General features: G+C 35.5%; 115 protein-coding genes (2 of these 115 only partly in view). 51 read left to right on the top strand and 64 right to left on the bottom strand.

The features are described from left to right. A protein-coding gene (locus tag I600_RS12895) for a DUF3857 domain-containing protein (RefSeq protein WP_167342566.1) crosses the window boundary here: on the top strand, window positions 1-139 show its end. The gene continues 2,387 nt to the left of window position 1, outside the view; 139 of the gene's 2,526 nt are visible here — the last part of the coding sequence; its start codon lies off the left edge, out of view; its stop codon occupies window positions 137-139. Between the two features lie 3 nt (window positions 140-142). Here the strand turns inward: I600_RS12895 and I600_RS12890 are convergent, their stop codons facing one another. The 3 genes from I600_RS12890 to tyrS all read right to left on the bottom strand — a co-directional run bounded on the left by I600_RS12890 (window position 143) and on the right by tyrS (window position 2,591). Next, entirely contained in the window at window positions 143-589 is a 447-nt protein-coding gene (locus I600_RS12890) for a hypothetical protein (protein WP_058104938.1), read from the bottom strand. A 72-nt stretch (window positions 590-661) separates the two neighbouring features. Beyond that, window positions 662-1,195 carry a hypothetical protein gene (locus I600_RS12885; protein ID WP_058104937.1) on the bottom strand — a complete coding sequence of 178 codons (534 nt, stop codon included), beginning with the start codon at window positions 1,193-1,195 and terminating at the stop codon, window positions 662-664. A 100-nt stretch (window positions 1,196-1,295) separates the two neighbouring features. Next, window positions 1,296-2,591: a tyrosine--tRNA ligase gene (gene tyrS, locus I600_RS12880; RefSeq protein ID WP_058104936.1), complete on the bottom strand. Its 1,296-nt coding sequence runs from the start codon at window positions 2,589-2,591 to the stop codon at window positions 1,296-1,298. A 104-nt stretch (window positions 2,592-2,695) separates the two neighbouring features. On the opposite strand from tyrS, the gene I600_RS12875 reads away from it, so the two are divergent. Continuing rightward, entirely contained in the window at window positions 2,696-3,703 is a 1,008-nt protein-coding gene (locus I600_RS12875) for an NAD-dependent epimerase/dehydratase family protein (RefSeq protein ID WP_058104935.1), read from the top strand. Here I600_RS12875 and I600_RS12870 read toward each other — a convergent pair. From I600_RS12870 to I600_RS12860, 3 genes are read right to left on the bottom strand one after another with little or no spacing between them, the layout of a single operon-like run. Next, entirely contained in the window at window positions 3,684-4,118 is a 435-nt protein-coding gene (locus tag I600_RS12870; protein WP_058104934.1) for a DUF4296 domain-containing protein, read from the bottom strand. The genes I600_RS12875 and I600_RS12870 overlap by 20 nt on opposite strands. Beyond that, window positions 4,115-5,452: a dihydroorotase gene (locus I600_RS12865; RefSeq protein WP_058104933.1), complete on the bottom strand. Its 1,338-nt coding sequence runs from the start codon at window positions 5,450-5,452 to the stop codon at window positions 4,115-4,117. Before I600_RS12865 ends, I600_RS12870 begins: the two co-directional genes overlap by 4 nt. Before the next feature lie 2 nt (window positions 5,453-5,454). After that, a complete protein-coding gene (locus I600_RS12860) occupies window positions 5,455-6,183 on the bottom strand; it encodes a polyprenol monophosphomannose synthase (protein ID WP_058104932.1) in 729 nt (242 codons plus the stop codon). Window positions 6,184-6,318: 135 nt separating this feature from the next. On the opposite strand from I600_RS12860, the gene I600_RS12855 reads away from it, so the two are divergent. From I600_RS12855 to I600_RS12845, 3 genes are read left to right on the top strand one after another with little or no spacing between them, the layout of a single operon-like run. Then, on the top strand, window positions 6,319-7,992 hold the full coding sequence (locus tag I600_RS12855) for an ArnT family glycosyltransferase (RefSeq protein WP_058105134.1): 1,674 nt from the start codon (window positions 6,319-6,321) through the stop codon (window positions 7,990-7,992). Continuing rightward, a complete protein-coding gene (locus tag I600_RS12850) occupies window positions 7,992-8,645 on the top strand; it encodes a DUF4271 domain-containing protein (protein WP_058104931.1) in 654 nt (217 codons plus the stop codon). Before I600_RS12855 ends, I600_RS12850 begins: the two co-directional genes overlap by 1 nt. A gap of 8 nt (window positions 8,646-8,653) precedes the next feature. Continuing rightward, a complete protein-coding gene (locus tag I600_RS12845) occupies window positions 8,654-9,397 on the top strand; it encodes a uroporphyrinogen-III synthase (protein WP_058104930.1) in 744 nt (247 codons plus the stop codon). A gap of 50 nt (window positions 9,398-9,447) precedes the next feature. Here the strand turns inward: I600_RS12845 and pckA are convergent, their stop codons facing one another. The 4 genes from pckA to I600_RS12825 all read right to left on the bottom strand — a co-directional run bounded on the left by pckA (window position 9,448) and on the right by I600_RS12825 (window position 14,360). Further along, complete coding sequence (gene pckA / locus I600_RS12840) at window positions 9,448-11,064, bottom strand: phosphoenolpyruvate carboxykinase (ATP) (protein WP_058104929.1); 1,617 nt, start codon at window positions 11,062-11,064, stop codon at window positions 9,448-9,450. Between the two features lie 252 nt (window positions 11,065-11,316). Continuing rightward, window positions 11,317-12,438: a glycerate kinase gene (locus I600_RS12835; protein WP_058104928.1), complete on the bottom strand. Its 1,122-nt coding sequence runs from the start codon at window positions 12,436-12,438 to the stop codon at window positions 11,317-11,319. Beyond that, window positions 12,439-13,905: an SLC13 family permease gene (locus tag I600_RS12830; protein WP_058104927.1), complete on the bottom strand. Its 1,467-nt coding sequence runs from the start codon at window positions 13,903-13,905 to the stop codon at window positions 12,439-12,441. Between the two features lie 62 nt (window positions 13,906-13,967). Continuing rightward, the gene (locus tag I600_RS12825; protein WP_058105133.1) at window positions 13,968-14,360 is read right to left on the bottom strand and encodes a DUF423 domain-containing protein; all 393 of its coding nucleotides are present in this window, start codon (window positions 14,358-14,360) and stop codon (window positions 13,968-13,970) included. A gap of 81 nt (window positions 14,361-14,441) precedes the next feature. On the opposite strand from I600_RS12825, the gene I600_RS12820 reads away from it, so the two are divergent. From I600_RS12820 to I600_RS12805, 4 genes are all read left to right on the top strand, one after another. Next, window positions 14,442-15,815, top strand: coding sequence for a saccharopine dehydrogenase family protein (locus I600_RS12820; RefSeq protein WP_058104926.1), 1,374 nt, complete (start codon window positions 14,442-14,444; stop codon window positions 15,813-15,815). Between the two features lie 153 nt (window positions 15,816-15,968). Then, on the top strand, window positions 15,969-16,439 hold the full coding sequence (locus tag I600_RS12815; RefSeq protein WP_058104925.1) for an Lrp/AsnC ligand binding domain-containing protein: 471 nt from the start codon (window positions 15,969-15,971) through the stop codon (window positions 16,437-16,439). A 38-nt stretch (window positions 16,440-16,477) separates the two neighbouring features. After that, window positions 16,478-16,792 (top strand): hypothetical protein, encoded by a 315-nt coding sequence (locus I600_RS12810; protein WP_058104924.1) that lies wholly within the window; start codon window positions 16,478-16,480, stop codon window positions 16,790-16,792. A 110-nt stretch (window positions 16,793-16,902) separates the two neighbouring features. Next, window positions 16,903-17,409: a ferritin gene (locus I600_RS12805; protein WP_058104923.1), complete on the top strand. Its 507-nt coding sequence runs from the start codon at window positions 16,903-16,905 to the stop codon at window positions 17,407-17,409. A gap of 71 nt (window positions 17,410-17,480) precedes the next feature. On the opposite strand, the gene I600_RS12800 is transcribed toward I600_RS12805, so the two are convergent. From I600_RS12800 to leuS, 3 genes are all read right to left on the bottom strand, one after another. Further along, on the bottom strand, window positions 17,481-18,176 hold the full coding sequence (locus I600_RS12800; RefSeq protein ID WP_058104922.1) for a zinc metallopeptidase: 696 nt from the start codon (window positions 18,174-18,176) through the stop codon (window positions 17,481-17,483). Between the two features lie 135 nt (window positions 18,177-18,311). Continuing rightward, complete coding sequence (gene ald, locus I600_RS12795) at window positions 18,312-19,412, bottom strand: alanine dehydrogenase (RefSeq protein WP_058104921.1); 1,101 nt, start codon at window positions 19,410-19,412, stop codon at window positions 18,312-18,314. A 258-nt stretch (window positions 19,413-19,670) separates the two neighbouring features. Continuing rightward, window positions 19,671-22,505, bottom strand: coding sequence for a leucine--tRNA ligase (leuS, locus tag I600_RS12790; protein WP_058104920.1), 2,835 nt, complete (start codon window positions 22,503-22,505; stop codon window positions 19,671-19,673). A gap of 201 nt (window positions 22,506-22,706) precedes the next feature. On the opposite strand from leuS, the gene I600_RS12785 reads away from it, so the two are divergent. The 6 genes from I600_RS12785 (at window position 22,707) to I600_RS12760 (ending at window position 28,062) form a co-directional block, all read left to right on the top strand. Further along, window positions 22,707-24,521 (top strand): T9SS type B sorting domain-containing protein, encoded by a 1,815-nt coding sequence (locus tag I600_RS12785; protein WP_058104919.1) that lies wholly within the window; start codon window positions 22,707-22,709, stop codon window positions 24,519-24,521. A 62-nt stretch (window positions 24,522-24,583) separates the two neighbouring features. Continuing rightward, window positions 24,584-25,462, top strand: coding sequence for a cell division protein FtsX (locus I600_RS12780; protein WP_058104918.1), 879 nt, complete (start codon window positions 24,584-24,586; stop codon window positions 25,460-25,462). 9 nt (window positions 25,463-25,471) lie between these two features. Continuing rightward, window positions 25,472-25,735 (top strand): DUF3098 domain-containing protein, encoded by a 264-nt coding sequence (locus I600_RS12775; protein ID WP_058104917.1) that lies wholly within the window; start codon window positions 25,472-25,474, stop codon window positions 25,733-25,735. Then, window positions 25,736-26,533, top strand: a complete 798-nt coding sequence (locus I600_RS12770) for an undecaprenyl-diphosphate phosphatase (RefSeq protein WP_058104916.1) — start codon at window positions 25,736-25,738, stop codon at window positions 26,531-26,533. Window positions 26,534-26,555: 22 nt separating this feature from the next. Next, a complete protein-coding gene (truB, locus tag I600_RS12765; RefSeq protein WP_058104915.1) occupies window positions 26,556-27,269 on the top strand; it encodes a tRNA pseudouridine(55) synthase TruB in 714 nt (237 codons plus the stop codon). Window positions 27,270-27,333: 64 nt separating this feature from the next. Next, window positions 27,334-28,062 (top strand): hypothetical protein, encoded by a 729-nt coding sequence (locus I600_RS12760; protein ID WP_058104914.1) that lies wholly within the window; start codon window positions 27,334-27,336, stop codon window positions 28,060-28,062. On the opposite strand, the gene I600_RS12755 is transcribed toward I600_RS12760, so the two are convergent. Genes I600_RS12755 through I600_RS12735 form a run of 5 tightly spaced genes read right to left on the bottom strand, consistent with a single transcriptional unit; the run spans window position 28,045 to window position 33,826 of the window. Further along, window positions 28,045-28,656 carry a thioredoxin family protein gene (locus tag I600_RS12755; RefSeq protein WP_058104913.1) on the bottom strand — a complete coding sequence of 204 codons (612 nt, stop codon included), beginning with the start codon at window positions 28,654-28,656 and terminating at the stop codon, window positions 28,045-28,047. The two genes, I600_RS12760 and I600_RS12755, sit on opposite strands and share 18 nt — an antisense overlap. A gap of 57 nt (window positions 28,657-28,713) precedes the next feature. Continuing rightward, a complete protein-coding gene (locus tag I600_RS12750) occupies window positions 28,714-30,120 on the bottom strand; it encodes a TolC family protein (RefSeq protein ID WP_245188885.1) in 1,407 nt (468 codons plus the stop codon). Continuing rightward, complete coding sequence (locus I600_RS12745; RefSeq protein ID WP_058104911.1) at window positions 30,120-31,472, bottom strand: HlyD family secretion protein; 1,353 nt, start codon at window positions 31,470-31,472, stop codon at window positions 30,120-30,122. The genes I600_RS12750 and I600_RS12745 overlap by 1 nt, the downstream gene beginning before the upstream one ends. After that, window positions 31,465-33,147: a peptidase domain-containing ABC transporter gene (locus I600_RS12740; RefSeq protein WP_058104910.1), complete on the bottom strand. Its 1,683-nt coding sequence runs from the start codon at window positions 33,145-33,147 to the stop codon at window positions 31,465-31,467. Before I600_RS12740 ends, I600_RS12745 begins: the two co-directional genes overlap by 8 nt. Then, window positions 33,140-33,826, bottom strand: a complete 687-nt coding sequence (locus I600_RS12735) for a TetR/AcrR family transcriptional regulator (RefSeq protein WP_058104909.1) — start codon at window positions 33,824-33,826, stop codon at window positions 33,140-33,142. The genes I600_RS12740 and I600_RS12735 overlap by 8 nt, the downstream gene beginning before the upstream one ends. Before the next feature lie 189 nt (window positions 33,827-34,015). On the opposite strand from I600_RS12735, the gene I600_RS12730 reads away from it, so the two are divergent. Genes I600_RS12730 through I600_RS12720 form a run of 3 tightly spaced genes read left to right on the top strand, consistent with a single transcriptional unit; the run spans window position 34,016 to window position 35,862 of the window. Further along, window positions 34,016-34,579, top strand: coding sequence for a DNA-3-methyladenine glycosylase I (locus tag I600_RS12730; protein ID WP_058104908.1), 564 nt, complete (start codon window positions 34,016-34,018; stop codon window positions 34,577-34,579). A gap of 19 nt (window positions 34,580-34,598) precedes the next feature. Next, window positions 34,599-35,186: a hypothetical protein gene (locus I600_RS12725; protein ID WP_245188884.1), complete on the top strand. Its 588-nt coding sequence runs from the start codon at window positions 34,599-34,601 to the stop codon at window positions 35,184-35,186. Beyond that, window positions 35,167-35,862, top strand: coding sequence for a DUF2490 domain-containing protein (locus I600_RS12720; protein WP_058104907.1), 696 nt, complete (start codon window positions 35,167-35,169; stop codon window positions 35,860-35,862). The genes I600_RS12725 and I600_RS12720 overlap by 20 nt, the downstream gene beginning before the upstream one ends. Here I600_RS12720 and aat read toward each other — a convergent pair. Then, entirely contained in the window at window positions 35,854-36,486 is a 633-nt protein-coding gene (aat, locus tag I600_RS12715; RefSeq protein ID WP_058104906.1) for a leucyl/phenylalanyl-tRNA--protein transferase, read from the bottom strand. The two genes, I600_RS12720 and aat, sit on opposite strands and share 9 nt — an antisense overlap. A gap of 134 nt (window positions 36,487-36,620) precedes the next feature. Further along, window positions 36,621-36,998 (bottom strand): DUF3127 domain-containing protein, encoded by a 378-nt coding sequence (locus tag I600_RS12710; protein WP_058104905.1) that lies wholly within the window; start codon window positions 36,996-36,998, stop codon window positions 36,621-36,623. Between the two features lie 126 nt (window positions 36,999-37,124). Here I600_RS12710 and I600_RS12705 point away from each other — a divergent pair, with 126 nt between their 5' ends. Both I600_RS12705 and I600_RS12700 read left to right on the top strand, forming a co-directional pair. After that, a complete protein-coding gene (locus I600_RS12705) occupies window positions 37,125-38,273 on the top strand; it encodes a sensor histidine kinase (RefSeq protein WP_058104904.1) in 1,149 nt (382 codons plus the stop codon). Between the two features lie 8 nt (window positions 38,274-38,281). After that, on the top strand, window positions 38,282-38,626 hold the full coding sequence (locus I600_RS12700) for a hypothetical protein (RefSeq protein WP_317038734.1): 345 nt from the start codon (window positions 38,282-38,284) through the stop codon (window positions 38,624-38,626). On the opposite strand, the gene I600_RS12695 is transcribed toward I600_RS12700, so the two are convergent. Continuing rightward, window positions 38,623-39,012 (bottom strand): HIT family protein, encoded by a 390-nt coding sequence (locus I600_RS12695; protein WP_058104902.1) that lies wholly within the window; start codon window positions 39,010-39,012, stop codon window positions 38,623-38,625. The two genes, I600_RS12700 and I600_RS12695, sit on opposite strands and share 4 nt — an antisense overlap. 78 nt (window positions 39,013-39,090) lie before the next feature. Further along, on the bottom strand, window positions 39,091-39,567 hold the full coding sequence (gene greA, locus I600_RS12690; RefSeq protein WP_058104901.1) for a transcription elongation factor GreA: 477 nt from the start codon (window positions 39,565-39,567) through the stop codon (window positions 39,091-39,093). A gap of 132 nt (window positions 39,568-39,699) precedes the next feature. Between greA and I600_RS12685 the strand changes: the two genes are divergently transcribed. Beyond that, complete coding sequence (locus I600_RS12685) at window positions 39,700-40,137, top strand: Rieske (2Fe-2S) protein (protein ID WP_058104900.1); 438 nt, start codon at window positions 39,700-39,702, stop codon at window positions 40,135-40,137. A gap of 3 nt (window positions 40,138-40,140) precedes the next feature. Here the strand turns inward: I600_RS12685 and I600_RS12680 are convergent, their stop codons facing one another. Beyond that, entirely contained in the window at window positions 40,141-40,806 is a 666-nt protein-coding gene (locus tag I600_RS12680) for a hypothetical protein (protein ID WP_058104899.1), read from the bottom strand. 96 nt (window positions 40,807-40,902) lie between these two features. Next, window positions 40,903-43,065 (bottom strand): TonB-dependent receptor, encoded by a 2,163-nt coding sequence (locus I600_RS12675; protein ID WP_058104898.1) that lies wholly within the window; start codon window positions 43,063-43,065, stop codon window positions 40,903-40,905. Window positions 43,066-43,459: 394 nt separating this feature from the next. On the opposite strand from I600_RS12675, the gene I600_RS12670 reads away from it, so the two are divergent. Next, complete coding sequence (locus I600_RS12670) at window positions 43,460-45,919, top strand: hybrid sensor histidine kinase/response regulator (protein WP_058104897.1); 2,460 nt, start codon at window positions 43,460-43,462, stop codon at window positions 45,917-45,919. Here the strand turns inward: I600_RS12670 and I600_RS12665 are convergent. The 9 genes from I600_RS12665 to I600_RS12625 all read right to left on the bottom strand — a co-directional run bounded on the left by I600_RS12665 (window position 45,894) and on the right by I600_RS12625 (window position 52,919). Beyond that, complete coding sequence (locus I600_RS12665) at window positions 45,894-47,252, bottom strand: sigma-54-dependent transcriptional regulator (RefSeq protein ID WP_058104896.1); 1,359 nt, start codon at window positions 47,250-47,252, stop codon at window positions 45,894-45,896. The two genes, I600_RS12670 and I600_RS12665, sit on opposite strands and share 26 nt — an antisense overlap. A gap of 174 nt (window positions 47,253-47,426) precedes the next feature. After that, entirely contained in the window at window positions 47,427-47,744 is a 318-nt protein-coding gene (locus tag I600_RS12660) for a hypothetical protein (RefSeq protein ID WP_058104895.1), read from the bottom strand. Between the two features lie 618 nt (window positions 47,745-48,362). After that, entirely contained in the window at window positions 48,363-48,665 is a 303-nt protein-coding gene (locus tag I600_RS12655) for a hypothetical protein (protein WP_058104894.1), read from the bottom strand. A 152-nt stretch (window positions 48,666-48,817) separates the two neighbouring features. Further along, window positions 48,818-49,120, bottom strand: a complete 303-nt coding sequence (locus tag I600_RS12650) for a hypothetical protein (RefSeq protein WP_058104893.1) — start codon at window positions 49,118-49,120, stop codon at window positions 48,818-48,820. 207 nt (window positions 49,121-49,327) lie between these two features. After that, on the bottom strand, window positions 49,328-50,866 hold the full coding sequence (locus I600_RS12645; protein WP_058104892.1) for a DUF4301 family protein: 1,539 nt from the start codon (window positions 50,864-50,866) through the stop codon (window positions 49,328-49,330). Beyond that, entirely contained in the window at window positions 50,863-51,426 is a 564-nt protein-coding gene (locus I600_RS12640) for an AAA family ATPase (protein ID WP_058104891.1), read from the bottom strand. Before I600_RS12640 ends, I600_RS12645 begins: the two co-directional genes overlap by 4 nt. Continuing rightward, complete coding sequence (gene pnuC / locus I600_RS12635) at window positions 51,387-52,019, bottom strand: nicotinamide riboside transporter PnuC (RefSeq protein WP_058104890.1); 633 nt, start codon at window positions 52,017-52,019, stop codon at window positions 51,387-51,389. Before pnuC ends, I600_RS12640 begins: the two co-directional genes overlap by 40 nt. Beyond that, the gene (locus tag I600_RS12630; RefSeq protein WP_058104889.1) at window positions 52,003-52,263 is read right to left on the bottom strand and encodes a thiamine-binding protein; all 261 of its coding nucleotides are present in this window, start codon (window positions 52,261-52,263) and stop codon (window positions 52,003-52,005) included. The genes pnuC and I600_RS12630 overlap by 17 nt, the downstream gene beginning before the upstream one ends. Window positions 52,264-52,280: 17 nt before the next feature. Next, window positions 52,281-52,919 (bottom strand): 4'-phosphopantetheinyl transferase family protein, encoded by a 639-nt coding sequence (locus tag I600_RS12625; RefSeq protein WP_058104888.1) that lies wholly within the window; start codon window positions 52,917-52,919, stop codon window positions 52,281-52,283. 82 nt (window positions 52,920-53,001) lie between these two features. On the opposite strand from I600_RS12625, the gene ahcY reads away from it, so the two are divergent. Then, window positions 53,002-54,318: an adenosylhomocysteinase gene (gene ahcY / locus I600_RS12620; protein WP_058104887.1), complete on the top strand. Its 1,317-nt coding sequence runs from the start codon at window positions 53,002-53,004 to the stop codon at window positions 54,316-54,318. A 67-nt stretch (window positions 54,319-54,385) separates the two neighbouring features. On the opposite strand, the gene I600_RS12615 is transcribed toward ahcY, so the two are convergent. Together I600_RS12615 and I600_RS12610 are read right to left on the bottom strand one after the other, a co-directional pair. After that, window positions 54,386-54,970, bottom strand: coding sequence for a DUF3332 domain-containing protein (locus tag I600_RS12615; protein WP_058104886.1), 585 nt, complete (start codon window positions 54,968-54,970; stop codon window positions 54,386-54,388). A 137-nt stretch (window positions 54,971-55,107) separates the two neighbouring features. Then, window positions 55,108-55,482, bottom strand: coding sequence for a CCC motif membrane protein (locus I600_RS12610; protein WP_209439194.1), 375 nt, complete (start codon window positions 55,480-55,482; stop codon window positions 55,108-55,110). A 115-nt stretch (window positions 55,483-55,597) separates the two neighbouring features. On the opposite strand from I600_RS12610, the gene I600_RS12605 reads away from it, so the two are divergent. Both I600_RS12605 and I600_RS12600 read left to right on the top strand, forming a co-directional pair. Beyond that, window positions 55,598-56,119, top strand: a complete 522-nt coding sequence (locus I600_RS12605) for a 5' nucleotidase, NT5C type (RefSeq protein WP_058104885.1) — start codon at window positions 55,598-55,600, stop codon at window positions 56,117-56,119. Between the two features lie 57 nt (window positions 56,120-56,176). Beyond that, entirely contained in the window at window positions 56,177-57,517 is a 1,341-nt protein-coding gene (locus I600_RS12600; protein WP_058104884.1) for a hypothetical protein, read from the top strand. Window positions 57,518-57,581: 64 nt separating this feature from the next. Here I600_RS12600 and rpmA read toward each other — a convergent pair whose 3' ends face one another. The 3 genes from rpmA to I600_RS12585 all read right to left on the bottom strand — a co-directional run bounded on the left by rpmA (window position 57,582) and on the right by I600_RS12585 (window position 59,112). Further along, window positions 57,582-57,842: a 50S ribosomal protein L27 gene (gene rpmA / locus I600_RS12595; protein WP_013992723.1), complete on the bottom strand. Its 261-nt coding sequence runs from the start codon at window positions 57,840-57,842 to the stop codon at window positions 57,582-57,584. 41 nt (window positions 57,843-57,883) lie between these two features. Next, window positions 57,884-58,561, bottom strand: coding sequence for a 50S ribosomal protein L21 (gene rplU / locus I600_RS12590; protein ID WP_058104883.1), 678 nt, complete (start codon window positions 58,559-58,561; stop codon window positions 57,884-57,886). Window positions 58,562-58,656: 95 nt separating this feature from the next. Beyond that, window positions 58,657-59,112, bottom strand: a complete 456-nt coding sequence (locus tag I600_RS12585; RefSeq protein ID WP_058104882.1) for a DUF4199 domain-containing protein — start codon at window positions 59,110-59,112, stop codon at window positions 58,657-58,659. A 187-nt stretch (window positions 59,113-59,299) separates the two neighbouring features. Here I600_RS12585 and I600_RS12580 point away from each other — a divergent pair, with 187 nt between their 5' ends. Continuing rightward, window positions 59,300-60,616: a M16 family metallopeptidase gene (locus I600_RS12580; RefSeq protein ID WP_394364957.1), complete on the top strand. Its 1,317-nt coding sequence runs from the start codon at window positions 59,300-59,302 to the stop codon at window positions 60,614-60,616. An 8-nt stretch (window positions 60,617-60,624) separates the two neighbouring features. Next, the gene (locus I600_RS12575; protein ID WP_058104880.1) at window positions 60,625-62,697 is read left to right on the top strand and encodes a M16 family metallopeptidase; all 2,073 of its coding nucleotides are present in this window, start codon (window positions 60,625-60,627) and stop codon (window positions 62,695-62,697) included. A 67-nt stretch (window positions 62,698-62,764) separates the two neighbouring features. Here I600_RS12575 and I600_RS12570 read toward each other — a convergent pair whose 3' ends face one another. After that, window positions 62,765-63,508 (bottom strand): head GIN domain-containing protein, encoded by a 744-nt coding sequence (locus I600_RS12570; protein ID WP_058104879.1) that lies wholly within the window; start codon window positions 63,506-63,508, stop codon window positions 62,765-62,767. Window positions 63,509-63,568: 60 nt separating this feature from the next. Further along, window positions 63,569-64,465, bottom strand: a complete 897-nt coding sequence (locus I600_RS12565) for a DMT family transporter (protein WP_058104878.1) — start codon at window positions 64,463-64,465, stop codon at window positions 63,569-63,571. A 157-nt stretch (window positions 64,466-64,622) separates the two neighbouring features. On the opposite strand from I600_RS12565, the gene I600_RS12560 reads away from it, so the two are divergent. Together I600_RS12560 and I600_RS12555 are read left to right on the top strand one after the other, a co-directional pair. After that, window positions 64,623-64,976: a heavy-metal-associated domain-containing protein gene (locus I600_RS12560; RefSeq protein WP_058104877.1), complete on the top strand. Its 354-nt coding sequence runs from the start codon at window positions 64,623-64,625 to the stop codon at window positions 64,974-64,976. 1 nt (window position 64,977) lies between these two features. Further along, window positions 64,978-65,403 (top strand): hypothetical protein, encoded by a 426-nt coding sequence (locus tag I600_RS12555; protein WP_058104876.1) that lies wholly within the window; start codon window positions 64,978-64,980, stop codon window positions 65,401-65,403. A gap of 9 nt (window positions 65,404-65,412) precedes the next feature. On the opposite strand, the gene I600_RS12550 is transcribed toward I600_RS12555, so the two are convergent. From I600_RS12550 to mutY, 5 genes are read right to left on the bottom strand one after another with little or no spacing between them, the layout of a single operon-like run. Beyond that, complete coding sequence (locus I600_RS12550) at window positions 65,413-66,360, bottom strand: pyridoxal-phosphate dependent enzyme (protein ID WP_058104875.1); 948 nt, start codon at window positions 66,358-66,360, stop codon at window positions 65,413-65,415. 5 nt (window positions 66,361-66,365) lie between these two features. Then, window positions 66,366-66,929, bottom strand: coding sequence for a gliding motility lipoprotein GldD (gene gldD / locus I600_RS12545; RefSeq protein WP_058104874.1), 564 nt, complete (start codon window positions 66,927-66,929; stop codon window positions 66,366-66,368). Continuing rightward, the gene (locus tag I600_RS12540; protein ID WP_058104873.1) at window positions 66,919-68,247 is read right to left on the bottom strand and encodes a gliding motility-associated protein GldE; all 1,329 of its coding nucleotides are present in this window, start codon (window positions 68,245-68,247) and stop codon (window positions 66,919-66,921) included. Before I600_RS12540 ends, gldD begins: the two co-directional genes overlap by 11 nt. 19 nt (window positions 68,248-68,266) lie before the next feature. Next, entirely contained in the window at window positions 68,267-68,731 is a 465-nt protein-coding gene (locus I600_RS12535; protein ID WP_058104872.1) for a single-stranded DNA-binding protein, read from the bottom strand. A 27-nt stretch (window positions 68,732-68,758) separates the two neighbouring features. Next, the gene (gene mutY, locus I600_RS12530; protein WP_058104871.1) at window positions 68,759-69,808 is read right to left on the bottom strand and encodes an A/G-specific adenine glycosylase; all 1,050 of its coding nucleotides are present in this window, start codon (window positions 69,806-69,808) and stop codon (window positions 68,759-68,761) included. A gap of 127 nt (window positions 69,809-69,935) precedes the next feature. On the opposite strand from mutY, the gene I600_RS12525 reads away from it, so the two are divergent. The 4 genes from I600_RS12525 to I600_RS12510 all read left to right on the top strand — a co-directional run bounded on the left by I600_RS12525 (window position 69,936) and on the right by I600_RS12510 (window position 73,432). Then, window positions 69,936-70,226: an HU family DNA-binding protein gene (locus I600_RS12525; RefSeq protein WP_027065813.1), complete on the top strand. Its 291-nt coding sequence runs from the start codon at window positions 69,936-69,938 to the stop codon at window positions 70,224-70,226. 262 nt (window positions 70,227-70,488) lie between these two features. Beyond that, a complete protein-coding gene (locus tag I600_RS12520; RefSeq protein WP_058104870.1) occupies window positions 70,489-72,036 on the top strand; it encodes an Rne/Rng family ribonuclease in 1,548 nt (515 codons plus the stop codon). Window positions 72,037-72,142: 106 nt separating this feature from the next. Beyond that, window positions 72,143-72,949 carry a DUF3667 domain-containing protein gene (locus I600_RS12515; RefSeq protein WP_058104869.1) on the top strand — a complete coding sequence of 269 codons (807 nt, stop codon included), beginning with the start codon at window positions 72,143-72,145 and terminating at the stop codon, window positions 72,947-72,949. 6 nt (window positions 72,950-72,955) lie between these two features. Further along, on the top strand, window positions 72,956-73,432 hold the full coding sequence (locus tag I600_RS12510; RefSeq protein ID WP_058104868.1) for a regulatory protein RecX: 477 nt from the start codon (window positions 72,956-72,958) through the stop codon (window positions 73,430-73,432). A 6-nt stretch (window positions 73,433-73,438) separates the two neighbouring features. Here I600_RS12510 and I600_RS12505 read toward each other — a convergent pair whose 3' ends face one another. The 4 genes from I600_RS12505 to bioA form a co-directional block, all read right to left on the bottom strand. After that, window positions 73,439-74,311 carry a cupin-like domain-containing protein gene (locus tag I600_RS12505; protein WP_058104867.1) on the bottom strand — a complete coding sequence of 291 codons (873 nt, stop codon included), beginning with the start codon at window positions 74,309-74,311 and terminating at the stop codon, window positions 73,439-73,441. Window positions 74,312-74,389: 78 nt separating this feature from the next. Beyond that, on the bottom strand, window positions 74,390-75,484 hold the full coding sequence (bioB, locus tag I600_RS12500) for a biotin synthase BioB (protein ID WP_058104866.1): 1,095 nt from the start codon (window positions 75,482-75,484) through the stop codon (window positions 74,390-74,392). Between the two features lie 89 nt (window positions 75,485-75,573). Beyond that, window positions 75,574-76,785, bottom strand: coding sequence for a beta-ketoacyl synthase N-terminal-like domain-containing protein (locus I600_RS12495; RefSeq protein ID WP_058104865.1), 1,212 nt, complete (start codon window positions 76,783-76,785; stop codon window positions 75,574-75,576). 8 nt (window positions 76,786-76,793) lie between these two features. Then, entirely contained in the window at window positions 76,794-78,068 is a 1,275-nt protein-coding gene (gene bioA, locus I600_RS12490) for an adenosylmethionine--8-amino-7-oxononanoate transaminase (protein ID WP_058104864.1), read from the bottom strand. A 63-nt stretch (window positions 78,069-78,131) separates the two neighbouring features. On the opposite strand from bioA, the gene I600_RS12485 reads away from it, so the two are divergent. Continuing rightward, on the top strand, window positions 78,132-79,613 hold the full coding sequence (locus tag I600_RS12485; protein WP_058104863.1) for an ArnT family glycosyltransferase: 1,482 nt from the start codon (window positions 78,132-78,134) through the stop codon (window positions 79,611-79,613). Here I600_RS12485 and bioD read toward each other — a convergent pair. From bioD to I600_RS12470, 3 genes are read right to left on the bottom strand one after another with little or no spacing between them, the layout of a single operon-like run. After that, a complete protein-coding gene (gene bioD, locus I600_RS12480) occupies window positions 79,608-80,225 on the bottom strand; it encodes a dethiobiotin synthase (RefSeq protein ID WP_058104862.1) in 618 nt (205 codons plus the stop codon). The two genes, I600_RS12485 and bioD, sit on opposite strands and share 6 nt — an antisense overlap. A 6-nt stretch (window positions 80,226-80,231) precedes the next feature. Beyond that, complete coding sequence (locus I600_RS12475) at window positions 80,232-80,615, bottom strand: putative signal transducing protein (protein ID WP_058104861.1); 384 nt, start codon at window positions 80,613-80,615, stop codon at window positions 80,232-80,234. A 6-nt stretch (window positions 80,616-80,621) separates the two neighbouring features. Further along, window positions 80,622-81,779 (bottom strand): aminotransferase class I/II-fold pyridoxal phosphate-dependent enzyme, encoded by a 1,158-nt coding sequence (locus I600_RS12470; RefSeq protein ID WP_058104860.1) that lies wholly within the window; start codon window positions 81,777-81,779, stop codon window positions 80,622-80,624. Between the two features lie 307 nt (window positions 81,780-82,086). Between I600_RS12470 and I600_RS12465 the strand changes: the two genes are divergently transcribed. The 7 genes from I600_RS12465 (at window position 82,087) to I600_RS12435 (ending at window position 88,892) form a co-directional block, all read left to right on the top strand. Beyond that, complete coding sequence (locus I600_RS12465) at window positions 82,087-84,741, top strand: PAS domain S-box protein (RefSeq protein WP_058104859.1); 2,655 nt, start codon at window positions 82,087-82,089, stop codon at window positions 84,739-84,741. Further along, entirely contained in the window at window positions 84,738-85,148 is a 411-nt protein-coding gene (locus I600_RS12460; protein WP_058104858.1) for a response regulator, read from the top strand. The genes I600_RS12465 and I600_RS12460 overlap by 4 nt, the downstream gene beginning before the upstream one ends. 94 nt (window positions 85,149-85,242) lie before the next feature. After that, window positions 85,243-87,042: a M61 family metallopeptidase gene (locus I600_RS12455; RefSeq protein WP_058104857.1), complete on the top strand. Its 1,800-nt coding sequence runs from the start codon at window positions 85,243-85,245 to the stop codon at window positions 87,040-87,042. Next, window positions 87,043-87,576 carry a GNAT family N-acetyltransferase gene (locus tag I600_RS12450; RefSeq protein ID WP_058104856.1) on the top strand — a complete coding sequence of 178 codons (534 nt, stop codon included), beginning with the start codon at window positions 87,043-87,045 and terminating at the stop codon, window positions 87,574-87,576. Window positions 87,577-87,652: 76 nt separating this feature from the next. After that, a complete protein-coding gene (locus I600_RS12445) occupies window positions 87,653-88,180 on the top strand; it encodes a DUF2975 domain-containing protein (RefSeq protein WP_058104855.1) in 528 nt (175 codons plus the stop codon). Between the two features lie 2 nt (window positions 88,181-88,182). Then, window positions 88,183-88,683: a DUF2975 domain-containing protein gene (locus I600_RS12440; protein WP_058104854.1), complete on the top strand. Its 501-nt coding sequence runs from the start codon at window positions 88,183-88,185 to the stop codon at window positions 88,681-88,683. 2 nt (window positions 88,684-88,685) lie between these two features. After that, on the top strand, window positions 88,686-88,892 hold the full coding sequence (locus I600_RS12435) for a helix-turn-helix domain-containing protein (protein WP_058104853.1): 207 nt from the start codon (window positions 88,686-88,688) through the stop codon (window positions 88,890-88,892). A 54-nt stretch (window positions 88,893-88,946) separates the two neighbouring features. Here the strand turns inward: I600_RS12435 and I600_RS12430 are convergent, their stop codons facing one another. The 7 genes from I600_RS12430 to I600_RS12400 all read right to left on the bottom strand — a co-directional run bounded on the left by I600_RS12430 (window position 88,947) and on the right by I600_RS12400 (window position 100,403). After that, window positions 88,947-89,225 carry a F0F1 ATP synthase subunit epsilon gene (locus I600_RS12430; RefSeq protein ID WP_058104852.1) on the bottom strand — a complete coding sequence of 93 codons (279 nt, stop codon included), beginning with the start codon at window positions 89,223-89,225 and terminating at the stop codon, window positions 88,947-88,949. A 64-nt stretch (window positions 89,226-89,289) separates the two neighbouring features. Further along, a complete protein-coding gene (gene atpD / locus I600_RS12425; RefSeq protein WP_058104851.1) occupies window positions 89,290-90,798 on the bottom strand; it encodes a F0F1 ATP synthase subunit beta in 1,509 nt (502 codons plus the stop codon). 169 nt (window positions 90,799-90,967) lie between these two features. Beyond that, on the bottom strand, window positions 90,968-92,602 hold the full coding sequence (locus tag I600_RS12420) for an SGNH/GDSL hydrolase family protein (protein WP_058104850.1): 1,635 nt from the start codon (window positions 92,600-92,602) through the stop codon (window positions 90,968-90,970). An 18-nt stretch (window positions 92,603-92,620) separates the two neighbouring features. After that, the gene (locus tag I600_RS12415; RefSeq protein WP_058104849.1) at window positions 92,621-95,410 is read right to left on the bottom strand and encodes a TonB-dependent receptor; all 2,790 of its coding nucleotides are present in this window, start codon (window positions 95,408-95,410) and stop codon (window positions 92,621-92,623) included. Between the two features lie 256 nt (window positions 95,411-95,666). Then, window positions 95,667-97,511 (bottom strand): glutamine--fructose-6-phosphate transaminase (isomerizing), encoded by a 1,845-nt coding sequence (gene glmS, locus I600_RS12410; RefSeq protein ID WP_058104848.1) that lies wholly within the window; start codon window positions 97,509-97,511, stop codon window positions 95,667-95,669. Window positions 97,512-97,668: 157 nt separating this feature from the next. Beyond that, window positions 97,669-99,588 carry a DUF4270 domain-containing protein gene (locus tag I600_RS12405; protein ID WP_058104847.1) on the bottom strand — a complete coding sequence of 640 codons (1,920 nt, stop codon included), beginning with the start codon at window positions 99,586-99,588 and terminating at the stop codon, window positions 97,669-97,671. A gap of 5 nt (window positions 99,589-99,593) precedes the next feature. Then, window positions 99,594-100,403 carry a glycogen/starch synthase gene (locus tag I600_RS12400; RefSeq protein WP_058104846.1) on the bottom strand — a complete coding sequence of 270 codons (810 nt, stop codon included), beginning with the start codon at window positions 100,401-100,403 and terminating at the stop codon, window positions 99,594-99,596. Between the two features lie 102 nt (window positions 100,404-100,505). On the opposite strand from I600_RS12400, the gene panC reads away from it, so the two are divergent. The 6 genes from panC (at window position 100,506) to radA (ending at window position 105,501) form a co-directional block, all read left to right on the top strand. Then, window positions 100,506-101,351: a pantoate--beta-alanine ligase gene (gene panC, locus I600_RS12395; RefSeq protein WP_058104845.1), complete on the top strand. Its 846-nt coding sequence runs from the start codon at window positions 100,506-100,508 to the stop codon at window positions 101,349-101,351. 8 nt (window positions 101,352-101,359) lie between these two features. Further along, complete coding sequence (gene panD / locus I600_RS12390) at window positions 101,360-101,710, top strand: aspartate 1-decarboxylase (protein WP_058104844.1); 351 nt, start codon at window positions 101,360-101,362, stop codon at window positions 101,708-101,710. Between the two features lie 3 nt (window positions 101,711-101,713). Further along, on the top strand, window positions 101,714-102,679 hold the full coding sequence (locus I600_RS12385; protein ID WP_058104843.1) for a lysylphosphatidylglycerol synthase transmembrane domain-containing protein: 966 nt from the start codon (window positions 101,714-101,716) through the stop codon (window positions 102,677-102,679). Between the two features lie 26 nt (window positions 102,680-102,705). Next, window positions 102,706-103,848, top strand: coding sequence for an alpha/beta hydrolase (locus I600_RS12380; protein ID WP_058104842.1), 1,143 nt, complete (start codon window positions 102,706-102,708; stop codon window positions 103,846-103,848). Window positions 103,849-103,896: 48 nt separating this feature from the next. Further along, entirely contained in the window at window positions 103,897-104,067 is a 171-nt protein-coding gene (locus I600_RS19215) for a hypothetical protein (protein WP_157490896.1), read from the top strand. Window positions 104,068-104,139: 72 nt separating this feature from the next. Further along, the gene (gene radA / locus I600_RS12375) at window positions 104,140-105,501 is read left to right on the top strand and encodes a DNA repair protein RadA (protein WP_058104841.1); all 1,362 of its coding nucleotides are present in this window, start codon (window positions 104,140-104,142) and stop codon (window positions 105,499-105,501) included. Window positions 105,502-105,606: 105 nt separating this feature from the next. Here radA and I600_RS12370 read toward each other — a convergent pair whose 3' ends face one another. Together I600_RS12370 and I600_RS12365 are read right to left on the bottom strand one after the other, a co-directional pair. Then, on the bottom strand, window positions 105,607-106,647 hold the full coding sequence (locus I600_RS12370; protein WP_058104840.1) for an aldo/keto reductase: 1,041 nt from the start codon (window positions 106,645-106,647) through the stop codon (window positions 105,607-105,609). A 70-nt stretch (window positions 106,648-106,717) separates the two neighbouring features. Next, the gene (locus tag I600_RS12365) at window positions 106,718-107,482 is read right to left on the bottom strand and encodes an exodeoxyribonuclease III (protein WP_058104839.1); all 765 of its coding nucleotides are present in this window, start codon (window positions 107,480-107,482) and stop codon (window positions 106,718-106,720) included. A gap of 127 nt (window positions 107,483-107,609) precedes the next feature. Between I600_RS12365 and I600_RS12360 the strand changes: the two genes are divergently transcribed. Next, window positions 107,610-108,131, top strand: coding sequence for a DUF3575 domain-containing protein (locus I600_RS12360; RefSeq protein ID WP_058104838.1), 522 nt, complete (start codon window positions 107,610-107,612; stop codon window positions 108,129-108,131). Between the two features lie 27 nt (window positions 108,132-108,158). After that, window positions 108,159-110,249 (top strand): TonB-dependent receptor family protein, encoded by a 2,091-nt coding sequence (locus I600_RS12355; protein ID WP_058104837.1) that lies wholly within the window; start codon window positions 108,159-108,161, stop codon window positions 110,247-110,249. Between the two features lies 1 nt (window position 110,250). Here the strand turns inward: I600_RS12355 and I600_RS12350 are convergent, their stop codons facing one another. Continuing rightward, entirely contained in the window at window positions 110,251-111,795 is a 1,545-nt protein-coding gene (locus I600_RS12350; protein WP_058104836.1) for a glycine--tRNA ligase, read from the bottom strand. Between the two features lie 36 nt (window positions 111,796-111,831). After that, the gene (locus tag I600_RS12345) at window positions 111,832-112,731 is read right to left on the bottom strand and encodes a coiled-coil domain-containing protein (RefSeq protein ID WP_058104835.1); all 900 of its coding nucleotides are present in this window, start codon (window positions 112,729-112,731) and stop codon (window positions 111,832-111,834) included. Between the two features lie 40 nt (window positions 112,732-112,771). On the opposite strand from I600_RS12345, the gene I600_RS12340 reads away from it, so the two are divergent. Together I600_RS12340 and I600_RS12335 are read left to right on the top strand one after the other, a co-directional pair. Further along, window positions 112,772-113,473, top strand: a complete 702-nt coding sequence (locus I600_RS12340) for a ComF family protein (protein WP_058105130.1) — start codon at window positions 112,772-112,774, stop codon at window positions 113,471-113,473. A gap of 51 nt (window positions 113,474-113,524) precedes the next feature. Beyond that, a complete protein-coding gene (locus tag I600_RS12335; protein ID WP_058104834.1) occupies window positions 113,525-115,141 on the top strand; it encodes an Ig-like domain-containing protein in 1,617 nt (538 codons plus the stop codon). Here I600_RS12335 and I600_RS12330 read toward each other — a convergent pair. After that, window positions 115,125-115,343, bottom strand: partial view of an amidohydrolase gene (locus tag I600_RS12330; protein WP_058104833.1) — the 3' end only. 567 nt of this gene lie beyond the right edge of the window; the window shows 219 of its 786 coding nt (coding positions 568-786); the start codon falls outside the window, past its right edge — the gene reads right to left on this strand; it ends in the stop codon at window positions 115,125-115,127. The two genes, I600_RS12335 and I600_RS12330, sit on opposite strands and share 17 nt — an antisense overlap.

The following is a 115,343-nucleotide window of genomic DNA, read 5'->3' as shown; positions in this document are numbered from 1 at the left end:
TTTTAGGGCTGCATTATCTGCCGCTATTTGGATACCATATTTTCTATATTCTGATCGGGTCAAACATACTTTTGTTACAACTTACAACAAAAGCAAATCCATAACAGCAGAATCATTCATTAAAAATACTGTGCAATAACAATTATTTGACCAGTTGATAATCTAACCCAGGACCATCACAGACCATCCATAAACTAGAAATTTCAGTTGAACTTCTGTAGATCAGTATTTCTTTATTATCGCCCGTACAGTTACCGGCTAACTCTTTCCCTGTTTCAAAGGTGAGTTCTAAATAATGATTTGGATCGTCATCGTATTCTAAAACCTCAATACTTCCGGTTGCCTCCATTACTTCTTCTTCCACAGTTCTAGATTTTACAAAAGTACCTTCTGGAGAGAAAATATAATATTCTTGCCACTCCATATCCTCGCCCTTAGTTTCAGAATTTTGGAAACTTCCGGACATTTGTGTCAACACCCATTTTTGTTCTGAAAACACAAATTGTGTAGATGCTAAACCATAATCATCATCACTGGCACAAGAAGCCAATGTAACTATTAACAAAATATAAATTGTATAATTTCTCATAGCACCAAGACTTGTAAGTAATTACAAGATACCCTAGTGTCCATAACGTTGCGTTAAGGCAATCTTAAATTATTAAAGACCTAAAATTTTGGCGTCTACAAAGAACGTAGAGTTCACCTCCAATTCATGATCGGTACTCATTAATTCATCGGTTACAGTATTTAACCTTAGACTGAATTGATCTTTCTTGATATACTCTTTTAAATCAGCATCAGAGGTATCTAATGTTATTACATTGCCTGCATCTTCAGGCACTTCTTCTAAGTAAGCTATTCTAATTTCTTCTAGGTCATCTGCCGAAATATAAACCTCTATAGAGTTTAAAAAACTAAAATCTGCAGTATCAGGAGAGATGACCACCAATTCTAACTCGGTGAGCTTAATTTCCTCTATGAGATCTTTTCTAGTATCGTTTACTTCAAAAGTAGATTCTGAGTTCGTTTCCATTTCTGGCGTAAAAACATCAAAAGGTAAATCTATGCCCGCAGAAGATGGTATGGTAGCACGTTGACTATATTCCATGTCAAACTTTGTAAGTTCATCTAATTTGTCACATGAAGAAAAAATGGCAAATAAACAGATAATGGAAATATACTTCTTGATCATAATTCAGGGGTTTATGCTTATTAACGAAGTATCCCCTTAATTATTTTAATAACTAAGGGGATACTTAAAGAATTATTCCATGCCAAAAAACGTTTTCATTTTAGTCATTGAAAACCAGTACAAAATAATTTTTCTTTCCTCTTTGTAAAAGCACAAATTTATTATTGATCAAATCATCTTCAGTAATTAAAAAGTCTTCTTTAACCTTCTCTTTGTTTACCGAAATAGAATTTTGTTTCAATTCTCTTCTTGCTTCACCATTTGACCCCAGGAAGTTTGTTTTAGCAGCCAATGCACCTATCATATCCAATCCGTCTGCCAACTCAGATTTAGAAAGTTCCGCTTGCGGTACACCTTCAAATATATCCAAAAACGTTTTTTCGTTCAGCCCCTTTAAATCCGATGCCGTAGATTTACCGAACAGAATTTGACTGGCCCTTACCGCATTATCAAGATCATCTTGGGAGTGTACCATTACGGTAATTTCATCTGCCAATCTCTTTTGAAGTAATCTTAAATGTGGTGCTTCTTTATGCTGCTCAATTAATTCCTCTATTTCTTGTTGACCTAAGAAAGTAAATATTTTAATGTACTTATCCGCATCCTCATCTGAGGTATTCAACCAATATTGGTAAAATTTATAAGGTGATGTTCTTTCCGCATCTAACCATACATTACCGCCTTCCGTTTTACCGAATTTAGTACCGTCTGCCTTTGTAATCAACGGACAGGTTAAGGCATACCCCTTACCACCGGCAATTCTTCTAATTAATTCCGTACCCGTGGTTATATTGCCCCACTGATCACTACCGCCCATTTGAAGGCTGCAGTTATGCTCTTTATACAAGTGAAGAAAATCATACCCTTGTACCAATTGATAAGTAAATTCCGTAAAGGACATGCCTTCTTTTGATTCTGCTGAAAGACGTTTCTTTACAGAGTCTTTAGACATCATATAATTTACGGTAATATGCTTACCGACATCTCTAATGAATTCCAAGAACGAGAAGTTCTTCATCCAATCATAGTTATTGACCAATACCGCAGCGTTTTCTTCGTCTCCTGAAAAATCCAAGAAACGAGATAATTGCTCTTTTAATGCCTCTTGATTATGACGTAGCGTTTTCTCATCAAGCAAATTACGTTCTGCAGATTTACCAGATGGATCACCGATCATACCCGTAGCGCCGCCGATCAATGCATAAGGTTTGTGCCCTGCCAATTGAAAATGACGTAACATCATTACGCCCACCAAATGACCTATATGTAAAGAATCTGCCGTTGGGTCAATACCCACATAAGCAGACTGCATATCTTCCAATAAATGTTCTTCTGTTCCTGGCATTGCATCATGCAACATACCGCGCCACTGTAATTCTTTGACAAAATTTGTCATTTCTTGCTTAATTTTAATTGAACTGCAAATATAAATGGAATTCTTGCCAGTACACAGAAGTTTAAAGCATGAATTTATCCACCTGTATTTCCTAAATTTGAATTATGGTATTAGTCACAGGAGGCACAGGTTTGGTGGGGTCGCATTTGCTACTGAAATTGACAAGGGAAAATATTGCGGTCAGGGCTTTATATAGATCTGCGGACAAACTTTCTCAAGTAAAAAAAATCTTTAGTTATTACACGGATGATTCCCTTTCCCTTTTCAACCAAATTGAATGGATCCAGGGCGATATTTTAGATATCCCCTCTTTAGAAAATGCAATTGAAAATATCACCCAAGTATATCATTGTGCCGCATTCATTTCTTTTGACCCTTCTGATTTCAAAAAATTGGAACGAGTTAATAGAGAAGGTACCGCCAATATTGTAAACATTTGTATTGCTGCGGGTATCAACAAGCTATGCCACGTAAGTACCATAGGCACTATTGGAAGAACACTCAATGGAGAAACCGCAACCGAAGAAACCGATTGGACCCGACAAAATGCCAACCCTTATGCCATTACAAAACACCTTGCAGAAATGGAAGTATGGCGCGGCGCCCAAGAAAATTTAAATGTGGTCATTGTAAACCCCGGCGTAATTCTTGGTCCGGGATTTTGGGATTCCGGCAGCGGTTCTTTTTTCAAAACAGCATCTAAAGGCTATAACTACTACCCTCCTGGAGGTTCTGGTTTTATTAGCGTTACAGATGTTGTAACAATAATGACGACTTTAATGAATTCTAATATTCATAGTGAGCGTTATATTCTAGTGGCCGAAAACCTTTCTTATAAAGACATACTGCATAAAATTGCTTTGACCATGGGAAAAAGACCTCCCACAAAACCATTTAAGTTTTGGCAATTGAATATTGGAAGAATACTGGATAAATTAAAAACAATATTTACCGGTAGCAACAGAACCATCACTAAAAATACCATTTACGGTTTAAAACACCCTAGTATTTTCAACAACTCAAAAATTAAACAGGTCATAAAAACCGATTTTGAGAGCTTGGACGAGCAGATTACTTTTTCATCAAAGCTATTTATTGCTGAACACTCTTGATCAACGTTGAGTCTTTCTCTTTAAGGTCAATATTTTTTTTAACCTTCTCAGCCTGGTTCATACTGTCACGTACTTTTTTTTCTGCTTCCAATTTTAATCGTTGCTCTTCCAATTCTTTTTCCACTTGTTTGTACATAGTTTCATAAACCAGTGGTTTAGATGCGTAATATCTGTCGCTATTTACAAATTGTGCACTATCGATCTCATACTTTTTAAAGATATAAGACGTTGGATCTACACCGTTTTCCCTTAACTTACTAAGATTTGTAGCTTTACCGGCATTAACAATGGCCATATCTTTAATTATGGTGACCATTTTATCTTCTGATATTAAATTATCCGGTTTTTCAATAAGTTCCTCCGCGCAAGAAGAAAATAACAACACCGCCAGCGTTAGAAATAGAAACTGTTTCATGATCTGTTGAATGTAAGTCTTTTTGCATTTCGTTTTTCAGAAAACACACCATTGCTATATCCTAAATGACCGTTGATAAAAGTATGTACCACTTTAGATGAGAACGTAGTATCCTCAAAAGGAGACCATTTACATTTATAAGCGATATTTTCTTTACTTACCGTCCAAGGGCTATTCAAATTGGCTACTACCAAATCTGCATAATAGCCTTCACGAATGTACCCTCGTTTTTCTATCTGAAACAATATTGCAGGATTATGGCACATTTTCTGTACCATTTTTTCTAAGGTAATGGTACCGTCCTTGACCTTTTCAAGCATTGCGTTCAAGGCATGTTGTACCAATGGTCCGCCAGAAGGTGCCTTAGTATAAACATTTTTTTTCTCTTCTAATAAATGAGGTGCGTGATCTGTTGCAATTACGTCTATTCTATCATCTAACAAGGCATTCCAGAGCATATCACGATCCTTAGCAGTTTTAACCGCCGGATTCCACTTGATCAGTGTTCCTTTATTTGCATAATCAGCATCTGAGAACCAAAGATGATGTATACATACTTCTGCCGTAATTTTCTTTTGCCCTAACGGAATATCGTTACGGAACAGATCAGTTTCCTTTCCGGTAGACAAATGAAACACATGCAACCTTGCCCCTGTTTTTTTAGCTAATGCAATTGCTCTTGATGAAGACAAATAACATGCTTCTTCACTTCGTATAATAGGGTGCATCTCTACCGGAATATCATCACCGTACTCCGCTTTGTACTTCGCAAGATTTTCACGTATGGTCGTTTCATCTTCACAATGTGCAGAAATGACCATCTCTGTATTACTGAATATGTTTTCAATGACTTTTTCATCATCTACCAACATATTGCCCGTTGAAGAGCCTAAGAACAACTTTATCCCCGAACAGGCATTTTTATCAAGTCTTTTTAATTCCTCTAAATTATCATTGGTTCCCCCAAATAGAAAAGAATAATTTGCAAACGCCGAGTTTGATGCAGTTGCGAACTTTTCTTCCAATTTTTCTATGGTAGTTGTTTGCGGCGTAGTATTGGGTTGCTCCATAAACGTAGTTATACCACCAGCAAGTGCCGCTCTACTTTCTGTTGCTATAGTTCCCTTATGGGTAAGGCCCGGTTCTCTAAAATGTACCTGATCATCTATGACCCCCGGTAAAATATGCATACCGGCAACATCTATGACCTCTGCATCCGCATCAGAAATATCATCGGCTATTTTTGAAATTACATCATCAACTATTAGAATATCTTTTTCCTGTACTATTCCCTCATTAACAATTGTACCGTTCTTCAATACTATTTTACCCATATTTAAAACTTATTTTTCAGAAATAAACTTCTCATTTTCATTATAAACACTCCCCAAATCGCTTCACTAATGATTGACGAGCTCATTTTTGATTTTCCCAATACCCGATCTCTAAAAATAATGGAAACTTCTTCTATCTTAAAATGTTTTAAGTACGCCCTAAATTTCATTTCTATTTGAAATGCGTAGCCTACAAAACGAACCGAGTCTAGGTTAATAGCTTCTAACACCTCTCTCCTATAGCAAACAAAACCCGCTGTTGGATCATCTACCCGCATACCGGTTACCAATTTTACATAAATTGATGCACCATAGGATAACAACACCCTATACAAAGGCCAGTTCACCACATTCACCCCTTTTTTATAACGAGACCCCACTGCAAGATCCGCCCCGTTCTCACAAGCCTTTAAAAGCCTTAACAAGTCTGATGGAGTGTGCGAGAAATCCGCATCCATCTCAAAAATATAATCGTAGCCTTTTGCTATTGCCCATTTAAAACCGTGAATATAAGCAGTACCTAAACCAGATTTCTCCAATCTAGTTTCTAAAAAGAGTCTTCCTTTAAACTCTTCTTGCAGTCCACGAACGCAATCTCCTGTTTTATCTGGCGAATTATCATCTACTATAAGTACATGAAACTCTTTCTGCAACACAAATACAGCCCTAATTATAGCCTCTACATTTTCTATTTCATTATAAGTAGGTATGATTACTATACTACTGGACATAAGATAATTCTAGGTGTTTGGACAAAAGTAAGGTTTTAAAAGTCGTCTTAAAATGGCCTACAATATCTTTATGAAATATTTAAACTAGGTAGGTAGTCTTAAATTTGTAATTTTACCACTTAGTACTTTATGCAAATGTTGACTAAAATACCCAAGCAGTTTTATTTTTTTTTGGCTGCAATTTTCATTCTAAACCTTGTTCAATCTAGTTTTACGCAACTCATTTTTGATGAAGCTTACTACTGGTATTACAGCCAAAAAATGGCATGGGGCTATTTTGATCATCCACCCATGGTGGCCCTACTGGTAAAACTCAGCAGTTTCTTTTTTAATGGTGAGCTTGGCGTACGCTTTATGAGCTGCATTCTTTCTGCCGTCAATATTATTCTACTGTGGTTAATGATAGGTAATCCAAAAAAGAACGATTACATTACCCACTATTTTGTTCTGGTTTTTTCCATGACACTGCTAAATGCCTACGGTTTTTTCACCCTACCAGATACGCCTCTCTTATTTTTTACAAGTTGTTTTTTGTTGACATATAAGCATTTCATCAAAAAAAACACTTGGGGCCTGGCCATTTTAATGGGTGTTTTTATGGCCGCGTTAATGTACAGTAAGTATCATGCCGTTTTGGTAATTTTCTTTGTGCTATTATCAAACCTAAAACTTACTACCAACAAATATGCTTGGTTAGCGGTCATAGTTGCATTAGGTTGTTATGCCCCTCATTTTTACTGGCTTTATGAAAATGATTTTGTATCCATTAAATATCATTTATACGAACGCCCCAATGCGGCTTATAGTTTTGAAAAATACACTTTAGGTTTTCTCGTAAACTTGGTTGCTATCTTTGGTCTAACTTTTCCTTTTATCTATAAGGCACTTTTTAAAACCAAAGGCAACGATCTCTTTAATAAAGCCCTAATATATCTTACTTACGGAGTTTTGATTTTCTTCTTTATTTCTAGCTTCAATAGAAGAGTACAAACACAATGGATCATCATTGTCTGTATACCTCTTGTAGTTATTGCTTTTAACTACATGCTACAAAACAAACAAGCCTTAACTTGGATTTTTAGATTAGGACTCATCAATACCGTTTTAATACTTTATTTGAGAATGGGACTTGCCTACCAGCCCTTGCTCTTTAATTTCTATTATGAAAGCCACGGCAATAAAGAATGGGCAAAAGCCATTGAAGATGAGGTTGGTAACATACCGGTAGTGTTTGAAAACTCGTACAGAAACGCCCCCATGTATTCATTTTATACAAATGGCACACCTACGTTTTCCTTAAACAACTTTATGTACCGTAAAAACCAATATTCTATAAACGATACAGAAGAGCAAGTGCGCGGTAAAGATGTTGCCTATGTTTCTAAATATTTAAACAACCCTGCATTTACCTATACAAGGGAGGATGGCGGACTCTACAAAGGTAAATACATTTCTAACTTTCAATCATACCGCAAATTAGATTGTATAATTGAGGATGATGAGGTAAAATTGCATACGGATAAGGCTATGGACCTAAAAGTATATAATCCTTACAAAGAAGACATAGACCTTAAAAAATTGAAATTTGCCGTAACGTTCATGGATAACTATAAACATCCATTAGAAACCTTACGAATATCCCCAGAAACTTTGCTTAATGGCATTACAACTTTGAAAAAGCAAGATACTACGGTATTTAAATTTCAACTACCAAAAACTAAAACAGAAAATATTGGCTACTTTAGGGTTGTGATTTCTGAAAATGACCTTTTATACGGTCTAAACGGAAAACCAATTCCCATAAAATAATGGAACCCATTGCAAGAACATTTGGACAAACCGATTGGATTACCATAACCCTTATGGCTAGTCTCTTGTTCCCTATAATTGCAAAAAGCATCTATTATCCACGTTTTTTAAATTTTATAATACTACCGTTCAACAACAAGTACATTAGCATGTACACCAAGAAAGAAAAACTGTTTAATTGGTTTCATTTTCTAATGAGCGTGTTTCAAGTTATCAATTCTACACTTTTTATTTTTTTTATTTGGCGTTCTTATTTTAATCCTACCGAAGCAAAAAACCCATATATTTTTCCTTTACTACTTGCAGGGGTTTTCTTATTTATTGGTGCAAAAACCATGGCTCAGCTTTTTAACGGATTCATTTTTAATTCATACAATACGTTTAACGAGCTGATATTTAAGAAATTAACTTACTTAAATTATTCCGGAATTATTCTGTTTATAGCCAACGTATTTTTAGCTTATGTTTTTATAGACTCAAAAATTATCATAATCATAGCTTTAATTTTATTTTTAGTTATCAATATAATTGGTTGGATAACAGTTCTGAACAACTATCAAAAATTTATAAGCAGCTATTTTTTCTATTTTATTTTGTACCTTTGCGCACTCGAAATTGCACCCTTAGTTATTATGGGAAGCTTTCTAAAATAGTGCAGCATATGAAAGTAAAAACGATTTTGGTCTCTCAACCTGAGCCAAAAATGGAAAACTCCCCCTATTCCAAGCTTATCGACAAAGAGAAAGTAAAGGTTGATTTTAGACCGTTCATTCATGTAGAAGGAGTTGACGCAAAAACAGTTCGCCAGCAAAAGATAGATCTGAACGATTTTACCGCGATTATCTTAACCAGTAGAAATGCAGTAGATCATTTCTTTAGAATTGCGGATGAAATGCGCTTTAAAGTGCCAGATTCAATGAAATACTTCTGCCAATCTGAAGCGGTTGCCTATTACCTTCAAAAGTACGTGGTCTATAGAAAACGTAAAATATACGTTGGAAAAAGATTATTTGCCGATTTGGTACCATTGATCAAGAAGTACAAAGATGAAAAATTCTTACTTCCTTCTTCTGATGTATTAAAGCCAGATGTGCCCGAAACATTAGAATCTTTAGGCATCAATTGGAAAAGAGCAATTTTTTACAAAACCGTTATAAGCGACTTGTCCGATTTAAGAAATGTTTATTATGACATTTTAGTTTTCTTTAGTCCGTCCGGTATTGAATCTTTACTACAGAACTTTCCAGATTTTGACCAGAAAAATACTAGAATAGCCGTATTTGGAAATTCTACCGTAGATGCTGCAACAGACGCAGGGTTAAGAATAGATATTAAAGCCCCAACGCCAGAAACACCATCTATGACTATGGCGTTACAGAAATATATTATGAGCGTTAACAAATAACGAACTACATACATAAAAAAAGCCTTGCAATGCAAGGCTTTTTTTATGTCCTAAAACGCGTACCGTTGTGGTCCGCCCCTTCTAATTTCTTCACTGGCATAGCTTTCAAACTTTTTAAAGTTTTCCCTAAAAGCATTTGTCAACTTAAACGCAGTGGTGTAATATTTTTCATCATCGTTCCAAGTAGCTCTAGGACTCAAAACCGATGTTGGTACCCCAGGACACTCCCTTGGCTGCGCAACACCGAATACTGAATGTATATGGTATTTATCATAAGAATAAAGACCTAACTCTCCACTTAAGGCAGCTGAGATCATTGCTCTTGTATACTTTAATTTCATTCGAGTTCCCACTCCATAAGGACCACCTGTCCAACCCGTATTTACAAGCCATACATCTACACCAGACTCTTTCATTTTCTTACTTAGCATTTCTGCATACTTAGTTGGGTGCAAAGGCATAAACGGAGCTCCAAAACATGCAGAAAATGATGGTACCGGCTCTACAACACCAGCTTCTGTACCTGCCACCTTTGCTGTATAACCAGAAATAAAGTGGTATGCAGCTTGACTAGGAGTTAATTTAGATATTGGAGGTAGCACACCAAAAGCATCAGCGGTCAAAAAGAAAATATTCTTCACATTCTTACCAATTGATGGCTGCTGAATATTATCAATATGATGAATTGGATAACTCACCCTTGTATTTTGAGTAATTGAAGTATCTGAAAAATCAACATTACCCTTATCATCTAAAACCACATTTTCCAGAATTGCCCCTGGCTTAATGGCACCATAAATTTCTGGCTCTTGCTCTTCAGACAAGTTAATGACCTTGGCATAACAACCGCCTTCAAAATTAAAAACGGTATTTCTACTGGTCCAACCGTGTTCATCATCACCTATTAGTTTTCTATTGGGATCAGTTGACAAGGTTGTTTTACCCGTGCCTGATAGTCCAAAAAAGATAGCTGTATCACCATCCTCACCAACATTTGACGAGCAATGCATTGGCAATGTTTCTTTATATACCGGTAAAATAAAGTTCAATGCAGAGAAAATTCCTTTCTTAATCTCACCCGTATAACCTGTACCACCGATCAAAGCAATTTTATCGGTGAAATTTAAAATAGCAAAGTTATGTTGTCTTGTACCATCAACAGCAGGATCTGCCATAAAACCAGGTGCATTAATTACCGTCCATTCCGGAGTAAAATCTTCCAATTCCGCATCGGTAGGTCGTAAAAACATATTATACGCAAACATATTAGACCAAGGATACTCATTAATGACCCTTATATTCAGTTTATAATCTTCATCTGCACAAGCATAACTATCTCTAACAAAAAGTTCTTTTTCGTTTAAATAGTCTATTACCTTAGTATATAGTGCATCAAATTTTTCTTTTTCAAATGCAATATTGATATTACCCCACCAGACCTTATCTTTTGTGATATCATCTTTAACTATAAATCTATCCAAAGGAGATCTGCCTGTAAATTCACCGGTTTTGACCGCAAGTGTTCCGTTACTGGTTTCAACTCCCATGTCCATTTCCAGAGTTGCTTTTTGAAGCTGTTCAGGGGTTTCTTGATAATGAAAATTGGCGTGTGTAATCCCATAATTTTTTAGGGATATGGTATTCGCATTTGTCATTGAGCTTTTCATGCTTTAGAAAATTTGTTCGTGTAAAACTAAAAAAATAAAAGCTGAACCTCTGATTTTCAGAGTCCAATTAGCACCTTTTCACGAAGAAATACGAATTCAATTAAAGATTGAGTAAAAAGGAAAATTATTCGCAGGCACTTTATATTTTTCAATACACATTATAAAGCAATAACGTATTATAATTGCATTATTGTTATTTACACCTTAAAATTTTAAGAAATAAATAAAAAAACGACTTTTTTTTACTAATTTTTAGATGAAATATTCTGCAGTTTTAGCAGATAAAAGTTGGGCGGCATTCTTCATATTATAATCAAGATCCTTACTGGTATCTTGTATTTCCAATACATCAAAAACACCTTTACCCTTTAAAGCATCTTTTGATATTTGTAGTGATCCACAAATTGTGATTACCGGAATTTTATAATTTTTACCAAGTTTAATTACTCCTTGTAATAATTTACTGTTCAGGTTTTGCTCATCTATTTTACCTTCGCCAGTTATGATATAATCAAATTTTTCTTGATTCAACAGTTGTTTTAATCCAGATAATTCAACACTAAAGTCCATGGCTCCCAAACCTTTGGCACTTAAAAACGTTTTCAACCCAAAAGCTGCTCCACCCGCAGCCCCTGCACCCGGCAAATCATTATAAAATACTTTATATTTTTCTGAAACTACTTTGTTCAGCCTTATTAAACCCTTATTCAATTCCATTATAGAATTTTCGCTTGCCCCTTTATATTTTGCATAAACAAAAGCTGCACCGTCTTTACCAAATAATGGATTAGCAACATCATGAACCATAAAAATGTCTACATCTTTCAATTGTGCTATAACTCTAGATTCATCTATGGATTTAATTAATTGCAAACTTGACCCCAAAGGCATTAGCACTTCTCCCTTATCATCTAAAAAATCATATCCAAGAGCACTGGCTATCCCAATTCCACCATCATTGGTAGCACTTGCGCCAAGACCTATATAAATATGTTTAATACCTTTCTCTATAGCATCTTTTATTTGTAATCCTGTTCCATAAGTACTAGTAAGCATTGGGTTTCGCTCATCATAGGACAACAATTGCAGACCAGAAGTATTTGCCAATTCTATATATGCGGAATTACTCTGCTTATTATATAGGTAGTACGATCGTATTGGCTCACCTTTTGGGTTTTCACTGATTACATCAACAGAAATACATGGCCTATATTTTGCCACGGTATTTAAAAACCCTTCTCCACCATCGGTTGCCTTAATATACTGGGTACTAAAAGGCTTCCCTAATTTTTTCATACCGGAAACAAATGCTTCTGCAAAAGCTTCACTCGTTAGAGAGCCTTCAAATTTATCTGGAATTAGTAATAGTTTCATTTATTTAAATTTCTGGGGGAAACTATTTATTGAGATATCCCATAATTCTGGGAGAATAAAATATACAAAAAAGGTCAATATAAAAATAGAAATTATATTCATAAATAAACCCTTACCTACCATATCCGGAATTCGCAGGTAACCAGAACCAAAGACTACGGCATTGGGTGGTGTGGCAACCGGCAACATAAAAGCACATGATGCCGCAACCGCCGCCCCTACCATTAACACAAAAGGGTGCACATCTATGGTCAAGGCCATTGGCGCCAATACCGGCAGTAACATTGCGGTCGTAGCCAAGTTAGAGGTTATCTCGGTTAAAAAATTGACCGAAGCTATCAATACCAATATGAGTATAAGTATTGGTAGACCCGATAAAGTTGTCATTTGACTACCTATCCACTCGGCAAGTCCACTAGATTCAAAACCTTTGGCCAAAGCCATACCGCCTCCAAAAAGTAGAATAATTCCCCAAGGCATTTTTACTGCCTCTTCCCAGTTGATCACTTGCTCACCTTTTTTCTTTGAAGGAATTAAAAACAACACAATAGCAAAAAATATGGCTATTATGGTATCATCAAGCGCTGGTAGCAGTTTTTGTAATAAAACTGACCGTGTAATCCAACAGAATGCGGTCAAGGCAAATACCAAGGCAACGACCTTTTCTTCATAAGTTATTCTGCCAAGACTTGACAATAAGCGTTGTATTTCTTGTTTCCCGCCCGGAAAAGACTTTTGTTTAAAGCTAAAGGCATATTTGGTCAAGTATTTCCAACAGATAAAAATTAGGATAATGGAAATAGGCAAACCAAAAGCAAACCATTGCATAAACGTTATTTCATAACCATAGGTATCCAATATCACCCCTGCCAACACTAAATTGGGCGGAGTACCTATTAAGGTTGCAACACCACCAATAGATGCACTGTAGGCTATTGCCAGCATCAATGCCTTACCAAAGGTCTGGTTTTCATCTTCTACGGTATCTGGGTTATCCTGTAATTGTTTAATTATAGCCAAGCCAATGGGCAACATCATCACTGCCGTAGCCGTATTGGAGATCCACATGGACAAAAATGCAGTTGCCATCATAAAACCTAAAATTATCTTTCTAATATCAGAACCTATTAATTTGATAATATTCAGCGCTATTCTTCTATGTAGATTCCATTTTTCTATTGCAATGGCGATTATAAAGCCCCCCATATATAAAAAGACATACTTATGACCAAACGCGCCAGATGTTGACGATAGATCCAAGCCACCTGATAACGGAAACAACACCAAGGGCAGCAATGCAGTTACCGCAATAGGAATTGCTTCGGTTATCCACCAAATAGCTATCCAAATGGTAGATGCCAATACGGCATTTGCCTGTACGGACAAACCTTCGGGACGAAAAAAGAACAGAATAAGTATAAAGGAAACAGGACCCAAAACCAGACCCAATAATTTAGTTTTACTCATAAAAGCACCATTAACGGGTTGAAAATACGTTATTTAAGAACTAACTAGGGCTATTTAGCCGGCTATTTCACAATTTTAGACCTTACTATATTATAACCCAAGATCAACCATGCCGCTATCAAGAAAAGTCCTCCGATCGGTGTTAGTGGTCCAATTACCTTGAGGTCAATACTAAATAGCGAATTCAAAGACAACAGGTATATGGAGAATGAAAACAATAGCACTCCTATAACCGTGCATATATAAATTGTTTTTTCTGACTTTAGAAATTCTTTTGGCAACAGACCAAGCGCAAATAAGAAAAAAGCATGATACATTTGATACCGCACCCCGGTTTCAAACGTCGTTACTGCTTGGGTATCTACCAATTTCTTCAACCCATGTGCACCAAAAGCTCCAAACACCACCGCCAGCATTCCAAATACGCATGCAGTTGTTAAAATTGTTTTTTTCATAACTTTAACTATAACTTTTTTTATAAATGTAACAATTTGATACCTTAGTAAATCCTTACCAATCAAAAATACTGAAATCGTATGATGCGAAAAATTCTTGTTATAGGCGCAGGTAAATCTACCTCCTATTTATTAGATTACCTATTAGGCAAAGCAACCACAGAAAATCTACATATTACTATTGGCGATATAAATCCCGCTGCCATACCAACATCTATTGCCAATCATAGCCATTGTACCGTTATTGGTTTAGATATTTTTAATGACACGGAGCGAAAGGATTCTATTGCAGCTTCTGACTTGGTTATTTCTATGCTACCTGCCCATTTTCACATTAAGGTTGCAGAAGATTGTGTTCAACTGAAGAAGCATTTGGTCACAGCATCTTACGTTAGCCCTCTATTATTGGCCTTAAATGATAAGGTAAAGGAAAACGGATTGGTTTTTATGAACGAAATAGGTTTAGATCCAGGGGTTGACCATATGAGTGCCATGCAAGTTATAGACCATATTCGTGAAAAAGGAGGCAAAATTATACTGTTTGAATCTTTTTGTGGCGGTCTTGTTGCCCCTGAACATGATAACAACCTATGGAACTATAAATTTACTTGGAACCCAAGAAATGTAGTGCTCGCAGGACAAGGTGGCACCGCTAAGTTTTTACAGGAAGGCACCTATAAATACATACCCTACCACAGACTTTTTAGAAGAACAGAATTTTTTGAAATTGAAGGTTACGGAAGATTTGAAGGTTACGCCAACCGTGATTCACTGAACTATAGAGAAGCTTACCAATTACAAGACGCCCTAACCATATATAGAGGTACCATGCGCCGTGTAGGGTTTTCCAAAGCATGGAACATGTTTATACAATTAGGGGTTACAGATGACACTTACTCCATTGAGAACTCAGAAAACATGAGTTACAGGGAATTCATTAACCTATTTCTTCCCTATTCTCCTACAGATTCCGTAGAACTTAAACTAAGACATTACTTAAAACTTGACCAAGATGATATTAGATGGGATAAATTACTTGAACTCAACATATTTGATCAAACTAAAGTACTAGGTATACCAAACGCCACCCCAGCTCAAGCACTTCAAAAAATTCTTGAAGATAGCTGGACACTTAAAGCCGAAGAAAAAGATATGATAGTTATGTACCATAAATTTGGTTATGAATTAGATGGAGAAAAAAAACAAATTGATTCTAAATTGGTGGTAACAGGTGAGAACCAAACCTTTACCGCAATGGCAAAAACAGTTGGTTTACCCGTAGCCATGGCAGCATTAAAAATACTTAATGGCGAAATAACAACACCGGGAGTTCAAATACCCATTTCTAAAGAGGTTTATGAACCCATATTGAAGGAACTGGAAACTTATGGTGTAAATTTCAAGGAGTATGAGGTACCTTATTTAGGGTACAACCCCAATTCTGTAATTACATAAGGTATTTTAACTATCATTCTGAAACCAAATAAGTACATTTATGTTTTGATTCCTTATTGAAGATGCAATTTCTTTAAGGCTTTCCTTGAAATAATAAACATATTCATAAGCTCACCTCCAATCTATGGATTGGGGTTATTGATTTAACGTTACATGAAAACATCTACTTCTTTGGCTAAAATTGACGGAATTGACAAAAAAATCTTACGATTTCTAATGGAAGACGCTCGTAAACCAGTACTAGAAATTGCTAGAAGTATTGGTATATCTGGGGCGGCTATACATCAGCGACTAAGAAAACTAGAAGCATCTGGGCTTTTATCAGGTTCTAAATTTATTGTCAATCCCAAATCATTGGGTTATACTACCATGGCATATATTGGCATTTATTTAGATAAAGCTATGAGCAACCCAATGGCAGTAAAACAACTTGAAAAAATACCCGAAGTGCTAGAGTGCCATTATACTACTGGAAACTGGTCTATTCTTATCAAAGTACTTTGTCGTGACAACGAACATTTAATGCAAGTGTTAAACAAAGAAATTCAAGCAATAGAGGGAGTTTCAAGAACAGAAACCTTTATTTCATTGGCACAACAGATCGACAGACAAATCACTATTTAATATTTTGATTTAATCTAAATAAGCTTTAGATTTGCCCTATGAAAGTGGTTTTTCAATCTAAATTTTATACGCTTTATCAATCCGATAAAGAGAAATGTCATTACCTTGACATGAACCAAAAGACCATTAAATTATCTTTTTGCCAGTTGCTTGCCCTACGCACCAAAGTGCAAAATATTTCAATAGAAAATCATTTTGATTCTGACCTTAACAAACATGGTTTTGAAGTATTAATGCTTTGCAACAAAGAGCACTTATTCATATTAAATACCATTGAGCTTTTAGACTTAAAAACGTTGGTAGACTATAGTTTTATATCGCTTGATATAGACCACATAGTAACCACATCTTAAAGTTTACCCAGTTTTCTTATTTATAATTGGTCTTAAATCAAATTCAAATTAAGACCCAAATACTATAATTCATATTATAGTCGTTACTTTTATACTAAATTTTAAGAGAAATGAAAGATATAGCGAGATTAAACATGAGTATTAAGGTAACATCTTTAGATGCCCTTAATGACCAAATACAGATGGAAGGCAAGGCTTCTTCATCTTATTTAGCAATGGCATCATGGTGTGATCAGCATTCATATACCGGTAGTGCAGAATTTTTCTACCGACAAGCAAATGAAGAACGTGAACACATGATGAAAATTTTCAAATTCATCAACGATTGTGGTGGCAATGCAATTTCACCGGAAATATCGAATATAAATCATGATTTTTCTTCTTTAGAGGAAATTTTTGAAACTGCATTAGAGCAAGAAATTGCCGTAACCAATTCGATCAACAAAATCATTTCTTTGGCGAAAAAGACCGAAGATTTTGCTGTTGAGAATTTCTTACAGTGGTTTGTAAAAGAACAATTAGAAGAAGAGAAATCTATGAGAGATATTCTAGACCTATTTGAAGTAATCGGTAGAGAAGGAATTGCCCTCAAATTAATTGATGAGCGTATTAAATAAATAACTTATCTAACTTAAAAAAAGGGAGCTTACAAAAGTAAGCTCCCTTTTTTTATACTTATACTTTACGTTTAGTCTCTTCCTCCAAATACTTGAAGTCCCCAGTAGACCAAAGTTGCCAATGACCCGATAGCAGCAACTAAATATGTACGTGCCGCCCATTTTAGAGCATCCTCTGAGCCTGCATACTCCTGTGGGGTAACAACGTTCTTATTCTTAAGCCATGCCAATGCCCTATTACTTGCATCATATTCAACAGGCAAGGTTACAAAACTGAACAGTGTTGCCATACCCATCATTATTAGACCGGCAACAGCCACCCAATAACCAAAACCAACACCGGCTGCGGCACCCAATGCCAAACCACCAAATACAACCCACATAGACATCCCAGAAGTTACACTAACAATAGGTACCAATTTAGATCGCATACCCAACCACTCATAGGCTTGTGCATGCTGTACGGCATGCCCTACTTCGTGAGCGGCTACCGCAGCTGCAGCAGCATTTCTTTGATTATACACACCTTCGCTTAAGTTGACCGTTTTATTTTTTGGGTTGTAGTGATCGGTAAGCATACCAGCAGTAGATACCACTTTTACATCGCGTATGCCATGATCCGCCAACATCTTTTCAGCAATCTCGGCACCACTCATTCCATTTTGCAAATGCACCTTAGAATAATGCTTGAACTTACTCTTTAATTTATTACTAACTAACCAGCTGACCAAAGCTATAGCCCCAATCAATATATAATATCCCATCATAACTTTTCTAATTTTAAATCGATTAAATATACTAAAGATTCATACTTAAATATGAATCTACATGTATAAAAGCAAAAACCCCGCCAAATTCCTTTCGGATATGACGAGGCATATTTTACTGACAATTTGTACAGATTAGGCTACAATCTCTTCCCAACCAAAAGCTTCCATTATCTCTTGATATACCACTTTGCCTTCTACAATATTTAATCCTTTATGTAAAGATGCATCTTTTTCACAGGCTGCTTCCCAACCTAAATTAGCCAACTTTAACGCGTAAGGCAAAGTTACATTGGTCAATGCCATGGTAGACGTATAAGGTACCGCACCTGGCATATTAGCTACAGAATAATGTACCACATCGTCAATAATATAAATAGGATCTTCATGCGTGGTAGGTCTGGTAGTTTCAACGCATCCGCCTTGATCTACGGCAACATCCACGATTACGGTTCCGGGTCTCATTTCTTTCAACATGTCTCTAGTAATCAAATTAGGAGCTTTAGCACCTTTCAATAAAACACCCCCTATAATTAAGTCGTGCGTTTTAATTAATTTTCTAATATTAAACTCGTTTGAGAATTCTGTTACCACATGTGGCGGCATTACATCATTTACATAACGTAAACGCTTCATGTTAATATCCAAAATAGTAACATGCGCACCTAGGCCTGCTGCCATTTTTGCAGCTTGTATACCCACTACACCTGCACCCAACACCAAAACCTTACCTGGAGCAACACCTGGAACACCTCCCAAAAGTACTCCACGTCCTTTTACAGGTTTCTCCAAATATTTTGCACCTTGTTGTATGGCCATTCTACCTGCAACCTCTGACATGGGCGTCAAAAGTGGCAAAGTCCCTTCTTCATCTTCAACGGTTTCATACGCTATACAAATGGCTTTTTGTTTGATCATTGCCTTTGTCAATGCCTCACTAGATGCAAAATGAAAATATGTAAATAGTATTTGCCCTGCTTGAATTAGATTGTACTCTTCTTCTATAGGCTCTTTTACCTTTACGATCATTTCGCTCATGGCATATACCTGCCCGATCGTATCTAGAATTATTGCACCAGCTTGTTGATAATCTTGATTGAAAAAACCACTGCCTTCACCAGCCTCTGACTGTACATATACTTTGTGGTTGTTCTTTACCAATTCGAAAACACCGGCCGGCGTCATACCTACCCTGCTTTCATTGTTCTTAATTTCTTTTGGAATACCAACAATCATGCTTTATCATTTTATATTACACTGCAAAATTGATACTAATTAGTCATATATCAAACAATAATTCGATAAAACACAGGGGTCTCATATCATAATTATCATTTTATAACCACTATACCCCTATTTTTTAGGGGGTGCATTTCATTTAATGACAAATAATTCAATTAAATTTCAAAAATTAGCTATTACCTTGATGAATATTTAACGCAAAAAAAAAGAGGCAATTCCCATTGCCTCTTTTCTAGTTATCCTACCTAAGAATCAACCAACGATATTTACAATTTTACCAGGTACTACAATCACCTTTTTAGGAGTACGCCCTGCCAATTGTTGTTGGGTTTTTTCATGTGCCATAACCGCAGCCTCTATTTCATCTTTACCTAAATCTAAAGACAACTGCATGGTAAATTTCATTTTACCGTTAAAGGATATCGGATATTCTTTATCACTTTCTTTGATATACTTTTCTTCAAATTTTGGGAATGGTGCCGTAGCAATAGAATCTGAATGACCCAATTTGCTCCACAATTCTTCCGCAATATGTGGCGCATATGGCGATACCAATATTGCCAATGGCTCCAACACTTTTCTGCTGACACATTTTTGAGCTGAAAGTTCATTTACACAGATCATGAAAGTAGATACCGATGTATTAAAACTGAAGTTTTCAATATCCTCTTCTACCTTTTTAATGGTCTTGTGCAATGTTTTCCAAGATTCTTTAGAAGGCTCTTTTTCACTTCGGCTACGCTCAGTGATCGCGGTTTCATCTAAAAATGGCGTGTACAATTTCCACAGTTTCTTTAAGAAACCATGTGCTCCGGTGATACCTGCCGTGTTCCAAGGTTTAGATTGTTCTAACGGACCTAAGAACATTTCATACAAGCGCAGACTGTCCGCCCCATATTCTTCACAAATAGCATCTGGATTTACTACGTTGTATTTGGATTTGGACATTTTTTCGACTTCGCGACCTACTTTAAATGTTCCATCCTCTTCAGTGATAAATTCCGCATCAGCAAATTCATCCCTCCAACTTTTAAATCCTTGAATATCCAACTCGTCCGATGCATTTACTAATGATACATCTGCGTGAATTGGAGTTACATTTCTTCCTTCTATTAAGCCTTTAGAAATCAATGTTTTTCCATCCTCATCTCTATACACAAAAGCACTAGTCCCCGTAATCATTCCTTGATTGATCAGCTTTTTAGCAAACTCATCTTTAGGCACCAAACCTTTATCGAACATGAATTTTTGCCAGAAACGGCTATATAACAAATGCCCTGTTGCGTGCTCGCTTCCACCTATATATAAATCTACATCTTGCCAGTAATTAATGGCTTTCTCTGAGAATATTTCTTCGCTATTATGCGGATCCATATACCTATTAAAATACTGCGAACTACCCGCCCAACCCGGCATAGTATTCAACTCTAGCGGAAATACTGTGGTATTATTTATCTCGCTATTATTGACAACCTTATTTGCAACGGTATCCCAAGCCCATACCTCAGCGTTACCTAATGGGGGTTCGCCGGTTTCGGTTGGTAAATACTTTTCCACTTCGGGTAACTCAATTGGCAAATGTTCTTTTGCGATCATCTGTGGCATACCATCTACATAATATACAGGGAAAGGTTCTCCCCAATATCTTTGGCGACTGAAAACAGCATCGCGCAAACGATAATTTATTTTTCCTTCACCATGTACTATTTTCTCTAACTCATAGATTGCCAATTTCATGGCTTTCTTATACGGTAATCCGTTCAAGAAATCAGAATTTGCAATAACCGTTTTTTCCTTATCGGCAAAAGCTTCCTCAGAAATATCTACACCTTCGAATACATTAGGAATATCAATATTAAAATGCTTTGCAAAATCATAATCGCGCTGATCACCACATGGCACGGACATTACCGCGCCTGTTCCATAACCCGCTAATACATAATCACCGATCCAAATAGGAATAGGCTCTTTTGTAAATGGGTGCTCTGCATAGGCACCTGTAAATGCACCGGAAATGGTTTTTACATCTGCCATACGATCACGCTCGCTACGTTTTGCCGTTGCCTCAATATATGCCTCTACCTCAGCTTTTTGCTCTGCCGTAGTTATTTTACCAACCAATTCGTGCTCTGGCGCCAAAGTCATAAAAGAGACACCGAAAATAGTATCGGGGCGAGTAGTAAACACTTCTATTTTTTCATCATGGTCTTTCACATTAAAAATAGCCGATGCACCTTGTGAACGACCTATCCAATTCGTTTGCGAATCTTTCAAGGGCTGGGGCCAATCTATCTTATCCAGTCCGTCTAACAAACGTTGTGCATAGGCAGATATACGCATGCTCCACTGGGTCATCTTTTTACGAACCACAGGGTGACCACCACGTTCTGACACTCCGTTCACTATTTCGTCATTTGCCAAAACCGTACCCAATGCCGGGCACCAGTTTACCTCGGTATCCGCTAAGTACGTTAATCTATATTTTAAAAGAATTTCTTGCTTTTCAACATCAGAAAAATTGGTCCAGTCCTCCGCAGAAAAAATAGCAATATCATCATCGCAAATCGCATTTACATTGGCATTGCCTTCTGCCTCAAATCCTGAAATTAAAGTATCTATATCTTCCGCCTTATCCGTATCGGTATTATACCAAGAATTGAATATTTGAATGAATATCCACTGTGTCCATTTATAATACTCAGGACTAGAAGTTCTTACTTCCCTGCTCCAGTCAAAAGAGAAACCTAATTGATCTAACTGCCTTCTATATGTTTTAATATTGGCTGCAGTGGTTATTGCAGGATGCTGACCTGTTTGTATGGCATATTGCTCTGCAGGCAACCCAAAAGAATCATACCCTTGCGGATGCAATACATTAAAACCTTTATGTCTTTTGTAACGTGCATAAATATCACTGGCAATATACCCTAACGGATGACCAACATGGAGTCCCGCACCAGAAGGATAAGGGAACATATCCAGCACATAAAATTTTTCCTTTTCAGAATTATTCTCCGCTTTAAATGTTTGGTTTTCTGCCCAGTATTTTTGCCATTTGGCCTCAATTTCGTTGAAATTGTATTGCATGATAGTTACTTCTTTTCTGTAAGTCGCAAAAATAGGTTGAATCGTTGAGAGTTAAAAAGATATTGCTAATTAACAGCTTTACTTCTACAAACTATAGAACTATTGCCTATTGACTAAATTTGGTATCTTACAATCGTGAAATTAATGTGTCCCAAAAAATTAGTCTTTTTACTTTTCATATTCTGTTTGGTTTCCATAGAAATGAAAGCCCAATTAGGATTTTGCGGTGGCAATTCTGGCGACCCTATTTTTACAGAAGATTTTGGTGCCGGGACAAATAACGGCCCAGCTTTGCCCGCTGGCACAACCACATATAACTTTACCGCCTTTACCCCTAATGATGGGGATTATACTATTTCTAGCACCACAAATTACTTTGATTGGCTATCATTACAGGATCATACCCCTGGAGACACCAATGGAAAAGCATTTATCGTCAATGCCAGTTTTACTGCCGGGGAGTTCTATCAACGTGAGGTTACGGGATTATGTGAAAACACTACCTATGAATTTTCTTCTTGGCTCATTAACCTTCAACCTGCAAATAGCTGCGAAGGCAACAGTATACCCGTTAACGTTCGTTTTCAAATTTGGGACGAAACTGACACTAATCTTCTAGCCCAAGGTGATACAGGAAATATTTTCAATACCGGCACCACCGAGTGGAACCAATATGCCTTGGTATTTAAAACCGAGCCAGGCCAAACATCTGTCATTTTAAAGATGAGAAACAATAGTAATGGCGGTTGTGGCAATGATTTAGCCATAGATGACATTTTATTTCGATCATGCGGAGACAACGTTACGGTCTCAACACCATCTAACGAAGTAAGTTTAGTGGTATGTGAAACCCAAGGCGGAGTCTCAAGAACACTTACGGCTACACCAGATTCTTCTGTTTTTAGCACACACGCTTACCAATGGCAGCATAGTACGGACCAACAAAACTGGACAGATATTCCTGGTGAGAATAGTGCCATTTTAGATACTCCATTAGTAACCACAACTACCTATTTCAGGACAAAAATTGCCGAAGATGTAGTCAATGTCAATAACGATCTTTGCAATGTGGTGTCCGATGTTTTTAATATTACCGTTTTACCTATACCAGCAGCTCCAACAAGTAACGGGGACATTATGGTCTGTGAAGGAGAATTGGGAATTTTAACAGTAGCCACTCAAAATAACTACACCGTTAATTGGTATGACGCCCCTACCGGTGGAAATTTAATTTTATCCAATAGCCAAAATTTAGAAATTGGTGTCGCCGGCACCTATTATGCCGAAGCAAACTCAACTGAAATAGTATGTGCATCTACCACAAGAACAGCAATAACGCTCACCGTAAACCCCTTACCAATAGTACCAGATGACATGAGCACATTTTTATGTGAAGATTCTTTTACCACTTTAAATGCCGAGGTTGAAAATGTCGCCTATCAATGGAACACGGGTGAAACCACACAACAAATTGATGTTACCACACCGGGCGATTACAATGTGGTCATCACCAATGCAAATGGTTGCTCTACCATTCGAAATTTTAATGTGGAACAAATAGATCTACCCAGAATAGACAACATTATATCCGATGGAGCATCTATACGCATAACTACTATTAACGATGGAAATTTTGAATATTCCCTAGACGGAATTTCATTTCAACCAAACCCCACTTTTGATGCTGTTGAAGGTGGATTTTATACTATTTACGTGCGGGACAATACAGATTGCGGCGTAGTAACCCAAGATTTTTATCATCTGGTGATTCAAAAATTCTTTACCCCAAATGGAGATACGTTCAACGATTTTTTTGAACCTGACGGATTTGAGGTTTTTAGCAACATCACCATTTCTATTTATGATCGTTATGGCAAGCTTATAAAATTTGGGAACACAAACGCCACCTCTTGGGATGGCACCTTTAATGGAGAAGATATGCCAGAAGATGACTATTGGTATCTAATTGAAGCAGACACGGCTCAATTTAAGGGGCACTTTAGTTTAAAACGTTAAGGCTTATTTTTTTAAGTACCATTTCACTTTACTTTGCTATTTTTACTGCACTTTTAAGCACTATGGCTAATTCTTTCGAAAATTATCAAAGACGCAAACTTATCTCCTCGTACTTTTCTGTGGTGTTAAGTATTGCATTGGTCTTATTCCTATTGGGAATTTTAGGACTACTGGTTTTAAACACCAAAAAAATGGCAGATCGCTCTAAAGAGCAGATTACCATTTCTGTATTTCTAAAAGAAAATACCAAGGAAATTGAAGTGGAACAACTTCAAAAAACCTTGGCAATGTCAGAATACACCAAGTCTTCTACCTATGTTTCTAAAGAAGAAGCTGCAAAACAACACAGTGAAGAAATTGGGGAAGATTTTGTAGACTACTTAGGCTACAACCCTCTTAAAAACTCGATAGATGTAAAGCTAAACGCTGATTTTGTTACCGCAGAAAAAGTTGAAGAGATTGCCGCAACACTTTCTGAAAAAAGTTTTGTTGACGAGGTCAGTTATGATAGGGTGCTGGTTAGCATGGTAGCAAAAAGTGTAGAACAGATAGGTTTCTGGATTTTAGTAGCTAGCGCCATTTTCACCTTTATTGCCGTATTGTTGATCAACAGCTCCATACGCCTTTCTATTTACTCAAAAAGATTCATCATAAAGACCATGCAAATGGTAGGTGCTACCAAAACGTTTATCCGTAGACCATTTATATGGCAAAATATTAAATTAGGTATGATCGGTGCTACTATTGCATTGTTGGCCATTGGTGGTGTCGTATACTATGTAAATACTAATTTTGAAGACTTAGGGTTACTAGAAGAACCTTATATTTTAGTTACCTTATTTATAGGCGTTTTTCTACTGGGTATACTTATTTCGTTCATTAGCACCTATTTCGCCACCCAGCGCTTCTTAAATCTTAGAACGGACGAATTATATTATTAAATTTGCGGCATGAGTAAAAAGAACAAAATTGAACAGCAACCTAAACAGGAATTTATTTTTCAAAAGAAGAATTACATGTTCATGTTCATTGGACTTGCCTGTATTGCAGTAGGATTTATTTTAATGAGCGGTGGCGGCAGCGATGACCCCAACGTTTTTAACCCTGAAATATATAATTTTAGAAGAATAAGACTTGCCCCTACTTTAGTGCTTATTGGCTTAGGTATAGAAATTTATGCCATTTTGTTGAACCCACACAAAAAGAAAAATTAATTGGATACTTTAGATGCTATTATACTCGGTATCATACAAGGATTGACCGAGTTTTTACCTGTTTCATCAAGTGGTCATTTAGAATTGGGTAAAGCTATTTTAGGTGATAATTCTGTACAGGAAGAAAGTTTATTGTTCACCGTTGTACTTCATTTTGCTACCGCACTAAGTACCATTGTAGTCTTTAGAAAAGATATTTGGGAAATTATAAGTGGTTTGTTTCAATTTAAATGGAACGAAGAAAGCCAATTCTCTGCTAAAATAATTGTCTCTATGTTACCTGCAGTATTTGTAGGCCTGTTTTTTGAAGAGCAATTAGAAGCTTTTTTTGGCGGCAATATAAGGTTCGTAGGTTTTATGTTGATCATTACCGCTGTACTCTTATATTTTGCCGATAAAGCCAAAGACACCGATAAAAAAGTGAGTTTTGGAAATGCCTTTATAGTTGGCATTTCTCAAGCCATAGCTATGCTGCCCGGTATTTCACGAAGTGGAGCTACTATTTCTACCTCTGTACTTTTAGGCGTAGACAAATCTAAAGCCGCAAGATTCTCTTTCTTAATGGTTGTTCCATTGATCTTTGGTAAGATCGCGAAAGACCTTATGAGCGGAGACTTAACTTTTGACGGGGAAAACAACGTTGCAATGGGTGCCGGATTCATTGCCGCCTTTGTTGCCGGACTTGCCGCTTGTACTTGGATGATCCAATTGGTACGTAAAAGCAAGTTATCCTATTTTGCCATCTATTGTCTTATTGTAGGATTGATCGCCGTTATTTACGGATTTACTAATCCGTAAAACATCAAAAACACCCAAATTCATGAAAGATTTGACCAAAGAAGACTATTTAAACGGTCAAGTATTATTGATCGATAAACCACTGGAATGGTCCTCTTTTCAAGCGGTCAATAAATTGAAATGGGCGATTAGAAAAAAGTTCAGCTTAAAGAAATTTAAAATAGGTCACGCAGGTACGTTAGACCCTTTAGCAACAGGTCTTTTGGTGATTTGCACAGGTAAGTTCACCAAAAAAATTACCGAATTCCAAGGTCAGGAAAAAGAATACACAGGTATAATTACCTTAGGCAGTACAACACCTTCTTATGACTTGGAAACCGAAATTAATGAGACTTTTTTGACCGATCATATAACGCCAGAGCTTATAAAAGCTGCCACCCATGAATTTATTGGTGAAATAGAACAAGCCCCGCCTGTTTTTTCCGCATTAAAAAAAGATGGTAAACGTTTGTACGAACTGGCAAGAGAAGGTAAAACTGTAGATATTCCAAAAAGAAAGGTACATGTAAGTGCATTTGAAATTACCGACATAGACAACTTGAACGTGCATTTTAGAATTTCATGCAGCAAAGGAACATATATAAGGTCTATGGCGCACGATTTTGGAAAAGCATTAAACTCCGGAGCACATTTAACGACCCTTAGAAGAACCAAAATAGGTGATTTTAACGTAGATAAAGCCCAAGACCCTTTGGACTTCGCCGATTTATTATTGGCACCAGAAGAAAATAAATAGCAGATTTTGAAATGCCATTTATCGATCTTCTAAAATATTTTGGTATTATTAAGGTTATATATTCATGAATCTGAACAGAAAACAATTATCATTACTTGCCACTACCTTTAGCTTGTCTATTGTAGTGCTGGTTTTGTTTGGTATTCAGTTCGGTGGTCAAGAGGAATCTCACGAAGACTATGTGGTTGAAATGATCATGGACCCAGAGGTATTGGAAGAAATTCTCAAAGAAGAAGATCCGGTTGATGAAGAAATGAAAGCCGATCAAATAAAAAGTCATTTAGCTTTTAACGAAACCGCAAAACCTAGCTACGGTAACCCAGAACCATTACAGACTTTAGAAGAGCTGATGGAAGAACGTAGTGAAATGAGTGACGGTGACCCTACTGAAAGTATGATTTCCGATTCTGGTTATTCCGAAAGGGTAAAGGCCTTGGCCAAAAAGAGAGAAGAAAAAAAGCAGCTTTTAGGAGAAAAGGAAGCGCAAAAAAAAGAATTTACCAATAACCTTGCCGCCAGACGAACGTCTGTATCCTATTCTTTGGTTGATAGAAATAACTACAAATTACCCCCACCAATATACACTTGTATTGAAGGGGGAAAAGTTGTTATCAATATAGAAGTAAATGCACTAGGCTATGTAACCGAAGCAGATTACAATGCAAAAAGTTCTGGAACATCTAACGGATGTCTTGTTGAAAACGCCATTAATTATGCTTTGAAAGCAAGATTCAACAGTTCTGAAAAAGATTCCCAAAAAGGCACCATTACCTATTTATTTCAAGGGAAGTAATTCCAGCCAATCTTGAACTATACTTTGCCCCTTATCCTTATTGTAAAAAATTTGAAGATCCTGTTTAAATTCAGGCGTTAGTTTACCGTACTCCGACTTATAATCTTCCACTAGCTTAGTTGCCTTTTCAGATCTTGGACCCCATGTAGCCGCAACCGTATTTTCCTTAACATCAACCGCAATTAATTTTGGTATTGACCTACCTCCATTGGTCAAAAATTGATCCATAATATGTAAGTTCTCATCTCTTAAGATTATGGATAATGCTATATTAGGATTGATTTCAGTGAATTTATGCATAACTGGCAGCGCAGGAGAAGCATCGCCACACCAGCTCTCCGATAATACTACCCATAAAACTTTTTGATCCACAGACTTTATCTTGTCAACAACCTCATCGGTAAATTTTAAGGTTTTATCCCACCTACGCATACGGCTGTTATTCAATTGGGTATATTGTGAAAGTGCTTCAGTTTGCTCAGGGCCGGTAGACGCTCCTTTTTCAGCAAGGTCAGAAACCAATGCCCTATACTCGGCATAACTATAACCGTTTTTTAATCCCTTTGCTTTAATATCTTCCAATGATAACTCCATAATGCTTACTTTAAAATATCTTGATCGATCACATTAGTAGCGTTACAAATAGAATACTTACAAATTTTCAGGATTGACCGCCAGACTGTTGAATAATTTGGCCTTCGCCGTAAAATATTTATTTTCTACTTGATTCTGTTTTAAGACCGCATCTATTAACTTTGATTCCCTTGAATTGATCAAAAACAACGAGCTCTCCCCAAAACTGAATTTTCGTTCTTCCGCTGCTAGCAACGCCTCATAACTGGCAACGATATCATCTATTAAAATATTCTGATTTTCAAAAGAAGCCAACTCATTATATATAGCCAATACCTTATTTTGAATTTGCACCTCGGCGTTATCTAACTCAAACTGTGCATCCCTTAATTTCAGTTTAGCCAATTTCAAATCTCCCCGTTCTTTTCTTAAAAATAAAGGCAACTCAAAATTTAAACCACCCTTATAATTTTGGGTTTCCAATGAATTTAAATACTCGGGCGTTTCAGTAATAAACTTATACTCAACGTCAATTTTAGGTAATAGTTTATTTGTTTTTAATCGCTTATCTACGCGTAAACCATCTATTTTATACCCTAAGGATTTTAGCTTAGGATGATTTTCAAGGTCAAAACTATCTAAAGGTTTACCTAAAATTTCCAAAGCTTGATCTATCTCTACATCTAAAGACAGTTCTGGCACCACACCTGGTTGTAATTCCATAGGTATATTTTCTCCCATCCAGAGAAAATTGGAAAGCTCCAATCTTGCGTTACGTAAAACTACATTAGCCTGCTCTCTTTCCAAAGCTCTGTTTTGTACGGCAATTTTAGCCTCAACGGTATCAATAGCAGCAATTTCACCAGCGTTGGCACTTTTATTGACCCCCTCTAACCTTACTTTAGCGTTCTCTAAAAAATCATTGAACAATATACTATTTCTATAAGCCTGCAACCAATTGAAATATGCCAATGAAGCATCGAACAAAATTTGATTGACCAATAGATCCCTATCGGCTTTAGACTGCTCCCTAAAAAACTTTGCTTTCTTTACGGTTGCCATACGCTCATTGATCCATGAACCACGTCCTAGAGAAAGGGCAACCCCGGCACTGTACAATCCATCATCAGGTACATTTCGCTCTGCGTTCAAATATTCTCCAGAGTACTGCTCAAACTCGCCTTTTAATTCAATACCATACCAAGTAGGAATTTTAAACGTAGTATTTAAAAGACCATAATACTCCGTTCCCTTAAATTCTTTAGTTGCATAATCTACCGCTATTTTGGGATCAAACCCACCACGGGCCTTCATTAGATTTGCTTGCCCAACGCTCATTACCATCTCAGCTTGTTTAGTTATAGGATGGTACTTTTTTACATATCCTAAATACTCTTTAAACCCTAGCTGGACAGAATCTACCGTTTGGGCCGAAACAAAAAAACCGGCACATATACAGAAAAAGAAAAAAATGCTTCTCATCATTATTTTTTTACGGGTTTGTCCTGGGCACCTTCAGGTTGGTAATAGTTAGGCGGAAAACCATTTAACTGACGCCAAAGCTCATACCAAATAGGCACATCTTCCAATAAGGCAATAGTATTTGCCCCTGAACCAACACGCAAGGCATCTGGCCATGCTTGATCTTCTTCATCCGGAGATAACAGCACCCTATATTTACCATTAGGGTTTATAAACGTTTCTATAGCTACCACCTTACCCGCATAGGTACCATATGATGCATTTGGCCATCCGCTAAAAACGATAGCCGGCCAACCATCAAATTGTATTCTAACACTTTCTCCTAAATGGATCAAAGGCAAGTCTATTGGTGCCACAAAAGTTTCAACCGCCATATCATAATCTGCCGGCATAATACCTACCAACGGCGTACCTTCTTTAAATGTTTCTCCTATACCTGCTGTTAATACCTTATTGATATACCCATTTTGCGGTGCCTTAATATAACGCAGCTCACTCCTCATCTTATAATTGGTATAATCATTCTCCAACTTACTGACCTGAGCCTCAGAATCAAATTGATTGGACATCGCCGTAAACTTATCGCTCTGTGCCTTTGAGATCTTATCTGTATATGATGCTTGAACACTATTGATCTCTACTTCCGCATTGATTATTTCGTTTTTCGCCGCCAATAATTTGTTCTCTTGCGAGAGCAACTTTGCTTGGGTTTCTTGCAATTTCAACCGTTTTGCCTCAACATCTGTTACCGCTTTTAAACCTTCGCTCTCTAATTGCACAGTTCTTTCAAACTGCCTTTCAGCAATTTGAATATTTGTCTTAGCGGCCTCAAAATCAATACTATCGCTTTGTGCCTTTAATTTGGCCTGAAGCAGCTTGTTCTTCGCTTGCTCAAGTTTTAACCTTCTTTCATTGATAAGTGCCGCAACTTGATTGTCCAATGACTTCACCTTTTCACCATATGAGGTTACAGATGAACTCTTAGATTTTAATTGTTGCCCAGTACGCTCCACTAAATCTGGATCAAAATATTCTGATTTCACTTCAGAAATGAACAATATGGTATCTCCTTTTTCTACATAATCCCCTTCTTGTACATACCATTGTTCTATTCTACCCGGTATTTGTGATTGAATGGTTTGGGGTCTTTGCCCCGGGGTCAACGTAGTTAAATTACCTCTAGCGGTTATGGTCTGCGTCCAAGGCAAAAACAGTACTATGACACCTACCACGGCAAATGCCAAAAGAAACCTATTAAAATGCTTGTAGTGCCTCTTGTGGTTTACCTTCTGTACCGATTTGAATCTATCTATAGAGACTTTCTGGTTAAGTTTGTTATGAGATATATTAAGCATCTTTTCCTTGGATTTCGTTAATAATCTGTCCTTTTTCCATGGTTATGATACGCGAACATTTTTTGATCCACTTATCGTTCTCACTTACTACAAGTAATGCCCAACCATTAGCTGGATCACTTAAAAAACTCAAAATACGGTCTGCTTCATCTACATTGAACTGATCAAGCGGGTCTTTAAGAATGAGCAGTTTTGGCTTACGGACAATACTTCTAGCCAACACTATCTTTTTTGACACGGTATATGGAATCTGTTTACCTTCAGGGTACAATACCGTATTAAGACCTTCTGGTTGTTTTTTTACAAAATCCGTAAGTCCTACTTTATCTAACGCCCAATACACTTGCTCATTTGTGGTCTCTTTGTCACCAAAGGTGATGTTGTTCAAGATCGTACCCTCAAATGGGGATTCTTCCGGTAATGATTGACCTAAGTGCGAACGGTAATAATTAAGGTTCATACCTTTTAACGAAACTCCGTTCACGTACACACCACCACTGTCTGGCTCAATTATACCTGCTATTAAACGTAACAATGTATTTTTTCCGGAACCGCTGTTTCCTCTTAACAGAATGGTACATGTAGGAGAAATGGTTAAACTTAAATCTTTAATTATTTGTCTTTTTGGCTGTGGTACACTGTAAGATATTTCACTTAGCTCAACAGTAAAGGCCTGGTTCTCCATAAATGGTTTTTCTCCTTCTTGAGCCTCTAATTCTTTATCTACCACTTGCCCCATCTTTTCTAGAGATGTCAATAAATCATAAAACGTTTCCAATCCTAAGATTAATTTTTCAACCGAACCGATTACTAAAAGAATAATAATTTCTGCCGCTACGAACTGACCAATGTTCATCTCTTGATTAAGCACCAATAACCCACCAATCAATAAAAGACCTGCGGTGACCAAAACCTTGAACCCGATCATTTGAATAAACTGCAATACCAAAACCCTAAAATGACTTTCCCTTGCATTGAGGTAATTGACTACGAGGGTATCATTTTTATCCAATGCATGAGATGTTTTACCAGATAACTTAAAACTCACTATAGACCTGGCTATCTCTTGAAGCCAGTGTGCAATTTTATATTTACTCTTAGATTCATCTAAACTCGTATCCAGACCTCTTTGAGCAGTAAACTTGAACACTACATAAATCAACAACAGCAACAACATGCCGTAAACAATAAAAAATGGGTGATAAAACGATAGTAGCAATAACCCAAAAACAATCTGCAGTAATGCCGCTGGAAAATCTATCAATACTTTTGATAATGATTTTTGAATAGTCAAGGTATCAAAAAACCTATTTGCCAATTCTGGCGGATAGTAATTGTGCAGTTCGCTCATCTTAATTTTAGGAAAACGATATGCAAACTCAAAAGATGCCCTAGTAAATATCTTTTGCTGTACATTTTCAATTATTCTTATTTGCATAAGCTGTAGCACCCCAACAAAAGCAACACCCAATGTCACCAAAATGACCAATACGATCCAAGATGAACTAATTTGGGCACCTTGCATTAAGTTTATTATTGCCTGTATACCCAATGGTAACGACAAATTGACAACCCCCGCGAATATGGCATAATAGAAAACTTGAAAAATATCCTTTTTATCTAGTTTTAACAGTCCTAAAAAACGCTGCCAGGCAGTTAGTATGTTTCTACTCATTTAAGTGTTGTTTTAATGTATTGAATACAAGGTGGGTCAAATATTGTGTTGGTGTTACCTTCTTATTACAGTCTGTAAGTGACGGAAAGTGCTCTCTTAAATAATGTTGGTGCAAACCATTTTCCAAAATGGTACTTGCTAAACTCGTAGGATATTCATAATCTGCATCAACCTCGGAAATCATAGTAGACAAACGCCCTACCAATCTTTTATATATAGCGTAATAACCTTCTTTATTCTCTTCGTCTACTTCTTTGGTCAAATAGGCTTTAGAATATTCATTGATTACAATTTGATTTAAAAAGACTTCATTGACATGAGAAAATGCGGAATCTTCCTTGATTTCCCTAGTTATGATGATAATGGACTTTAATAATTTTTCTTTTGGATTTTTAATACTGTGTGTTGCAAAGACCAATTGATATTCCATCCACCCCCAGTACCAAGAGGTTAGGTAAACAAGTAATTTATGTTTGTTTTCAAAATACCTATAAATAGAACTCTCGTTAGAACCTATTTGATGACCTAGCTTTTTAAAAGTAAACCTTTCAAAACCAATTTCGTTGATCATTTGAATACTGTACTCAACGATTTTTTTACCTAGTCCAGAAGATTCAGGGTCCTTTAAATAAAGTTTCTCGTTAACTTTTATCTGCACCCCTTGCAACAGCATATCCATAAAACTATTAATTACATAACATGTAAATATAATAGTATTACTATCAACTAATGATAGTTTAACAACTATTAACTTAAATTTAAACTTTCTTTAATGCGTCTCTAAGGAAATGTAGAGCTATACCATCTGATCAAAGAAAAAGGCAAGTTCTGATCTTTTTAAATACTTTTGTCATTAAAGAAACTTTCTATGGAACCAGTAAGATGCGGTTGGTGCAAGGGCGATACGCTTTATGAAACATATCATGACCAAGAATGGGGCGTACCCGTTAAAGACGATGATTTACTGTTCGAGTTTTTAGTGTTGGAAACCTTTCAAGCTGGTTTAAGCTGGATCACTATTTTAAAAAGACGAGAAAATTTTAGGGTTGCATTCGATCATTTCGATTATAAGAAAATTGCTAAATATCCTGAAACCAAAATCCTCTCTTTACTACAAGATGAGGGCATTATCAGAAACAAATTAAAAGTTAGGGCAACGGTGACCAATGCCATTGCCTACATGGAAATTCAGAATGAATTTGGTAGTTTCAGTAGTTATATTTGGGAATTTGTAAACAATGAACCTATTAAGAACAAAGTAGTAGATTACAAAGATGCCCCTGCCAATACACCCATATCAGATGCCATTAGTAAAGACCTAAAAAAGCGCGGTTTTAAGTTTGTGGGCAGTACTATTATTTATGCGTTTATGCAAGCCACTGGTATGGTAAATGATCATCAACTAGATTGTTTTAGATACACCGAAGTGTAAGTAACATAACACCGTTATCATGAAAAATATTCAAACGCTCTTACTAATTACCACTCTGTTTTTTTACAGTCAATTTGGACAGGCTCAGTATAAATACGAAAGGGAACATCGTATTTTAAAATCTCAGTTTCCTGCTGTTGCTATCTCTACCATAGAAGAAAATGTTACAGATTATAGGCGTATTAAGTTCTATAAGGAGACGGATAGCACTAAAGTTAGTTATGAGGCGAAATTGAAAAAAGACAAGCTTTGGTACAGCATTGAATTTGATAAAAAAGGCAATCTTGAAGATATTGAAATACTAATTAAACCAGACGATATACCTAATGATACCTATGCCAAAATAGAAAAGTATTTGAACAATAATTTCACTAAATATCGTATAAAAAGGTTGCAACAGCAATATCCTTCAAATACAGATCCTATTGATGACACTTTTAAAAACGCATTTCAAAACTTGATACTACCCTCTAACAATTACGAACTGGTAGTTGTTGGAAGAAAAGAAAAAGGCTATTTAGATTATGAGATTCTATTTGATGCCGATGGAAATTTTATGGATATAAGAACCTCTCTCCCTCCTAACTATGACCATGTACTGTACTAGATTTCGGTTCATTTTTACCTTATTGCTGTTCTTATGTGTACGTTATGTTAAATCTCAAAATAACACTGTTGCATATTGGGAGCCTGAAGTAGCTTTAAACTACAAAGTAACCCCTTTGCTTAAACAAAATTTTTCTTTATCAAATAGAAATTATACCTATCACAATAACAAATCTCAGTTAACTGTACGCCAAATAGAAATAGCCCATTTTTCCTCTTTAACAATAGATCCCTATAAGAGCATAGGCTTAGGAGTACAATATAGATTTAGAGAAGCATTTGAAAATGACAAGGAAAATGAACTACGGTTAACGCAACAATTCAACATTACCAAAATTACCAATAGCGTCCGCTTTGGTAACCGGTTTAGAATTGAGCAGCGCATACAACCTTCTACACTTATTCATCGTTTTAGATATCGTTTTGCCATTGACATTCCCTTAAAAGGTTTAAGAACAGATATTGGAGAACCATACTTAGTGGCTACCACAGAATCTTTATTAAGCATTGAAAAAAGTACCAAAGCAATGTATGATCAGCGCATAACATCGCAAGTAGGTTGGTCTATTTCAAACCATTTAAAAGCACAATTGGGCGTACAGTTCAGAATGGAGAATTACACTGAAAAAACTGAACACGTTTTTCTCTTTTTAAATAGTTTGGTTATATCACTTTAAGATTGCCATAAAATCTTTTCTTGCAATTTCTTTGGCTCCCATACTGGCCAAATGATCGGTGTGCAATTGGCAGTCTATTACCCTATACTCATTTAGAGACAATTCTTCCGCTAGTTTAATAAAGGCAAACTTAGATGCATTAGATGCTAGACTGAACATGCTTTCTCCACAAAACACATGACCTAGATCAACACCGTACAAGCCCCCTACCAGTTTATCTTCTTCCCAAACCTCATAGGATTGGGCAATACCATTTTTATGTAATTTAATATATGCGGTTTTCATTGCTTCGGTAATCCATGTACCGTCTTGCCCTTCTCTTGGTACGGAAGAACAATATTCTAGAACCTTTTCAAAACAAGTATTTTTAGTAAGCCTAAATTGCTTGTTTCGTATTACTTTTTTCATGCTTTTAGAGACCTTTATCTCATTTGGAAATAGCACCATTCTAGGATCCGGACTCCACCATAATATTATAGAATCGTTATCAAACCATGGAAAAATTCCGTTTTGGTAGGCCAACAACAACCGCTCTGGGGAAAGATCGCCACCAACGGCCAACAAGCCTTCAACATTGGCATTTTCCACGGGCGGAAAGACAAGTTCATCAGTTAAAAAGTACATGCTTCTTTTGAGGCTTTTTCGTTTTTGTTCAAATTAACCAAAGGTGTGAAAACAAAAAAACTTGTTCAACTTTTTAAGCTAAACAAGTTTTTTATTTAAAGGACAGTACCCCTTATTTTATTGTGTTATAATTATTAAAACGGTAGATCATCATGATCCTCTTCGTTTAAATTATCAGCTGGTTCAAATGCCTCCATTGGTGGTACTGGTGGCATACCTGGTGCCGGTGCTTGTTGAGATAAATTTTCTATCCTCCAGCCTTGAATTGAGTTGAAATATTTTACCTGACCTTGAGGATTTGTCCACTCTCTTCCTCTAAGATTAATACTAACTTTTACATCTTGCCCTACGGCATAACTGTTCAACAAATCACATTTATCTTGAACAAATTCTATCATGATATGCTGTGGATATTGCTCGTCTGTAGTAACGACCAACTCTCTTTTCCTAAACCCATTAGACCCAAAAGTTTGGGTTTCACCTATCAATTTAACTTTACCTTCTATTTCCATCTTGAACTCTTTTTACAATAGATTTCAAAAATACATAAAATGAAGCGGTAATAAAACACGGTACATAGATTACAACACAACAATTATTCACAATTAGGGTTATCTTTAGTATTAGATAACTATTGGATGAACTTTATTCCTAAAAACAAAATTTCCAACATTTTTCTATTGGTAGGCTCCTTTGTTGTGGTTAGTCTAATCTTATGGAATACCAATAGTTTTTTTAAACAATTTAAAGAGGAAGAGCGTTTAAAAATGGAGATCTGGGCTACTGCGCAATCAGAGTTTTTGCAATCCTCTGAAACTGTAGATTTAGGCAGTCTTCATTTAAAGGTATTCCAAAACAACACTTCTACCCCAATGATCCTTATAAACAAAGACAAGTCTATAAGGGTGAATAATTTTCCACCAAACAAAGCACAGGACTCCGCCTACATTCAAAGTCAACTAAAAAAATTCAAGAATGAAAATACCCCTATTTCCATTGATCAGCAAGGCGAACATTTAGCCACGTTATATTACGGCAATTCTGACGTTTTAACCAAGCTGAAGTTTTACCCTATTGCCTTACTTCTTATTATTTTTCTTTTTGCCGCCGTAATCTATTTTCTGTTCAAGACCAATAAAGCTGCTGAACAGAATAAATTATGGGCAGGTATGGCCAAAGAGACCGCCCACCAAATTGGCACTCCCTTATCCTCTCTTTTAGGATGGAACGAACTTTTAAAATCTGAAGACATTAACCCAAGTATTACCAAAGAAATTGAAAAGGATATTGACCGGCTACAGACCATTACCGAACGTTTTTCCAAAATTGGATCATTGCCAAAACTTGTTGAAAGTGATATTGTAAAAGAAACACAAGATGCTTTTGATTATTTGAAAAGAAGAAGCTCTAAACTTATTCACTTTTCATTTAGCTCTAAAGTGGACCACTTACCCGTTATGCTCAACAGTTCATTATACAATTGGACTATTGAAAACTTGGTTAAAAATGGAATTGATGCTATGCGAGGCAAGGGCAGCATTGCCATTGAAATAGTACCAGATCATAAATTCGTGAATATTTTAATTGCCGATACCGGGCACGGTATTTCAAAAAGCAACTATAATAGTATCTTTACACCCGGTTTCACCTCAAAAAAGAGAGGTTGGGGCTTAGGACTTTCTTTGGTTAAACGAATTGTGGAAGAGTATCACGATGGAAAAATAAAGGTGTTATCATCTGGCAAAGAAGGAACTATAATGCAAATTTCTTTAAAAGTGGTTCACTAAATATGGCGATGGAAAAATTTGAAGTTATTAAAGAAGCTCAACTGACCAATAACTGTCCGGAGTGTTTTAATCAGGATTTAAGTCTTACTTTTTATCAAAAACACACCTACGGTAGCTTTTTTCATAAGATTACCGGAGACCTCAGCAATAAATTAGTTTGCAATACCTGCCATACTACAATCTACCCAGTAAGTTGGACGGATGATATAGAGCGTATGTTCAACTATTATCAAAAAACGGCTGTTCCAGCTAAAAAATCATCTCAACCAACATTATTATTTTATGGGCTTTTGTTAGCTATGATCGCCTTGCTCGCAGGAGCTGTTTACCTTTTTATTTCTGGTGCCATTTAAATCTTAGCTCCAATTTCCTGGGCCAAGTCTGCCAGCTCTTCATTACTTAATTTTACCTTGTGTTGAAAAGTTGCATCTTTCATTTCGTTCAACGGAATTAAATGAACATGCACATGCGGTACCTCTAACCCAATAACAGACATACCAATTCGCTTACATTCAACAGTTTTTTCCAGAGCCTTGCCCACTTTTCTTGAAAATGACATGAGACCCAAGTACGTTTCTTCATCCAAGTCCAAAATTTTATTTACCTCTTTTTTAGGTATACACAAGGTGTGCCCTTTAGCGTTTGGGTTGATATCTAAGAATGCTAAGAAATTTTCATCTTCAGCTACTTTAAAACATGGTATTTCACCATTTATGATCTTGGTAAAAATCGTTGGCATAATTGTTTACTATTTAATGGAAATAAAAAATCCTACCCTTTTCAAAAGGATAGGATTAAATATAGTTATTTAAAAATTTTAAGCTCTTGTTATTTCAAGAATTTCAAATTTTATTGCTCCGCTAGGAACAGTAATTTCAGCAGTATCTCCCACTTTTTTTCCTAAAAGACCTTTACCAATTGGTGAGCTTACAGATATTTTACCCGTTTTAAGATCCGCCTCACTTTCCGCTACCAATTTATAGGTCATTTCCATGCCATTATTTTGGTTTTTTAGCTTTACGGTAGAAAGTACCAATACCTTAGAGGTATCTAATTGCGACTCATCAATTATACGTGCATTGGCTACGGTATTTTCCATCTTGGAAATTTTCATTTCCAACAAACCCTGTGCTTCTTTTGCAGCATCATATTCTGCGTTTTCTGACAAATCGCCTTTATCTCTTGCTTCTGCAATTGCTTGAGACGCCTTTGGGCGCTCAACATCTCTTAAATGATCTAGTTCTGCCTTTAGTTTTTTTAACCCTTCGACAGTATAGTATGATATATTACTCATAACTTCCTCGTTTTATAAATAGACAAATCCTCTGCAAATGCCTGTTAATTCGGCTTTTTAAGAGAGGATTTAACACAAATATACATAAATTTTACGCACATTTGTTGAAGTTATTGAAAACAAAATTATAGCATGTTCAGAAGATTAAGTATCCTAATTCTATTGATTATCACTGCTTGTAGCAATGATGGAACCAACAGAAATCCGTACTTACAGGAAATAGGCTTTCGTTTTGAAGCTAATTTAAACTTGCCTTCCTACAGCCCACTTACAAATACGGGTAGTGCCGTATATATTCAAAGTGATCTTGCCGGTACACGAGGTGTTTTTGTCATCAATGCCGGTTTTGATCAGTTTAGGGCATTTGAGGCCAGTTGTCCAAACCATGCACCTAACGATTGCTCTACCATGCAGCTAAATGGACAAATTGCAACGTGTTCTTGCGAAGATTATGAATACAGCTTATTTACCGGTCAATTATTGAATAGACCAGATGATGAAAATCGATATTATGACATGCTTGAATATCGTACTACCTTTAGTGATGGTAGTGTAATCATCTCTAATTAAGCATTATTCTTCAGCGCGGTATTTCTCCATTATTTCCTTGAACAGCTCACCTGTGCTTGGTGGTGTATACGATATTGCATTTGCCCCGGCATCTATTGCTGCAACTATAGAATCATCAGATTTTCCACCCGTGGCAATGATGGCAACCTTATCATTTAAATCCCTAATTTTTTTGATGATATCTGCAGTTTTAGCTGCGCCGGACACATTGAATATATCTACACCTGCATCTATTCTACCTTTAATATCATCTTTTTCCGAAACCACCGTAATGGTTACCGGTATATCAATTTTTTCCTTAAGCATCGTAATAAGGCTATTAGGGGTAGGCTTATTTAAAACCACCCCTAAAGCACCTTGAAATTCTGCATGTATTGCCAACTCTAAAGACCTTACCCCGGTTGTTAAACCGCCACCGACTCCGCAAAATATAGGTTTGTCGGCAGCCAATATCAAAGCATTTGATATTACCGGTTGCGGTGTAAACGGATATACCGCTATAATTGCATTGGCATTGGTATTTCTTATAATAGCTACGTCAGTACTAAACAAAAACGACTTTATAGATTGCCCAAAAACACGAATGCCAGAGCATTGAGAAATGACCTCTGGCACCGTTACTATATTGTTTCTTAACCTACTGCCAAAAACTGGAATATTGCGCTCCATAACCCTGATAATTAGTCTCCTAATTTAGATTATTCCACTATGCGCCTTACATTCTCAACAAATATTTAAGACAACTTTATATCTTTCTATTATCAACTAAAAATTCACTGTTGCACCTAACAAAAAGTTAGTTCCTGCTTGTGGATAATAACCCTGTACTTCAAATGAATTACCAGGTGTAGACCAACTATCTACATAAGTATACCCGTTAGAAACATACTTTTCATTGAAGATGTTATTTACCAAACCTGAAAACACGATAGACTTAACAATGCTAGTCATGTTAATCTCATAAGTAATATTGAAATCTGTGGTAAAATAAGAGTCTAGCTTAGATGCCTCTGTATCTGTATTGCTTAGATATTGCTCACCTACAAACTTTGAATACAGCGAAATATTCATAGCATCACATGGCATATAACTAAGAACGTTACCCGCCACCAAGCCCGGAGAGTAAGCAATGTTGGTATCTCCTAAACCTTGTAGCATACCATCTCTATCAATAAAGAAATCTTTGTTCTTATTTTGACTGATGGCAATGTTAGGTCTTAGGCTGAATTTTTCACCCAATATTATATTGGCATCAACTTCTAAACCTAGCCTGTAACTATCTCCAATATTTTCCCTTAATGGTGCACCAACGTCATTTAATTCGCCAGTAACCACTAACTGATCTTTATAGTTCATGTAATATACATTGGTATTTACCTGAACTGAAGGAGAAACATACCTCCATCCCAATTCAAAATCATTTAGTTTCTCAGGTTTTGGATTACCATTTTCATAATCGTTCCTATTGGGTTCCCTATTGGCAAACGCATACGACAAGTAAAAATTATTATTCGCATTAAGATCAAAGGTTACTCCTGCCTTTGGATTGAAAAAATTGAACGTATCATCAACAAGACCGGTATCTTCCCCGTTTGCTTTATACCCAACTGTTCTATACTGAACATCTCCATACAATGACCATTGATCTGTTAATTGATAATTTGCCTTTGTGTATAAATTAAAATCTGTTTTAGATGAACTATCATCATAATAACGATCTCTGTAACTACTATTACTAGCATATCTAGCCCAGATTACCTCACCAAAATGATCGCCTTCGTATTTATTAAGACCACCACCTATTATTAAATCTAACTTTTCTTTCTTGTAATTTGCAGAAAAAACGGTTCCGTAGAAATCATTATCCAACCATCGTCTTCTAATTAAATCGGTAGTATTCACTTCTTCACCATCTACAATCAGTGGCTCAAAACCATAGGTAGAAAAATCATCGGCTTCTCTATACTGCTCAAAATAACCTCTACCTCTTGTATAGTGCAACGCAATATTTGTACTCCAAAAATCAGAAATCTGTTCGTTCCATAATAATTGTGCATGGTCTTGCTTGTAATTATCCACTTCATTATCATAAAACTGGGTATTACCATCTAAATCAGTATAAATACCTGAAGGATTAAAAGTTCTATTATCCCTCAAAGTTTGACCATCTATACCATACCAAGCTTGGTACGTAATTTCATGACCCCCAAACATCAATGCCTTGATCAAAGTATTGTCATCTTTATAAGCCGCTTGTAAAAAATAAGATTCCAAATCCGATCTTGCCCTATCTATATAACCATCTGATTTAATTTTAGATAGTCTACCTGAAATTTCAACATGATCATTTAATAATCCGGTACTGAATTTTAAATTATTTCTTAATGTACCATAGCTACCTATAGAAGTTGATATTTGACCATACGCGTCTTGTGAAAAACCGTCTGTCAACAAGTTTAAACTTGCCCCAAAAGCACCGGCACCATTGGTAGATGTACCTACACCACGTTGTAATTGCAAACTCTCAGTTGAAGAAGCAAAATCGGGCATATTTACCCAAAAAGTACCTTGAGACTCCGCATCGTTATAAGGTATTCCGTTAATGGTCACATTTACACGTGTAGCATCACTACCTCTTACTCTAAGCCCAGTATAACCTACACCGGCACCAGCATCTGTAGTAGTTACCACAGATGGTAAAAAGTTCATTAATACAGGAATGTCCTGCCCAAGGTTTCTTGGTTTAATTTCCTCTTTTGTAAGATTTGAAAATGTAACCGGAGATTGCTTGGTTACCCTTACCGCAGAGACGAACACTTCGTCTAAGACTACTTTTTGACCCTCCAGAGAATCAGTTACCTGTTCTTGGGCACTGACTCCAAGACTAAACGCAAAAAACGCCGCAATTGTAAAAATAGTAAGTTTCATTCGTAAAATAATTACGAATAAAAGGGGCTATTATTCTAAGTAAAAATTGATTTTGCCTATTTAAAGACTTTGTTTTCCAAAATGAAGTCAGCCATTACACTGGCTGGCCCCTCGCTAAAAATGTCCACCGGACATTTTTTTAACGCTCGGTCCCTTGGCAGCATTACCCGCCCAGGTTCTTTGGGTATAATCTCAGCTTTGTCCTAAAAAATTTCAGGATTTTGGCACCCCTTTGAGATGCCGCAAATGTAATGCAGTAATTCTAACTCTCATAAATAAATCTGAAAAAATAACATCTTGTTTAATTAACATCATTTTAGAACTTATTATCCCTGTTTTGTCGTATTTAACTATACATTTCAATCTGTCTTTACTATACAATTAGAAATATTACATGGATTCCAAGAAAAACAAGTTCACCCTTAAAATTACTATTAGCTACTTGCTTTTGGTCATATTGGGCATTATTGCATCATACTATATCTATACGGAGGTTCAAGAATACATTGCTACTGAAAACACAACGGAAAAAGACAACAAATTACTTAAAACAAACTCCTTTTTAGCCCAGTTATATGAAGCTGAAAGTCTCTCTAAACTTGCATTGCAAACCAAAAGTAAAATTAATTTTAGCGCCTATGAGAACAAAATAGACTCCATACGCACCAATATTCAAGAAATAAAAACGCTAACGGACAGTGAATATCAACACAACCTTTTAGACAGCCTTAGCGCACTTTTAGATAAAAAAGTGACAAATATTAATGCCTTAAGAGCCATTAGACTTAAGGACCAAACAGGGACCGCTATAAATTCTGCGCTAGCGGAATTTGATAAGTTAGAGGAATCTTTAGGAATTATTAAACCGGAAGGCTTAGCTCCTAATTTAGAAGAACTTTCACCCAAGGCCCAAAGTACCATAAAAAAGGTTGCGGATTATCTTAATGCCAATGTCCCCACAAACGGTAATTCACAAAGCAATACACAGACTATGGACAGTGTTCTACAAGTCTCTAAAAATCTTTTGAAAGATGTTAAACAGGAAAATGCCATAAACGAAAACACCTTGGCCCTTAGAGAGACCAATATCAATAAAACCGATCTTGAACTTTCGCAGCAGTTACGTACCATCCTCTCTTCATTTGAGCAAGAGATTATTACGAACAGCATCAACAACTCCATTAAAAAGGAAACCTTGTTAAAAAGAAGTATTCGCCTTGCCGTTATTGCAGCAATACTCGGTTTTCTAGTGGTTGGTATTTTTACTTTTATTATAAATAGAGATTTCTGGAAAGCAAATGTATACAGAGAGAAACTTGAAAAAGAGAAGGCCTACTCTGACTCTTTATTAAAAAGTAGGGAACAATTGATTGCAACGGTAAGTCATGATTTACGCACCCCATTAAACACCATAAGCGGTTACACCAATATAATAGAAGAAAACGACCATGGAACCGTTAATAAAAAGCATATTGACCAAATAAAATCCGCTACCACATATGTGAACAATCTGGTAAACGATTTGCTGGATTTTTCTCAATTGGAGGCCGGTAAAATGGTAGTCAAAAAATCTACTTTTAAGGTAAATGACTTGATTTCCGAAACTGCTAATAGTATTGCTGCACAGTATACAGCCAAGGATATTGATTTAATTCTTCATTTAGATGAGTCTTTAGAACATCCTGTTATTTCAGATGCTTTTAGATTACGTCAAATTATTACAAATTTACTGGGCAATGCCTATAAGTTTACCGATAAAGGCTCTATCACCTTTACGGGCAATATCATTGAAAAACAAAAAACAAAACAACTTTTCCTGAAAATTTCCGATACCGGCATAGGGATATCAAAAGAGAAGCAAAAACTAATCTTTAAAGAATTTACACAGGCAGAAAACGATACCGACAAAAAGTACGGCGGCTATGGATTAGGACTCACCATTACCAAAAAACTTACCGAATTGTTAGGCGGTACGCTCTCGCTTGAGAGCAATTTAAACAAAGGCAGCACCTTTACCCTTAAAATACCTATTGCTTATGGTGAAAAATCATCTGTTGAAACAAAAATCGCTTTAAAACCGGATAGGTTAAAAATTATTGTTTTTGATGATGATGCTTCGTTTTTGAAACTAATTGGGGAAATGCTAAAGTCAGCCGGAATAGAAGTTTTACTTTTTACCGATTTCAATACTTTTAAACCCGATTCAGATTTTAAATTCAATATGATTTTGACCGATATTGAAATGCCTACGGTCTCCGGCTATGACATTGTTGACCGACTTAAATCTGGAACATTTAAACATTATGAAAATCAACCCATTTTAGCGATGACCGGAAGACGAGATCTTACGGTAGATCACTTTATCGAAAATGGATTTACTGGATTAATTCGAAAACCATTTTCAAAAACCGATCTTTTACAAAAACTAAACAACATGTTTGAAATGGATTTTGAACATACTCATGAAAAACCTTTCATTTCTAGAAATGACAACGAAAACCTTTACAGTTTAGAAACCATTGAACTCTTTTTAGGAAAAGACAAAACCGCTATTGACGAGGTATTGCTCACATTTAAAAATGATACAGGGAAAAATTTAAATGAATTAAAAATGGCGGTAACCACAAACAATATTGCACAAATAAATAGTACTGCACATAGAATGCTACCTATGTTCAGGCAATTGCATGTGAACAATATTGTACCCACTTTAGAAACTTTTGAAACCCTGAAGAAAAATGATTTAACCCATAAAACGATATCAGAAATATACGCGAAGCTGGAGCAAGAAATAAGCGATGTTATGGAAGTAATTTCACAGGAAATCTCTACAGGTCTAAATCATAATAGTTAATTCTATTATACAGCGTTTTTCTGGTTACTTGTAATAACTTGGCCGCTTTAGACTTGTTGTAATTAGTACGTTTTAAAGCATTAACAATTTGCTCTTTTTCAAAATCTGCTTTAGACACGCTACCTAAGTCGATTCTTTCCGGCTTTGATCTCATTAGCTCTTCTGGCAAAGTATTCACTTGTATCTCATTGGTGGTAGTCAACAACACTGCACGTTGAATAACATTCTGCAATTCCCTAATATTACCTGGCCAGTGGTATGTATTAAAAGCATTCCAGACCTCATCTGAAAAATCAATAATCTGCTTGTTTAATTTTTGGTTGAACTTTTCCAAAAAATGAGATGCTAGCACAGCTAAGTCTCCCTGCCTGTCTTTTAAAGCCGGTATTTGAAGAGAAAACTCATTTAACCTATGATATAAATCTTCTCGAAAATTACCTTTTTCAACTGCTGCTTTTAAATCTTCATTGGTGGCCGATAAAATTCTGACATTAACCTCCACTTCAGTATTGCTACCGATCCTTTTAATTTTACGCTCTTGTAAAGCTCTTAATAGTTGTATTTGATTCTCATAAGAAAGATTACCTACTTCATCTAAAAACAACGTTCCCCCATTTGCCGCTTCAAAACTTCCTATTTTATCGGCTATAGCCCCAGTAAAACTTCCTTTTAAATGACCAAAAAATTCACTAGCGGCAAGTTCTTTAGGTATTGCCCCACAATCTAGCGCTATAAACGGTTTTTCTTTACGATTGCTTTTTTGATGAATTGCTTTAGCCGTAACCTCTTTCCCAGTGCCACTCTCACCTATAATTAAAACAGACATGTCTGTAGGTGCCACTAAGGCAATATGTTCATCTAATTTTTGCGCAGCTTCACTAAGTAACTCCAAGTCATTAGAAATTGACGACTTATCTTCATTTTCTACAATTGATTTTGAGTCATTTTTTGTTGTAATAGCCGTTTCTTTCGAAATAATTGGTTTAGCGTGTAATGCACCATCAATTACGGCTAACATTTGATCTGGCGTAAATGGTTTTGAAATATAATCATACGCACCCATTTTCATGGCTTTAACTGCGGTAGATACTTCCGCATAACCCGTCATTACTATTACCGGAATACTGTCCTTTAGTTGAGAAACGAGTTTAATGCCATCATAATCCGGTAAACGCAGATCTGTAATTACTAATTGAAAATTTTGCTCTTTGAGTTGCTTTTCACCATCTAACCCGGTCTGACTTACCACAATGTCAAAACCATTTCTTTCCAAAAACTTTTTTAGCATTTGGGCAAAAGAAGTATCGTCTTCTAAAATTAAAATTTTGGACATAGTAAGTTTGGTATTCTAAGTATTTACGTAAAAATACCATAAGCCGACTATTTGTATTTTAAAATTATCATAAAGCTTAATTAATCAATTCGATAGAGCAAAAAAAAAGGAAAGAATAGCACTTAGCTATCCTTTCCTGACCAAACCAACTTGAACAAACAAGTTTCTCTATAATTACATATCTATCCAATTCCCATTTTCATCGGCATATACGGTTCCTTGTGTACCATCTTCAAGAGACAGTACCAACTTATACTGTTTCTCACTGTTCGTATATGCTTTATCTAGACTAGCAGTCGGGAAATTCTTAGCTACTGCATCTGATACTGCTTGAGGAACTTCTGCTACCGAAATTTCCTTGAAATCATCGGCCACGACCAACATTTCATTTACTTGATTATGTTGAATTCCGTTTTCTGCTATTAATGCATCTTGTGCGTTCATTGTAAAACCACCTAATGTCATTGCTCCTAATAAAAATAAAGTCTTCATCTTTCTAATATTTAAGTTAATACTACTTTTCAATACTATTAACTAAGAAAAAAGAATGCCATTATCTGTAAAAAACCAAAAACACTGATACATAGAATGTTACATATACTGCACCTATCTTAAAGTTGTGTAAAACTGTACCCAATATTAGTATCTGTATAATTTTTACCCAATAAAACAGTCACATTTTCTTGTGACCCAGAACTTATTTGAAAACAAAAAAAAGGAGCTGCAATGCGCAGCCCCCCTCAAACCACCTATCAAACTCTTGTTTTAAAATTTTTAATCAACACCTTAATCAATTCAACAACAACTAATACTGGCAATGCTAATCCGGGGGATTATTTTAAATACAATTATTTGGTGGCACTTTCATAGTTAACGGTTAGTGTTTACGCGAAAGTGATATTATTGCTATTTACTTCTCTAAACATAGTTTCGATATCATCCCTAAAGAAAAAATTAGAACTGTGCCTAAAACCGAAATAAATACTAATGTGACCATTGTTTCATAATTTGCTTCACTTATTTAGACACAACATTTTCTGGTAGGTCACATTTTTAAATAAAAAAAACCGCTTTTTGCAGTTTTTTTTATTTTGAAAACTTTTTTTCAGGTTATTTTTTATTGATCCAATTACCGTATTGGTCTATATAAACGGTTCTTCGGGTACCACTTTTAAGTACCATAATCAATTTAAATTCTCCTCTATCATTTTTATAAGCTCCACCAAGTTTAGACGTTGGGTATTGTTTTAATATTTCTTCAATAATCGGAGGTGTCAACTCACTCGATTTTATTTTTACGTACTCATCTGTATTGATAACAATTTCTTTTTCTATAAAATTTGAACCAGTCATTGCTGTACCGTTCAATGTTATTCCTAAAGTCAAGAATACTAATAATGCGTAATTCTTCATGCTAATGTTTTAATCGTTAATAACTCTACTTCCATAATTATTTACGGAAGAATCTGACATATGGATTATCCATTGCCATAATTTAAAGGCGCTAAATTGAAAAAAGCTGCCTAGGCAGCTTTTTATAAACAACTAACTCAAACTTATAATTTCTACATTTCTAACCAGTTACCTTCTTCATCTGCATACAATACTACAGAAGAACCATCTTGAGAAGTAATTTCTAATTTATAGTTATTTTCATCATCAACATATGCTTTATTCAGCATTGCACCTTGATAATCTGACGCTAGGGCATTTACAATTGGTGCCGGTAAATCTGAAGTTGCTATCTCGGTATATTCTTGGAAGAATACATCTTCCATAATACCATCATGAAATATAATTGGTGTAGCTGCAGTACCTATTGTTAAACTACCTATTGCTAAAGCTGTGGCAAAAACTATTTTTCTCATCTTTTTACGTTTTTAAATTAAACATTCTTGATAGGTATATTAGAATAATTATGCCAACCTTGAAATCTAAAGTTTTTCATTTATAAACTACTGATTTACAACAACTTTATGTTTTGACTATACTTTCCTTCCCTGTGTAAAATTGTGCAGAAACAAAAAAAGTGTGTAGAATCTACACACTTTTTTACCTTATGTAAGTATTGATAGTTATGCCTGATGCGAGTCTTTTAAAAGATCTACTACACTTTTTACCGGATTGAAAGTCACTAATGGAACCTCTACAAATATGGTGTTCCAAAACGCCATTGCCCCATTCCATAAACCTGGAAGCTCAAGTGCCTTTAATTCTTTACCGTCTTTGGTCTTACCTGTTATAAAACCTTGTTTTTCATCTACGAACTTCAACAGGTCATATTTCTCACCTTTATAGTTACGCACAGCACAAACCAAATCTACTGGATTAAAATGCGTTGCATTCTTTAAAATATCCGCTTGTTGAGAATTATTCATATCAATTTGAGCAGATTCAATAATCTGTAATGAAACTTCTCCCTTGCTATTAGTAACCCAAAACGGTCCACCACCAGGTTCACCTTCATTCTTTACCATACCGCAAATACGAATAGGTCTATTTATCTTATCTTTTAAAATATTTACTTTATCAGAATTTGATTTTGAATCGAACCCTTCCGAAAAACGAACATTTAGATTTGTTTTTAAGAAGTTTTTGATGTCTTCTATAGTTGCATCATCCGCTTCTCCCTTATCCAATAAGGCAGCAAATTCAAATGCTTTTTCCTGCTCTTTCAACAAAACACCTGCCAATACCTTTTTGCTATCCGCAACGGCCTTTGCATCTTTCATTACGGCTACGTTATCTATATTCTTAATAAAAATAATATCGGCATCTTGCTCATTTAAATTTTGGATCAGAGCACCATGACCACCCGGTCTAAACAAAACAGAACCATCTTCATTTCTAAAAGGTTCATTGTTCATATCTACTGCCAAAGTATCTGTTGATGCTTTTTGAAAAGAGTAATCCACATCATAAGTAACTCCTGTATCTGAAGAAACTTTAGGTCCAGATGCTTTAAATTCATCGCCAAACATTTCTTCGTGTTGTTCAGATATCGTAAAATGTAGTTTTGCTTTTCCGTTAGAACCGGCATAAAGGGCACCTTCTTTTAAATGCTCTTCAAAAGGGGTAGCCGTAGAATTGCCATATTTATGAAACGGCAATAGTCCTTTAGGGTAAAAACCATAATTTAGTGTGTTATCTCCTAAAAGATCAGCAACGAACTTGTAGACTTTCTCTCCTTCAGATTCAAAAGAAGTACCTATACTTTCCATTACTTTATCATAAAACGGAAAGCGTTCTAAACCAGCGGAAAATTTCAGTATATCCTTGTCATTTGTTCTTTCTAAATATGCCTGTAATGTTTCATTATTTGGGTCGTAAGCATTTAAAAATGCGAACAAAGCCTTAAACATTCTAGATGCAGCACCAGAAGCGGGTACAAATTTTAAAATATCTAAATCCTTCAATTTTGAGTCGTAAAAAGAAATAAGTTCTTTTTCTTCTTCATCGGAAAATTTAAGAATGCCGTTACCTATAACAGCAGCATTCTCTAAATTGACAAAAGGTATACCTTCTTTAAATGTCTGGATATGACCCAGCATTGTTTCTTTAGAAATTCCTTTACTCTCTAGTTGCTTTTGATCTTTTTCTGTAAGTTCTATCATTGATGTAATAAGGTATCTATATGGTTAATGGCTTTATTTAAACGTTGTTTTTTGTCTCCTTTCAAGGTAATAAAATTTTTACCGTATTTTTCTAAAGTATCTTTAAAATAATTGAACATTTTTTCCCTCTCGTTGGGCTTATCCCTTAGGTCATCTGCTTCCCAAGGGATATCTATATACGTCAACAAATAAAGATCATATGTATTCTGCAATGCATATTTTTCTAAAACAGGATCACAATTACCTATGTAATAGGCTTCTGAATATACTTTGGTTTCCAATAAATCTGTATCGCAAATGAGAATATCTGTAGCTTTTTTGGCCAGCTTGTTCTCTAAACGCATTTGCCCTTCGGCAATTGGCAATAAGTCATGAGGTTCACAAGTTTTACGTTCGTTGTTCCATTTATCTTGTAGATATTCCCTAGCGTATTCCGGTACCCAAACGGTATGGTAATGTCTTGCCAATTGTTCTGACAATGTGGTTTTACCCGTAGATTCCGGACCAAAAAGAACAACTTTTAAGACATCTGAAGGCTCTTGTCTGTATTTTTCTTCCATGCGTTATAGCCGTAAACGGCCAATATTGTAAAAATGAGATATTGAAAACTTGTAAACGTAAATCCCTTGTAAAAATATAATGGTACAGATATAAGATCCCCAATGATCCAATATATCCAATTTTCTACTTTTCTCTTGGCCATCAACCACATACCCACAAAAAATATAGCTGTTGTTATAGTATCAACATAGGCGGTCCAGCTATTCCATTTATCAAAAACCTGATACACGGTAAACACAAAAACAAGCGTACTTATGAATATAATGACCGAAATTCCATTTTCTTTTTTCGTTGTTCTAGTGATTGGTGTATAATGGTCGGCATCAACCTTTCTTGTCCAAATGTACCAACCGTATAAACTCATTATAAAATAGTATGCGTTGATCATCATATCACCCAGCAATCCCCATTTTAAAAGGAGATATACAAAGATTGAAGTACTTATCAATCCTGTAGGATATACTAAAATGTTGTTTTGCTTAGAACATATTACAGATAATAAGCCAAAAATAACGGCTACAATTTCAAGTGTAATATCTAATGTACTATAATCGGCATATTGCCCAAAGAGATAATCAAAAATGGGGCTCATAGTCGCTTCTATCAGATTTAACTATTTTCATGAATAAAAGCCCGCGATCCATAAGTTCAAACGCTGTTTTTATCTCGGTATTCAGCACTTTCATCACTTCATCATAAGAGCCGAACACCTGTGTACTTAAAGGATTTTCAAGTATGGTTAATCCGCTAGCCCTTAGTTTTTTTATAAAATCTATAATGTGTTGCTCAAAATCGTCTTGTAAGGGCGAAAAAGTCAACTCTACCGATATGTCCATATAATGTAGCCTAAATATTAATTTTTATTTCTAATGGCATAAACACAAGTGAAATCCTCAAATTCCAAAAACTTGATTCCATAGTCCGAAGATTGCCCGTTAAAAATTATTTGCGCCGTTGTCCGCCCTGCGTTAAATATAAAATCTTGAACGTTGATGTGATGTAAGAAACTTACACCTCTATGCCCATAAATTTTATATAAAGATTCTTTGGCGCCCCACACTATGGTCAATTTTCTGATTATTGCTGCAGTATTAGCCAAAGTTCTATACTCTTCAAACGGTGTAAATTTGTGTGCAATTCGCAATATTTTATCGCGCTGCATTTCAATATCTATACCTACTTCTTCGGATTCACTTATTATAATCGCCGTGAAATTATGGGAATGCGTAATAGAGATAAAATTTCCGTCCTTTAAATGTGGTTTCCCATTATCATCATACTCCAGATCGGCATCTACATAATTATACAAGGCCAATAAATGTCTAATGCTTAAAAATGCCTTACGGTGAAGATCAGACTTCATACCATTGAACCTATTTTGACAATGATCAGTAAGTTCAACTCCTTTCCAAAGATGTTCTTCTGTCTCTTCTACCTTCCATATAGCTACAGAGGTTTCTTTGTTTACTGTTATAGTTTTGTAAAGCGGCATGGGATTCTTAGTGTTATTCGTACCTTTGCACGAATTAAAAATTGCTGTACATAGATTAACGAAAGTATAAAATTATAAAGATATGAGCACGAAAACTATTCCGTATGTGCCTTATAAGGTAAAGGATATTTCCCTTGCCGATTGGGGAAGAAAAGAAATTGAATTGGCAGAAGCTGAAATGCCAGGTCTAATGGCCCTTCGTGAAGAATACAAAGACGAGCAACCTTTAAAAGGGGCACGTATTGCAGGTTGTCTTCATATGACCATACAAACTGCCGTTTTAATTGAAACTTTAACCGCATTGGGTGCAGATGTTACTTGGAGCTCATGTAATATATTCTCTACCCAAGATCAAGCCGCTGCCGCTATTGCTGCCGCAGGTGTACCTGTTTATGCCTGGAAAGGTATGAACGAAGAGGAGTTTGACTGGTGTATTGAGCAAACCTTATTCTTTGGCGAGGACAGAAAACCATTGAATATGATCTTAGATGATGGTGGTGATCTTACCAACATGGTTTTAGATAAGTATCCAGAATTGGCGTCTGATGTTAAGGGACTTTCAGAAGAAACCACTACAGGAGTACACCGTTTATATGAGCGCGTAAAAAATGGTACTTTACCTATGCCCGCTATTAACGTAAACGATTCTGTAACCAAATCTAAATTTGATAACAAATACGGTTGTAGAGAAAGTGCTGTTGATGCTATACGTAGAGCTACGGATACCATGCTTGCAGGCAAGCGCGTTGTTGTAGCCGGTTATGGTGATGTTGGTAAAGGTACCGCTGCTTCTTTTAAGGGTGCCGGTTCTATTGTTACCGTTACGGAAATTGATCCTATTTGTGCATTACAGGCTTGTATGGACGGATTTGAGGTTAAAAAATTGGAAACGGTTATTGGTAACGCAGATATCGTAATTACCACTACTGGAAACAAGGATATTATTAGAGCCGAACATTTTGAAGCTCTAAAGGATAAAGCCATTGTTTGTAACATTGGTCATTTCGACAATGAAATTGATATGGCTTGGTTGAACAAAAACCACGGAAACACTAAAGATGAAATTAAGCCTCAGGTAGATAAATACACTATTGATGGTAAAGATATTATCATTTTGGCAGAAGGTAGATTGGTAAACCTAGGTTGTGCTACCGGACACCCTAGTTTTGTAATGAGTAATTCATTTACCAACCAAACTTTGGCGCAAATTGAACTTTGGAAGAATAGTGAAAACTACAAGAACGAAGTATATATGTTACCAAAGCATTTAGATGAAAAGGTTGCAAAATTACACTTGTCTCGTTTAGGTGCAGAATTGACCGAATTAAAGAAAGACCAAGCTGATTATATTGGTGTTACGGTTGAAGGTCCTTTTAAACCTGACTACTATAGATACTAAATTATAGTCCTATTAATAAAAAGGTCTCGATGTTATCGAGACCTTTTTTTATTTTAAGCTTTTCCAGTTAGTTGTTTTCTGCCAACATACCTTCCAAATAATAACAATCTGTTTGCTCCTTTAATTGAGCCAAACCTTGTTCTTTAGAACTTAACGGATCAATTTTCACCTCTTTACCGTTTGGCATGTAAACAATATAAAAACCTTCTTCAAAAGATGATAATTTTATAATCTCACCATTAGGTCTTACCGCATTCCATGATTTTTCACTTGGCTTATATACCAAATCAATTTTCTTACCTTTTTTAGGCCCATCGACAACAGTTACCTGCATCCTATTTTTAGTAGCGGTCATTTCAAAGGTATTACCGTCTCTTTCTACCATTTGAGTTTCAGACTCTCCTTCTTCCATAGCAATTGGGTTAGATCCGCTCCAAAATTCGATAACATTGAAAATAATTGCATCACCCAAAAAGAATAGTCCGTAAACAGGAATTATGTTCAACCCCCAAAATACCAGGTTATTTACAAACTTACTATCAGAGACTCCTTGGTTCCAGTCCTTTAAATTATTGAAAGCGCTAAAAGAGCCCAAGCAACTAGAAAATAATAATGTGCCGGCCATAGCAATACAGATAACTGATTTTTTCATGATTTTAATTGTTTAGAATTAGTTGTACAAAATAATCATTAACCCCAAAAATTGTAATCTGATAAAAATCAATTATTAACGGTATCCATTATTATTGAAAAACGGGCATTTTATAACATACTGCTATCGTAACAATATTAATAACCTTGACCACTTTGCATACCCTCATTCCATTTTCTTACGAACTCCTTAGACCATGCATCCCATCCAATTGTGCTCAACGTCCAAATGGTAATACCAATTACTATAATATTTAAAATTATCCCTATAATCGCAATTATTTTACCCCTTTTTATAATACCATAATTGTCATAACCATCAGGATTCATTCTATAAATTCCTTCAGATTTTGAAGCTAAATAATAAGAAATTACTGCGGGTATAATGCCAAACCCGCCAAGACAACAGATAATACAACTAAGAACGGACAACACATAAATGAATGCAGAATTCGGTAATTTTTTACTTTCCATAGAGATATTTAATTGAAATGTTTTCTTAAAGTTATTCATTAAGTTTTAAATCAATCTTATATTTTCCTTAAGATTAAAGTCATAAGCACATACAATTGGGTTATCTCTTTTCTCTTACCTACATTTTCACGTACTTCGTTTAAAATATAGCACTATGATAATATTTGTTGATATGGACGAGGTCATAGCCGATACCTACGGTGCCCATATAGAGATTTACAATACAGAGTTTAAAGGTGAGCTCACTTCAGAAATATGTAAAGGATCAGAGGTATGGCATATGGTGCCAGAAGCACACCAGGACAGTGTTAGAAAGCACGCCACTAGAAGAGGCTTTTTTAGAAATTTAAAGCCGATTGCCGGCAGTCAAGAAATACTTGCACGATTAGCCGATAAGCACGAGGTATATATAGCATCTGCAGCTATGCAATTTCCTAATTCATTAGAAGAGAAAAGTGAATGGCTAGATGAACACTTTCCTTTTATTCCTTGGCAAAATCGCATTTTATGTGGTCATAAGCACATTCTTAAAGGAGATGTTCTCATAGACGACCGTAGTTTTAATTTAGAGAATTTTGAAGGCAGAAGCCTACAATTCACCTCTCCACACAACGTAAATACAGAAGGGTTTGAACGTGTGAATACGTGGTTTGAGATTGGGGAGAAGTTATTGTAACTACTCTAAATTATTTATATTTAAAGTGAATTACCTTGTTCATTACATTCTTACGCTATGGCCCATCTCAAAATTAAGAATACAATAACATTTACAGATCAGTATGGCGAGCATTTAAATTTATCCAAAAGGCAGATTCTTGAAATTGATGAACTAACCTATAAGTGGCTTAAAGATTATACATGGAGTATTGATCCTGATTATGATGAAAAAACAGAACGCTGTCGTTATTATAAGACCATTTACAGAAAATTAAACGTTAAACAAAGAAGTCAATTTAGAGAAATAAAACAAGAGGTAAAAAGTAATTACGAAAAACAAGATTTTGAAAAAAGAAGATTTGAAATCAAACAAAAGGAATACGCTTCTTTAAAATTGAGTGACAATGAATTAGTAGAACTTCAAGAAATACTGCAAAAAATTCAATGGGAAACAAGTGATAAATCTGGTTACAAAGTAGAAGATTATAAAATAAACCATAGACGTAATTTATATTTAAAAATAGCCCATGAAAAATTAAAAACTTTCCTAAACCAAGAACAATTAAAAGAGTTTTACAGGGTAGATCAATTAAATGAAGATTGGATTAAAAAAGGTCAAATAGAATTGATAGTTAATATGAATGAATCTCTTAATTTAACAAACGAGCAAGCCGAGTTAATTTATAATTACAGAGAAAACAAAACCAGTAAAGATTCTAAAGGAGAAATTTTAGGCGAATTTGAAGAATGGGAATTAGAAAAATCTTTTAAAAAATCTATATTAAACGAACAACAATTTAAGAAATATTTAGAATGGCAAGAGCATAATGAAAAGCTTAGAATCTCTTATTTCGATGATGAGAATAAAGGGAAAATTCAAAAAATAAAAGAAATTGAGAGTTATTTAGATTACCTAATCAAACACCACTTGCCTGTTTTATGTAATTGGCGAGAAACTATTGAAAAGGACATTCCTAATAATATTAAGTTAGAACTAGAAATTCTACGGAATACTTATCAAAACGATTTAAAAAAAAGGTTATTGGAGCATTTAAAAGCTCACAAAAGACATACCAGAGATTACGTACCGAAAGGAAAAATTCTTATAAAGCTAGAATTCAAACAACGAGCACTAATACCTTCAGTGTATTGTCTAAATAAAAAACAAAAAACTATTATCAACAATCTTTCAAAAAATTTGATTAAACTAATCGACAATAAACAAATAGAATTAAAGGATTTATATATTAAAAAGCACAATTTTTATATTGACAATTACGAGGAATATGGTGGTACCTACGGAGCTTCTATAAAGGTAATCCGGAACAACGAGCCGAATACTAACATCCAATTGATTAATACCCTACTTCTACATCCACAACTCTCCAAGAATATAGAGTTTGCTGACTCAATTTAAAATTATACCATAAAAAAACCCTCTTCAGTACTGAAGAGGGTTTTTTAAATAAATTGTCTTAAGCTTAAGCTTCAAAAGGCTCAATGGAAACATATGATTTTCCACCTGCTTTCTTTTCAAACTTCACTAGACCATCTACACGTGCGTGTAATGTGTGATCTTTTCCTGCATAAACATTTTCACCAGGATTATGTCTTGTTCCACGCTGTCTAACGATAATGTTACCAGCGATAGCAGCTTGACCACCAAAAATCTTAACTCCTAATCGTTTCGATTCTGATTCTCTACCGTTTTTAGAACTACCTACACCTTTCTTATGTGCCATTGTCTGAGGTTTTAAATATTATTATACTTTGATGACCTAGCTTATTTAGCTACACCACCGTCTAATTCGTCTTGCCATTTCTGTAACTCGTCCCATTTACCGTCAGCAGCTAATTCAGCTTGCTTTGGCCAAGTATCGGTTACGTGATTTCCACGAACGTCAGCAATAATTTCAGAAATTTTAGCTGCGTCTGTTTTTGCTAAATCAGCAAAAGTAGAAATACCTGCATTATTTAAGGTTTCAGCTATTTTTGGACCAATACCTTCAATCTTTTTTAAATCATCACCTTTACCAGAAGCTTTCTTTGCTTTTGGTTTAGATGCTACAGAAACATCAACTGGTGCCGCTTTACCATCTGCCTTCTTAGCTTTTGGTGCTGCTTTCTTAGTTTCTGCTTTCTTAGCTCCTTTAGAAATAATAGACTCGATCACTATCTCGGTAAGAGATTGACGATGTCCATTTTTCTTTTTGTAACCTTTACGTCTTTTCTTATGAAAAACGATTACTTTGTCACCTCTTAGGTGCTTCACGACTTTAGCCTCTACTGCGGCTCCGTCTATAGCCGGGGCGCCGATAGTTACGCTCGAACCATCATCTAAAAGAAGAACGTTGTCAAAAGTAACTTTCTTTCCTTCTTCTACTTGCAAACGGTGAACGTACACTTTCTGGTCTTTTGCAACTTTAAACTGCTGCCCTGCCATCTCTACAATTGCGTACATATTGTTAAATGTATTATTAAACCTGATGGATTTTTTCCATAGGCGGGTGCAAATATAGTTCTAAATCGTGAATTTACAAGCGTTTTTGTAGAATTTTATACGCTCTTTATTTTTGTAGTATTCGAAGTCTTAAACAGTTGCATAAAAGCAAGTGTTAAAACCAGGCTTGTTGTAAAGCCCATAGTGGCTACTACTAAAAAAACAATAGCCTCAAAACTTTTATAGGTATTTGCCCACCTTGTTGATAATTGTTCTAAAAAACCGGGTTGCAGCTCTGTGGAATATATGGCAAAGAAAAGTGTAAATAGCAAGGTTGCTACACCACCGGTGATTAAACCGGCCATGAAACCGCCCGAGTAATTAAACGTATCTCCCTTTTTTAGTTTATAATATTTTATGGCCTCATAAATGGCAAACCCTGTAATAACTGCATTGAACAGGCTATAAAAAACGTTTACATGAAGACCAAACAGAGACAACACCAAAAAATAAGCGATTAAACTACCACTGGCGGCGATACCAAATCTTATAGGAAGGGCGAAATTGTTCATCTGAATTTTATTTTTGTTTACTCTTTTAAGATAATGAATAAACAATAAATAATTTGAAATTATATGTTAAAGAATACTAAATTTGAAGATTGTTCCTACAAAACAAAAATTATTGTAACAAAATGGTATTTAAATATACCAATGGAACAAAGTATTTAAACACTAACCTAATACAGTTTCAATGAAAATGAAATCACTACTGGTTTCGGCAATGTGCCTTTCCATTTTTGCCGGAATCTCACAAGAGGTCGCTTTTGAAGAGTATGACCTAGACAATGACCTACATGTAATCTTACACCAAGACAACACCGCACCGCTAATTTCCATTTCGGTGCTATACCATGTAGGATCTAAAGATGAAGATCCACAACGTACGGGCTTTGCCCATTTTTTTGAACACCTACTCTTTGAGGGAACCGAGAATATTAAAAAAGGGGAATGGGACAAAATTGTTTCTTCTAACGGTGGCTCAGGAAACGCTACCACTGATGAGGACAGAACCTACTACTACGAAGTATTCCCCTCTAACAATTTAGAATTAGGTCTTTGGCTAGAATCTGAGAGAATGCTGCACCCAGTTATCAATCAAAAAGGGGTGGACACTCAAAATGAAGTAGTTAAAGAAGAAAAGAGGCTTCGTGTCGATAATTCTCCCTATGGTAAATTTATAGAAAATATCAAGAAAAACCTTTTTCAAAATCATCCATATAAAGAAACCGTAATTGGCAAAATGGCAGATTTAGATGCCGCTACTTTAGACGAATTTATTGCTTTTAAGAAAAAGTTTTACTCTCCAAACAATGCCGTATTGGTCATTGCCGGGGATTTTGAGAAAGACAATGCCAAAAAATTGATTTCCAATTATTTCAAGGATATTCCAAAAGGTGCAGAAATCACCAGAAATTTCCCTAAAGAAGACCCTATAACTACCGAAATCAATGCAAAAGCTTATGACTCCAACATTCAGATTCCGGCTTCTATGATCGCGTATAGAACCCCGGGGCTCAGAAATAGAGACAGCCAAGTTTTAGAAATGATTTCCACCTACCTCAGCGACGGACCATCATCCAAACTATATAAAAAGATGGTAGACGATGAAAAGCAGGCTTTACAAATTGGTGCCATACCCATTACTTTAGAAGATTATGGTATGTACATCATATTTGCGCTACCCGTAGGTGAAACAGGTTTAAACACTCTTAACAACTCTATTGAAGAGGAAGTAGAGAAATTGAGAACTGATTTAATTTCCGAAAACGATTATCAAAAACTACAGAATAAGTTTGAGAACCAGTTTGTAAACAGTAATTCTAGCGTTGAGGGCATTGCAAATTCACTTGCTGAATACTATATGCTCTACGGCGATACTTCTTTGATCAACAAAGAAATAGAAGTTTATAGATCCATAACTAGAGAAGAGATCCAAGAAGTGGCCCAAAAGTATTTGAAACCCAACCAAAGATTGGTACTAGAATATTTACCTGAACAAAATACCGCAAACTAAACACGACCATGAAAAATACATATATATTACTCTTAGCATTGTTCTCCTTTATTGCCATACAGGCACAAGTAGACCGTACAGTAATGCCAACACCAGGACCTGCTCCTGAAGTAAATTTAGGCACACCACAATCCTTTAAACTGAATAACGGTTTAAAAGTACTAGTGGTAGAAAATCATAAACTTCCAAGGGTATCTATTCAATTATCCATTGATAATCCTCCAATTTTAGAAGGTAACAAGGCCGGTATGTCCAGTTTAACCGGTAGTCTTTTGGGACAAGGCACAAAAACCATAACAAAAGAAGCCTTTAACGAAGAAATCGACTTTTTAGGTGCTAGACTTTATTTTAGCTCACAAGGGGCATATGCTCAGTCGCTTTCAAAATACTTTGCAAGAATGATGGAACTTATGGCGGATGCTGCTATTAATCCAAAATTTACGCAGGAGGAATTTGATAAAGAAAAAGACAAACTTATTACCGGACTTAAATCTGAAGAGAAAGTGGTTTCATCTATATCAAGCAGAGCGCAAAGAGCCTTAGCCTATGGTAAAAATCATCCTTATGGGGAATTCACGACCGAGTCAACCGTAAACAATGTTACCCTAGCCGATGTTGAAGACTTTTATCGAGAATACTTTGTTCCCGCCAATGCTTATTTAATTGTAATAGGTGACGTAAATTTTGATGAAGTAAAAACAATGACCGAAACATACTTTACCTCTTGGACCAAAGCGGTACCACCAAGTTTCTCTTACTCCCAACCAAAGAACGTACCAAATACCCAAATCAATTTTATTGATATGCCCAATGCGGTTCAATCTGAAATTACGGTACAAAATATCGTAAATCTTAAAATGAAGGACGATGACTATATCGCCGCACTTTTAGCCAATGAAATATTGGGCGGAGGATCTGATAGCAGGTTGTATTCTAATTTAAGAGAAGACAAGGGTTACACTTACGGTGCCTATTCTTCTATTGGGAACGACAAATATGGCCCGTCTAGATTTAGGGCATCTGCAGAAGTTAGAAATATGGTAACCGATAGTTCCGTAGTTGAAATGTTAAAAGAGCTTGAGCTTATAACCTCTAAACCTGTTACAGATGAGGAATTAAAAAACACCAAAGCGTTATATGCCGGTAGTTTTATTATGGCTCTTGAAGACCCAGAGACTATTGCCAGATATGCCCTGAACGTTGAAAAGGAAAATCTACCAAAAGATTTCTACAAGACTTTTTTAGAAAAATTGGAAAAGATCAGCAAAGAAGAAGTTGAGGCTGCCGCAAAAAAATACTTCAATGTTGATAACGCCCGTGTAATTGTTGTTGGTAAAGGAAGTGAGATTCTAAGCAACCTTCAGAACGTACAATTTAAAGGTAAAAAATTGCCTGTACTTGCTTATTCAAAAACTGCAGATCGCGTTGAAACACCCAACTATGAAGTTACCGTACCGGAAGGTGTATCTGCACAATCGATCATTGAAAAGTATGTAGCAGCTGTTGGCGGAAAAGACAAGCTAGAAAGCGTAAAAACATTCGCCATGATGGCCGAAGCTGAAATGCAGGGCATGAAGCTTAACCTAAACATCAAAAAAACATCTAATTACCAATTGATGCAAGATGTACAAATGATGGGGAATTCAGTTAGCAAGCAAGTTCTTAATGGTGATAGCGGTTATATGGTTGTACAAGGTCAACGCAAAGATCTTGGCGAAGAAGAAATTATTACTTTCAAAGGAGAATCTACCCCCATATCCGAACTTCGGTACCTAAAGGCTAAATCACTTACTTTAGAAGGAATGGAAATGGTAGGCGATAAAAATGCCTATAAAGTTACGATCAACGAAAAGAAATCTGCTTTCTATGATGTGGAAACTGGATTGAAACTACAAGAGATCACCACAAATGAAATGCAAGGACAACAAATCTCAAGCATCACTAATTTTGAGGATTACAAAGAGGTGTCTGGCATTATGTTCCCTTTCAAAATTATACAGACCGTGGGTCCTCAGTCATTTGAATTCATAGTTTCTGAAATCAAGATCAACGATGGCGTTTCTCCATCCGATTTTGAATAACATAGCATACCATCACTAAAAAAACCCGCTAAAAAGCGGGTTTTTTGTTTTAATCAATTACTTTCTTCTAACCTATCTTTCTAATTCTGGCTTCGCCAAATATTAAGCCCTTGTCCACATCTGGGTTACCGGTATAATTTACATTTGTTTCTCCATAGCAAGTTACCTTCAACCTATCTACTACGTTCACTCTAAAATTGCTTTCTCCGTAAGCAGTAATTTTAGTTTCATCGGCAATCATACTTTCGGTATTTACTTCACTTTCACCATAGGCCCTAAAAACCTGACGAGCTACATTACCTCCACCAATTTCCAAATAACTACTACCATAAATTGCCACGGTCAATTCGTCTATAGAAACCTCATCAAAATAAACTTTTGCCTCACCATACAAAGACATTTTAAAATCATCTGCATTAAAAAGATTTTTACATCTTACAATCTCTTCTCCCCTTACAGAAAGATTTTCCAATTTTCTATATGTGACGGTAATAGTAGCCATGGTACCATTGTACAAAGGTTTACTACCGCGCCAGTTATCATTTGAAATACGTTCAGATTTTGTAACCACTTTAGCCCCTTCCAAATACAGTCTTAAGGTTCTTCCTTCAACTTCAACATTTATCTTTTCTAAAGGAACTTTTGCATTGTCAATAACCACATTTTCCTCTTCACCCTCTACAAGATTCAATTCAATGTGCGGACTTACAATTAGTTTATCAAATGACTTTACGTTGAACGTTTTTTCTTGAGAATGAATATTACCGATCGCAAAAGTGACCGCCAATATGACAAATACTATTTTTTTCATGATCTTCAGTTTTTTGATTAGTTCTATTCAAAGACAACCATATGATGATATTGTTACAGTTCACGTAGTTATTTTTGCCGAACTAACTTTTTTTCTATTCACTAGCCATACCCCAAATAAGATAATAAGACCACCCAACAATTGAAGTATACTAATATTCTCTCCATCCAAAAAACCCCATAAAACAGCCACCAAAGGAATTAAATAGGTTACCGATGCCGCAAATACCGGACTAGATAACTTTATTAATTTATTGAACAGAATATTTGCCAAAGCGGTACCTAAAAATGCCAGCGCCATAACATACCACACCGCTTCATACATAGCACCGTTACCGGCAAACTGTCTAAATACTCCAGAATATATAAGAATGATCAAAGCAGGAAAAAACGCAACACCAAAACTTGCCGTGGTAACCGCCAACGGACTCAAATGAGACAAATATTTCTTAATAATATTAATATTGAATGCGTACCCTAATGCAGAAAATATAATAAAGAAGGCATACCAATAATTTTGATCCGTATTATTTTCCATACCGGCAGCTATTAACACCACAGTACCAAAAAGACCAATGAGAACACCAATCACCTGTCTTCCTTTTAACGCTAAACCAAAAAGAGCAATACCTACCATTGTTGTAAACAAAGGTGCTACCGAGTTTAAAATTGAGGTGATGCCGCTACTGATTTCCGTTTGTGCAAGTGCAAAGAAAAAAGGTGGAAAAAACGAACTACAGAGCCCTGCTATAACAACCCATTTCCAATCTGTTTTAGATAAGGTTTTCAATGATCTATATCCCAGCACAAACAAAAGCAATGATGCAAAAACAATACGCAACCCACCTACCTGTAATGGCGTATAACCTACTAATGATCTTTTAATAAGAATAAAGGATGAACCCCAAATAAATGACAGAATTACTAGGTAAATCCATTTTTGATCTATATTCTTCAATTGTTTAGATTTAGAACAAAAGTGAGGTTTTTTCCAAAAAAATCATCTGGTTAGCTACTTATTTTTACAAATGATTTTTATATGGATTTTACATAATTGGTATCTTTACGCTATAACTGAATTTACTTCACAGTAGCATTCATTAAATCTTAGCATCATGAGAATAAAAATATTGGCACTATTCATAAGTGTTTTCACCTTGACCACAACAGTTTCATTGGCACAAGAAAACCCTACGAGCATTATTAAATTAGAAAACAGAATAACTAAGTCTGTAGAAATTGGTATAGACGGTATGGCTTGCCAAGAAGGTTGTGCAGATAAAATAGCATCTAACCTAAAAGAGAAAGATGGCGTAATTTCCGCTGATATCAGTTTTAACAATAAAAATGGAAATATCGTTTTTGACCCTTCTTTAATATCAATTGAAGAAGTAAAATCAATTATTACCGGTACAAAAGTTAAAAACTATGAATACACTATAACTTCTGTTACCCCACAAGAAAACTAAAATGAAAAATATTCTTTACATAGCTACCATAGCCATCTTTATATCTTTTACCTCCTGCAAGGAATCCAAAAAGACGGAAACAGAAACTTCAAAAATGTCCGAAGTAATGGCCATCCATGACGAGGTGATGCCCAAAATGGGAACTTTAGGAAAACTTGTTGGTCAACTTAAGCCAATGGCAGATTCCTTAGGTGTGGAATCAGTTGAATTCAAGGCAATGAAAGATTTACAAGAAGCCAATAGATCTATGATGGATTGGATGCAAGGTTTTGGAGACCGCTTTGATGCCGATGAAATTTTGAACGGAAAAGATCTAAGCGATGAAAAGAAAAAATGGCTTTTAGAAGAGGAAGAAAAAGTAAAGCAAGTAAAAGAGAATATCAATTCCAGTATTGCAAATGCTGAAAAAATTCTAAGTAAAAAATAAACTTAGTGCTTAAAAGGGTAATTTAGAAAGGTCTACATTTCCTCCAGAAATAATAATACCAATTTTCTTATTCTGAAAAATTTCCGGTTGTTGCATTGATTGTTTCACAACCGCAGCTACCGTAACGGCACTAGAGGGTTCTATGATAATTTTCATACGTTCCCAGACCAATTTCATAGCGGTTACAATTTCATCTTCAGTAATTCTTACAATACCGCTAACGAGCTCTTTTATTATCGGGAAATTCTTATCTCCCAACATCGTTTTTAATCCGTCCGCAATGGTATTGGTAGTTTCGTTACTCTCAATTTTGCCACTTTGTAATGAACGGTAGGCATCATCAGCCTCAAATGGTTCCGCTCCAAAGACTTTACAGTTGTTACCAAAATATTTTACCGCCAAAGCAGAACCCGCAATAAGACCACCGCCACCTACCGGGCAAAATATATAATCTAAATCGGGTTGTTTTTCCAGTAACTCCAATGCAGCGGTACCTTGACCTAAAATAACATTATTATCGTTGGACGGATGCACGAAAGTTGCTCCCATTTTTAATCCTATTTCATCTGCCAAAGACTGTCTTGCTTCTACTGTGGGTTCACATTCATAGATTTTACCACCATACTCCCTAACCCCAACCTTTTTTACTTCTGGAGCCGTATTGGGCATTACAATATGGGCAGTAACACCAACACTCTGGGCTGCAAGAGATAAAGCCTGGGCAAAATTACCTGATGAATGGGTTACCACTCCGCTTTTCTTTTGTTCTTCGGATAATTGTAGAATAGCGTTGGTAGCACCTCGCATTTTATAAGCCCCAGCTCTTTGAAAATTTTCACATTTAAAAAACACTTGGGCATTAACTTCCTTATCAATTAATCTAGATGTTAATACGGATGTTTTGTGAACAAACGGAGTAATTCTTTTATGGCAATCTAAAAGGTCTTGGCGGGTCATATCAGTTACTTATTTTTCCACCTTAAGGTCTCAATGATACTTCTTATATCATTTTGAAGATATGAAGCAGCAGGAAGAATGGAGTCATAATTAGGCCGTGAATAAAAATATACAGAGCCCGTTAAAAAATGTTCAGTACTATCCGTTACAAAAAACTGGGATTGAGAAGCCGCATTGCCCTGCACCTCAAACAAGGCACCATACACTTTCTCATTTGGGTTTACATATGGCTGCTCTACAATATTGTCAGCTTTCGCAGCATGTTCATAACTTAACCTTTTAGAATCGTGAATTAACTGAGATAAATTACCATCAACTTTCTTATAACTTAAAAAAATGGCTCCTTTCATTTCAGGGTACGAAATGGTATATGCCTGATCGCCATTAGGTTCTGCTTCTGCCAACTGATTGTACTTAAAACTGAAGTTCTCGGTTTCTAAATCCGCCAATTTACCTTGTGGATACTCTAATCTCATTTTAGCTTTCGGCTTTGGAATTACCGGCTCATCTTTACAACTGAGCATTAAAAGAAATACTATAAAAAATCCTACTAATGACTTACTCTTCATGTGGTAAGGTTACTTTTATTTGTTTCAATCGTTTTTTATCCATGGCCTCTACTACAAAAGTGTATGACCCAAACAATATCTTTTCTCCACGTCTAGGAAAACTGCCAGCTTTTTCCAAAACAAATCCGGCCAAGGTTTCTGACTCTCCTTTGTTTTCCTCAAAGTTATCCGTATCCTCTAATTTGATAACCCTGTAAAAATCTTTTAAAGGTGTTTTTCCTTCAAAAACATAGTTGAAATCATCCAATTTGGAATAAATAAGGTCTTCATCATCGAATTCATCACTAATATCACCAACTATTTCCTCAATAATATCTTCTAAGGACACTAAACCTGATGTGCCCCCATACTCGTCAACAACAATTGCCAAGTGATTTTTCTTTTCTTGAAATTCGGATAAGAGATCATCTAATTTCTTATTCTCGGGCACAAAGTATGGCTCTCTTATAAGGGTCATCCAATTAAAGGTCTTTCTGTCTAAGTACGGAAGTAAATCTTTTACGTAAAGAACCCCTTTCACAGTATCTATATTCTCACCAAAAACAGGAATTCTAGAATAACCGTGCTTTTTAATTTCTCCCAAAACTTCAGGAAATTTCATTTGCTCATTTAAAGCGAAAATATCGATACGGGGACGCATTACTTGCTTGGTGTCCGTATTACCAAAAGTTACAATACCTTCTAAAATCTTCTTTTCTTCTTTTGTAGTATCTCCTTGTGAAGTTAAATCTAAGGCTTGGGATAAATGATCGATACTTAAATTAGATTTCTGTTTACCTAGCTTATTATATAAGAACAAGGTACCGGAGCGCATTGGCAAACTTAAGGGTGAAAATATAAAGTCCAATATCCTTAAAGGGAAAGCCATTAAGTGTGAAAAACTCATTCTATTTCTATTGGCATACACCTTTGGCAGTATTTCACCGAACATCAATATTAAAAATGTTGCTACCACAACTTCTAATAAAAAACGAACGGACACCACCCCGAACAATATCTGATTAACATTTTCAAATAACGTATCACCAATTACACTGAACAACAAAACAACACCAATATTAATAGCATTGTTAGCTATTAAAATAGTCGCCAATAGTTTTTTAGGGCGCTCCAATAGTTTAATGAGAATAGCACTTTTTGCCGTTTTCTCATCTTGCAATTCTTTAATTTCGGTTGTGGATAAACCAAACATGGCCACCTCTGCTCCTGAAATTAGTGCAGAGCAAAGAAGAAGTACACATAGTACAATTATATTCATTGCAAAAACACCGTTTACAACCAATGTTGTCATTAAAAACGGTATGGGGTCTGGATCCAATAGCTGCTATTTAATATTGTTAGAATGGCAAATCATCATCATCCTCTTGACTTACAGGTGCAGAAGATTTAGATGGCGTTCTATTTTCAGTACTTACGGGTTTTTGCTGACTAGGTGCAGCTCCACCGTTATTTTGCATACCTTCTTTTTTGGTAGTCAAAAACGTAAAATCTTGCACGTGTACTTCTGTTGAATATCTAGTATTACCATCTTCACCTTGCCATTGACGGTTTTTCAACCTTCCTTCAACATATACCTTATCACCTTTACTTAGATATTTTTCACAGATTTCAGCAGCTTTATTTCTCACCACTATATTGTGCCAATCTGTATTGGTAACCCTTTCCCCGGTAGATTTATTGGTATACGTCTCATTCGTAGCAATTGGAAACCTACCAATACTACCGCCTCCTTCAAAATAATGCATTTTAACTTCGTCGCCTAAATGCCCTATTAACATTACCTTATTTAATGTACCGCTCATAACTTAAAGATATAAAAATCAAAAGTACTAAAATTTAAATGCTTTTATAAAATCTGCGATCAAAACCGGCACAGGAAATTCAGTTACTTTTTCAACAGGAATCTTATTGGTTAAATCTGCCTCAATATCAACTATCCAAAATTTGGTATGTAAATGTTGATGGGACAATTTATGCACTATATCCATATCATTATATATATGTATATCTTTTACGACCGCCCCATCAAAAACAGCATTACTACCTGCAATAACATCATTGAGCTCCAAAGATGCTTTTGACTCTATTAAAGGAAACTCCCAAAGATTTTGCCAAATACCTTTACCCTTTCTCTGTTGCAATATGGTAAACTTATTATTTTTTGCATCCTTATATATAGGTATAAGATAATTGAAGTACCTATTACTAACTTTTGTCTTTTTAAGTTTTACTGGCAATTGATCAACTAGCCCTTTTTCTAAAGCAACGCAACTTTCACTCAATGGGCAAAGTAAACATAAAGGTTTTTTGGGCGAGCATTGCATTGCACCAAACTCCATTATAGCTTGGTTGTAGTCCCTTATATTTTTAGGGTCCATGACCTTTTGGGCCAAAGACTTAAAATATTTAATACCCTCCGTACTATTTATAGGGATATCTATACCATAATACCGAGACAATACTCTGTACACATTACCATCTACTACTGCATGTGGTTCACTAAAACAAATAGAGGAAATAGCACTGGCAGTGTAATCACCTACCCCTTTCAGTGTTAAAAGTTTCTTATAATTATCTGGAAACTTACCTTTATATTCGCCCACAACCATTTTTGCGGCAGCATGTAGGTTTCTGGCCCTAGAGTAATACCCAAGACCTTGCCAGAGTTTAAGAACCTGCTCTTCTTTTGCGCTAGCAAGATCACCAACGGTAGGGAAAGTTTCCACAAACCTTAAGTAATACGGGGTTCCCTGGGCTACTCGTGTTTGCTGAAGAATGATTTCAGAAAGCCATATTTTGTACGGATCAGTGGTTTTACGCCATGGTAAAACACGTTTATTTTTATGATACCAATCTAAAATTTTACCCGAAAATGACATGCTCTTCAATACTAAGTTATAAAAGTAGCAGTTTATACACTTAAAATTAACCCATTAGAAAGAAAGATTGAATTTAATTTATATATTTGCAACCCGAAAAAACATACAGAAAATCTAATATTGAAAGATGACGAAAGCGGAAATTGTATCGAAGATCTCAGATAAACTGGGAATTGAAAAAGGAGATGTACAGGCAACTGTTGAATCCTTTATGGAAGAGGTAAAAACATCATTAGAAAGTGGTGACAATGTTTACCTAAGAGGTTTTGGTAGTTTTATCATTAAGACAAGAGCTGAAAAAACCGGTAGAAATATTTCCAAGAACACAACTATTAAAATACCCGCTCACAACATTCCTGCATTTAAGCCTGCAAAGGTTTTCGTTGAAGGAGTAAAGAGCAACGTACACGTAAAATAATTAATCTTAAAAAAAGAACTTTATGCCAAGCGGTAAGAAAAGAAAGAGACATAAGGTAGCTACACACAAGCGCAAGAAGCGTAGAAGAGCTAACCGACACAAGAAAAAGTAGTTTTAAAAACTACTTTTTCTTTTTAAAAAACGTTCATTGACATAGAGATCCAATATTTGGATTTCGGCAAATACACTAGTATTTGTCTATGGTATTGTTTAATCAGTTTGTTCCCTATACAATAGTTGGAACAACTAAAAATATATTCAGGTGAATAGAGAATTAATCGTAAGATCTAGTTCGCAATCTGTTGACTTTGCCTTGTTAAAGGACGGAAAACTCACTGAACTGCACAAAGAGGAAAATAGTAATGATTTCTCTGTTGGAGATATATTTCTTGCCAAAATAAGAAAGCCCGTGACCGGTCTTAACGCAGCGTTCGTAAACGTTGGTTATGAGAAAGATGCATTTTTGCATTACCACGACCTTGGTCCTCAATTATCTTCAATGCTTAAGTTCATTAAACAAGTGAGCACAGGAAAATTAAAAGATTACTCCTTAGGTAATTTTCCGTTCGAGACCGATATTGACAAAAATGGTGTTATCACCGATGTCATAAAAGCAAACCAATCTTTATTGGTTCAAATTGTAAAAGAGCCTATATCCACTAAAGGACCAAGAATTAGTTCCGAGCTTTCAATTGCCGGACGTTATTTGGTAATGGTTCCTTTCTCTGATCGTGTATCCGTATCTCAAAAGATAGGTAGCAAAGAAGAGAAAGATAGGTTAAAAAGACTTGTTAGAAGCATTAAACCCAAGGGGTTTGGTGTTATCATAAGAACGGTCGCAGAAGGACAAAAAGTCGCAGAGCTGGACAAAGATCTAGAAAACTTGCTGAACAAATGGTCAGCAATGTGTAAAAAATTACATCGTGCCCAAACACCATCAAAAGTATTTGTTGAACTTAATAGAGCATCTTCTATTTTAAGAGATGTATTCAATGATAGTTTCACAGGAATACATGTTGATGACGCTACATTATTCAGTGAAATAAAAGAATATGTAGCCGAAATTGCTCCTGAAAAGGAAAGCATTGTTAAGCACTATAACACCAATGTTCCTATTTTTGAAAAATTTGGAATCGAAAGACAGATCAAAACGTCTTTTGGCCGCACTGCCGCTATGAGCAAAGGCGCCTATTTAATAATAGAGCATACCGAAGCACTTCATGTAATAGACGTAAACAGTGGCAACAGATCAAACAAAGCTAAAAATCAAGAAGATACGGCCTTAGAAGTAAATCTCTTGTCTGCATCAGAAATCGCAAGGCAATTACGCCTACGCGATATGGGCGGAATTATTGTAGTGGATTTTATTGATATGGTAAAACCACAACATAGAAAAAAGCTTTTTGAACATCTTAGAGATGAGATGAAAGATGATCGTGCCAAACATAAAATACTACCTCCTAGTAAATTTGGTTTAATTCAGATTACCCGACAAAGGGTACGACCTGAAATGAATATTAAAACAACTGAAGAGGACCCAAATAATTCTGGGAAACAGGTGGAAGCACCTATTGTTTTAATAGATAAAATTACAGCGGACCTTGAAAAACTTCTTAAAGGACCTAAAAAGGATAACAGTATAACTTTAAATATACACCCTTTTATAGCAGCCTATATTACAAAAGGTTTTCCATCAATGAGAACAAAATGGTTCTTGGAATATAAGAAATGGATTAAAATTCAACCGCGCGATGCGTATACGTATCTAGAATATCGTTTTAAAAATAAAGACGGTAAAACAATATATTAAACCAATAAGACTTTATACAACTAAAAGCGACTCTAAACAGAGTCGCTTTTTTTGTTTTTGGGTTTTTATGTATTTTAACAATTAAATTCCTAACCAACCATTACAAATGTCCTGCAAAAACTGCTCTTCTGCTCTAGTTCATCAATCATTTTACTGTAACCAATGTGGTGCTAAAATAGTCTTTGAAAGAATAACGATTAAACGTATTCTAGAAGACGCTTTTCAAAATTATATTGGGTGGGACAATAAGTACCTTGTTACCATTAAATACTTGATTTTAAGACCTGGAGTGCTTCTCAGGGAATATTATAGCGGCACACGTAAAAAGTTCTTAAATCCTTTTGCATTTCTAACTATAGGCATGGCTATTAACTTGTTTGTATTTAATTCTTTTGATGAAGAATTTATATCAGTTATGAATGATTTTAATAAATCTCAACTAGATTGGTATGCCGAAGTTATAGGAGGTCCATTTACAAATGAAGAGTTTCAATCAGAGCAATTGACAAAATCTGCTGAAAGTTCAAAATTCATGCTTAAGTATTTTAATATATTGGTAATACTTCTGCTACCAATATACACCTTAATGGCTTTTCTTATATACAGAAAGCCATACAATTATGCGGAACATATTGTAGCCAATTGCTACATTCAAGGTTTTAGTATGTTAACTACCTCTCTAATTTTTTTTATAGCTATTTGGATTCATCCAAGTCTGTACCTCTTAATTTATCCATTACTTATTCTCTATTATACTTATGTCTATGGGAAGCTTTATAAGCTAACAATAGGACAGTCAATTTTGAAAATTATTTTATTTTTAGCCATTTTAACAGGAAGTATATTAGCTGTAGCAATCATTTCAGTTCTAATAGGTATAGCTATTGCATACATATTGGGAAACTTTAAATAAATTTCATTGAACCAAAAATCAAAAGGCTATACCGTTCAAGAAGCCACTAAAAAAATAGAAAGCTATTGTGCCTACCAAGATCGTTGCCACAAAGAGGTGGTTTCTAAATTAAAGGATATGGGTATGATACCGATAGCTATAGATACCATTATAGCCCAACTTATTGAAGACAGGTTTTTAAATGAAGAGCGCTTTGCCAAAAGTTTTGCTCGTGGCAAATTCAACATTAAAAAATGGGGCAAAAATAGAATTGTACGTGAACTCAAGTTTAGAGATGTTTCTAAATATAATATAACTACAGCTTTAAAAGAGATCGAACCCGAAGCATACTCAACCACCCTAGATCATCTCGCTAAAAAAAGACTAGATCAAATTACTGAAACAAATACCCAGAAAAGAAGAAAAAAATTAGCAGATTACCTCCTATACAGAGGCTGGGAAAGTCACTTGGTCTATGAAAAACTGCAAGAGTTAATTCCCTAAGAACCTTTAGTTTTCATCTAATGCCTCAACATTTTTATTGGTGTCAGTAATCGCCCTGATATTCTTGGCATCTATCCAATCTTGACCTTTGAGTTTTCGCATTAATACATCATAATAGCGCATTATCAAAATGTTGTAAAATGCCTTACCTAAATTTTTGGGATTACGTGCCAAAGCACGCAAACTCATAGAAAAACCCGGGGTTATATACTTCATATAATGCCAAAACCCTTCTGGCATATACAGTACTTCTCCATGTTTTAATGTTGTTTTAAAACCGTTAGCATGTCTTAGTGCAGGCCACTTTTGATAATCAGGATTAGAGAAGTCAATGCTTTCATGTGTTATTAAAGAATGTGGTACTTTATAAAGCCTCTTTGTTTCAGATTGAGGAAACAACACCACTTCTTTCTCTCCATCAAAATGAAAATGAAAAATATTGGCTAAATCAATATCATAATGCATAAAGGTGTATGAATCTCTTCCGCCAAAAAACAACATTGGCAGCCCTTTTAAAAGCCTTAACCCAAAATCCGGAAAGGCATAGTCTTTCTGTAAGGCAGGTACTTCCTTTAAAATATTCCAAAGAAAAATTCTGTATTTGGTTGGCTCTTTTTTTAAAAGATCAACATAGTCCGCCATTTTCATTTTAGCATGTGGCTCGTTAAAACCGTCTTTATGCTGAACCGGTCTATTATCATATAAGGGCACAGTAATATCCCCTGCAACCTCTTTCATGTAATCTAAATTCCATTTAGTAAAGGCTGGCCAGTCTGCAATAGCCTGTTCTAACACAACAGGCTTTTGAGGCTTAAAGTAGTTTTCTATAAAGTCGTCCTTAGTAATATTTTTTACCCTAGGAATGTCTGCTAACTTCAATTACTCTTGGTTTTTTTAGGGATGCCAAAGGTAATTAACGTTAAGAAAATATTTTCTTAAAAATGTATTAATGTAGTATTAATCAACAATTTTAGCCTTTTGCTTGGCATTTTCATTACGCTCAATTGAATGACCCGGTCTTGACCATTTCGGTTTTTCGCCCATTGGTTTTAATTGAGAATCCTTTGCTTCAACAGTTTTTGGCTGTGATACTTTTGTAAACGGCTTTTGTGGGTTTAAGCCTAACATTTTGAACATTTCCATATCCTCGTTTACATCTGGGTTAGGAGTAGTCAACAACTTATCTCCCGCAAAAATAGAGTTTGCTCCGGCAAAGAAACACATTGCCTGCCCTTCTCTACTCATCTCTGTTCTACCTGCGGATAAACGAACCTGAGTCTCTGGCATAACTATTCTGGTTGTAGCCACCATTCGAATCATATCCCAAATAGATACGGGCTCAATATCTTCCATTGGCGTTCCTTCTACGGCAACCAATGCATTAATTGGAACTGATTCCGGCTGTGGATTTAATGATGTCAACGCCACCAACATGCCTGCTCTATCTTCCAATGCCTCTCCCATTCCTATAATACCACCACTACAAACGGTTACATTACTCTTACGTACATTTTCTATAGTATCTAAACGGTCTTCAAAAGCACGTGTGGAAATTACATCTTTATAATAATCCTCTGATGTATCTAAATTATGATTGTAAGCGTACAAACCAGCTTCTGCCAAACGCTTTGCCTGATTTTCTGTGATCATACCCAAGGTACAGCAAACCTCCATGTCAAGCTTATTGATGGTTCTTACCATTTCTAACACTTGTTCAAATTCAGGACCATCCTTAACATTTCTCCATGCGGCACCCATGCACACCCTTGAACTACCAGATGCTTTTGCACGTAATGCCTGAGCTTTTACTTGAGATACGGCCATTAAATCATTTCCTTCAATATCTGTATGATAACGCGCCGCCTGAGGACAATACCCGCAATCTTCTGGACAACCACCAGTTTTAATGGAAAGTAATGTAGAAACCTGAACCGTATTAGGGTCGTGATTTTTTCTATGCACCGTTGCAGCTTCGTAAAGTAGCTCCATTAAAGGCTTGTTGTAAATTTCTAAAATTTCTTCTTTTGACCAATTATGTCTTGCTTCGCTCATATAATCTTAGGTTGTTACCAGGGTTCAAAAATAACTGAATTTAAATTGAAAAAATAATTGTTGGTTTTTAAATTAATGATTTACACCTTCTATTCTTTCTTAGAAACCAAAATACTTACTGCATTACCACCAAATCCAACCGCATTTACAAGCACTTTTTTAAGGTCTTTTTCATGCGTTTTCTGATTCAAATAAGGTATTGAGACCATTTTATTATTCTGTAACATGAGTATTGCCAATTCTAAATTTAACATCCCCGATGTGGCAAACGTATGACCTATCTTCCATTTATTGGTGGTCAATTGCGGCATATCATCACCAAATACTTCTTTGATTGCATTATATTCTGATGAATCTCCTTTGATGGTTCCTGGTGCGTGCATTACAATGGCATCTACCTCAGCAGGATTTATCCCATCCAAAGCCTTTTTCATAGATTTTTGAAAGCAAACGGCATTTGCGGAAATTGATGTATTATGTTTTAAAATTTCCGTTGCAAACCCCACTCCTTCAATAACAGCCAGAGCATTGTCAACAATCCCTGTTTCCAAACACGCAACTGATGCCGCTTCGCCTAAAATCATACTATTGTATTCCTTTTCAAAGTTTAACGCTTGGCAAGGATAATTTTGGCTACGCTCAATTACTGTTGCCTTATCGACTACCGAATTCGAGTTTAACGTTGGTGCTTTTGCGTATATTTTTAACGCCTTCATTTGGGCAATGGTAAAATTGGTCAAAGGTGCTTCACTAGCTCCTACCAAAAACCTACTAGACATTCCGCTATTTAACCAAGCTACCCCGTTCAGCACTGAATGTAATCCTGTTGAACAGGTAATGGAATGTGAAATGTCCGGTCCCTTAGCCCCTAAATCATGAGACACCCATGAAGATATGTTACCTAGCGTGGTTGTTGGTGAGCTGAGTGTGGATGAAATACCTGTATTTAAAAATTCAGAATGATATTCTTCAAACAACTTGGTTGCCCCTCTTGATGAGCCCATATTGATTCCAAAATCAGAAGTATTGCTCCAACCAGATTGTTCAAAAGCCATCCTAGAGGCTACCATAGCAAATAACACACTATTATCTAACTTTTTATATTTACTATCAGACCCTCGTAATGATGCTACCATTACCTGTCCAGATGTTGCTAAAGGTGCAACCCAGGTTTTAGCTTCATTGATATTTTCAAGTGAAAAATAATGTTGGTTATTTTGATAGGCTTTCCAAATTTCATCTAGACTAGACCCCAGAGGTGAAATTGAAGCTATGGACGTTATTGATATTTTCTCTTTCAATGTCTATTCTAAAAAGTGTTCAATGCTTCCGTTATGACCTCATAAACCTTCTGAAGCTCTCCTTTTTTAATTACATAGGGCGGCAATACATAAACGGTATTCCCTAAAGGTCTTAATAAAACACCTCTTTCTAAAAAGAAGCTATATAGCTTATCTCTTAAATTACCGTAACGTTCTGTTTCTATATTTAAGTCAATGGCCAAAATTACGCCCTTAACCCTTACTTCCGCAACTTTTGGGTGTGATTTAATTTCTTGTACATAGGTATTGTGAGCCATATTAATAGCTGACCTTTTCTTCACAATTTCTGGAGAGTTCAATAATTTAATACCTGCCAAAGCTGCTGCACAACCTAATGGGTGAGCACTGAACGTATGAGCGTGGAAAAAACCTTTATGCACCTCATCACTTAAAAATCCGTTATACACCGCTTGAGAACAACTGGTAATACTTAACGGGAACATGCCTGCCGTCAAAGCCTTGCTCAAACACATGATATCTGGCTTGTTTTCCAAATAATCAGAGGCAAAATTTTTACCCGTTTTACCGAAACCGGTCATTATTTCATCGGCAATACATAAAATATGTTCTTCTTGACAAATTTCTATCAATTCATTTAAACCTTTAGCCGAATGGAATTTCATGCCGGCCGCACCTTGTACCAATGGTTCAAATACGAAAGCGGCGCATTTATTTTTCTTTAGTATTTGAGAGAGCAGCTGTTTAATCTCATCTAAATTGTCTTCTGTTGGAACGGGAATACGTTCTACTTTTAACAAAAAATCTTCAAACGGACCGTTATATGATGATAGTCCCGATGCACTCATTGCACCAAACGTATCGCCATGAAATCCATCCTCAAAAGCAATTAATGTATCTCTTTTCTCTCCTTTATTATGAAAAAATTGAAATGCCATTTTTATTGCTGCCTCAACGGCCGTTGAACCATTATCGTTAAAGAAAATCTTAGCCTGATTGTTAGGCAATATTTCCATTAATTTTTCAGATAATTCAATTGCAGGTTCATGCGTTAATCCACTAAACATTACAAAGTCTAAGGTTTGCATCTGTTGTGTAATCGCAGAAACAATCTGTTCATTGGCGTGGCCGTACATTACCGTATACCAAGAAGCGATCGCATCTATATATTCATTTCCATCTTCATCGAACAAGACAGCTCCTTTAGCCTTTACAATAGGCAGCTGGGGTTTTCCCAACTTATGTTGTGTAAGCGGATGCCATAAATGTTTTTTATCTCTATTGGATAGATTTTCTACAGTCATAGAATTTATAATTCGCCATTTTATCTATCTTGCAAAGATCGGGAAATAAACTGCAATAATCAGATGCCCTTAGAAAGAAACAGAAATGCACTTTTAGCTTTTTCCCAAATGAAGGATACTACGGTGTTCTTATTACTCTCATTAATTACACTATTTATTCGATTTCCCTTTTTCTTTAGAGACTATGTAGATCGTGACGAAAGTACCTTTATTCTTCTAGGTCAATCTTGGGTTGACGGATTTTTACCTTATACCCAGTTGTGGGACCTAAAACCACCTTTAACTTTTGCTTTTTTTGCGGCTATCATATCCATATTTGGCAAAAGTTTTGTTGCCATACGCTTTGCCGGTGTAGTTTTAGTAGCTATAACCGCATTCTTTACATATAAAATAGCATTGACCCTAGTCTCTAAAAAGGCGTCTGTATTCATAGGGATAATCTGTGTTGTTCTGCTAAGCCTATTTGGCAGCTTACAAGGGGTAATGTCAGAACATATTTGTATGGCTTTCTTTGTACCGTCTATCTATCTTTTACTTTCAAAAAATTCTAGCTTTTCCATATTTTTATCTGGTATACTAGTGGGTGCAACGGTAATGGTTAAGCTAAACATGGCTTTCCCAATTCTGTTCTTAGGACTTTTCTTATGCTATGAGTCCATTTTCACTAACAGAAAAACAAGCTTTGTACAGGTTGTCTTATTTGGTACCGGAGCCCTAACCATTATTCTAGCAACGGTAACCCCATATTTTTTGAACGATATAACGTATACCTGGTGGGAGTCCGTAATTCTTGCCCCTTTAGAATATACGGAAGCAAGACGTTATTCTGTTTTTAAACTAGCACCCATCTTCGTTATTACAGCAGTATTTTTGTTTTATGCCCATAAAAGTAAAAATCTAGACTTTAAGAATAGAAATATTCAGCTGTTATTGATTACCATTATAGGTGTATTATTCTCTTTTGCAAAAGGAGGAAGAATCAATGGCCATTACCTAATTCAGCTACACCCAATGCTTTTAATTTTAGTAGGTGTTGTTGTTAGCAACCTTATTACAGTTCATAAACCAAAAATACCGGCTTACTTAGCCGTAATTGGTCTATTGATTCCAGCCGAAAGTTATCTGGAGTATGTAAATGTTATAAATAATAAGATTGAAAAAGGCACTATTTTCAATGGTGAAGGTTTTTCTGCCCCACAATTCATTTTAGAAAATCAACTTGAAACCAAGAACGTACTATTCTTTGAATATCATATTGGTTATTGGAACTTAGGCACCTTACCACCAACTACCGCCTCTACACATCCTAGTAATATTTGTAGGGATGAACTTTTTACCTTTTTCAAAAATCCGAGAAAAAAGTCTATTGAAGAATTAAAATTTATCATGGAAGAACTACAACCAAAAACCGTTGTCATTAGAAAAGGTAAACGTATTTTAGATAAAAAAGAAGTTGAGGAAAACCAGTACATAGATAACTACCTTGCCCAACATTATACATTATTTGCAACGGTAGATAATGCCATTATTTTACAGCGATTATAAGGTTTGTAATATTCCTTGAAATTTGTCGGCATATTTTTTAACAACCTCTTTTGTGAATTCTTTTTCTTCGTCTATTCTACCAATTAACGACACACCGGTTTTATGCAGTATGATATTCTCCGTGTGCGGATTTGCTTCTCCACTGAACAATACCGAAACTTCATATCCTTTATGCAACAACCATTGTATTGTCAATAAAGAATGGTTGATACTGCCCAAATAATTTCTAGATACCACAACCACTTTATAATCTGGCATTATAATATCGAACATGGTATCTTCATCATTAAGCGGTACCAATATACCACCAGACCCTTCTATGATCAAATTATTATCCGTTTCTGGCTCGTTAATGTGAAACCTATCTATAGTGACACCTTCAATCTGGGCTGCAGCATGCGGACTCATGGGCAATTTAAGATTATAGCTGCTTGGGTGAAACTTAGACCTATCATTAGATATTAAACGTTTTACCTTATCCGTATCCGTATTATCTAAATCTCCTGCCTGTACCGGTTTCCAATAATCGGCTTTCAATGCCTCAACAAAAATTGCTGATGCAATAGTTTTGCCTACCTCGGTAGATATTCCTGTCACAAAAATCTTTTGCATATTTTCTTACTTTGAATTAGTGATCATGTTACAATTTAGGCACTTATATTTTCTTTTCTCGAAAAATGGAAAAAGTTTATAAAATATACCCTTACTGTTATAATATGGCTCTGACCTCCGGGCTTTGCAATTAGGACAAACAATGGGTTTTCCATTATTATCCAAGGCGTACGTTCTAATACTGTTATAGACAGCAATTGCCCTTTCTTTATCTTTAGAATATACTTGCAACTTTACACCACCAATGGCATTACTGATCAATGGATCTGAGTTCAAGGTGTTCTCATCCCTAAGAAAAACGGGTATACCCTCAGATTCTAGCTTACCTTTAACAATTTGCACATCGGCAACATATTCAAAAGATGCCAATTGATAGAATTTATTCTCCATAGACCACTACATATAACTAGCCAATAATTTTACCAAAAGCCCAATCTCTTCCTTTGAATTATAACTATGTAAACAAATTCTTAACCGTTCTTGTCCTACTGGCACCGTTGGCGATAGAACAGCTTTTAAATTAAAACCTTTATCCAACATCTTATTCGCTACTTCTTTTGCGTTTTTAGAACCAGGTATAATACAACCTTGAATAGCAGAATCACTTGGCAAAAAACAAGCTTCTAATTTATGCGATGCTACTTGTTTTTTAAAGTACTCAATGTTTTCAAATAGTAATGTTCTAGGTGCTTTACCAAGTTCATCCAAAAATTCATGAGCAGTTATAATTGTAGCCAATGAATGTGGTGTTAGACCAGTAGTATATATAAATGATTTTGCAAAATTAACTAGATAATCTTTCAAATCTTCAGAGCCAATTATTGCTGCACCATGGCAACCAAATCCTTTACCAAAAGTTACCGTTCTAGCAAAAACATCTTTTTCCAATTTCAACAATGGCACCATTCCCTCTCCATTATTACCCAATACCCCAACCGCATGAGCTTCATCCACTATTAGACAATACTCATTTGATTTCGCATATTTAGCAAAGGCTTTCAAATCAGGAGAATCTCCGTCCATGGAAAAAATGCTTTCCGTTACAATAAAAACCGAGTATGTTTCATGTTCATTTCTAGCTACATTCAAAGCTATTTTTTCTTTTAAGCTAGCAAGGTCGTTATGTGAAAAACTATAGGATTTGGCGTTACTTAAACGTAACCCTTCTCGTATACTAGCGTGTATATACTCATCATAAAATACCAGGTCACCTTTTTGGGGAAGAGTACTAAATAGCCCTATATTGGCATCATACCCAGAATTAAAAACCAATGCCGCATTAGATTTGTAAAAGGTGGCCAATTGAGATTCTAACCTAGTAAATAATTTATGATTTCCAGATAATAATCTTGACCCTCCAGAACCATTTGAGGCAACACTTTCAGTCAATAATAATTGAAAAGTTTTAGAAAATAAGGTCTCGTTAATAGCAAAACCTAAATAATCATTGGATAAAAAATCAATTAAACCTTCTGTGGTATTAAGTGTACGTAAAGTACCTTCTTTTTTACGTGTTTCTAAAACTCGCTTTAATCTATTAGGCAATTGGCTCATAGCACAAAAATAACTTTTCTATGAAAGGATTATAACCAAATTGAAAATTTCATGAAATTTTTCTACCATCTTATCAATATCTCTGACAATCCTTTAAGGTTTTGATTGAAAACGTTGTAAATATTCATTTATCAATCTGATAGATAACCACTTAGATGATCATGAAATTTAGGTTTATTGAAGAAAAAATCAATTAAATGCATTGATAAACAAACTTAAATACTATTTTTGCCTCTTTTTTTAAAGAAATTTCTTACTATTATTTTAGAATATTAGAATAAGTAACTATCTTCTTACCAAGATAACCATGAAAGGGAGAAATATTTTAGATACTAATAGATTAAAGGCATTGATTTCTTTTGATGTTATGGATACTAATCCAGAGGCTATCTATGACGAAATAACAACCCTTGCAGCTTCTATATGTAACACACCCACAAGCTTAATTTCATTTGTTGATGACAAAAGACAATTTTTTAAGTCTAGGCATGGCTTAGACAGTAAAGGAACACCTATTGAAGATTCTTTTTGCAAACATGTCATTATTGATGATACCAATTTACTTGTTGTAGAAAACACCCTGGTTGATAAAAGATTCAAAAACAACAAACTAGTTACCGGTGAACCGAATATTGGCTTCTACGCAGGTGCATCATTAACTACCGAAGATGGTCACCGCCTTGGCACATTGTGTGTTATTGATTACGAATCAAGACAACTTAGTAAAACCCAATTAGACGGACTACAAACATTGGCCAAACAAGTGGTTCATCTTTTAGAATTACGAAAAGCGAAAAAAATTGAACAAGACCAAAAAATTGAACTTGAGAAAAAGGGTCGACTTTTAGACAACATTGTTTCTGCCACCGGCATAGGGTTTTGGGAACGTAATTTCGCAAACGACACCTTTACTATAAACCAACAAGGCATTGACATTTTGGGTATAGATCCCAATACAGTAAAAAATTTTAAAACTGATGACTGGTTTAAACTGATTAACCCTGTGGATGTAGCTGAAGTTGAGAAAAAAATGCTCCAATGCTTACAATACCCATCTAAAGATTGTAGCGTGCAATACAGATTCCTACAAAAAAATGGGGAATTTAAATGGATACTTGAAAAAGGTAAGGTATTAAAATGGAACGAAGCTAAAGAACCGTTAGTTATGTACGGTACTTTACAAGATATAACAGAGAAAAAAAGCTTTACAACCGAGCTTCGTAGGGTCAAGAACAACCAAGAGGCTATGATCAATAGCACTAGGGACCTCATGTGGTCTATAGATTTGGATTTTAAACTAATTACAGCCAATACTGCATTTCACGAACTGGTTAAAAAAATCCAAGGTGAACCTTTCAATGAAGGAGACTCTGTTTTTTCTACAAGCGTACCTAGTAGTATTACGGAAAAATGGAAATCTTATTATACCAAGGCAATTAAAACTGGTAGTTTTTCGGTCAAACAGAAAATACAAGACCCCAGTAAATTTTGGACGACATATGGATTAACCTCCTTTGATTTAATGTATAACAAAGAGGGGGAAAAAATAGGGGTTACCTGTTTCTCAAAAGACATTACCTCAGAAATCTTATCTCAGCAAGTTTTATTAAGTGCAAAAGAGGAGATGCAAAAAATAATGGACACTTCTTTAGATATCATATGCACCCTTGATGAGGAAGGATACTTTTTAAGTATTAACAGAGCTGTAGAAGATATATGGGGGTATGCACCAAAAGATATTATTGGTACTAGATATAATGAACTGATACACGAAGAAGATATAATTTCAACAGAAGAAAATGCCGAATTTGTTTTGTCCGGAAACAAAGTAGTCAATTTTGAAAATAGATACGTTCATAGAGATGGTCATGCCGTACCTATGCTTTGGTCCTCTAACTGGGATGAAAAAGATCGTGTATATTATTGTATAGCCAGAGATAATACCGAAAAGAAAAAAGCGGAACTTCAATTAGAAAATAGCGAACGTAGATTTAAGACTTTGGTACAAGAGAGTAGTGATATCATAACTATACTAGATGCCGAAGGTAATTTCAAATATGTAAGTCCAAGTTCTACCAGGGTTATCCAAATTAGTCCAGAAGAATTTGAAGGACAAAACGCTTTCGATTACATACATCCAGATGATTTAGAGCGTGTAAAAACACAGTTCAACAAAATAACCCAAAATGGTTCTATAAAGATAGAACCGTTTAGATTTAAAAATAAACTGGGTGAATGGCGATGGTTTGTTGCCAATGTATCCAACCAAATACATGAACCTTCAATTCAAGGGGTTATTATAACCTCTAGAGATATTAATGACACCAGAATTGCAAAAGAACAACTAGAGCAAAGTGAACGCAGATATAAAACCTTAGTGCAAGAAGGCAGCGATATGATCTGTATTATGGATGAAAATGCCAACTTCACATATGCAAGTCCTACTTCCACGAAAATCTTGAATATTACGCCAGAACAATTTATAGGTACTAATGCATTCGATTATGTGCACCCAGATGATTACAATATAGTGTTTAATGAGTTTATTAAAATTCTAAAAGTTAACCAGGTAGCCATTAAGCCATTTAGATTTAAACATGGGGACGGACACTGGATCTGGTTAGAAACTATTGTTACCAACAAAATAGACGAGCCATCATTAAAAGGAATTGTGGTAAATTCTAAAGATGTTACCACCAAGGTTCAACATCTAAATGCCATTGAGGAACAAAATGCCCAATTGAAAAAAATTGCATGGACCCAATCACATATCGTTAGAGCTCCAGTAGCAAGATTAATGGGCTTGGTAGACTTATTAAGAGACGATAAAGAAAAATTAAAGCTTGAAGAAAGAGAGCAAATTCTCAATTATATAATTACATCGGCAGATGAAATTGACAATGTTATTAAAGATATTGTAGACAATACCATAAATGCCATCGATTTAGACGAAAATAAATGAATTATAAACTTATAATAATTGAGGACGATCCCATTTTTACATTTTTACTGGAAAAAGGAATTGATCATGCCGAACTACAGGGTGAAATAATAAATTTCTCAAATGGAAAGCCTGCAATAGAACATCTCAGCAATTCCTATTCGAAATCCCATAATTACATTATTTTTCTTGATTTAAATATGCCGATAATGAACGGCTGGGAGTTTATGGATAAATTAGAATCTATTGCAACTACAGATAATTGTATGGTATTTGTGCTTACTTCTTCTGCATATAGAGATGATATTGAACGTTTAAAGAAAAAGTCATTGGTATCGGATTTTGTAACCAAACCAATTACAGAATTTCATTTAAAAGGTATTAAAGGTAACATTATAGAAAAATTCGAAAAAAACGGAATTGTATAAGTCCCACCTACTTATCACCCCATATTTTCATTTTAGAATCCATTTTTCCAACATTCATTTACCAGCTTCATTATCTTAGCTAAAAATCTAAGATATGCGCTATCTCACCCTTTTACTTTTTTTAGGATTACATATTTCAAGTATTACCGCACAATCTAGTACCTATGTAATATCATTTGATAATGCGGTACATCACGAAGCCGATATTTCAGCAACCTTCAACGAAATAGTTGAAGACACTTTATCACTTAGGATGAGCCGTACATCACCAGGTAGGTATGCACTTCATGAATTCGCTAAAAACGTATATAACTTAAAGGCATTTGACAGTAAGGGAGATGCACTACCCATTTCAAAAAACAACCCATATGAATGGCTTGTTCCTAAACATGATGGCACTGTAAAAATCACCTATACACTTTATGCCAATAGAGCGGACGGAACGTATTCTCAAATTGATGAGACACACGCCCATTTGAATATACCGGCAACCTTTATGTACGCACCATCCCTAAGCACAAGAAAAATCACTGTAGATTTCAAAACCAGAGATGATTTAAATTGGAAGATAGCTACACAATTACCTTTAATAAAAAACAAAACCTATAGCGCTCCAAATCTGCAATATTTTATGGATAGCCCAACCGAATTAAGCAATCACAAACTAAGGGAATTCAATATAGACGGGCAAACCATAAAATTAGCGTTACATGATCCATGTACCGAAGAAGAAGCATCCACATATTTTGAGAAAGTAAAAAAAGTGGTTCTTGCCGAAAAAGAAATATTCGGAGAGCTACCCGCATTTGATTATGGTTCTTATACTTTTATTGCTTGCTATGTACCAAATGCTTCCGGTGATGGCATGGAGCATAGAAATTCTACAATTTTGACCAGCACCAGAACATTATCAAATGGTGGTATGGATAGAAATATAGGGACCGTTTCACATGAGTTTTTTCATAGCTGGAATGTGGAACGTATTAGACCAAAATCTTTGGAACCGTTTAATTTTGAAGAAGCAAACATGAGTGGTGAATTATGGTTTGCAGAGGGCTTTACAAGTTATTATACCAACCTTATTTTATGCAGGGCAGGCTTAATTACACCTGAAAAATATGTAGAAGGATTAACAGGCACTTTTAACTATGTGTGGAATTCACCTGCAAGACAATTCTTTAACCCTATAGAAATGAGTTACCAAGCTCCTTTTGTAGATGCGGCAACTTCCGTAGACCCCGTTAATAGAGAAAATACCTTTATTTCATATTACTCTTACGGCAGTGTTCTTGGGTTAGCTTTAGATTTACAACTACGTAATGAAGGTCTTAATTTAGATGATTTTATGAAGCTGGTTTGGTCAACCTACGGTAAAACCGAAAAACCTTATACCATTGAAAATTTGAACGAACTATTGAACACGTACGCTGGTAAAACATTCGGCAATAACTTCTTTAATAGTTTTGTTTATAAAAGCGAAATGCCGCAGTATAACGAACTATTTAAAACAGTTGGCATAAGTATGTCTCAAAATGCAGAAATAGCCTATTTTGGTGCCGCTGTATCTATAACAGATGATTTAAACGGTAAAATTGGAAGCAATACCAAAATTGGGAGTCCGGCTTACCTTGCCGGATTAGATAAAGACGATATCATTACTTCAATAAACGGAGAATCATTCCCTAATGGAATTCAATTTAATACGTTTATCAATGAAGGATTCAAACCAGAAGACACTCTTTCAATAACTTTTTTAAGAGATGGTATGGAAAGAAAAACTGAGGTCATTTTAACCTCTGAACCAAAGTATGCCATCAACTTAGTGGAGAAAAATGACAAAGCTCCTTCTAAAAAAGTATTAAAAGCCCGCCAAGCTTGGCTAAAAGTTGAATAAATGAGCTTAATATATACCACCGCCACAACCAAAGAAGAATTAATACAAATTCTTTCTTTACAACAGATGAACTTAAAATCAGCTGTTTCCGATCTAGAAATGCAACAAGAAGGATTTGTAACCGTACGTCACAATTTAGATGTGCTAACTAGAATGAACAACGCCTGCCCCCATATTATCGCAAAAGATGGTGATAAAGTAGTAGGTTACGCACTTTCAATGACTGATGATTTTAAAGATGAAATTTCAGTTCTAAGACCAATGTTTACCGAATTAGAAAATGTAAACATTCAAAATTTTATTACCATGGGGCAAATCTGTGTTGCCAAGACCCATAGAAAAATGGGTGTTTTCCGTGGACTCTATAACGCCATGAAAAAAGCCTCTTACCCAAAATATGATGCCATAATTACCGAAGTTGATGCTACAAACAGCAGGTCATTAGGTGCACATTACAACGTTGGTTTTGAGAAAATTTGCACTTATCATTCTTTGGGTCAAGACTGGGAATTGATTTCTTTGAGGACATCATAATTCAATAAATTTTATTTTTATTATTGTTTTTCGATAATTTTTATATATTTGTTATCGTTAAACAATAATATCTTTTATGAAAAGTCTTCTTACTGCACTCAAATGGCTTATTAATTTTTTAATTTTCTCCGTACTAATATCTATAATTATAAACTTAGGTGAACTATCAAAATACGTTCTAACAAAATCTGATTTGCTTCAATATTCTGGTGAAGAAAATAGCTGGATGCTAATGCTTCTAATTCCTTTACCAACTGTTTTATTACAAGGTTATATATTCTGGCTTCTTTTGAAATTTAGAAAAGTAATACCTGAATTTAAAACGGATACAATATTTACAGAAAAAAATAGTGCTATATTTAGAAAGGTCGGTAACGGACTTATAGCCTATTCTGTATTAATTTTCTTTATAAGGTTAATAGAAAAATCCTTTGAAATAACTTTAGAATATGGTGTCTCAGCTTCATATACCTTAGGCAAAAATTTTGGAACGGCACTAAGCGGAAGAATATCACTTTTAGTAATAGCTATTTTTCTACTTATTATAGCCCAATTAATTAAAGAAGGCTATCGTCTAAAACAAGAAAACGACCTAACTATATAATTATGCGACACACTGAACTGTTTAAAGTACTAATAGATATTCTATTTTATACCCTTTGTCTTGGACTTTTAGTAATATTATTTTTTGGTCCTTTAGGGTTGAATTCTATTGCTCAAGAAAATAATTTCGTCCAAGAATGGGATGCAATTTCATGGTTAATATTAGTCATATCTATTCTTGGCTATATCTTACTAATAATTGGAGTCAAATACCTAAAGAACGTAGCTGGGATAATGACAAAAAATATAGGTTTCAGTCCATCAGTTCAAATCAATCTAAAAAAATCAGGTAAGTCCTTAATATTTAGTTCACTTTTAAACTACCTAACTTACGCCTTAGTATTCGTGAAACAATTAATTTTAAATGTACCAGTTGAAATTATATTTGATAATAATTTACTCCTTCAAGTATTCATAACAATAGTTGGATTGTATTTTATTATTCAAAGTGATATTTTGAAAATGACATATAATATAAAAACAGAAAACGACCTAACCATATAATTATGAGCATTGTCGTTAACTTAAATACCGTATTAACAGACCGTAATTTAAAAAGCAAAGAACTGGCTGAAATGATTGGTATTACCGAAGCTAACCTATCCATACTTAAATCAGGTAAAGCAAAAGCCATTCGCTTTTCTACACTGGATGCTATTTGTAAGGCATTAGACTGCCAACCTGCCGATATTCTTGCTTACGAAAAGGAATAAAAAAAGGCTACACTTTTAAGTGTAGCCTTTTTAATTTATAATAAAATGTACTAATTAATCCGCTAGTACAATTACTTTATTATTCTTAAGTTCAATAGTACCGCTAGAAATTTGTAAAACTGTATTTCCGGCAGCATCTTTAGTGAACTTAGACGCATACTCTTTATCTAGAGTTATATTGCCCGCAACTTTCACCTTACCCTCTTGTAATAAAGAAACAATTGGAGCGTGATCTTTTAACATCTGAAACTCACCATTTATACCAGGTACTGTAACTGATGTTACTTCGCCAGCAAATAAGGTTGCTTCTGGTGATACAATTTCTAAATACATATCTTTTTTACTTATGAGTTATGAGCTATGAGTTTCAATTCTGAACTCTAAACTCTGAACTTAATTACGCTTCAGTCAACATTTTTTCACCAGCCTCAATCGCTTCTTCAATAGTACCTTTAAGGTTAAAAGCTGATTCCGGCAAGTGATCTAATTCACCATCCATAATCATATTAAATCCTTTGATAGTCTCTTTGATATCAACTAAAACACCCGGTATACCTGTAAACTGCTCTGCTACGTGGAATGGTTGAGATAAGAAACGTTGTACACGTCTTGCTCTACCTACCGCAGACTTATCTTCTTCAGATAATTCTTCCATACCTAAAATGGCGATAATATCCTGTAGTTCTTTATAACGCTGTAAAAGCTCTTTTACTCTTTGCGCACATGCGTAATGCTCTTTCCCTAAAATTTCAGCTGTAAGAATTCTTGAAGTCGAATCTAAAGGATCTACCGCAGGGTAAATACCAAGCTCGGCAATTTTACGAGACAATACAGTTGTTGCATCTAAGTGAGCAAAAGTTGTTGCCGGTGCTGGATCCGTTAAATCATCCGCAGGTACGTAAACCGCTTGTACCGAAGTAATAGAACCTCTTTTAGTTGACGTAATACGCTCTTGCATAGCACCCATTTCCGTAGCCAACGTAGGTTGGTAACCTACCGCAGATGGCATACGACCTAATAACGCCGACACCTCTGAACCTGCTTGCGTAAAACGGAAAATGTTATCTACGAAGAAAAGTACATCTTTCCCTTGACCATCACCTGCTCCATCACGGAAATATTCAGCAATTGTCAACCCTGAAAGTGCAACTCTAGCACGTGCTCCAGGTGGCTCGTTCATTTGACCAAAAACGAATGTCGCTTTTGAACCTTTCATAGCTTCTTTATCAACTTTCGTCAAATCCCATCCGCCATCTTCCATAGAGTGCATGAAATCATCACCGTACTTAATAATACCAGATTCCAACATCTCACGAAGCAAATCATTTCCTTCACGAGTTCTTTCACCTACTCCTGCAAATACTGAAAGACCACCATGACCTTTAGCAATGTTGTTGATCAATTCTTGGATCAATACCGTTTTACCTACTCCGGCACCACCAAATAATCCAATTTTACCACCTTTTGCATAAGGCTCGATCAAATCGATTACTTTAATACCAGTGAACAAAACTTCTGTAGATGTAGAAAGATCTTCAAATTTTGGAGCTTCTCTATGTATTGGAAGACCGGCTTCACCTGCTTTAGGCAAATTACCAAGACCATCGATAGCATCACCGATTACATTGAACAAACGACCATATACGTCATCACCTACCGGCATTTGAATCGCACTACCTGTAGCCACTACTTCAACCCCTCTACTAAGACCATCGGTAGAATCCATAGAAATAGTTCTTACCGTATTCTCGCCAACATGAGATTGAACTTCCAAAACCAATTTTGATTTGTCCTTATTGACAATTTCCAAAGAATCATAGATTTTAGGAAGATCTGCACCTGATTGAAATTCTACATCAACTACGGGGCCAATGATTTGCGAAACTTTACCTGTAACTTTTGACATTACTTATATGTTTATATATTACGTTTAATAAAACCTGAAAAATATGCTCTCATTTTCAGGCTGCAAAGATATAGTTTTCAATTTTAAAGAAAAACTGTTTTTTTTCTTTTTTACAAAAGTAAAAAGGTGCCCTAAAAGCACCTTTCCTAAATTCATATTTTACACACAATTATTGTAGTGTTGCCGGGTAATTCGTAGGATAATCTCCTACGTTCAACAAATTACCGGATTCTTCAAAATTAGAACCATACGTTGCATCTATTGCCTTCATGAATTCATTAGCCAACAATGCATATCCTCTTGCGGTTGGATGTATACCATCTAAAGAGAATGCGCTACCAGTTACCAAATTTGAGGTTAATGTAAAATCACCACTTGTTATTCCTCCATTCGCCAATTGGTTCAATAGTCCATTTGCATCAACCAGAGCTAAACCTGCTTGATTAGCCGTAGCTTCTATAATTTGATTAAAAGCCGCTGTAGCCACGGCAATTTCTTCTTGCTCACTAGGAATCAACACCCATTTATCTTCTAAAGGCAATGAAATACCTTCTACTGAAAACTGACCTGCCAATGTCTGTGGTAAACCTGCAGCCATAAGAGCAGCAACGGATTCTGTATTTACCGTTCCTATAATAGAAGAGCTTGGTAATACGAACAAATCATCTGCAGTTGCTTCTCTGGTTTGCCCATAAGTACTACCCAATAACCCCGCCACTAAAGGCGCAGCTTCTACCGGCAGTCCAAAAGATTGTACAAAAGCCGGAAATGTAGGACTTGCACTAAGTACACCAGCTATTTGAGCTGACAAATCGGTCAAGGTTTCATCTCTTATTACGACTTCACTTGCCGCGGTTGTGGAAAATTCTATGGAGCGCTCTGGCACACCCAAGAAAGCATACACTTGATTCAATTGCCCAAAAATGCCATTTAAAGTAGCAATTTGATCTCCAAAATCTGGATTGGTAGGATCTAATGGGTTATGTGGCACTGTTGTAAAATGAGGCACATCTGTAACATTAGGAATGTTGGCAACGACCCCTTGAGCACCACCTGCAGTTAACGTTGCGATCAAAGCTCCATAACTACCATCAAAACCTTGACCTGGCGCACCGGAAATAGGTGTAATAGGATCTGTTCCATCACCTCCTGTAGTGGCATATCCTAATACATCATTATTACCTATCCATAAAGAGAAAAAACTAGGGGACTGACCAACTGCCATTTCTAAAACGCTAATATCTGGCGTTGCACCGGTCATTCTTACAAAATAAGGATTAGCAAGACCTAATTGTACGTTAGCTATATTACCATATCCCGGCGCTAACAAATGAAAACTTTTTGCACCAGGCACCCCTAGGTTATTAAAAGGTCCTGTTGGGTTATTTAAAGCAATATCCGTGGTAACGGTTACATCCCCAATTAAAGATTCTAAAGAAACGGGACCCGCTCCACCAAATACTAGTCTAGGATCTTGTATTCTAGTACCCGCAAGTGCAAGACCACCAATATTATCATTGGTTAAAGGTTGACTAAAACTACCCCCACCTGCAAGGCTAAATTTTTGCGATAACAGATTGGGCATAGACAATGTCTGACTAGCTTGAAATAAAGCTCCATCTGTAAAACCTGCCGTTAAAGAGTTACCTAATGAAACATAATTAGAGAAATCTGCAGAACCAGCAGTTAACGCGGGCAATTCCTCTACAATGACCTCTGGTTCTAAATCAACATCTTCTGGGTCGTTACAAGCCGTAAAAGCCAAGACACCTAAAGAAATATATAAATATTTTAAGTTTTTCATTTCAACTTTTGATTTTAATTAGTTGTTAATTGTCCAAGAAACATAGTACATAGACCCAATAAGACCCGTACCGAACGCAGTGTTATATTCTTTACCCGTTAGGTTTGTACCCCCTAATTTGAAAGAAGATTTTATACTTGGAACTTCATAGTTAATTTGCGCATCAACTACATGAAATTCAGGGATTACACCATTACCAAAAGTAGCTTCCCAGAAATAATCATCGCTAAATCTATAGGACACATTAAACCCGAAATTTTCAAAAAGTTCCTTATTACCAAAAGAAGCTTTGAACTTGTGTTCTGGAGTATTGAAGTTCAGCATTACATCTGGATTGGCTTCACGATCAAAATCCAGTTTTGTAAATGTATAACTACCACCTAAATCAAAATTACCCAACACCTTAACATCAAGACCAATAGATGCTCCATAAGAATTAACATTAGCATCAGTATTGGTGTATGTACTATATGCCTGGAAATCTCCATTAGCTATTGCCGCAACTGAAAGTCCGCCATCACCAACTTCTCCATAGTAAGGAGCAACAACTACCTCTTGAGAGATGAAATCTTGATAGCTGTTATAGTAGGTACTAAAATCAATAACTAATTTATCGACCTTACCTCTATACCCGATTTCAAAAGAAGTTACTTTTTCTGGCTTCACTAAATCTGGATTTGCAACTTCAAGAACCGAAGGGTCACCTGTCTCAGCCAAAGCGGTGGCAGAAGCTGCGGAGTAAGAATTATTATATGCAGCTGCACCAGTTTGTGTAACCGACGAAGGTTGACCTAACAACTGACCTGTTGCACTAACATCAAAATTTCTTGAATATTGCTCTAAATTATCAGGTGCAGAACCAACTAAAATTGCTCTACCGGCATCCAAACCAATAAACAGATCCTGAGTAGTAGGATTTCTAAATCCTGTTTGAGCAGACGCTCTTATATTATGATTTCTGTTCAATGTATAACCTGCAGACAATCTTGGAGAATAAAAACCATCAAAAAACTCAGATTTATCATACCTGATAGACCCCGTTAGTTTTAAACTTTTTTCTCCTGCCATAGGCAAAGTCTTTTGAACCTGTGAATAAATTCCGAATTCTGAATAATCAATAGGTCCGTCTTCCTCTGAATCTGTATAAATAGTACCTAAAGAATTTAAACTATATTCTCTAAAGGAACCACCAACTTGTATTTCCGCCCAATCAATTAAATGACTAAAGTTATAATTGGCGTCAGCATGGTAGTATTTAGATTGATCATAGAATTGTGACCCTACACTTAAATCCGGATCCTTTATTACCCTATTAAATGCAGCTTCGAACTCTGGCGTACCTGGCAATAGTCTACCAGATTCAGCTTGTGCCCTTGCAGCAGCATGTGCCTGCTGATCAGTAGCACCTGCCAATGTTGCCTGTACATATGCACCCGTATATTCACCAAACCATGTATTATCATCTTTCCATGCTCTGTTAATATTAATTCCGGTAAAAACCATATCATAAGAATCACCAGCTTTATCACCAACTACATAACCCCTTACAAAAAAGTTATCATTTTTGATTTCCAATTTATGTTGTTCTTGAAAGAAACCAGCAATATTATATCTATTAGTACCTTGATAAATAGTATTACCTGTACCCACTTTACCTACATAAGAAATTTCTAAACTATTATCTTCAATGGGTCTATAATACAAGCCCCAATCCGCTTTAATACTTTCTGCATTGTAATTGGTAAGATCACTTTCATTATACCCGGTTCTACTAACAATTTCAGAAGGCACCAAAGCATTTGCCCCAGAAGGTAAAACACCTAAGCCCTCTAGCGTAAGTGCAACCTCTTTAATATTGGTAGCAACCTCGTCACCATAAACGTTAATACCGTCATAGTTTAGGTTATCACGCGTACCACCAACAGTGTTTCTATCATCTGTATTATTGGCAGCCCAGTCCGTACCTTTTAAGTAACCAAAATTAACCTTAGCCGCAAACTTATCGCTGAACTTATGTGCAGCCCTAATACCAAAATCAGTATAAGAATTATCTCCCGAAGCTTGTTGAGAAGTAATACCTTGCTTAATAGATACACTGATACCTTCATAGTCAAAAGGGCTTTTACTTCGCATAAATAAAATTCCATTAAATGCATTTGCCCCATATAGTGCAGATGATGCCCCAGGCAACAATTCAACACTTAACACATCTGGTTCTATAAGACCAACTAAATTACCAATAGGGAAATTCAATGCCGGTGTAGAGTTGTCCATACCATCTACCAGTTGCATAAAACGTGTATTGGCAAAAGATGCAAAACCCCTGGTGTTAACCGATTTAAATGTTAAACTGTTTGTGTTAACGTCTACACCTTTAAGATTTTCAAGGCCACCATAAAAATCGGCAGCCGTGGTATTCTTTATTTCTGAAATACCAATTCGCTCTACCGTAACTGGAGATTCAAAAATACGCTCAGGAGTTCTTGAAGCAGATATGACTACCTCATCCAAAAAGGTCTGAGATTCATTTAAAACTACAGTAATAGTTTGGTTTGCACTAGTAATATCTTCTGTACTACTTGTATAACCAATACTTGATATTTCTATTTTGAAAGGTGGCACTTCTGATGTAGCCAAATTAAAATTACCATCAAAATCTGTTACAGTCCCAATGGTTTTGCCAACAATAACAATATTGGCCCCGGGGATAGGCACGTTGTCTTGGTCAACAACATTACCACTGATATTAGTTTGGGAATACGTAAAGGTTCCCATAATCATCAATGCTAAAAGTAGTATTGCTCTCATTCTTAATTATAGTTTAAAATTAGTTGTGGGTTAAGATACAGATTATTTTATACCAATAATAGTAATTTGAAAAAAATTATGCATGCATAGTATTATTTTAATAATTATATAGCTGTTTTACTAGTAAAAACGCAATTAACTTTTCTTTTGCAATCAACTAAAAATCAACTTAATCTACCAAATTTATTATTTGACTGAACAAAAAAAGGGGTGTGATTGCGATCACACCCCTTTTTTAAATTATTATAATTTTCTTTTATTCCACCGTTACAGATTTGGCAAGGTTTCTTGGTTGATCAACATTACAACCTCTCATTACTGCAATATGATACGACAGCAATTGCAAAGGTATCGTAGTCAATAATGGTGTTAAACTCTCTAAAGTTTCTGGCACTTCAATTACATGATCGGCCAACTCTTTTACCTGCTCATCACCCTCAGTAACAATAGCTATTATTTTACCTTTTCTAGATTTTATTTCCTGGATATTACTAACCACCTTTTCATAGTGACCTTTTTTGGTCGCAATTACAAAAACTGGCATATGCTCATCTATTAAGGCTATTGGGCCATGTTTCATTTCAGCCGCTGGATAACCCTCCGCATGAATGTAACTAATTTCCTTTAATTTTAACGCACCTTCTAAAGCCACTGGAAAGTTATATCCCCTTCCTAAATAAAGACAATTAGTTGAGTCTTTATATACATCGGATATTATTTCGATCAATGTATTTGATTCCAAGGATTTTTCAACCTTTGTAGGAATTGTTTCCAACTCAGTTAAATATTCGTGGTATTTAGACTCTGAAAAAACGCCTTTAGCTTTTGCCAACTTTAGGGCCATGAGTGTCAATACCGTAATTTGAGTAGTAAAAGCCTTGGTAGAAGCAACTCCTATCTCCGGTCCGGCATGAGTATAAGCACCAGCATCTGTCTCTCTTGCGATAGAAGACCCTACTACATTACATACACCGAATACAAAAGCACCACGTTCCTTCGCCAATTTAATGGCCGCTAGGGTATCTGCTGTTTCTCCAGATTGTGAAATTGCAATTAGAACATCCTTATCGGTAATTACCGGATTTCTATACCTAAATTCTGAAGCATATTCCACTTCAACAGGAATTCTTGCTAAGTCCTCAAATATATATTCCGCCACTAAACCAGCATGCCAAGAAGTACCACACGCAACTATTATAATTCTGTTAGCATTTAAGAATTTTTCCATATTAAGATCAATTCCCGCCATTCTAATCAGACCTTGATCTGCTAACAAACGCCCTCTGTATGTATCCTTTATAGCTCTTGGCTGCTCATAAATCTCTTTTAGCATAAAGTGATCATAACCACCTTTCTCTATTTCTTCGAGATTCATTTGAAGCTCTAAAATTCTAGGATAGGCAACGGCATCATCCTTAATTTTTCTAAGTTTTATTTCTTTCCCAAGTCTAATAATAGCCATTTCCTCATCTTCAAGATAAACAGCATTATTAGTAAATTCTATAAATGGTGAAGCATCTGAAGCAATAAAAAATTCATCTTCACCAATACCTATCGCTAATGGACTTCCCAATTTAGCTACAACTATTTCGTCTGGTTTTCTTTTATCAAATACAGCAATAGCATATGCTCCCACTACTTGATTAAGTGCTATTTGTACAGCTTTTCCTAATTTAACATCTTCGGTTTTTTTAACCTCCTCTATTAAATTAACAAGTACTTCGGTATCAGTATCCGATTGAAAGGTATACCCACGTTTGGTCAACTCTTGTTTAATAGCCTCATAATTTTCTATGATACCATTATGTATGATGACCAAATCTCCGGAATTGGAATAATGCGGGTGCGAGTTTACATCATTAGGAACACCATGTGTTGCCCAACGTGTATGACCTATACCTATTTTTCCAGCTTGAGAAATTTCTTTTGCCTTATTCTGTAAATCTTCTACTTTACCTTTCGTTTTCGAAAGGTTAATTTGACTACCATCATATAATGCAATACCAGCACTATCATAGCCACGATATTCTAATCTCTGAAGTCCTTTTATTATTATAGGAAACGCTTCCCTATGTCCTATGTAACCAACAATTCCGCACATATTAATTTTTATTTGAGTATTTTGAGTTCAAATCCTAAGGCAACAAAATTAAATAATTGCGCCAATAGACTTAAACCATTTAGTGTAGACAACGTAAATTATGTATAAGTGGTATGTCAACATCCAAAATAATGACAAAAATAACTAGAACAACCTATTAATTTGCCTTGGTGTAGATGATTTCTAATTTTAAACGCTTATCAAAATTTGGATCGGTAGTCTCTAAATTACCGCCATACAAAATTGTACCCAAAGGTGTAACCGTAGAAGTAATAGGTAATTCTTCTTCACCATTGGTAACCTTTGCATCGGATATATTCCAATTCTGAATATTGGTTGACAATGTTAAACCAAGTGTAGCATTTGTTGAATCTCTCACTACCATATCATTGATATGATCGGTAATTTTCACAGAATAAAGCACCCCTTTCCCGTTCGTTTTTTGAATTACTCCATCATAATTCGGGTAAAAACTAAATAAATTTGGAGTACCAGCTACAGCTAAAGCCTGATCACTTGACGTATCAATTAAGGGAAATTTATTTTCGGCATTGTACAGATAAAGTCTTGGAGGCTCTAAAGTACTACCCACTGCATCTAATTGATCCCTATCAATATAAAAAACCAAATTTGCTTCATTTATCACCCAATTCTCACTTCTAATTTGCTCTAAAATATTTTCACCACCATCCTCTTCAAATAAATTAATTTCAGCATAAGTACCGGGACCTCCTTTTAAATATATTCTTGATGCATTTTCACCGGTATCTAAACTCTCTAATATTTGAGGACCATAATTCTCTGTAATTATAGTGTTCACCGCATTTCCAGAGATAACACCTGTAGATGTATTCTGTGTTAAAAATGAAAAGGTAAAATCTCTTTCTAAAATATTATTTGGGTTATCATCACTTGTATCATCAGTTGTACCATTGGTATCATAGTTTGTATAACTATACGTCATAGTAATATTTGAGCTTCTTAAATCGAACATAAAAAGAACATCATTACCATCACTATCAACAATTGAAAAATGAAGCCCACGAATAAATTCAGTAAAATTTGATTGACTGATCAATTCTGAACTACCCTCTTTATCCAAAATATTTTCCTGAAAAAAATCATTGTCCAATGCTACCCTTATTCCCGGTGGCAATTTTGTAAAAGTTTGTGACTCATCCACATCTTCAGTAGACTCATCATCTTCATTCCGAATTAAAATCTCCTCATCAATAATTTCTACATCCCCTTGGAATAATGGATCGCCTGTAACAAAATCCGGTGAAAACACCTGATTAGAATAATACTGTTGTGCTTCCTGAAAACTGGCATTTGGATCTAGATCTCTTAAAAAGAAGGTTGAACGCTCTACCTTTAGATTAAATTTTGGTAATGGAGACTTTGCTACATCATCATAATTTACTCCATTAATATAAATACTATCCAATTCTACCTTTTCCGCAAAATTGTCGGCAAATATAGTAGCGCCGTCCGGATCATTAAGACCATCTCGATCAGCATCTACGCTTGTGTCATCTAAGGGATCTGTATTCGATGCAGTTTCTATAATATTGGAAACCCCATCACCATCATTATCATTATCACTATTTTCTGGCTCGGCATCATACTCATCGGCAACACCATCTCCATCAGTATCCAATGAATTTGTTAAAAAAGGTATATATAAATAAACTTCTTCAACGGTCTCATTTTCCTGAACCGTAGTTATTGCTTCATCTGCAGTACCCGCCCTATCCTCTTTATCTTGCGAAAAACTACCGAAGGAAGGATTCGCCGTACTAAGAAATATTTGCGATGTTACAGAAGCTTCTGTTCTACCATAAACCGGATCGTTATACGTACCCAATTGATAAACTGCTAATTTATTGGTCTGTACCGCTTCTATATTTTTATTATAAGCAAAAACATCATAAACCTCTATACCCGTAGCAAATGGCTCATTACCAACTACTCCAGAGCCTATAGTAGTTAAATCTTGCTCGCAAGACACCAATAGACCCAATATCAAAAACAATCCCAAAAACTTAGGGAAAGCGGACTTAGCAATAAAATTCATTCAGATTATTTTAAAACTTCGGTGTTATAAAAATTTGCATAAGCCTCTTCAAATTCTTGAACAGGGACATATGGCAACACTGGTTTTTCTTGGTTGGTAATGTGGCTTTCCAATTCATCTGGAATATCTTCCGAAGCTAAAATAACAGCATCGGAGTAATCAACAGCCACCTTTAACAAATTATTATAGGTAGGTTCACCTAATGAAGCAATTTCCTCTTCAGGTATACCATCAAAAGAAATTCTTTTGATCATATCCTTATCCAAGGCACCTTCAAATGTTTTACCGTATACCGACAATACAATTTTACTGTCAGCAAAAAGTGGCTCATCAGCATAATACTTTTTCAAGTACAACGGCAATAAACTCGCCATCCAACCGTGAACATGTATAATATCTGGTGACCAATTCAATTTTTTCACGGTTTCCATAACACCTTTTGCAAAAAATATTGCACGTTGGTCGTTATCCGGAAATAAGTTTCCTTGTTTATCCGTAAAGGTTGCTTTTCGCTTAAAGTACTCTTCGTTATCAATAAAGTAAACCTGAATTCTTTCCTTTGGAATAGATGCCACTTTAATGATCAATGGCATATCCATATCATTAATGACCAAATTCATTCCAGAAAGTCTAATTACTTCATGTAACTGATGTCTTCTTTCATTGATGTTTCCATATCTAGGCATGAATATTCTAATCTGGCCACCATTGCTGTTGACCATTCTAGGTGCTTCATAAGACATTAAGGAAACTTCGTTTTCGGGTAAGTAAGGAACTAATTCAGAAGATACAAACAATATCTTTTTACCATTCATAAAGGTTATATTTTATTTTTCACTGGAACGTAACCGCAAAATTACAAAAAATATAGAGATTAGCAGTAATTATAGTAAGTTTGCTCGCTAATGCAATTTTCAATGCAGGTAATAAAGACGAAAAAAGTACTTACGGAAAAACTTAATAAACTTGGCAGCAGCCTAAATTTAGGTCTTGTACCTACCATGGGAGCGCTACATCAAGGGCATGCATCTTTAATAAGGAAAGCTGTTGAAGAGAATGATAAAGTCGTAGTCAGTATTTTTGTAAATCCTACACAGTTCAATAATTTAGAAGATTTAAACAAGTACCCTAAGACTTTAGATGCTGATTTACATTTAATTTCCGAAATATCTGAAGACATCATTGTATTTACGCCGGAAGTCTCTGAAATATATCCTAAAACCGTTGTTCCAAAAATTTACGATTTTGAGGGTTTGGACAAAGTCATGGAAGGGGAATTTAGAGATGATCATTTTAACGGTGTAGGCACCATTGTAGAAGAATTGCTTATTGTAGTACACCCTACTAGGGCGTACTTTGGTGAAAAGGATTTTCAACAACTACGTATTATACAGAAACTTACCGAAATAAGACAAATACCGGTTGAAATAATTGGTTGTGAAATTGTCAGAGAAGATCATGGGTTGGCCATGAGTTCTAGAAACGAAAGGTTAAGCAAAGAAACACGACTAAAAGCAGCATTCATTTACGAAACCTTAAAGGCTGCCAAAATCAAATTTGGCACGGATAATGCTCTGAGTATTAAAGAATGGGTAGTTAATGAGTTTAAAAGAACGAATGATTTTGAACTTGAGTATTTTGATATAACCGATGTCGAAACCCTAACACCCATAATTGAAAAAACAAATAATTTAAAATACAGGGCCTTTATTGCCGTTTACGTAGAGAACGTAAGGTTAATAGATAACATAGCCCTAAATTAATTGAAGTTATGCAAGTAGAAGTAGTTAAATCTAAAATACACCGTGTAAAAGTTACCGGTGCCGATCTTAATTATGTTGGCAGTATTACAATTGATGAAGATTTAATGGATGCCGCTAATTTTATTCGTGGTGAAAAGGTTCAGATTGTCAATAACAATAATGGTGAAAGATTAGAGACCTACATTATTCCCGGTCCAAGAAAAAGCGGTGAGATAACCTTAAATGGTGCCGCCGCAAGAAAAGTCGCCGTTGGTGATGTTTTAATTTTAATTTCCTATACTTGGATGGATATTGAAGATGCAAAGAAATTTAACCCTTCTTTAGTTTTCCCTAATGAAGAAAACAACCTATTAACTTAGAAGTTGACCGACACTCTGAAAAAAAATCTTAAAATTATACTCCCAATTGCCTTGGGAGTTTTTTTGGTTTGGTACTCTTACAATTCTACTACACCTGAGAATAGAAAGGAAATTCTATTTTATATTAAAGAAGCCAATCCGCTTTATGTATTCCTTTCGGTATTATTGGGCATTCTTGGTCATGTTTCCAGAGCTATCAGATGGAATTACCTTTTAGAACCTTTAGGGTATAAGCCCAAGCTTTTAAACAATATTCTAATAATTCTAACCTCTTATTTTGCCAACCTTGGTATACCCAGAACAGGAGAAATCTTAAGGGCAACCGCATTGACCACTTACGAAAATGTTCCTTTTGAAAAAGGCTTTGGCACTATCGTTACAGAAAGGGTTATAGACGTAATAATGCTGCTTTTAGTAGTTACTATAGCATTTTTTCTTCAAACAGATATCATTTTAGGACTTCTACAAGAACGTGGTTTTAACGCAACCACCCTAATACTTATGGCATTGCTAGGCGCAGCCCTGTTCTTGCTGTTTATATTTTTCATTAAAAAATCTAATAGTGCCATAGCCAATAAAATTAAAACCTTTGTAAAAGGATTACTTGATGGCGTGTTCAGCATTTTTAAAATGAAAAATAAATGGCTGTTCATTCTGCATACATTTTTTATTTGGGGCTGTTATATCGGCATGCTTTGGATTATTAAATTTACCGTGCCAGAAACCATTTCCCTGACACTAAGTCAACTATTGGTAGCCTTCGTTGCTGGAGCCTTTGCAATGGCAACAACAAACGGTGGTATAGGACTTTATCCAATAGCAGTAAGTAGTGCTTTGGCCATCTTTGGAATAAGTTCTGTATCTGGAGATGCCTTTGGTTGGATCATTTGGATCGCACAGACTTTAATGATAGTTGTTTTTGGTGCAATATCTTTTCTTCTATTACCGTTATTGAACAGAAGCAAGTAAGTTTTAGATCTAATCAATTACCCCTTATGCGTTATCTATACTTTTTTTTCGCACTATTATTTGGTTACACCTCTTATGCACAAGTGACCCAAGAAATTTTTGAATCTTTTAAACTGCAAGAGCGAAGAGATGTACATTACTACTTTCCAGAAAATTTAGATGAAACCAAAAAATACCCTATAATCATTGTACTTGATGGCGAGTACCTTTTTGAACAAGTTGTAGCAACATCCAAATTTTACAGTAGATTTCATGGTATGCCGCAAAGTATTGTTGTAGGTATTGACCAAAGCAAAAACGATCTAAGATATGAAGATTGTGCTTTTGACCCCGAAAACGGACTACCATCCGAAAAAGGCAAAAGCTTCTACGAATTCATAGGCATGGAGCTAATACCCTATCTAGACCTTAACTATAGTACCGCTCCCTTTAAAATGATAGTAGGATATGATATCACCGCAAATTTTATGAATTATTGGTTATTTAAAGATAATTCTATTTTTGACGGTTATGTTAGTATTTCTCCAACACTAGCACCAGAAATGGAAAGCAGGCTACCTATGAGATTAGGTACTTTTGACAATCAGATTTTTTACCAATTGATCGTTGAAGGGGAAGAGAGTAATGACAGGCAAAGAATTTTGGGCATGAACAATGATATAAAAGCCATTGATAAAGAGTCTCTACATTATTTCTTTGATGAATATACCAACGCAGATCATATTTCTGTAGCTACCTACGGTATAGGGAAAGCATTTGACAATATTTTTGGCATGTTCAAACCCATAAGTCCAAAAGAATATAAAACACAAATTCTTACCAGTGAAGAGCCTGTTTACAATTATCTTGAAAACAAATACCAAGGTATAGTTGATATGTTTGGTTTTAGCAAACCTGTAGAATTAAATGACATCATGGCAATTTATGCCGCTTCTAGAAAAAAAGAAGATTTTGAATCGTTAAAACCATTATCTGATCTTTGTAAAAAAGAATACCCAGAGACTATGCTAGGTTTTTATTTTGAGGCTGAGTATTATGAACAACTGGGCGAACCCAAGAAAGCATTAAGAACATTTGAGAAATCTTTTCAAATGGAAGAAATAGATTTTTTAACTAAAGAAATGGCCCTTGAGAAAATGGATGCACTGAAAGCCGATTTTGGTTTTTAAACAGAATTAATAAACGGCTAGTCCCAAATTAGCCTAACCTACTTAATTATGATTAAAATTGACGCAATGTACTTCGTGTTCTCCGGAGTGCTCTTTACTTACTTTGGATTAAAAGGAGAATTTAATCTGGCGTATAACGGAATTGCCCTTTTCATGGCATGGGCATCATTTTTTCTAGCTTTTAGCGCTTTTAAAAAAGAAAGGTCGAGTAAAAATTGATTCTAAATTTGATTTAAGAATTTACTCATCTCAAACTTCTTGCTACCTTTAGCCACTTTTTAAATACTAAAGATGGCCAAAACAAAAACTGCCTTTTTTTGTCAAAATTGCGGCACCCAATATGCAAAATGGGTAGGGCAATGTTCTGCTTGCAAACAATGGAACACTGTTGTTGAAGAGGTTGTACAAAAAGAAGAAAAATCTAGTTGGAAAACCCCTTCACAAAGCTCAAAAAGAGTTTCAAAACCTCTTTTGGTCAATGAAATTAGTATTGAAAAAGAAGTTCGTTTAAATACTTTTGATCTTGAATTCAATAGAGTTCTTGGTGGCGGATTAGTACCTGGAGCATTGGTGCTCTTAGGTGGGGAACCTGGTGTAGGAAAGAGCACACTACTGCTTCAAATTGCCTTAAAACTACCGTATAAAACGTTATATGTTTCAGGCGAAGAAAGCCAAAAACAAATTAAAATGCGTGCTGACAGAATTCACCCGAACAGTGAAACCTGTTTTATACTTACAGAAACCAAAACTCAAAATATATTTAAGCAAATTGAAGCTACAGAACCAGATATTGTAGTCATTGATTCTATACAAACGCTGCACTCCGATTATATTGAATCTGCTGCCGGAAGTATTTCTCAAATTAGGGAATGCACTGCGGAACTTATAAAATTTGCCAAAGAGACCAATACACCTGTCATTTTAATTGGGCATATTACAAAAGACGGTTCTATTGCCGGACCAAAGATTTTAGAGCATATGGTTGATACCGTTCTTCAATTTGAAGGTGACCGTAATTATGTTTACAGAATTCTAAGGTCACTAAAAAATAGATTTGGATCCACAGCGGAACTTGGTATTTACGAAATGCAAGGTAGTGGCCTAAGAGAAGTCAACAATCCGTCAGAGGTATTAATATCCAAAAATGATGATGGTTTAAGTGGTACTGCCATTGCAGCTACCGTTGAAGGCATGCGGCCACTGCTTATAGAAATTCAAGCTTTGGTAAGTACCGCGGTTTATGGAACACCTCAACGTTCAACTACGGGCTATAATGTTAAAAGACTAAACATGCTCTTGGCCGTTTTAGAAAAACGTGCTGGCTTCAAACTAGGTGCAAAAGATGTTTTCTTGAATATTACCGGTGGCATATCCGTAGACGACCCTGCTATTGATTTGGCAGTTATCGCCGCAATTTTGTCGAGCAATGAAGACATACCTATTGACAAAGGCATTTGTTTTGCTGCAGAAATTGGGCTTGCAGGTGAAATTAGACCTGTACAAAGAGTTGAACAACGAATTCTTGAAGCAGAAAAACTAGGCTATGAAACAATTATTATTTCAAAAAATAATAAAATAGGCCTTAAATCAACCAAAATAAGAATTCTATTGGCTTCTAAAATTGAAGAAGTTGCCGGTAATTTATTTGGTTAACGTTTATCTCTCATTATTCTAGCCAAGACCATTATAATTATCACAACGGCAACAATAACTACTATTTGTCCAAAGCCGATTTTAAAGAATATTATATTGTTCATATTATGGAGCCGGATTTGGAATTGAACCGTGTATGGCTTCTATTTCTTTAAGAACATCATCAGAAAGAGTAACGTCTATACTGCCAATATTTTCTTCTAGCTGCCTTAAATTTGTTGCACCTATAATTGTACTGGTAACAAATGGTCTTGTATTCACAAAGGCCAATGCCATTTGCGCTAAAGTTAAACCGTTGGCCTGAGCAAGTTCATAATACTTTTTGGTAGCCTCAACAGCCGTATCTCCAATATATCTATTGTACTGGGGAAACAGGCTTAATCTTGACCCTTCCGGCATTCTATCACCCAAATATTTACCACTCAGAGCACCGAAACCCATTGGCGAATACGCCAATAGCCCAACTTGCTCTCTCATGGCTATTTCCGACATTCCCACTTCAAACAATCTGTTCAGTAAACTATAAGGGTTTTGTACCGTTATAGTTCTTGGCAAAGTAACATGTACCTTACTTTCTTCTAAAAAACGCATGGTTCCCCATGGCGTTTCATTTGACAAACCTACGTGCTTAATTTTCCCCTCACGAATTAAATCGCGCATGGTCTCCAAAACCTGATGAATATTATCTTCCCAATGGTCAGAAATATCATGTTTGTACCCCCTTTGTCCAAAGTAATTGGTATTTCTATCTGGCCAATGTAATTGATATAGGTCAATATAATCTGTTTGCAATCTAGTTAAACTACCTTCAACAGCTTCAATTATGGCCTCTCTGGTAAATCCTGTAGTACGAATGAACTTTGTCATTTCTGCTTTTCCGGCAATTTTAGACGCAAGTACAATATCTTCTCTGTTACCATTTTTTTTGAACCAATTACCTATGACCCTCTCGGTATCGGCATATCTATCTTTATGTGCAGGTACGGGATACAACTCTGCAGTATCCAAAAAATTAATTCCCTTATCCAGTGCATAATTTATTTGCTCATGACCTTCTTCTTCGGTATTCTGGTTTCCCCAGGTCATTGTACCTAAACAAATTTTACTTACTTCAATTTCAGTGTGCGGTAATTTGGTATAGATCATCCAACTCTTTTAATTGCTTTCGAGAATTACAAAACTACTAAATATATTAAGGGTGAACGCATCTATATGATCAACTATCTAACTCAATTAAAATTGGACAGTGATCACTATGTTTGGCTTCTGATAATATAACGGACCTCAACAACCTTTCTTTCAATGTAGAAGCCACCATGGCATAGTCTAAACGCCAACCTTTATTGTTGTTTCTGGCATTTGCCCTATAACTCCACCATGTATAATTATCTGGCTCAGAATTAAACTCCCTGAAACTATCTACAAAACCACTGTCTATAAAATCCCCTATCCATTCTCTCTCAACTGGTAAAAAACCAGAAACATTTTTAAGTCCTACAGGGTTATGAATATCCCTAGCTTCATGACATATATTATAATCTCCCAACACAATAAGATTAGGATTGGTTTTTTTAAGTCCATCAACATATTGTCTAAAATCTGCCATATACATCAACTTGTGCTCCAATCTTTCAATGTTGGTACCAGAAGGTAAATACATGCTCATAATTGATACTTCACCAAAATCCGCTCTAATATTTCTACCCTCAAAATCCATATACTCTATACCGGTACCAAATACTACAGCATCTGGTTTTGTTTTTGAAAGAATTGCCACTCCGCTATATCCTTTTTTTTGTGCACTATACCAATAATTATATTTATATCCCGCTTTTTCAAACAATGAAAGATCCAACTGCTCTTCATTTGCCTTTATTTCCTGCAGACAAACAACATCTGGCGAAACTGCAACCAACCAATCCAAAAAACCTTTTCTTATTGCCGCCCTAATACCATTTACATTGTAGGATATGATTTTCATGTATCTAAATTTTGACCTAAAAATAAAAAAGAGTTGTAGATTAAAGGTGTATACTTTCTTTTAAAATCATAATTTCACATTTTAAAAGTATCCTTACAAGTCTGTTTTATATTATAATCATCTATTCATGAACAAGTTCATTTTTACAACCCTTCTAATATTTGCAACAACATCTTCTTTTGCACAAGCATATTATAATGACGATAATAGCCATGAGGTTAAACTGAATATTGGTCAGTTTTTAATTACCACTACGGTTGAACTTGGCTATGAATATTATATTAATGAAGATACCAGTATAGGAGGAACAATATATTTTGATGGAAAATCAACTGATTACAATGGTAACTTTGGTATAGGACCCAACTTAAGAGCTTATTTTGGTTTTGAACCAAAAAGTGGCCTCTTTGCAGAGGTCTTTGGTTTATATTACACTGGAGATGACGATGTAGACACTCAAAATATAGGCACAAGAAATTATGACTATTCTACCATTGCACTTGGTCTGGGTGGTGGTTATAAATGGGCTACCAGAAGTCAAAAATTTACCATTGAATTAAACGGAGGTTTGGGCAGAAATATTAACCCAGAAGATTTCCAAGATGACTTTATGTTTAGAGCAGGATTATCTTTAGGTTTTAGGTTTTAATGGGTACTTTTGAGTTTTAATCTTTTTATGAAAAAAACTCTTTTTAGCCTTCTATTTATTCTTACAACCTTCTCAGTTCTTTTAGCACAGCTAACAACAGAAAATGATAGTATTACCCGTTTAAACGAAGTTATTGTAATTGACACCCTAACAGCTAAAAATGCTATTGGCATTGTGCCATCTCAAATTATAGGGGAAACTACATTTTCCAATTACAGCCCTGTTGACTTTATAAGTTCTTTAAATCAAGTGTCCGGTCTATATGCCCTCTCAGGTGCTTTAAACACCAATAGAATCACCATAAGGGGAGTTGGATCCAGAACCTTATACGGCACAGATAAATTAAGGTTATACTACAACAATATCCCGATTACAAATGGTACGGGTTCTTCCACAATAGAAGCTTTTGATTTAGAAAACCTGACCTCTGTTGAAGTAATTAAAGGACCTAAAGGAACGGGATTTGGAACCAACCTCGGTGGCGCAATAATATTGAACACAAAACAATTAAGCGACCAACCTACAAAGTTTACAAACAATACAACTATTGGTTCTTACGGACTTTTTAAAAACAGCTTAGGATTTACCCATGCAGAAGATAATTTCTATATGACATTTCAATACGGACATATGGAAGTTGAAGGATATCGTGAAAATAACAGATTTGAACGTGACGGATATTTATTAAACACCATCTTTAAACTTTCTAAAAAGAGTGAACTAGGATTATTAGTTAACCATATAGATTATTCTGCCCAAATAGCAAGCTCTATAAGTCAAGAAGATTTTAATGAAGACCCTACCCAAGCTGCATTTACATGGAAAGCATCACAAGGTTATGAAGACAACAATTATAGTCTTATAGGGTTATCGCACACTTACTACGCTAGCCCTAACCTTAAGAATACAACCAGTTTATTTTACACTTACTTGGATCATTACGAACCTGCTCCTTTCAATATTTTAGACGAATTCACCAACGGTTATGGTGTTAGGACATTATTTTCTGGGAACTTGGACATATCTGAAAACGCTCTCTTTTACACTTTAGGTGGTGAGCTTTACAAAGACGAATACAATTGGCAAACTTTTGAAAATCTATATCAGGAAAATGAAGGCAATGGAAGCCTTCAAGGAGATCAACAGTCAAAAAATAAAGAATTCAGAAACCAAATAAACATTTTCGCAACTGCCTCTTATTCAATTACACCCAAACTTACCACACAGTTAGGGCTGAATATCAACAAAACCCAATATGATTTTAGGGACTTGTTCAATACAGGGGAGCTAAATACCAGCGCAAATAGAAACTTTAAAGCCTTGTTGCTACCAAGTATAGATGTTAACTACGCATTTACACCTACCTACCAATTATATGGTAACATTAGTCGCGGATTTTCCAATCCTAGTTTAGAAGAAACGTTAACACCTGATGGAATAATCAATCCGGACATCGTACAAGAAACCGGCACAAACTATGAATTAGGCATAGAGCACAAGAGTGAAGATGACAGGAATAGATTTGAAATTGCCTTTTATATAATGCCGATAAACAATTTATTAGTAGCCAAACGTGTTGGCGACAATCAATATATTGGTAGAAATGCCGGGAAAACCAAACATCAAGGAATTGATCTTGACTGGAGTTACAGATTTAATGTCATCAATAAAATAACCATATCGCCATTTATCAGCTACACTTACAGCAATCATAAATTCTTAGACTTTATAGATGAAGAAGCAAATGAAGATTATTCAGATAATGCTTTAACAGGTGTACCAAAAAACAAAATCAATTCAGGGATACAAACCAATTTTGGTAATGGACTATTCTTTAATATTACGCATCAATATGTAGATGAAATTCCGTTGACGGACGCAAATACCTTGTATAGCGATTCTTTTAACTTATTGAACTTAAAACTAGGATACAAAAATCAAATATCAGAACAACTGAGAATAGGTTTAGATTTTGGCATCAATAATTTAACCGATACTAAATACGCACAATCAGTATTGATAAATGCTAGTGGATTTGGAGGAAATGCCCCAAGGTATTTCTACCCTGGGAACAATATCAATTACTATGGTGGCTTAAAATTAAACTACACCTTATAGACTATTCCATCTTTTTTAACCAGGTTTTCATGTCTACAGCATCATGAATAATACCGTTCAATGAAGATATGGCAACACGCTCTTGTTCCATAGAATCTCTATGCCTAATGGTAACCGTTTGATCCTCTAAAGTTTGATGATCTACTGTTATACAAAATGGAGTACCATTTGCATCTTGTCTTCTATAACGTCTACCTACCGCGTCTTTTTCATCATAGGTTACATTAAAGTCCCATTTAAGGTCATCTACAATTTTTTGTGCTACTTCTGGCAAACCATCTTTTTTGACCAATGGTAAAATTGCAGCTTTAACAGGTGCCAAAACAGCAGGTAATTTAAGAACAGTTCTAGTAGTATTATTTTCTAATTCTTCTTCCTGTAATGAATTTGAAAATACAGCCAAGAACATTCTGTCAAGACCAATAGAAGTTTCTAACACATAAGGAACGTAATTTTTATTAACCTCATGATCAAAATACTGCAATTTCTTGCCTGAGAATTTCTCATGACTGCCTAAATCAAAATCTGTTCTAGAGTGTATACCCTCAAGCTCTTTAAATCCGAAAGGAAAACGGAACTCTATATCTGAAGCTGCATCCGCATAATGAGCCAATTTCTCATGATCATGAAAACGGTAATTATCTTGCCCCATACCAAGAGATAAATGCCATTTCATTCTTTTTTCTTTCCAGGTTTCATACCATTCTTTCTGAGTGCCTGGCTGAATGAAAAATTGCATTTCCATCTGTTCAAATTCACGCATTCTAAAAATGAATTGTCTTGCGACTATTTCATTTCTAAACGCTTTACCGGTCTGAGCAATACCAAAAGGCAATTTCATACGACCCGATTTTTGAACATTCAAGAAATTAACAAAGATACCTTGGGCAGTTTCCGGTCTAAGAAATAGGTCCATAGCACTTTCTGCATTGGCTCCTAACTTTGTACCGAACATTAAATTGAATTGCTTTACATCTGTCCAGTTCTTTGACCCTGACATTGGACAAGCAATATCCAATTCTTCAATAAGAGCTTTAACATCGGCTAAATCTTCGGACTGCAAAGACCTACCCAATCTACTTAGAATTGTTTTTCCTTGCTCTTGATAATCAACAACGCGTTGATTAGTTTCCAAGAATTTTTCTTTATTGAAAGACTCTCCAAAGCGTTTTTCTGCTTTTTTGACTTCTTTTTCAATTTTAGCATCAATTTTAGCTACATAATCCTCAACTAAAACATCTGCTCTATATCTCTTTTTAGAATCTTTATTATCTATCAATGGATCATTAAAAGCATCTATATGTCCAGATGCTTTCCAAGTTAACGGATGCATAAAAATCGCAGCATCTAGCCCAACTATATTGTCATTGAGCTGTACCATGGCTTTCCACCAATAGTCACGTATATTTTTCTTAAGCTCTACACCGTTTTGACCATAATCATAAACAGCGCTTAAACCATCATAAATTTCACTAGATTGGAATACATAACCATATTCCTTTGCGTGAGATATTACACGCTTAAAATCATCTTCTTGCTTTGCCATTCTGTAAAAATAGAATATTACCTAAAAAAAAAATAGTTATTTCAATTGAAATTCTGAAGAAGTGATCAATCGTTCATCCTCGAAGACATTTAATGTATAATTACCCTCCATTAAAGAGCCTTCGGGTATGGTTATAGATTCACATAACGCCTGGTCTATACCTTGAAAAACAAACTCTACCCTCTTGCTATATACATTACCGTTTACTGTAATTGTATTGGCATTGTCTTCTATGATCTGTTTATTAGGATCTAAAAATTGTAAGTAGATAATTTTTTCATTCCCAGCTTCGCTTTCATCTGCCAATACAGTAACACAACCTCTTAATTTTTCTATGATTGAAGCCTTGTTTGTTTTGGTTGGCCTTGTACCTCTTATCAATCTAAAACCACTACCTTCAGCATTTGCCATTTTTAGGTAACTTTTGGTTTTTAGTTTTTGATTCAGCTCCAATATCTTTCTTCTCTGCAAAGCTTCTGCCTCTGCCAATGAATTACTGTTCGCCCTTAAGTTTTCAATTTGCTTGCGAGACTCATCATATTTATCTGTAAGCAACATGTTATTGTAACGAAGAAAATTGTTCTTTAAAATTAAACTATCATTCTTAGATTCTAGTCTACGTAGCTCTGTTTTGAATTCTCTTAATCTTTGCACCGTAAAATTTAATCTTCCCACAGAATCCAAAAGTTCTTGAACCTTGAATTTAGAGTCTTGCAACTCTATTTCATTCATTTCGCTCTTTGCGGACAAACGATCCACATCTGCTTTCATTATGGTAAGATCTCTTACCAAAATTGCTTTTTCCTGCTCTAAAAAGTCTATTTGGGCGTTAGACTGGGCGTAACTATAGTAGAATGCAATTAACAATGCTATAATTACGGCAGCAAATGCAGCAAGCATTATTTTATAATTGAATTTGTTATCTTGAGTGTCCATTTAAAAAGTGGGCTGTAGGTTAAGTAATCTGTAAGGTTTGATGCAAAACAGAATTTCAAATATACTAAAGGATGTTACCAACATACTCTTACCCATATCATGTTTTGGATGTAATGCACGATTATATAGAGGAGAGGTTCTTCTCTGTACATCTTGCCGACATCAATTACCGCTTACCGAGTATACTTTTAACGAAGAAAATGCCGTTGACCGTATTTTTTATGGACGAATTAACATAAAAAAAGCAAATTCATTCTTATTCTTTACCGAAATTGGAATTGTTAAAAACCTAATACATCTATTGAAATACAAAAACCAAGAGGGTATTGGCAGATTTTTAGGTGATTGGCATGGCCTAATCTTAAAAGAACAAGGAGATTTATTACAAATAGATTATGTAATTCCGGTACCGTTGCACCGTAAAAAATTAAAAAAACGGGGTTATAATCAAGTAGCACTTTTTGCCAAACAAATTGCTACTCATATTGGCGCTGATTATACTGACGACATGCTGATAAAAACGGCAAATACTAAAACACAGACAAAGAAAAACAGATTAAGCAGATGGTATGACAACAGATCTTTATACGAGATAAAAAATCATGAGCTTTTAATCAATAAAAATATATTATTGGTTGACGATGTAATTACAACGGGCGCAACCATGGAAATTTGTGCCAATACGTTTAAAGATATAGAAGGTATAAACATTTATGTCACAAGTATGGCAGTTGTTCATTAGAACTAGTTTTCTATAAAATATGTTGTTTCTTTGCGGTCGATAAATACACTAATGAGCAGAAAAATTTTAGGTTTCATATTTGTTTTCATCATCATATTGGTGTCCTACCAATGTGCGCAACGCGGAAACCCTACCGGAGGACCAAAAGATATTACAGCCCCTGAACTTACTAGGGCAGAACCGCCTAACATGACCACCAATTTCAAGGGTCAAAAAATTAGACTTTATTTTAATGAATTGGTGAAGTTGAAAGATATTCAAAAACAACTTATTATATCGCCTCCGTTAAAAAACTCACCGGTACTCTCCCCTATAGGTAATGCGAATAAATATGTAGAAATTACCATAAAAGATACCCTTGCCCCAAATACCACCTATACGTTAAATTTTGGTCAAGGTATTGTGGACAATAACGAAGAAAACCCTAAATCTTTTTTTACCTATGTTTTCTCAACTGGTGACTACATTGATTCATTAGAGCTTAAAGGAGTAGTAAAAGACGCTTTCAACAAAAAACCTGATGACTTTATTAGCGTAATGCTATACAAGATTGACACTAGTTATACTGACTCTACCATTTATAAGAGACCTCCAAACTACATTACCAATACACTTGATAGCGCTATTATTTTTAAGCTCAATAATTTAAAGGAAGGAAAGTATGCCTTATTTGGAGTAAAAGATGCTGCCAACAACAATCTATTTGATCAAAAAACAGATAAAATAGCGTTTGTAAAGGATACGATCAATTTACCTACAGATTCTATTTATTTACTAACGTTATTTAAGGAAATACCTGATTATAGTGTTGCAGTACCTACAATGGAAGCAAGTAATAAAATTAGTTTCGGGTATTATGGTGAAGGCTCTGATATTAGCATTAACACTTTAACGGAAATACCAGATACCGTTAAGACCATAATAACCAAAGAAAGGGATAAAGACACCTTAAATTTTTGGTTTACTCCTTACGAGATGGACTCCCTAATTTTTACTTTAACAAATGAAAAATTAAAGGTTAGAGACACTTTTAAAGTAAAGAGTAGAAAAGTAGTATTCGATTCTTTGAAAATTTCCATGAGCCAGAATGGTAATATAGAATTTGACAAACCTATTAGCCTTTTAAGTAATACGCCATTAATACGTTTTGATAGTACCAAAATAAAATTAATGGATAAAGACTCCATTGAAATTGCCGTTAATGTAAAACTGGACTCATTAAGAAATTTGTTGAACTTTGATTTTAAAATTGATCCAGATCAAAACTATAGAATGGAATTGATACCCGGGGCAGTTACAGATTTCTTTGAAACCACAAATGACTCTGTCGCATTTTCATTTAAAACAAAGAGTCTTGCCGATTATGGTAATCTAACCCTTAATTTAAACGGCAATTCAATTGTTTACCCCATAATTGTGCAGCTTACCAATGAAAAGGGCGAATTACAGCGAGAGATTTATGCTACAGAACCACAAGTTTATACTTTTGACAACTTAAACCCTGGCAAATATCAAGCCCGTGTTATTTTCGATTTAAACGGTAATGGCAAATGGGATACGGGAAATCTATTGAAAAAAATACAGCCAGAAAAAATTAGTTATTACCCTGCATTAATTGAGCTAAGGGCGAATTGGGAGAAAATTGAGACTTTTAATTTAATAGACTAAACCCATCTCTATCATCTAAAAACCTTAGCTTATTCTTGATTCTATCAACTTTGGATTTTTCAACTTTTACTATTTTGATTTCCTCTTCTTTAGTAAAAGCCTGAAGTTCACCTAATGGATCATAAATACTAGAGTGACCAGGGTATTGGTGCCCCAAACTATCAGTACCAATACGGTTAACCCCTATACAATACACCATATT

The organism is Maribacter dokdonensis DSW-8 (assembly GCF_001447995.1).
GTDB classification, from domain to species: domain Bacteria; phylum Bacteroidota; class Bacteroidia; order Flavobacteriales; family Flavobacteriaceae; genus Maribacter; species Maribacter dokdonensis.
Note: the sequence above shows the minus strand (reverse complement) of the source record. Positions and strands in the feature narration are given on the sequence as shown.

Excerpts from the sequence above, each read along its gene's own strand:
- I600_RS12890 (WP_058104938.1), bottom strand. The coding sequence starts at position 589 with ATGAGAAATTATACAATTTATATTTTGTTAATAGTTACATTGGCTTCT.
- I600_RS12885 (WP_058104937.1), bottom strand. The coding sequence starts at position 1,195 with ATGATCAAGAAGTATATTTCCATTATCTGTTTATTTGCCATTTTTTCT.
- tyrS (WP_058104936.1), bottom strand. The coding sequence starts at position 2,591 with ATGACAAATTTTGTCAAAGAATTACAGTGGCGCGGTATGTTGCATGAT.
- I600_RS12875 (WP_058104935.1), top strand. The coding sequence starts at position 2,696 with ATGGTATTAGTCACAGGAGGCACAGGTTTGGTGGGGTCGCATTTGCTA.
- I600_RS12870 (WP_058104934.1), bottom strand. The coding sequence starts at position 4,118 with ATGAAACAGTTTCTATTTCTAACGCTGGCGGTGTTGTTATTTTCTTCT.
- I600_RS12865 (WP_058104933.1), bottom strand. The coding sequence starts at position 5,452 with ATGGGTAAAATAGTATTGAAGAACGGTACAATTGTTAATGAGGGAATA.
- I600_RS12860 (WP_058104932.1), bottom strand. The coding sequence starts at position 6,183 with ATGTCCAGTAGTATAGTAATCATACCTACTTATAATGAAATAGAAAAT.
- I600_RS12855 (WP_058105134.1), top strand. The coding sequence starts at position 6,319 with ATGTTGACTAAAATACCCAAGCAGTTTTATTTTTTTTTGGCTGCAATT.
- I600_RS12850 (WP_058104931.1), top strand. The coding sequence starts at position 7,992 with ATGGAACCCATTGCAAGAACATTTGGACAAACCGATTGGATTACCATA.
- I600_RS12845 (WP_058104930.1), top strand. The coding sequence starts at position 8,654 with ATGAAAGTAAAAACGATTTTGGTCTCTCAACCTGAGCCAAAAATGGAA.
- pckA (WP_058104929.1), bottom strand. The coding sequence starts at position 11,064 with ATGAAAAGCTCAATGACAAATGCGAATACCATATCCCTAAAAAATTAT.
- I600_RS12835 (WP_058104928.1), bottom strand. The coding sequence starts at position 12,438 with ATGAAACTATTACTAATTCCAGATAAATTTGAAGGCTCTCTAACGAGT.
- I600_RS12830 (WP_058104927.1), bottom strand. The coding sequence starts at position 13,905 with ATGAGTAAAACTAAATTATTGGGTCTGGTTTTGGGTCCTGTTTCCTTT.
- I600_RS12825 (WP_058105133.1), bottom strand. The coding sequence starts at position 14,360 with ATGAAAAAAACAATTTTAACAACTGCATGCGTATTTGGAATGCTGGCG.
- I600_RS12820 (WP_058104926.1), top strand. The coding sequence starts at position 14,442 with ATGATGCGAAAAATTCTTGTTATAGGCGCAGGTAAATCTACCTCCTAT.
- I600_RS12815 (WP_058104925.1), top strand. The coding sequence starts at position 15,969 with ATGAAAACATCTACTTCTTTGGCTAAAATTGACGGAATTGACAAAAAA.
- I600_RS12810 (WP_058104924.1), top strand. The coding sequence starts at position 16,478 with ATGAAAGTGGTTTTTCAATCTAAATTTTATACGCTTTATCAATCCGAT.
- I600_RS12805 (WP_058104923.1), top strand. The coding sequence starts at position 16,903 with ATGAAAGATATAGCGAGATTAAACATGAGTATTAAGGTAACATCTTTA.
- I600_RS12800 (WP_058104922.1), bottom strand. The coding sequence starts at position 18,176 with ATGATGGGATATTATATATTGATTGGGGCTATAGCTTTGGTCAGCTGG.
- ald (WP_058104921.1), bottom strand. The coding sequence starts at position 19,412 with ATGATTGTTGGTATTCCAAAAGAAATTAAGAACAATGAAAGCAGGGTA.
- leuS (WP_058104920.1), bottom strand. The coding sequence starts at position 22,505 with ATGCAATACAATTTCAACGAAATTGAGGCCAAATGGCAAAAATACTGG.
- I600_RS12785 (WP_058104919.1), top strand. The coding sequence starts at position 22,707 with ATGAAAGCCCAATTAGGATTTTGCGGTGGCAATTCTGGCGACCCTATT.
- I600_RS12780 (WP_058104918.1), top strand. The coding sequence starts at position 24,584 with ATGGCTAATTCTTTCGAAAATTATCAAAGACGCAAACTTATCTCCTCG.
- I600_RS12775 (WP_058104917.1), top strand. The coding sequence starts at position 25,472 with ATGAGTAAAAAGAACAAAATTGAACAGCAACCTAAACAGGAATTTATT.
- truB (WP_058104915.1), top strand. The coding sequence starts at position 26,556 with ATGAAAGATTTGACCAAAGAAGACTATTTAAACGGTCAAGTATTATTG.
- I600_RS12760 (WP_058104914.1), top strand. The coding sequence starts at position 27,334 with ATGAATCTGAACAGAAAACAATTATCATTACTTGCCACTACCTTTAGC.
- I600_RS12755 (WP_058104913.1), bottom strand. The coding sequence starts at position 28,656 with ATGGAGTTATCATTGGAAGATATTAAAGCAAAGGGATTAAAAAACGGT.
- I600_RS12750 (WP_245188885.1), bottom strand. The coding sequence starts at position 30,120 with ATGATGAGAAGCATTTTTTTCTTTTTCTGTATATGTGCCGGTTTTTTT.
- I600_RS12745 (WP_058104911.1), bottom strand. The coding sequence starts at position 31,472 with ATGCTTAATATATCTCATAACAAACTTAACCAGAAAGTCTCTATAGAT.
- I600_RS12740 (WP_058104910.1), bottom strand. The coding sequence starts at position 33,147 with ATGAGTAGAAACATACTAACTGCCTGGCAGCGTTTTTTAGGACTGTTA.
- I600_RS12735 (WP_058104909.1), bottom strand. The coding sequence starts at position 33,826 with ATGGATATGCTGTTGCAAGGGGTGCAGATAAAAGTTAACGAGAAACTT.
- I600_RS12730 (WP_058104908.1), top strand. The coding sequence starts at position 34,016 with ATGGAACCAGTAAGATGCGGTTGGTGCAAGGGCGATACGCTTTATGAA.
- I600_RS12725 (WP_245188884.1), top strand. The coding sequence starts at position 34,599 with ATGAAAAATATTCAAACGCTCTTACTAATTACCACTCTGTTTTTTTAC.
- I600_RS12720 (WP_058104907.1), top strand. The coding sequence starts at position 35,167 with ATGACCATGTACTGTACTAGATTTCGGTTCATTTTTACCTTATTGCTG.
- aat (WP_058104906.1), bottom strand. The coding sequence starts at position 36,486 with ATGTACTTTTTAACTGATGAACTTGTCTTTCCGCCCGTGGAAAATGCC.
- I600_RS12710 (WP_058104905.1), bottom strand. The coding sequence starts at position 36,998 with ATGGAAATAGAAGGTAAAGTTAAATTGATAGGTGAAACCCAAACTTTT.
- I600_RS12705 (WP_058104904.1), top strand. The coding sequence starts at position 37,125 with ATGAACTTTATTCCTAAAAACAAAATTTCCAACATTTTTCTATTGGTA.
- I600_RS12700 (WP_317038734.1), top strand. The coding sequence starts at position 38,282 with ATGGAAAAATTTGAAGTTATTAAAGAAGCTCAACTGACCAATAACTGT.
- I600_RS12695 (WP_058104902.1), bottom strand. The coding sequence starts at position 39,012 with ATGCCAACGATTTTTACCAAGATCATAAATGGTGAAATACCATGTTTT.
- greA (WP_058104901.1), bottom strand. The coding sequence starts at position 39,567 with ATGAGTAATATATCATACTATACTGTCGAAGGGTTAAAAAAACTAAAG.
- I600_RS12685 (WP_058104900.1), top strand. The coding sequence starts at position 39,700 with ATGTTCAGAAGATTAAGTATCCTAATTCTATTGATTATCACTGCTTGT.
- I600_RS12680 (WP_058104899.1), bottom strand. The coding sequence starts at position 40,806 with ATGGAGCGCAATATTCCAGTTTTTGGCAGTAGGTTAAGAAACAATATA.
- I600_RS12675 (WP_058104898.1), bottom strand. The coding sequence starts at position 43,065 with ATGAAACTTACTATTTTTACAATTGCGGCGTTTTTTGCGTTTAGTCTT.
- I600_RS12670 (WP_058104897.1), top strand. The coding sequence starts at position 43,460 with ATGGATTCCAAGAAAAACAAGTTCACCCTTAAAATTACTATTAGCTAC.
- I600_RS12665 (WP_058104896.1), bottom strand. The coding sequence starts at position 47,252 with ATGTCCAAAATTTTAATTTTAGAAGACGATACTTCTTTTGCCCAAATG.
- I600_RS12660 (WP_058104895.1), bottom strand. The coding sequence starts at position 47,744 with ATGAAGACTTTATTTTTATTAGGAGCAATGACATTAGGTGGTTTTACA.
- I600_RS12655 (WP_058104894.1), bottom strand. The coding sequence starts at position 48,665 with ATGAAGAATTACGCATTATTAGTATTCTTGACTTTAGGAATAACATTG.
- I600_RS12650 (WP_058104893.1), bottom strand. The coding sequence starts at position 49,120 with ATGAGAAAAATAGTTTTTGCCACAGCTTTAGCAATAGGTAGTTTAACA.
- I600_RS12645 (WP_058104892.1), bottom strand. The coding sequence starts at position 50,866 with ATGATAGAACTTACAGAAAAAGATCAAAAGCAACTAGAGAGTAAAGGA.
- I600_RS12640 (WP_058104891.1), bottom strand. The coding sequence starts at position 51,426 with ATGGAAGAAAAATACAGACAAGAGCCTTCAGATGTCTTAAAAGTTGTT.
- pnuC (WP_058104890.1), bottom strand. The coding sequence starts at position 52,019 with ATGAGCCCCATTTTTGATTATCTCTTTGGGCAATATGCCGATTATAGT.
- I600_RS12630 (WP_058104889.1), bottom strand. The coding sequence starts at position 52,263 with ATGGACATATCGGTAGAGTTGACTTTTTCGCCCTTACAAGACGATTTT.
- I600_RS12625 (WP_058104888.1), bottom strand. The coding sequence starts at position 52,919 with ATGCCGCTTTACAAAACTATAACAGTAAACAAAGAAACCTCTGTAGCT.
- ahcY (WP_058104887.1), top strand. The coding sequence starts at position 53,002 with ATGAGCACGAAAACTATTCCGTATGTGCCTTATAAGGTAAAGGATATT.
- I600_RS12615 (WP_058104886.1), bottom strand. The coding sequence starts at position 54,970 with ATGAAAAAATCAGTTATCTGTATTGCTATGGCCGGCACATTATTATTT.
- I600_RS12610 (WP_209439194.1), bottom strand. The coding sequence starts at position 55,482 with ATGAATAACTTTAAGAAAACATTTCAATTAAATATCTCTATGGAAAGT.
- I600_RS12605 (WP_058104885.1), top strand. The coding sequence starts at position 55,598 with ATGATAATATTTGTTGATATGGACGAGGTCATAGCCGATACCTACGGT.
- I600_RS12600 (WP_058104884.1), top strand. The coding sequence starts at position 56,177 with ATGGCCCATCTCAAAATTAAGAATACAATAACATTTACAGATCAGTAT.
- rpmA (WP_013992723.1), bottom strand. The coding sequence starts at position 57,842 with ATGGCACATAAGAAAGGTGTAGGTAGTTCTAAAAACGGTAGAGAATCA.
- rplU (WP_058104883.1), bottom strand. The coding sequence starts at position 58,561 with ATGTACGCAATTGTAGAGATGGCAGGGCAGCAGTTTAAAGTTGCAAAA.
- I600_RS12585 (WP_058104882.1), bottom strand. The coding sequence starts at position 59,112 with ATGAACAATTTCGCCCTTCCTATAAGATTTGGTATCGCCGCCAGTGGT.
- I600_RS12580 (WP_394364957.1), top strand. The coding sequence starts at position 59,300 with ATGAAATCACTACTGGTTTCGGCAATGTGCCTTTCCATTTTTGCCGGA.
- I600_RS12575 (WP_058104880.1), top strand. The coding sequence starts at position 60,625 with ATGAAAAATACATATATATTACTCTTAGCATTGTTCTCCTTTATTGCC.
- I600_RS12570 (WP_058104879.1), bottom strand. The coding sequence starts at position 63,508 with ATGAAAAAAATAGTATTTGTCATATTGGCGGTCACTTTTGCGATCGGT.
- I600_RS12560 (WP_058104877.1), top strand. The coding sequence starts at position 64,623 with ATGAGAATAAAAATATTGGCACTATTCATAAGTGTTTTCACCTTGACC.
- I600_RS12555 (WP_058104876.1), top strand. The coding sequence starts at position 64,978 with ATGAAAAATATTCTTTACATAGCTACCATAGCCATCTTTATATCTTTT.
- I600_RS12550 (WP_058104875.1), bottom strand. The coding sequence starts at position 66,360 with ATGACCCGCCAAGACCTTTTAGATTGCCATAAAAGAATTACTCCGTTT.
- gldD (WP_058104874.1), bottom strand. The coding sequence starts at position 66,929 with ATGAAGAGTAAGTCATTAGTAGGATTTTTTATAGTATTTCTTTTAATG.
- I600_RS12535 (WP_058104872.1), bottom strand. The coding sequence starts at position 68,731 with ATGAGCGGTACATTAAATAAGGTAATGTTAATAGGGCATTTAGGCGAC.
- mutY (WP_058104871.1), bottom strand. The coding sequence starts at position 69,808 with ATGTCATTTTCGGGTAAAATTTTAGATTGGTATCATAAAAATAAACGT.
- I600_RS12525 (WP_027065813.1), top strand. The coding sequence starts at position 69,936 with ATGACGAAAGCGGAAATTGTATCGAAGATCTCAGATAAACTGGGAATT.
- I600_RS12515 (WP_058104869.1), top strand. The coding sequence starts at position 72,143 with ATGTCCTGCAAAAACTGCTCTTCTGCTCTAGTTCATCAATCATTTTAC.
- bioB (WP_058104866.1), bottom strand. The coding sequence starts at position 75,484 with ATGAGCGAAGCAAGACATAATTGGTCAAAAGAAGAAATTTTAGAAATT.
- bioA (WP_058104864.1), bottom strand. The coding sequence starts at position 78,068 with ATGACTGTAGAAAATCTATCCAATAGAGATAAAAAACATTTATGGCAT.
- I600_RS12485 (WP_058104863.1), top strand. The coding sequence starts at position 78,132 with ATGCCCTTAGAAAGAAACAGAAATGCACTTTTAGCTTTTTCCCAAATG.
- bioD (WP_058104862.1), bottom strand. The coding sequence starts at position 80,225 with ATGCAAAAGATTTTTGTGACAGGAATATCTACCGAGGTAGGCAAAACT.
- I600_RS12475 (WP_058104861.1), bottom strand. The coding sequence starts at position 80,615 with ATGGAGAATAAATTCTATCAATTGGCATCTTTTGAATATGTTGCCGAT.
- I600_RS12470 (WP_058104860.1), bottom strand. The coding sequence starts at position 81,779 with ATGAGCCAATTGCCTAATAGATTAAAGCGAGTTTTAGAAACACGTAAA.
- I600_RS12465 (WP_058104859.1), top strand. The coding sequence starts at position 82,087 with ATGAAAGGGAGAAATATTTTAGATACTAATAGATTAAAGGCATTGATT.
- I600_RS12460 (WP_058104858.1), top strand. The coding sequence starts at position 84,738 with ATGAATTATAAACTTATAATAATTGAGGACGATCCCATTTTTACATTT.
- I600_RS12455 (WP_058104857.1), top strand. The coding sequence starts at position 85,243 with ATGCGCTATCTCACCCTTTTACTTTTTTTAGGATTACATATTTCAAGT.
- I600_RS12450 (WP_058104856.1), top strand. The coding sequence starts at position 87,043 with ATGAGCTTAATATATACCACCGCCACAACCAAAGAAGAATTAATACAA.
- I600_RS12445 (WP_058104855.1), top strand. The coding sequence starts at position 87,653 with ATGAAAAGTCTTCTTACTGCACTCAAATGGCTTATTAATTTTTTAATT.
- I600_RS12440 (WP_058104854.1), top strand. The coding sequence starts at position 88,183 with ATGCGACACACTGAACTGTTTAAAGTACTAATAGATATTCTATTTTAT.
- I600_RS12435 (WP_058104853.1), top strand. The coding sequence starts at position 88,686 with ATGAGCATTGTCGTTAACTTAAATACCGTATTAACAGACCGTAATTTA.
- I600_RS12430 (WP_058104852.1), bottom strand. The coding sequence starts at position 89,225 with ATGTATTTAGAAATTGTATCACCAGAAGCAACCTTATTTGCTGGCGAA.
- atpD (WP_058104851.1), bottom strand. The coding sequence starts at position 90,798 with ATGTCAAAAGTTACAGGTAAAGTTTCGCAAATCATTGGCCCCGTAGTT.
- I600_RS12420 (WP_058104850.1), bottom strand. The coding sequence starts at position 92,602 with ATGAAAAACTTAAAATATTTATATATTTCTTTAGGTGTCTTGGCTTTT.
- I600_RS12415 (WP_058104849.1), bottom strand. The coding sequence starts at position 95,410 with ATGAGAGCAATACTACTTTTAGCATTGATGATTATGGGAACCTTTACG.
- glmS (WP_058104848.1), bottom strand. The coding sequence starts at position 97,511 with ATGTGCGGAATTGTTGGTTACATAGGACATAGGGAAGCGTTTCCTATA.
- I600_RS12405 (WP_058104847.1), bottom strand. The coding sequence starts at position 99,588 with ATGAATTTTATTGCTAAGTCCGCTTTCCCTAAGTTTTTGGGATTGTTT.
- I600_RS12400 (WP_058104846.1), bottom strand. The coding sequence starts at position 100,403 with ATGAATGGTAAAAAGATATTGTTTGTATCTTCTGAATTAGTTCCTTAC.
- panC (WP_058104845.1), top strand. The coding sequence starts at position 100,506 with ATGCAGGTAATAAAGACGAAAAAAGTACTTACGGAAAAACTTAATAAA.
- panD (WP_058104844.1), top strand. The coding sequence starts at position 101,360 with ATGCAAGTAGAAGTAGTTAAATCTAAAATACACCGTGTAAAAGTTACC.
- I600_RS12380 (WP_058104842.1), top strand. The coding sequence starts at position 102,706 with ATGCGTTATCTATACTTTTTTTTCGCACTATTATTTGGTTACACCTCT.
- I600_RS19215 (WP_157490896.1), top strand. The coding sequence starts at position 103,897 with ATGATTAAAATTGACGCAATGTACTTCGTGTTCTCCGGAGTGCTCTTT.
- radA (WP_058104841.1), top strand. The coding sequence starts at position 104,140 with ATGGCCAAAACAAAAACTGCCTTTTTTTGTCAAAATTGCGGCACCCAA.
- I600_RS12370 (WP_058104840.1), bottom strand. The coding sequence starts at position 106,647 with ATGATCTATACCAAATTACCGCACACTGAAATTGAAGTAAGTAAAATT.
- I600_RS12365 (WP_058104839.1), bottom strand. The coding sequence starts at position 107,482 with ATGAAAATCATATCCTACAATGTAAATGGTATTAGGGCGGCAATAAGA.
- I600_RS12360 (WP_058104838.1), top strand. The coding sequence starts at position 107,610 with ATGAACAAGTTCATTTTTACAACCCTTCTAATATTTGCAACAACATCT.
- I600_RS12355 (WP_058104837.1), top strand. The coding sequence starts at position 108,159 with ATGAAAAAAACTCTTTTTAGCCTTCTATTTATTCTTACAACCTTCTCA.
- I600_RS12350 (WP_058104836.1), bottom strand. The coding sequence starts at position 111,795 with ATGGCAAAGCAAGAAGATGATTTTAAGCGTGTAATATCTCACGCAAAG.
- I600_RS12345 (WP_058104835.1), bottom strand. The coding sequence starts at position 112,731 with ATGGACACTCAAGATAACAAATTCAATTATAAAATAATGCTTGCTGCA.
- I600_RS12340 (WP_058105130.1), top strand. The coding sequence starts at position 112,772 with ATGCAAAACAGAATTTCAAATATACTAAAGGATGTTACCAACATACTC.
- I600_RS12335 (WP_058104834.1), top strand. The coding sequence starts at position 113,525 with ATGAGCAGAAAAATTTTAGGTTTCATATTTGTTTTCATCATCATATTG.